Source organism: Streptococcus infantis, assembly GCF_047464715.1.
GTDB classification, from domain to species: Bacteria; Bacillota; Bacilli; order Lactobacillales; family Streptococcaceae; genus Streptococcus; species Streptococcus infantis_S.
This window is the reverse complement of record NZ_JASHBJ010000003.1, coordinates 1-115343: the sequence shown is the minus strand read 5'-3', so window position 1 is coordinate 115343 and position 115343 is coordinate 1. Positions and strand designations below refer to the sequence as shown.

At 41.2% G+C, this 115343-nt stretch carries 113 protein-coding genes, 2 pseudogenes and 1 riboswitch (1 of these 116 running past the window's edge); of the genes and pseudogenes, 77 read left to right on the top strand and 38 right to left on the bottom strand.

Features of this window, described 5'->3' with window-relative positions; translation table 11 throughout:
* Positions 1-1183, top strand: partial view of a 4-alpha-glucanotransferase gene (gene malQ / locus QM419_RS06875; protein ID WP_414275233.1) — the 3' portion only. The gene continues 335 nt to the left of window position 1, outside the view; the window shows 1183 of its 1518 coding nt (coding positions 336-1518); its start codon lies off the left edge, out of view; its stop codon occupies positions 1181-1183.
* A 22-nt stretch (positions 1184-1205) separates the two neighbouring features.
* Positions 1206-3464: a glycogen/starch/alpha-glucan family phosphorylase gene (gene glgP, locus QM419_RS06870; protein ID WP_414278317.1), complete on the top strand. Its 2259-nt coding sequence runs from the start codon at positions 1206-1208 to the stop codon at positions 3462-3464.
* 65 nt (positions 3465-3529) lie between these two features.
* On the opposite strand, the gene QM419_RS06865 is transcribed toward glgP, so the two are convergent.
* Both QM419_RS06865 and tyrS read right to left on the bottom strand, forming a co-directional pair.
* Positions 3530-4378: a putative RNA methyltransferase gene (locus QM419_RS06865; RefSeq protein ID WP_414278316.1), complete on the bottom strand. Its 849-nt coding sequence runs from the start codon at positions 4376-4378 to the stop codon at positions 3530-3532.
* A gap of 53 nt (positions 4379-4431) precedes the next feature.
* Positions 4432-5688, bottom strand: a complete 1257-nt coding sequence (gene tyrS / locus QM419_RS06860) for a tyrosine--tRNA ligase (RefSeq protein ID WP_414254140.1) — start codon at positions 5686-5688, stop codon at positions 4432-4434.
* Between the two features lie 183 nt (positions 5689-5871).
* On the opposite strand from tyrS, the gene mutL reads away from it, so the two are divergent.
* The 4 genes from mutL to QM419_RS06840 all read left to right on the top strand — a co-directional run bounded on the left by mutL (position 5872) and on the right by QM419_RS06840 (position 9781).
* Positions 5872-7821 (top strand): DNA mismatch repair endonuclease MutL, encoded by a 1950-nt coding sequence (gene mutL / locus QM419_RS06855; protein WP_414278315.1) that lies wholly within the window; start codon positions 5872-5874, stop codon positions 7819-7821.
* A gap of 120 nt (positions 7822-7941) precedes the next feature.
* The gene (gene ruvA, locus QM419_RS06850) at positions 7942-8535 is read left to right on the top strand and encodes a Holliday junction branch migration protein RuvA (protein ID WP_045762563.1); all 594 of its coding nucleotides are present in this window, start codon (positions 7942-7944) and stop codon (positions 8533-8535) included.
* A 9-nt stretch (positions 8536-8544) separates the two neighbouring features.
* Positions 8545-9105 (top strand): DNA-3-methyladenine glycosylase I, encoded by a 561-nt coding sequence (locus tag QM419_RS06845; RefSeq protein ID WP_414278314.1) that lies wholly within the window; start codon positions 8545-8547, stop codon positions 9103-9105.
* Between the two features lies 1 nt (position 9106).
* A complete protein-coding gene (locus tag QM419_RS06840) occupies positions 9107-9781 on the top strand; it encodes a lysostaphin resistance A-like protein (RefSeq protein WP_414278313.1) in 675 nt (224 codons plus the stop codon).
* A gap of 50 nt (positions 9782-9831) precedes the next feature.
* Here the strand turns inward: QM419_RS06840 and QM419_RS06835 are convergent, their stop codons facing one another.
* The 4 genes from QM419_RS06835 to QM419_RS06820 form a co-directional block, all read right to left on the bottom strand.
* Positions 9832-10863, bottom strand: a complete 1032-nt coding sequence (locus QM419_RS06835; RefSeq protein WP_414278312.1) for a S66 family peptidase — start codon at positions 10861-10863, stop codon at positions 9832-9834.
* Positions 10864-11012: 149 nt separating this feature from the next.
* On the bottom strand, positions 11013-11276 hold the full coding sequence (locus tag QM419_RS06830; protein ID WP_016466361.1) for a SemiSWEET family transporter: 264 nt from the start codon (positions 11274-11276) through the stop codon (positions 11013-11015).
* 200 nt (positions 11277-11476) lie between these two features.
* Positions 11477-12151: a DUF1129 domain-containing protein gene (locus QM419_RS06825; RefSeq protein WP_414278311.1), complete on the bottom strand. Its 675-nt coding sequence runs from the start codon at positions 12149-12151 to the stop codon at positions 11477-11479.
* Between the two features lie 12 nt (positions 12152-12163).
* Positions 12164-13108 carry a magnesium transporter CorA family protein gene (locus QM419_RS06820; protein ID WP_000815631.1) on the bottom strand — a complete coding sequence of 315 codons (945 nt, stop codon included), beginning with the start codon at positions 13106-13108 and terminating at the stop codon, positions 12164-12166.
* 142 nt (positions 13109-13250) lie between these two features.
* Between QM419_RS06820 and uvrA the strand changes: the two genes are divergently transcribed.
* The 10 genes from uvrA (at position 13251) to QM419_RS06770 (ending at position 24603) form a co-directional block, all read left to right on the top strand.
* A complete protein-coding gene (gene uvrA / locus QM419_RS06815; protein WP_235083531.1) occupies positions 13251-16082 on the top strand; it encodes an excinuclease ABC subunit UvrA in 2832 nt (943 codons plus the stop codon).
* Positions 16075-17136, top strand: coding sequence for a M24 family metallopeptidase (locus tag QM419_RS06810; protein WP_414278310.1), 1062 nt, complete (start codon positions 16075-16077; stop codon positions 17134-17136). Before uvrA ends, QM419_RS06810 begins: the two co-directional genes overlap by 8 nt.
* 50 nt (positions 17137-17186) lie before the next feature.
* A riboswitch (M-box (ykoK) riboswitch) is annotated at positions 17187-17343 on the top strand.
* 192 nt (positions 17344-17535) lie between these two features.
* The gene (mgtA, locus tag QM419_RS06805) at positions 17536-20196 is read left to right on the top strand and encodes a magnesium-translocating P-type ATPase (protein WP_414278309.1); all 2661 of its coding nucleotides are present in this window, start codon (positions 17536-17538) and stop codon (positions 20194-20196) included.
* A gap of 135 nt (positions 20197-20331) precedes the next feature.
* Positions 20332-20730, top strand: coding sequence for a transcriptional regulator Spx (spx, locus tag QM419_RS06800; RefSeq protein ID WP_000591164.1), 399 nt, complete (start codon positions 20332-20334; stop codon positions 20728-20730).
* Between the two features lie 65 nt (positions 20731-20795).
* A complete protein-coding gene (locus QM419_RS06795) occupies positions 20796-21368 on the top strand; it encodes an SP0191 family lipoprotein (RefSeq protein WP_414278308.1) in 573 nt (190 codons plus the stop codon).
* A 98-nt stretch (positions 21369-21466) separates the two neighbouring features.
* Positions 21467-21733: an IreB family regulatory phosphoprotein gene (locus QM419_RS06790; RefSeq protein ID WP_004250500.1), complete on the top strand. Its 267-nt coding sequence runs from the start codon at positions 21467-21469 to the stop codon at positions 21731-21733.
* Positions 21734-21736: 3 nt separating this feature from the next.
* Positions 21737-22156, top strand: coding sequence for a Holliday junction resolvase RuvX (ruvX, locus tag QM419_RS06785; RefSeq protein WP_045613863.1), 420 nt, complete (start codon positions 21737-21739; stop codon positions 22154-22156).
* Positions 22157-22171: 15 nt separating this feature from the next.
* Entirely contained in the window at positions 22172-22477 is a 306-nt protein-coding gene (locus tag QM419_RS06780) for a DUF1292 domain-containing protein (protein ID WP_000017624.1), read from the top strand.
* A gap of 366 nt (positions 22478-22843) precedes the next feature.
* The gene (locus QM419_RS06775; RefSeq protein WP_414278307.1) at positions 22844-24094 is read left to right on the top strand and encodes a bifunctional folylpolyglutamate synthase/dihydrofolate synthase; all 1251 of its coding nucleotides are present in this window, start codon (positions 22844-22846) and stop codon (positions 24092-24094) included.
* A gap of 83 nt (positions 24095-24177) precedes the next feature.
* The gene (locus tag QM419_RS06770; RefSeq protein WP_414278306.1) at positions 24178-24603 is read left to right on the top strand and encodes an SP_0198 family lipoprotein; all 426 of its coding nucleotides are present in this window, start codon (positions 24178-24180) and stop codon (positions 24601-24603) included.
* A gap of 134 nt (positions 24604-24737) precedes the next feature.
* Here the strand turns inward: QM419_RS06770 and QM419_RS06765 are convergent, their stop codons facing one another.
* Positions 24738-25550, bottom strand: a complete 813-nt coding sequence (locus tag QM419_RS06765; protein WP_263394283.1) for a Cof-type HAD-IIB family hydrolase — start codon at positions 25548-25550, stop codon at positions 24738-24740.
* Between the two features lie 196 nt (positions 25551-25746).
* Here QM419_RS06765 and QM419_RS06760 point away from each other — a divergent pair, with 196 nt between their 5' ends.
* The 6 genes from QM419_RS06760 to recA all read left to right on the top strand — a co-directional run bounded on the left by QM419_RS06760 (position 25747) and on the right by recA (position 31818).
* Positions 25747-27168 (top strand): NCS2 family permease, encoded by a 1422-nt coding sequence (locus QM419_RS06760; protein ID WP_414278305.1) that lies wholly within the window; start codon positions 25747-25749, stop codon positions 27166-27168.
* A 96-nt stretch (positions 27169-27264) separates the two neighbouring features.
* A complete protein-coding gene (gene tsaE / locus QM419_RS06755) occupies positions 27265-27708 on the top strand; it encodes a tRNA (adenosine(37)-N6)-threonylcarbamoyltransferase complex ATPase subunit type 1 TsaE (RefSeq protein ID WP_414278304.1) in 444 nt (147 codons plus the stop codon).
* Positions 27698-28219, top strand: coding sequence for an N-acetyltransferase family protein (locus QM419_RS06750; RefSeq protein ID WP_414278303.1), 522 nt, complete (start codon positions 27698-27700; stop codon positions 28217-28219). Before tsaE ends, QM419_RS06750 begins: the two co-directional genes overlap by 11 nt.
* A 4-nt stretch (positions 28220-28223) precedes the next feature.
* Complete coding sequence (gene brpA / locus QM419_RS06745) at positions 28224-29282, top strand: biofilm formation/cell division transcriptional regulator BrpA (protein ID WP_414278302.1); 1059 nt, start codon at positions 28224-28226, stop codon at positions 29280-29282.
* A gap of 76 nt (positions 29283-29358) precedes the next feature.
* The gene (locus QM419_RS06740; protein WP_414278301.1) at positions 29359-30615 is read left to right on the top strand and encodes a competence/damage-inducible protein A; all 1257 of its coding nucleotides are present in this window, start codon (positions 29359-29361) and stop codon (positions 30613-30615) included.
* 54 nt (positions 30616-30669) lie between these two features.
* The gene (gene recA / locus QM419_RS06735) at positions 30670-31818 is read left to right on the top strand and encodes a recombinase RecA (protein WP_006149228.1); all 1149 of its coding nucleotides are present in this window, start codon (positions 30670-30672) and stop codon (positions 31816-31818) included.
* Positions 31819-31862: 44 nt separating this feature from the next.
* Here the strand turns inward: recA and QM419_RS06730 are convergent, their stop codons facing one another.
* On the bottom strand, positions 31863-32417 hold the full coding sequence (locus QM419_RS06730; protein ID WP_414278300.1) for a GNAT family N-acetyltransferase: 555 nt from the start codon (positions 32415-32417) through the stop codon (positions 31863-31865).
* Positions 32418-32525: 108 nt separating this feature from the next.
* Between QM419_RS06730 and QM419_RS06725 the strand changes: the two genes are divergently transcribed.
* Complete coding sequence (locus QM419_RS06725; protein WP_414278299.1) at positions 32526-33896, top strand: MATE family efflux transporter; 1371 nt, start codon at positions 32526-32528, stop codon at positions 33894-33896.
* 97 nt (positions 33897-33993) lie between these two features.
* On the top strand, positions 33994-34710 hold the full coding sequence (locus QM419_RS06720; RefSeq protein WP_414278298.1) for a YebC/PmpR family DNA-binding transcriptional regulator: 717 nt from the start codon (positions 33994-33996) through the stop codon (positions 34708-34710).
* Between the two features lie 44 nt (positions 34711-34754).
* Here the strand turns inward: QM419_RS06720 and QM419_RS06715 are convergent, their stop codons facing one another.
* Positions 34755-35438, bottom strand: coding sequence for a hypothetical protein (locus QM419_RS06715; RefSeq protein ID WP_414259795.1), 684 nt, complete (start codon positions 35436-35438; stop codon positions 34755-34757).
* Between the two features lie 208 nt (positions 35439-35646).
* Between QM419_RS06715 and QM419_RS06710 the strand changes: the two genes are divergently transcribed.
* The 16 genes from QM419_RS06710 to QM419_RS06635 all read left to right on the top strand — a co-directional run bounded on the left by QM419_RS06710 (position 35647) and on the right by QM419_RS06635 (position 47959).
* Complete coding sequence (locus tag QM419_RS06710) at positions 35647-36108, top strand: MarR family winged helix-turn-helix transcriptional regulator (RefSeq protein WP_414259794.1); 462 nt, start codon at positions 35647-35649, stop codon at positions 36106-36108.
* A complete protein-coding gene (locus QM419_RS06705) occupies positions 36092-37861 on the top strand; it encodes an ABC transporter ATP-binding protein (RefSeq protein ID WP_414278297.1) in 1770 nt (589 codons plus the stop codon). Before QM419_RS06710 ends, QM419_RS06705 begins: the two co-directional genes overlap by 17 nt.
* Positions 37851-39611 (top strand): ABC transporter ATP-binding protein, encoded by a 1761-nt coding sequence (locus tag QM419_RS06700; protein ID WP_414278296.1) that lies wholly within the window; start codon positions 37851-37853, stop codon positions 39609-39611. The genes QM419_RS06705 and QM419_RS06700 overlap by 11 nt, the downstream gene beginning before the upstream one ends.
* A 98-nt stretch (positions 39612-39709) precedes the next feature.
* On the top strand, positions 39710-40213 hold the full coding sequence (locus QM419_RS06695) for a phosphatase PAP2 family protein (RefSeq protein ID WP_414278295.1): 504 nt from the start codon (positions 39710-39712) through the stop codon (positions 40211-40213).
* 119 nt (positions 40214-40332) lie between these two features.
* The gene (locus tag QM419_RS06690; RefSeq protein WP_414273117.1) at positions 40333-40779 is read left to right on the top strand and encodes a LytTR family DNA-binding domain-containing protein; all 447 of its coding nucleotides are present in this window, start codon (positions 40333-40335) and stop codon (positions 40777-40779) included.
* 4 nt (positions 40780-40783) lie between these two features.
* Entirely contained in the window at positions 40784-41458 is a 675-nt protein-coding gene (locus QM419_RS06685; RefSeq protein WP_414278294.1) for a LiaF transmembrane domain-containing protein, read from the top strand.
* A gap of 106 nt (positions 41459-41564) precedes the next feature.
* Positions 41565-41753, top strand: a complete 189-nt coding sequence (gene rpmB, locus QM419_RS06680; protein WP_001140948.1) for a 50S ribosomal protein L28 — start codon at positions 41565-41567, stop codon at positions 41751-41753.
* 152 nt (positions 41754-41905) lie between these two features.
* Positions 41906-42271, top strand: coding sequence for an Asp23/Gls24 family envelope stress response protein (locus tag QM419_RS06675; RefSeq protein ID WP_000216443.1), 366 nt, complete (start codon positions 41906-41908; stop codon positions 42269-42271).
* Positions 42272-42273: 2 nt separating this feature from the next.
* Entirely contained in the window at positions 42274-43941 is a 1668-nt protein-coding gene (locus QM419_RS06670; protein WP_414278293.1) for a DAK2 domain-containing protein, read from the top strand.
* A gap of 125 nt (positions 43942-44066) precedes the next feature.
* Complete coding sequence (locus tag QM419_RS06665) at positions 44067-44273, top strand: hypothetical protein (protein WP_025170070.1); 207 nt, start codon at positions 44067-44069, stop codon at positions 44271-44273.
* Complete coding sequence (locus tag QM419_RS06660) at positions 44270-44461, top strand: hypothetical protein (protein ID WP_414278292.1); 192 nt, start codon at positions 44270-44272, stop codon at positions 44459-44461. Before QM419_RS06665 ends, QM419_RS06660 begins: the two co-directional genes overlap by 4 nt.
* Positions 44458-44652 (top strand): hypothetical protein, encoded by a 195-nt coding sequence (locus tag QM419_RS06655; protein ID WP_414278291.1) that lies wholly within the window; start codon positions 44458-44460, stop codon positions 44650-44652. The genes QM419_RS06660 and QM419_RS06655 overlap by 4 nt, the downstream gene beginning before the upstream one ends.
* Positions 44639-45523, top strand: a complete 885-nt coding sequence (locus QM419_RS06650) for an ABC transporter ATP-binding protein (protein WP_414278290.1) — start codon at positions 44639-44641, stop codon at positions 45521-45523. The genes QM419_RS06655 and QM419_RS06650 overlap by 14 nt, the downstream gene beginning before the upstream one ends.
* A gap of 1 nt (position 45524) precedes the next feature.
* On the top strand, positions 45525-46262 hold the full coding sequence (locus QM419_RS06645) for an ABC transporter permease (RefSeq protein ID WP_025168753.1): 738 nt from the start codon (positions 45525-45527) through the stop codon (positions 46260-46262).
* On the top strand, positions 46262-47359 hold the full coding sequence (locus tag QM419_RS06640; protein WP_414278289.1) for a sensor histidine kinase: 1098 nt from the start codon (positions 46262-46264) through the stop codon (positions 47357-47359). The genes QM419_RS06645 and QM419_RS06640 overlap by 1 nt, the downstream gene beginning before the upstream one ends.
* Positions 47360-47959 (top strand): response regulator transcription factor, encoded by a 600-nt coding sequence (locus QM419_RS06635; protein WP_414272831.1) that lies wholly within the window; start codon positions 47360-47362, stop codon positions 47957-47959.
* 145 nt (positions 47960-48104) lie between these two features.
* On the opposite strand, the gene QM419_RS06630 is transcribed toward QM419_RS06635, so the two are convergent.
* The 9 genes and pseudogenes from QM419_RS06630 to QM419_RS06590 form a co-directional block, all read right to left on the bottom strand.
* The gene (locus QM419_RS06630; protein WP_414278288.1) at positions 48105-49250 is read right to left on the bottom strand and encodes an FtsX-like permease family protein; all 1146 of its coding nucleotides are present in this window, start codon (positions 49248-49250) and stop codon (positions 48105-48107) included.
* A 3-nt stretch (positions 49251-49253) separates the two neighbouring features.
* On the bottom strand, positions 49254-49934 hold the full coding sequence (locus QM419_RS06625; protein WP_414278287.1) for an ABC transporter ATP-binding protein: 681 nt from the start codon (positions 49932-49934) through the stop codon (positions 49254-49256).
* Positions 49931-50506 (bottom strand): TetR/AcrR family transcriptional regulator, encoded by a 576-nt coding sequence (locus tag QM419_RS06620; protein ID WP_414278286.1) that lies wholly within the window; start codon positions 50504-50506, stop codon positions 49931-49933. The genes QM419_RS06625 and QM419_RS06620 overlap by 4 nt, the downstream gene beginning before the upstream one ends.
* A gap of 118 nt (positions 50507-50624) precedes the next feature.
* Positions 50625-50786 (bottom strand): hypothetical protein, encoded by a 162-nt coding sequence (locus QM419_RS06615; protein WP_414278285.1) that lies wholly within the window; start codon positions 50784-50786, stop codon positions 50625-50627.
* Positions 50787-50805: 19 nt separating this feature from the next.
* A pseudogene (locus QM419_RS06610) lies at positions 50806-51098 on the bottom strand (hypothetical protein); the annotation flags it as partial.
* 35 nt (positions 51099-51133) lie between these two features.
* Entirely contained in the window at positions 51134-53785 is a 2652-nt protein-coding gene (locus QM419_RS06605) for a valine--tRNA ligase (RefSeq protein ID WP_414278284.1), read from the bottom strand.
* A 29-nt stretch (positions 53786-53814) separates the two neighbouring features.
* Entirely contained in the window at positions 53815-54384 is a 570-nt protein-coding gene (locus QM419_RS06600) for a GNAT family N-acetyltransferase (RefSeq protein ID WP_414278283.1), read from the bottom strand.
* Positions 54362-54949 carry a flavin reductase family protein gene (locus QM419_RS06595; protein WP_414278282.1) on the bottom strand — a complete coding sequence of 196 codons (588 nt, stop codon included), beginning with the start codon at positions 54947-54949 and terminating at the stop codon, positions 54362-54364. The genes QM419_RS06600 and QM419_RS06595 overlap by 23 nt, the downstream gene beginning before the upstream one ends.
* Before the next feature lie 369 nt (positions 54950-55318).
* Positions 55319-55714: a helix-hairpin-helix domain-containing protein gene (locus QM419_RS06590; RefSeq protein ID WP_178894480.1), complete on the bottom strand. Its 396-nt coding sequence runs from the start codon at positions 55712-55714 to the stop codon at positions 55319-55321.
* A 213-nt stretch (positions 55715-55927) separates the two neighbouring features.
* Here QM419_RS06590 and QM419_RS06585 point away from each other — a divergent pair, with 213 nt between their 5' ends.
* From QM419_RS06585 to QM419_RS06565, 5 genes are all read left to right on the top strand, one after another.
* On the top strand, positions 55928-56680 hold the full coding sequence (locus QM419_RS06585; RefSeq protein WP_414278281.1) for an isoprenyl transferase: 753 nt from the start codon (positions 55928-55930) through the stop codon (positions 56678-56680).
* Positions 56681-56688: 8 nt separating this feature from the next.
* Positions 56689-57492: a phosphatidate cytidylyltransferase gene (locus QM419_RS06580; protein WP_414278280.1), complete on the top strand. Its 804-nt coding sequence runs from the start codon at positions 56689-56691 to the stop codon at positions 57490-57492.
* Between the two features lie 21 nt (positions 57493-57513).
* Positions 57514-58770, top strand: a complete 1257-nt coding sequence (gene rseP / locus QM419_RS06575; protein ID WP_414278279.1) for an RIP metalloprotease RseP — start codon at positions 57514-57516, stop codon at positions 58768-58770.
* A gap of 16 nt (positions 58771-58786) precedes the next feature.
* Entirely contained in the window at positions 58787-60640 is a 1854-nt protein-coding gene (locus QM419_RS06570) for a proline--tRNA ligase (RefSeq protein WP_414278278.1), read from the top strand.
* 108 nt (positions 60641-60748) lie between these two features.
* Positions 60749-62128 (top strand): glycoside hydrolase family 1 protein, encoded by a 1380-nt coding sequence (locus tag QM419_RS06565; protein WP_414278277.1) that lies wholly within the window; start codon positions 60749-60751, stop codon positions 62126-62128.
* Positions 62129-62204: 76 nt separating this feature from the next.
* Here QM419_RS06565 and QM419_RS06560 read toward each other — a convergent pair whose 3' ends face one another.
* The 11 genes from QM419_RS06560 to QM419_RS06510 form a co-directional block, all read right to left on the bottom strand.
* The gene (locus QM419_RS06560; protein WP_414278276.1) at positions 62205-62879 is read right to left on the bottom strand and encodes a rhomboid family intramembrane serine protease; all 675 of its coding nucleotides are present in this window, start codon (positions 62877-62879) and stop codon (positions 62205-62207) included.
* Positions 62863-63402: a 5-formyltetrahydrofolate cyclo-ligase gene (locus QM419_RS06555; protein ID WP_414278275.1), complete on the bottom strand. Its 540-nt coding sequence runs from the start codon at positions 63400-63402 to the stop codon at positions 62863-62865. The genes QM419_RS06560 and QM419_RS06555 overlap by 17 nt, the downstream gene beginning before the upstream one ends.
* A 3-nt stretch (positions 63403-63405) precedes the next feature.
* Entirely contained in the window at positions 63406-64536 is a 1131-nt protein-coding gene (locus QM419_RS06550) for an N-acetyldiaminopimelate deacetylase (RefSeq protein WP_414278274.1), read from the bottom strand.
* 56 nt (positions 64537-64592) lie between these two features.
* On the bottom strand, positions 64593-65291 hold the full coding sequence (dapD, locus tag QM419_RS06545; RefSeq protein ID WP_414278273.1) for a 2,3,4,5-tetrahydropyridine-2,6-dicarboxylate N-acetyltransferase: 699 nt from the start codon (positions 65289-65291) through the stop codon (positions 64593-64595).
* A gap of 63 nt (positions 65292-65354) precedes the next feature.
* Complete coding sequence (locus QM419_RS06540) at positions 65355-66287, bottom strand: DMT family transporter (RefSeq protein WP_414278272.1); 933 nt, start codon at positions 66285-66287, stop codon at positions 65355-65357.
* A 42-nt stretch (positions 66288-66329) separates the two neighbouring features.
* Positions 66330-68801 carry a penicillin-binding protein PBP1B gene (pbp1b, locus tag QM419_RS06535; protein WP_414278271.1) on the bottom strand — a complete coding sequence of 824 codons (2472 nt, stop codon included), beginning with the start codon at positions 68799-68801 and terminating at the stop codon, positions 66330-66332.
* A 123-nt stretch (positions 68802-68924) separates the two neighbouring features.
* Positions 68925-69824 carry a UTP--glucose-1-phosphate uridylyltransferase GalU gene (gene galU / locus QM419_RS06530; RefSeq protein ID WP_414278270.1) on the bottom strand — a complete coding sequence of 300 codons (900 nt, stop codon included), beginning with the start codon at positions 69822-69824 and terminating at the stop codon, positions 68925-68927.
* Between the two features lie 21 nt (positions 69825-69845).
* Entirely contained in the window at positions 69846-70862 is a 1017-nt protein-coding gene (locus QM419_RS06525; protein ID WP_414278269.1) for an NAD(P)H-dependent glycerol-3-phosphate dehydrogenase, read from the bottom strand.
* A gap of 148 nt (positions 70863-71010) precedes the next feature.
* Positions 71011-72669, bottom strand: coding sequence for an ABC transporter permease (locus QM419_RS06520; protein WP_178894493.1), 1659 nt, complete (start codon positions 72667-72669; stop codon positions 71011-71013).
* Entirely contained in the window at positions 72659-73750 is a 1092-nt protein-coding gene (locus QM419_RS06515) for an ABC transporter ATP-binding protein (protein WP_414278268.1), read from the bottom strand. Before QM419_RS06515 ends, QM419_RS06520 begins: the two co-directional genes overlap by 11 nt.
* 12 nt (positions 73751-73762) lie before the next feature.
* The gene (locus tag QM419_RS06510) at positions 73763-74803 is read right to left on the bottom strand and encodes an ABC transporter substrate-binding protein (protein WP_254730035.1); all 1041 of its coding nucleotides are present in this window, start codon (positions 74801-74803) and stop codon (positions 73763-73765) included.
* A 319-nt stretch (positions 74804-75122) separates the two neighbouring features.
* On the opposite strand from QM419_RS06510, the gene leuS reads away from it, so the two are divergent.
* The 5 genes from leuS (at position 75123) to QM419_RS06485 (ending at position 80854) form a co-directional block, all read left to right on the top strand.
* Positions 75123-77624, top strand: coding sequence for a leucine--tRNA ligase (gene leuS, locus QM419_RS06505; protein ID WP_414278267.1), 2502 nt, complete (start codon positions 75123-75125; stop codon positions 77622-77624).
* A gap of 109 nt (positions 77625-77733) precedes the next feature.
* Positions 77734-78426, top strand: a complete 693-nt coding sequence (locus QM419_RS06500; RefSeq protein WP_414278266.1) for a GNAT family N-acetyltransferase — start codon at positions 77734-77736, stop codon at positions 78424-78426.
* An 11-nt stretch (positions 78427-78437) separates the two neighbouring features.
* Positions 78438-78860: a GNAT family N-acetyltransferase gene (locus tag QM419_RS06495; RefSeq protein WP_414278265.1), complete on the top strand. Its 423-nt coding sequence runs from the start codon at positions 78438-78440 to the stop codon at positions 78858-78860.
* A 276-nt stretch (positions 78861-79136) separates the two neighbouring features.
* Positions 79137-80000, top strand: a complete 864-nt coding sequence (locus QM419_RS06490; protein ID WP_414278264.1) for an ABC transporter ATP-binding protein — start codon at positions 79137-79139, stop codon at positions 79998-80000.
* Positions 80000-80854, top strand: coding sequence for an ABC transporter permease (locus tag QM419_RS06485; protein ID WP_414254089.1), 855 nt, complete (start codon positions 80000-80002; stop codon positions 80852-80854). The genes QM419_RS06490 and QM419_RS06485 overlap by 1 nt, the downstream gene beginning before the upstream one ends.
* 178 nt (positions 80855-81032) lie before the next feature.
* Here QM419_RS06485 and QM419_RS06480 read toward each other — a convergent pair whose 3' ends face one another.
* Together QM419_RS06480 and QM419_RS06475 are read right to left on the bottom strand one after the other, a co-directional pair.
* Positions 81033-81911, bottom strand: a complete 879-nt coding sequence (locus QM419_RS06480) for a helix-turn-helix domain-containing protein (protein WP_414278263.1) — start codon at positions 81909-81911, stop codon at positions 81033-81035.
* Between the two features lie 114 nt (positions 81912-82025).
* Positions 82026-83225 carry an OFA family MFS transporter gene (locus QM419_RS06475; protein WP_414278262.1) on the bottom strand — a complete coding sequence of 400 codons (1200 nt, stop codon included), beginning with the start codon at positions 83223-83225 and terminating at the stop codon, positions 82026-82028.
* Between the two features lie 220 nt (positions 83226-83445).
* On the opposite strand from QM419_RS06475, the gene QM419_RS06470 reads away from it, so the two are divergent.
* The 11 genes from QM419_RS06470 (at position 83446) to QM419_RS06420 (ending at position 95401) form a co-directional block, all read left to right on the top strand.
* A complete protein-coding gene (locus QM419_RS06470; protein ID WP_414278261.1) occupies positions 83446-84054 on the top strand; it encodes an NADPH-dependent FMN reductase in 609 nt (202 codons plus the stop codon).
* Positions 84055-84079: 25 nt separating this feature from the next.
* A complete protein-coding gene (locus QM419_RS06465; RefSeq protein ID WP_414278260.1) occupies positions 84080-86491 on the top strand; it encodes a flavocytochrome c in 2412 nt (803 codons plus the stop codon).
* A gap of 186 nt (positions 86492-86677) precedes the next feature.
* Entirely contained in the window at positions 86678-87676 is a 999-nt protein-coding gene (gene ruvB, locus QM419_RS06460) for a Holliday junction branch migration DNA helicase RuvB (RefSeq protein ID WP_006153029.1), read from the top strand.
* Complete coding sequence (locus tag QM419_RS06455; RefSeq protein WP_414259759.1) at positions 87657-88229, top strand: nucleotidyltransferase family protein; 573 nt, start codon at positions 87657-87659, stop codon at positions 88227-88229. The genes ruvB and QM419_RS06455 overlap by 20 nt, the downstream gene beginning before the upstream one ends.
* 953 nt (positions 88230-89182) lie before the next feature.
* Entirely contained in the window at positions 89183-89383 is a 201-nt protein-coding gene (locus QM419_RS06450; RefSeq protein ID WP_414259758.1) for a hypothetical protein, read from the top strand.
* A 66-nt stretch (positions 89384-89449) separates the two neighbouring features.
* Positions 89450-90172, top strand: a complete 723-nt coding sequence (locus tag QM419_RS06445; RefSeq protein ID WP_414278259.1) for a pseudouridine synthase — start codon at positions 89450-89452, stop codon at positions 90170-90172.
* 120 nt (positions 90173-90292) lie between these two features.
* A complete protein-coding gene (gene pepC / locus QM419_RS06440; protein ID WP_414278258.1) occupies positions 90293-91627 on the top strand; it encodes an aminopeptidase C in 1335 nt (444 codons plus the stop codon).
* Between the two features lie 138 nt (positions 91628-91765).
* On the top strand, positions 91766-93088 hold the full coding sequence (locus QM419_RS06435) for an ISL3 family transposase (RefSeq protein WP_414278257.1): 1323 nt from the start codon (positions 91766-91768) through the stop codon (positions 93086-93088).
* A gap of 234 nt (positions 93089-93322) precedes the next feature.
* The gene (locus QM419_RS06430) at positions 93323-93928 is read left to right on the top strand and encodes a DUF4230 domain-containing protein (RefSeq protein ID WP_004250641.1); all 606 of its coding nucleotides are present in this window, start codon (positions 93323-93325) and stop codon (positions 93926-93928) included.
* A gap of 166 nt (positions 93929-94094) precedes the next feature.
* On the top strand, positions 94095-94340 hold the full coding sequence (locus tag QM419_RS06425; protein ID WP_004250643.1) for a hypothetical protein: 246 nt from the start codon (positions 94095-94097) through the stop codon (positions 94338-94340).
* 368 nt (positions 94341-94708) lie between these two features.
* The gene (locus tag QM419_RS06420; RefSeq protein WP_263394322.1) at positions 94709-95401 is read left to right on the top strand and encodes a leucine-rich repeat domain-containing protein; all 693 of its coding nucleotides are present in this window, start codon (positions 94709-94711) and stop codon (positions 95399-95401) included.
* A gap of 83 nt (positions 95402-95484) precedes the next feature.
* Here the strand turns inward: QM419_RS06420 and QM419_RS06415 are convergent, their stop codons facing one another.
* The 4 genes from QM419_RS06415 to QM419_RS06400 are packed head-to-tail and all read right to left on the bottom strand — an operon-like array spanning position 95485 to position 98392.
* Complete coding sequence (locus tag QM419_RS06415) at positions 95485-95574, bottom strand: IS3 family transposase (RefSeq protein ID WP_367400507.1); 90 nt, start codon at positions 95572-95574, stop codon at positions 95485-95487.
* Positions 95575-95634: 60 nt separating this feature from the next.
* Positions 95635-96546, bottom strand: a complete 912-nt coding sequence (locus QM419_RS06410; protein ID WP_178894511.1) for a PTS system mannose/fructose/sorbose family transporter subunit IID — start codon at positions 96544-96546, stop codon at positions 95635-95637.
* A gap of 14 nt (positions 96547-96560) precedes the next feature.
* Positions 96561-97373: a PTS mannose/fructose/sorbose transporter subunit IIC gene (locus QM419_RS06405; protein ID WP_414278256.1), complete on the bottom strand. Its 813-nt coding sequence runs from the start codon at positions 97371-97373 to the stop codon at positions 96561-96563.
* 29 nt (positions 97374-97402) lie between these two features.
* Positions 97403-98392, bottom strand: a complete 990-nt coding sequence (locus QM419_RS06400; RefSeq protein ID WP_414278255.1) for a PTS sugar transporter subunit IIB — start codon at positions 98390-98392, stop codon at positions 97403-97405.
* A gap of 324 nt (positions 98393-98716) precedes the next feature.
* Between QM419_RS06400 and QM419_RS06395 the strand changes: the two genes are divergently transcribed.
* The 8 genes from QM419_RS06395 (at position 98717) to QM419_RS06360 (ending at position 106755) form a co-directional block, all read left to right on the top strand.
* The gene (locus QM419_RS06395) at positions 98717-99994 is read left to right on the top strand and encodes a gamma-glutamylcysteine synthetase (protein ID WP_414278254.1); all 1278 of its coding nucleotides are present in this window, start codon (positions 98717-98719) and stop codon (positions 99992-99994) included.
* 74 nt (positions 99995-100068) lie between these two features.
* Positions 100069-101553 (top strand): threonine synthase, encoded by a 1485-nt coding sequence (gene thrC, locus QM419_RS06390; RefSeq protein ID WP_414278253.1) that lies wholly within the window; start codon positions 100069-100071, stop codon positions 101551-101553.
* Between the two features lie 60 nt (positions 101554-101613).
* Positions 101614-102894, top strand: coding sequence for an MATE family efflux transporter (locus tag QM419_RS06385; RefSeq protein WP_414278252.1), 1281 nt, complete (start codon positions 101614-101616; stop codon positions 102892-102894).
* Positions 102895-102897: 3 nt separating this feature from the next.
* Positions 102898-103512 (top strand): HAD family hydrolase, encoded by a 615-nt coding sequence (locus QM419_RS06380; protein WP_414278251.1) that lies wholly within the window; start codon positions 102898-102900, stop codon positions 103510-103512.
* Positions 103513-103687: 175 nt separating this feature from the next.
* Positions 103688-104788, top strand: a complete 1101-nt coding sequence (locus tag QM419_RS06375) for a LysM peptidoglycan-binding domain-containing protein (protein ID WP_414278250.1) — start codon at positions 103688-103690, stop codon at positions 104786-104788.
* Positions 104789-104937: 149 nt separating this feature from the next.
* Entirely contained in the window at positions 104938-105801 is an 864-nt protein-coding gene (locus QM419_RS06370; protein ID WP_006151334.1) for a DUF2262 domain-containing protein, read from the top strand.
* Between the two features lie 155 nt (positions 105802-105956).
* Complete coding sequence (locus tag QM419_RS06365) at positions 105957-106382, top strand: MarR family winged helix-turn-helix transcriptional regulator (protein WP_414278249.1); 426 nt, start codon at positions 105957-105959, stop codon at positions 106380-106382.
* Positions 106383-106392: 10 nt separating this feature from the next.
* Positions 106393-106755, top strand: a complete 363-nt coding sequence (locus QM419_RS06360; RefSeq protein ID WP_414278248.1) for a DUF1304 domain-containing protein — start codon at positions 106393-106395, stop codon at positions 106753-106755.
* Positions 106756-106803: 48 nt separating this feature from the next.
* Here QM419_RS06360 and QM419_RS06355 read toward each other — a convergent pair whose 3' ends face one another.
* Positions 106804-107661: a DUF975 family protein gene (locus tag QM419_RS06355; RefSeq protein ID WP_414278247.1), complete on the bottom strand. Its 858-nt coding sequence runs from the start codon at positions 107659-107661 to the stop codon at positions 106804-106806.
* A 116-nt stretch (positions 107662-107777) separates the two neighbouring features.
* On the opposite strand from QM419_RS06355, the gene tgt reads away from it, so the two are divergent.
* The 3 genes from tgt (at position 107778) to QM419_RS06340 (ending at position 111331) form a co-directional block, all read left to right on the top strand.
* Complete coding sequence (tgt, locus tag QM419_RS06350) at positions 107778-108920, top strand: tRNA guanosine(34) transglycosylase Tgt (RefSeq protein ID WP_016466286.1); 1143 nt, start codon at positions 107778-107780, stop codon at positions 108918-108920.
* Positions 108921-109054: 134 nt separating this feature from the next.
* Positions 109055-110872, top strand: a complete 1818-nt coding sequence (locus QM419_RS06345) for an acyltransferase family protein (protein ID WP_414259746.1) — start codon at positions 109055-109057, stop codon at positions 110870-110872.
* Positions 110873-110989: 117 nt separating this feature from the next.
* Positions 110990-111331 (top strand): metal-sulfur cluster assembly factor, encoded by a 342-nt coding sequence (locus tag QM419_RS06340; protein ID WP_254730067.1) that lies wholly within the window; start codon positions 110990-110992, stop codon positions 111329-111331.
* A 60-nt stretch (positions 111332-111391) separates the two neighbouring features.
* Here the strand turns inward: QM419_RS06340 and ilvD are convergent, their stop codons facing one another.
* Positions 111392-113095 (bottom strand): dihydroxy-acid dehydratase, encoded by a 1704-nt coding sequence (gene ilvD, locus QM419_RS06335; protein WP_414278246.1) that lies wholly within the window; start codon positions 113093-113095, stop codon positions 111392-111394.
* A 185-nt stretch (positions 113096-113280) separates the two neighbouring features.
* Between ilvD and QM419_RS06330 the strand changes: the two genes are divergently transcribed.
* From QM419_RS06330 to rpmG, 4 genes are all read left to right on the top strand, one after another.
* Positions 113281-114288 (top strand): SPFH domain-containing protein, encoded by a 1008-nt coding sequence (locus QM419_RS06330; protein ID WP_049530775.1) that lies wholly within the window; start codon positions 113281-113283, stop codon positions 114286-114288.
* 2 nt (positions 114289-114290) lie between these two features.
* Entirely contained in the window at positions 114291-114491 is a 201-nt protein-coding gene (locus tag QM419_RS06325; RefSeq protein ID WP_000796543.1) for a PTS ascorbate transporter subunit IIC, read from the top strand.
* 149 nt (positions 114492-114640) lie between these two features.
* Positions 114641-114823, top strand: a complete 183-nt coding sequence (gene rpmF / locus QM419_RS06320) for a 50S ribosomal protein L32 (RefSeq protein ID WP_000290417.1) — start codon at positions 114641-114643, stop codon at positions 114821-114823.
* A 15-nt stretch (positions 114824-114838) separates the two neighbouring features.
* Positions 114839-114988 carry a 50S ribosomal protein L33 gene (gene rpmG / locus QM419_RS06315; RefSeq protein ID WP_001265622.1) on the top strand — a complete coding sequence of 50 codons (150 nt, stop codon included), beginning with the start codon at positions 114839-114841 and terminating at the stop codon, positions 114986-114988.
* Positions 114989-115078: 90 nt separating this feature from the next.
* Here the strand turns inward: rpmG and QM419_RS06310 are convergent, their stop codons facing one another.
* A complete protein-coding gene (locus tag QM419_RS06310; RefSeq protein ID WP_414278245.1) occupies positions 115079-115252 on the bottom strand; it encodes a FanG protein in 174 nt (57 codons plus the stop codon).
* 28 nt (positions 115253-115280) lie between these two features.
* On the opposite strand from QM419_RS06310, the pseudogene QM419_RS06305 reads away from it, so the two are divergent.
* Positions 115281-115343, top strand: a pseudogene (locus QM419_RS06305) (cadmium transporter); the annotation flags it as partial.

The following is a 115343-nucleotide window of genomic DNA, read 5'->3' as shown; positions in this document are numbered from 1 at the left end:
AGAGAAAGCTGTCAAACGTTTCCTTGAAGCCGGAGATGTCAAAGACTTCGAAAAATTTGCTCAAGAAAATCAATCATGGCTTGAACTATTTGCAGAGTATATGGCAATCAAGGAGCATTTTGATAATCTTGCTTGGACAGAATGGCCAGATGCAGATGCTCGTGCTCGTAAAGCTTCAACTCTTGAAAGCTACCGTGAGAAATTAGCTGACAAGCTTGTTTACCACCGCGTAACCCAATACCTTTTCTTCCAACAATGGTTGAAATTGAAAGCATATGCTAATGACAACCATATCGAAATTGTCGGAGATATGCCTATCTATGTAGCGGAAGATTCAAGCGATATGTGGGCAAATCCACATCTCTTCAAGACAGATGTCAACGGTAAGGCGACTTGCATCGCAGGATGCCCACCAGATGAATTTTCTGCAACTGGTCAGCTCTGGGGTAACCCAATCTATGACTGGGAAGCTATGGACAAAGATGGCTACAAATGGTGGATTGAACGCTTGCGTGAAAGCTTCAAAATCTACGATATCGTTCGTATCGACCACTTCCGTGGATTTGAGTCTTACTGGGAAATTCCTGCTGGTTCTGAAACAGCAGCACCTGGTAAATGGGTGAAAGGTCCTGACTACAAACTCTTTGCAGCGGTGAAAGAGGAACTTGGTGACTTGAACATCATCGCAGAAGACCTTGGATTCATGACTGACGAAGTTATTGAACTACGTGAACGCACTGGCTTCCCAGGAATGAAAGTCCTTCAATTTGCCTTCAACCCAGAGCACGAAAGTATCGACAGCCCACACTTGGCACCAGCTAACTCTGTTATGTACACAGGAACACACGATAACAACACTGTTCTTGGTTGGTACCGTAATGAAATTGACGATCCAACTCGTGAGTACATGGCACGCTATACAAACCGCAAGGAATACGAAACAGTAGTACATGCTATGCTTCGTACAGCCTTTTCATCAGTAAGCTTTATGACTATCGCTACTATGCAAGATTTGCTAGAGTTGGATGGTTCAGCTCGTATGAACTTCCCATCTACTCTTGGTGGAAACTGGTCATGGCGTATGACAGAGGATCAATTGACTCCTGCTGTCGAAGAAACTTTGCTTGACTTGACTACAATTTATCGCCGAATTAATGAAAATTTGGTAGAATTAAAGAAATAAGACAATATCAGGAGACACAAAAATGTTACCATTAAAAGAATTTGTACAAAATCGTTACAATAAATCTATCGCAGAATGTAGTAACGAAGAGCTTTACCTTGCTCTTCTTAACTACAGCAAACTTGCTAGCAGCCAAAAACCAGTCAACACTGGTAAGAAAAAAGTTTACTACATCTCAGCTGAGTTCTTGATTGGTAAACTCTTGTCAAACAACTTGATTAACCTTGGTCTTTATGACGAAGTTAAAAAAGAACTTGCTGATGCAGGTAAAGAGTTAATCGAAATCGAAGAAGTAGAATTGGAACCATCACTTGGTAATGGTGGTTTGGGACGTTTGGCAGCTTGCTTTATCGACTCAATCGCTACACTTGGTTTGAACGGTGACGGTGTTGGTTTGAACTACCACTTCGGTTTGTTCCAACAAGTTCTTAAAAACAACCAACAAGAAACGATTCCTAACGCTTGGTTGACTGACCAAAACTGGTTGGTTCGTTCAAGCCGTAGCTACCAAGTGCCATTTGCACACTTTACATTGACATCTACTCTTTACGATATCGATGTTCCTGGTTACAAAACAGCTACGAAAAACCGTTTGCGTTTGTTTGACTTGGATTCAGTTGATTCTTCAATCATCAAAGATGGTATCAACTTTGACAAGACAGACATCGCTCGTAACTTGACTCTTTTTCTTTACCCAGACGATAGTGATAAACAAGGTGAATTGCTCCGTATCTTCCAACAATACTTCATGGTTTCAAACGGTGCACAATTGATCATTGATGAAGCAATCGAAAAAGGAAGCAACTTGCACGACCTTGCTGACTACGCAGTTGTACAAATCAACGATACTCACCCATCAATGGTAATCCCTGAATTGATTCGTCTTTTGACTGAACGTGGTATCGAACTTGATGAAGCCATCTCTATCGTTCGTAGCATGACTGCCTACACAAACCACACAATCCTTGCTGAAGCCCTTGAAAAATGGCCTCTTGAATTCTTGGAAGAAGTGGTTCCTCACTTGGTACCAATCATCAAAGAATTGGATCGTCGTGTGAAAGCAGAATACAAAGACCCAGCTGTTCAAATCATTGATGAAAACGACCGTGTACACATGGCTCACATGGATATCCACTACGGATACAGTGTTAACGGGGTAGCAGCACTCCACACTGAAATCTTGAAGAACTCTGAGTTGAAAGCTTTCTACGACATCTACCCAGAAAAATTCAACAACAAAACAAACGGTATCACATTCCGCCGTTGGCTCATGCATGCCAACCCAAGCTTGTCTCACTACTTGGATGAGATTCTTGGACGCGATTGGCACCACGATGCTTCTAAGTTGGAAGACCTTCTCTCATATGAAGACAAGGCTGCTGTCAAAGAAAAATTGGAAAGCATCAAAGCCCACAACAAACGTAAATTGGCTCGTCACTTGAAAGAGCACCAAGGTGTGGAAATCAATACAAACTCTATCTTTGATATCCAAATCAAACGTCTTCACGAGTACAAACGTCAACAAATGAACGCTTTGTATGTGATCCACAAATACCTTGACATCAAGGCTGGTAACATCCCTGCTCGTCCAATCACAGTATTCTTTGGTGGTAAAGCAGCTCCTGCCTACACAATCGCTCAAGACATCATCCACTTGATCCTTTGCTTGTCAGAAGTGATTGCCAACGATCCAGCAGTAGCTCCACACTTGCAAGTGGTAATGGTTGAAAACTACAACGTTACTGCAGCAAGCTTCTTGATCCCAGCATGTGACATCTCAGAACAAATTTCATTGGCTTCTAAAGAAGCTTCAGGTACTGGTAACATGAAATTCATGTTGAACGGGGCTTTGACTCTTGGTACTATGGACGGGGCTAACGTGGAAATCGCTGAGTTGGTTGGCGACGAAAACATCTACATCTTCGGTGAAGATTCAGAAACTGTTATCGACCTTTACGCGAAATCAGGTTACAAATCAAGTGAATTCTACGCACGTGAAGCTATCAAACCATTGGTTGACTTCATCGTGAGTGACGCTGTTCTTGCAGTTGGTAAGAAAGAACGCTTGGAACGTCTTTACAACGAATTGATCAACAAAGACTGGTTCATGACTCTTCTTGACTTGGAAGACTACATCAAGGTTAAAGAGCAAATGCTTGCTGACTACGAAGACCGTGACGCATGGTTGGATAAAGTCATCGTCAACATTGCTAAAGCAGGATTCTTCTCATCTGACCGTACAATCGCTCAGTACAACGAAGATATCTGGCACTTGAACTAAGATTCTTTACATTAGATTATAAAAAAACGCATCTAAAAAGATGCGTTTTTTGTTTTTAGATTCGTTCACAGTGCTTTCCCAACCAGAATCTCTGCTTCGATGGTAATCTCAGTTAACTGGCTCCAGTCAATCTTGCTTTGATCGACGTGAAAGAGTAGGGGGGTCATGCTAAGCAGGGCTTGGCGTTGCTCTGCGGTGATAGGTTTGGTCAGGGAAGCTATCTGACTAGATTGGATGCTGAAATGTTCCTGGAAATGTTCCTTGATATCTTGGTTAGAATAGTCCTTCTTTGTTAGTTGCTCCTGTACTATTTGGCGGATTTCTTTAAGGTGATTTTCGGTAGGGATGACCTTGATCAAGATGCCGTCTTTGGATAAGACACGGCGAAATTCTCCGTAGTTGGCAGGTGAAAAGATATCAAGCAGGATATCCATGCTGGCATCTTTTATAGGAAGGCGAGCCAGATCACCGACAAACCAGTTGACTACCCAGTTGGGTTCGCTTTTAGCAGCGATTTGGACCGAGTCTTTCGAGATATCAAAGGCGTAGAAGGTCTTGTCAGGATGACTTTCTTGTAGTCTACGAGAGTAAAATCCTTCGCCACAACCGATATCTAAGACTGTTTTTGCAGATGATTTAGTCGCTAGTAGGTCAGAAATACCTTCTAAGATAGCCTGATAAAATCCAGCTTCTAGGATTTGCTGGCGATTTTGGAAGTTTTCCTTGTCGTAGTTGGCGGATTGCTTGATTTGGGGAGCCAGATTGACATAACCGAATTTTGCTAGGTCAAAAGAATGGCGATTGCTACACTTGAGACTGCTCTCGACCAAGGTCAGATTTTCTTGGCAGATGGGGCAGGAAAAGGCACTAGCAGAAGCAAAACGCTGGAGTTTAGGTTTGAGGTTTGTATTCATAGTTTTAGTCTAGCAAAAAAAGAACTGGATGGCAAATGCCTCCAGTTTGTTTTTTAGTATGTTAGAACGAAGTATTTTTTCTTACCACGGCGGATAACAGTGAGTTCGTTCTCTAACTTATCAGCATCACTCAAGACATAGTCAAGGTCTTGGATACGTTCGCCGTTGACGTAGATAGCTCCATTTTGAACATCTTCGCGGGCTTGGCGTTTTGAGTTGACTACGCCAGAAGATACGAGCAATTCTACGATGTTGTGATTTTCGTCTGCTTGTACTTGGTAGTTTGGCACACCACGAAGTCCTTGTTTAAGTTCTTTGACAGAAAGGTTTTTGATATTTCCGGCAAAGAGTTGCTCAGTGATATTGAGTGCTTCTTTGTAGGCTTCTTCTCCGTGAACAAGTGTTACGACTTCACGAGCTAAGACTTTTTGAGCCAAGCGTTCGTGTGGCGCCGCTTCAAATTGTTTACGGATCTCTTCAATCTCATCAAGTGACAAGAAAGTAAAGATTTTCAAGAAGCGAACAGCGTCAGCATCCATGACGTTCATCCAGAATTGGTACATTTCGTATGGAGAAGTCTTTTCAGGGTTGAGCCAAACGGCGTTCCCTTCAGATTTACCAAATTTCTTACCAGTTGCGTCTGTAATGAGTGGAACAGTGATAACGTGGCCAGTCTTGTCAGCCTTACGGCGAAGCAATTCGGTACCAGCAGTCATATTTCCCCACTGGTCAGAACCACCGATTTGAAGGGTTACATTGTGCTCTTGGTTAAGGACAAAGAAGTCGTACCCTTGCATGATTTGGTAGGCAAACTCAGTGTAAGAAATCCCTGTTTCAATACGTTTCTTCACAGACTCCTTGCTCATCATGTAGTTGACAGTGAAGTATTTTCCGATATCACGGAGGAAGTCAATGAAGCTGATGCTGCCAAACCAGTCGTAGTTGTTGACCATGACAGCTTTATTTTCACCATTTTCAAAGTCAAGAAAGCGAGAAAGTTGTCCTTGGATAGACTTGACCCAGCCATCTACTGTGTCTTTTGTTTGGAGACTACGTTCAGCATCTTTGAAGGACGGATCTCCGATGAGACCTGTAGCACCGCCAACGAGCGCATATGGTTTGTGACCTGCTAACTGCAAGCGACGACTTGTCAAGATTGCGACAAGGTGGCCTAGGTGAAGGCTGTCAGCAGTTGGATCGTAGCCAGTATAATAAGAAACTTGACCTTCTTCTAGGGCTTTACGCAAAGCTTCTTCATCAGTCGTTTGAAAAATCAAACCACGCTCTTTTAGCTCATCAAAAATGTGCATGTGTCTTTTCTCCTTTTTAAAATATTATTTCTACCTATTTTACCACAAACTTGGCAAATAACCTAGTAAAATCGGGAAGAAAGTTGCTACTCGGACTTTTTTGGAAACGAGTGAAATATGGTATAATAGCACTAGCTTATTTTCAGAGAAATAGATAAAAATCGTTAAGAAAGGGGCTGAAAGATGTCTCATATTATTGAATTGCCAGAAGTCTTGGCCAACCAGATCGCAGCAGGAGAAGTTATCGAACGCCCTGCTAGTGTAGTTAAGGAACTAGTTGAAAACGCCATTGATGCTGGCTCTAGCCAGATTATCGTTGAAATCGAGGAAGCTGGGCTTAAGAAGATCCAAATCACAGATAATGGTCACGGGATTGCCCACGATGAGGTCGAGTTAGCCCTCCGTCGTCATGCGACCAGTAAGATTAAGAATCAAGCGGATCTTTTTCGGATTCGGACCCTCGGTTTTCGTGGTGAAGCTCTGCCTTCTATCGCTTCTGTCAGTATTTTGACTTTGTTGACAGCGGTGGATGGTGCCAGTCACGGGACCAAGCTAGTGGCTCGTGGGGGAGAAGTTGAGGAAATCATTCCAGCGACCAGTCCTGTGGGAACTAAGGTTTGTGTGGAAGACCTCTTTTTCAATACACCGGCTCGTCTCAAGTATATGAAGAGCCAGCAGGCAGAGTTGTCTCATATCATTGACATTGTCAATCGTCTGGGGCTAGCCCATCCGGAGATTTCCTTTAGTCTGATTAGTGATGGCAAGGAAATGACACGAACAGCTGGTACAGGACAACTGCGTCAAGCCATTGCTGGAATTTATGGTTTAGCCAGTGCTAAAAAAATGGTTGAGATTGAGAATTCTGACCTAGACTTTGAAATTTCAGGCTTTGTCTCATTGCCTGAATTGACACGGGCTAATCGTAACTATATCAGCCTTTTTATCAATGGGCGTTATATCAAGAATTTCCTGCTCAATCGTGCCATTTTAGATGGATACGGTAGCAAGCTCATGGTGGGGCGTTTTCCGCTGGCTGTCATTCACATCCATATCGACCCTTATTTAGCAGATGTCAATGTGCATCCAACCAAGCAAGAGGTGCGGATTTCCAAGGAAAGAGAACTAATGGCGCTGGTTTCAGAGGCTATCGCAAAGAGTCTCAAGGAACAGACCTTGATTCCAGATGCCTTGGAAAATCTAGCCAAATCTGCGGTTAGAAATCGTGAAAAGGTGGAGCAAACGACTTTGCCACTGAGAGAAAATACGCTCTACTATGAAAAAAATGAACCGACAAGACCGACACAAGCTGAGGTGGCAGACCATCAGGTGAATCTGACGGAAGAAAGACAGGATTTGAATCTGTTTGCTAAGGAAACTTTAGACCAGATAACCAAACCAGCCAAACTGCATTTTGCAGAGAGAAAACTTATCAGCTACGACCAACTGGATCATCCAGAGTTAGATATGGCTAGTTTGGATAAGGCTTATGATAAGCTGGAGCGAGAAGAATCTTCAAGCTTCCCAGAGTTGGAGTTTTTCGGACAAATGCACGGGACCTATCTCTTTGCCCAAGGTCGAGATGGGCTTTACATCATAGACCAACACGCAGCCCAGGAGCGGGTTAAGTATGAGGAGTATCGCGAAAGTATTGGCAATGTTGACCAGAGCCAACAGCAACTCCTAGTACCTTATATCTTCGAATTTCCAGCGGATGATGCCCTTCGTCTCAAGGAAAGAATGCCTCTCTTAGAGGAAGTCGGCGTCTTTCTAGCAGAGTACGGGGAGAACCAATTTATCCTAAGGGAACATCCTATTTGGATGGCAGAAGAGGAAATCGAGTCAGGTATCTATGAGATGTGTGATATGCTCCTCTTGACCAAGGAAGTTTCTATCAAGAAATACCGAGCAGAGCTGGCCATTATGATGTCCTGCAAGCGGTCTATCAAGGCCAACCATCGTATCGATGACCACTCAGCCAGACAGCTCCTTTACCAACTCTCTCAATGCGACAATCCTTATAACTGTCCTCATGGACGTCCTGTTTTGGTGCATTTTACCAAGTCAGATATGGAAAAGATGTTCCGTCGCATTCAAGAAAATCACACGAGCTTACGAGAACTAGGCAAATACTAATACTCTTCGAAAATCTCTTTAAACTGCGTCAGCCTTACCTTGTCTAACTTAAGTTATGCCTACGGTTAGCTTCCTAGTTTACTCTTTGATTTTCATTGAGTATAAATTGAAGGGAAAATTATGTACGAATATCTAAAGGGTATCATTACCAAAATTACTGCTAAATACATCGTCCTAGAAGCAAACGGAATCGGCTATATCCTACACGTAGCAAATCCCTATGCTTACTCGGGACAAGTCAATCAAGAAGCGCAAATCTATGTGCATCAAGTCGTTCGCGAAGATGCTCACCTGCTTTACGGTTTCCGTTCAGAAGACGAGAAAAAACTCTTTCTCAGCTTGATTTCGGTGTCGGGCATTGGCCCTGTTTCTGCTCTTGCTATTATTGCGGCGGATGACAATGCTGGCCTTGTCCAAGCTATCGAAAGCAAGAACATCACTTACTTGACCAAGTTTCCGAAGATCGGCAAGAAAACAGCCCAACAGATGGTTTTGGACCTAGAAGGTAAGGTGGTTGTGGCAGGTGATGACCTCCCTGCTAAGACTGCTACTCCATCTAGCAACGACAACCAAGAATTGGAAGAAGCCATGGAAGCCATGTTGGCCTTGGGTTACAAGGCGACCGAGCTCAAGAAAATCAAGAAATTCTTTGAAGGAACTTCTGATACAGCTGAAAACTACATCAAATCTGCCCTTAAGATGTTGGTGAAATAGGAGATTTCTATGCCAAAACGCTGTGGCTGGGTTAAAATGAACAACCCTCTGTATGTAGCCTACCACGATGAGGAATGGGGGCGACCTCTCCATGACGACCAGGCCCTTTTTGAGTTGCTCTGTATGGAGACCTATCAGGCTGGTCTTTCTTGGGAAACGGTGCTCAATAAACGCCAAGCCTTCCGAAAAGCTTTTCATGGTTACCAAATTCAAGCGGTCGCAGAGATGTCGGATGAAGAATTGGAAGCTTTGATGGATAATACAGCCATCATCCGCAATCGTGCCAAGATATTTGCGACGCGGGCCAACGCTCAGGCCTTTCTACAAGTTCAGGTAGAATTTGGTACCTTTGATACTTATCTTTGGTCTTTTGTAAATGGACAAACCATCGTCAATGATGTCCCGGACTACAGACAGGCGCCTGCCAAAACAGCTCTATCTGAGAAATTATCCAAAGATCTCAAAAAACGAGGCTTTAAGTTTACGGGTCCTGTTGCAGCTTTGTCATTTCTACAGGCTGCCGGTTTGGTTGATGACCATGAGAATGATTGTGAATGGAAGGGAAAGTGAAATGAAGTCTAATAAAAATAAGGGAGTTCTGATTTTTGGGCTCCTCTATACAATTCTTTTTGTGTTTGATGGTATACGAGTATTTGATGCTCCATTGCCTTCTTCTGCAGGGACTTATTTAGTCTATACCATCATGTTTGTGTATGGTTGCTTCTTATTTAAGTCACTATTGCTCCAAAAGTGGGAAGAGGTTAGAACTTCTAAAAGGAAATTTATCTTTGGGGTTTTAAAAGGCTGGGCCTTGCTTTTCATTTTAACCATTCTCTTTGGGCTTCTATCGGAAATGTTGAGACAGATGTTGGGATTAAGCGGACAGGGACTAAACGAGGCTAATATACAAACTGCCTTTAAAGAACAACCACTACTGATAGCGGTTTTTGCCTGTGTCATAGGCCCTTTAGTGGAAGAGCTCTTTTTCCGTCAGCTCTTATTGCATCACTTGCAGAAAAAACTGCCAAGTTGGTTAAGCATTCTTCTGGTAGGATTTATCTTTGCACTTACTCATATGCACAGTTTGTCTTTATCAGAGTGGGTCGGTGCAGTCGGATACCTAGGTGGTGGCCTGGCCTTTTCTATCATTTATGTGAAAGAAAAGGAGAATATCTACTATCCCTTACTTGTTCACATGTTAGGCAATAGCCTCTCCTTTATTATCTTAGCCATCGGTAGTATATGATGAAAATGCTAGTAACGATACTGAAAAAAGCTGAGAAATTCTTCCCAGCTTTATTTGTTATAGTCGAAGCGAATGACTTGCTCCGTTGCATCTACATGGGCGTGGACTCCAAAGGGAACAATTGCTCTTGGTGTGGCATGACCAACGTTTAGATTATAGACAATCGGGGTATTGCTGTCAATGATATCCAATAGTGCCTCTTTATAGTCGTCATAGAAAGTTTCATCCATAGGTTTTCCGACCAAGAGTCCACTGATGACTTCAAATATCCCAGTTTCTTTTAAAGCCTGCAACATTTTTTTGAAAACATCAGGTTCAGGCTTTTCTTCACTTGTTTCTAGCAATAGAATCTTTCCTTTCCAGTCGGATAAGTCAGGGAAGAGTCTGTACTTTTGGCAGAGTTCTGTACTGTCTACATATCGAGAGTTGTCAAAGATATCGTAGAGGGATTCGAGGCAACCACCGAGGATTTTTCCCTCGAACTGGGCAGTTCCTTGTAACAAGTCAAAACCTGTATTTGTATGGCTGACACGAGGTGTTCCCAGAGCCTTGGGACTGAAGTCAGTTCTTTCCTCATACCAAAGGTCGCTAGGGCGGATTTCTGAGATTTTTCCAGTCTCAATCAATTCTTTAAAGTAGTGGAGGCTGTATGGCAACATTTCTTTGTCTAACTCACAAATGTCTGCTAAAAAGGATTGACCATAAAAAGTCTTGATTCCTAGTTTATGCAACATGAGGTGGTTCATAGTTGTATCCGAGAAGCCAAGAAAAATTTTTTGTTTGATAACCTTTTGTAGTTGGTCATTTTCAAAAAGATAAGGCAATAAACGATAGGTATCGTCTCCACCGATGGCGCATAAGATCATGTCGATGCTTTCATCAGAAAATGCCTGCATCAAATCCTCCGCACGAGCTTCAGGATGTTCTTTGATAAAGTCTAAGCCTTTTAGCGAATGGGGCAAAAAGATAGGACTGAGTCCTAGGTCCTTGAGACGTTGGATACCCAAGTCCACTTCGTGTTTTACAAAGTCCTCTCCGATAATGCCACTAGACAAGCTCACAATACCAATAGTAGAAACCATATCTTATCCTCCGAGAAATAGATTGATGCTATTGTATCACAAAAGATGAGGGGAAACAACAAGAATTAGAGTCAGAAGAAGGCTTTTAGATCAAGAAAGTAGTAAAAAAGCAACCAATTGTGTGGTTGCTTTTTATAGTAGTTGCATTCTTATAGAGCAGTAAGGAAGGTCAGTCCGCCAAGGATAACCCCAGCCGAGTTTGGAATGATTAGAATCCAGTCTTTCTTAGGCTCTTTTGTCCATCCATAAATGACCCAGATTAAGCAAGAGACAGCTGCTGATAAAGGTTGGAATGGTTGAGCTTTGTTCCCTTGTAAATTGGCAAAAATTTGAGGGATGTAGGCTATAAATACAATAATCCCGATAAAGGCACCAATTGAACCAACAACTTGATTAATTCTCTGTTTAGTCATATATATTTCTCCTTATTACTTTATTAGTATAACAGAAAAACAACTTGGATTCAAGGACAAAACCTCGGGATTCTAAGGAAAGACTTTACATTAGAACGTTTTTAGAAAATGTAGCTACTTTTCTTTGGAGAATAAAAAAAAGCTTTGGAGCCATAATAAAAGTAGTCTGTCTGTAAAACACACTACTTTTATTGTTTATCTTAATATCTAGCTGGTCCTGCACTTGCGCTCTTGATGTTGAACCGTTTTTTGAGGTAGAAACGTAGGGCAAGGAGAGCTCCTCCAATGACCAACAAAACAAGTGGTGGTAGGCTGATGTTGATGGCTTGTGGAAGGAAGTTGCTCAAGAAGAGGATGAGAACCCAAGCAAACATGGTTGCTAGCATAACCAAAAGTGATTTCCAGAATGGAGGGCGTTGGCTACGATCAGTATCTGGTCCGTAGTAGCGGTAGATGAAGTGATAGAGAAGGTAAAAGGCAACTCCACCAAAGGCCCCTACACTGATAAGTGTTACCAATCCGTAGGCTACAGGTTGGTTTGAGAAGAAGCTCATCAAGGCGCTCACTACTGCAAATAATCCTGTGATGAAAAGGGCTGAATCCAACATCATCAATTTTGGATCGTCGTTTTCTTTTGGATGTTCTTTTTCATATTGCTCTTTTTCGCTGAAGCTATGAGCCCAGTGAGTTGGTGCTCCGTAGATAGAACGAGCTGTCACTCCCTTTGGTTGTTCTTCAAGGATATGAGGAATGACTTCTTCAAGGATAGCCTTGATTTCAGCATCTGTTTTTCCGTCCTTGAGAAATTGCTGGGTTGCAATATGGATAAATTCCTGGTTTTTCTTTGTTAATTCTTGTAAATCAATCTGTGACATAATAACTCCTGTTTAGAACCATTTTTTATGGATGAGGTAAAGAGTGAGAGAAACACTCATAGCAAAGGCAATAAAGACGATGAGCCAGAAAGCATGCGGTTCTCCGTTTAAAGGAATTTCATTGTCCTTAAAGTTCATTCCGTAAGCTGAGAAAATCATAGTCGGGATAGACATAACGATGGTCACGAGGGCCAAGGTTTTCATGATATTGTTCTGGTTGTTTGAAATGATAGAGGCAAAGGTCTCTGTCATAGAGTGCAGGACGTTTCCATAGATATCCGCCATCTCGATGGCCTGTTGCGTTTCAATCAATGTGTCTTCAAGTAAGTCTTCGTCTTCAAGGTATTTCTTGATATTGCTGGTTGCGCTGGTCAATTTCTTAATCACGCGCTCGTTAGTCTTCAGAGAAGCCTTGAAGTAGACGATGGTCTTTTCTAACTCCATGAGTTCAATCAATTCTTCGTTTCGAGTAGATTTGTGAAGTTGGCTCTCAATCTGCTCACTCTTACGTTCGATTGAACGGAGGGCGGTTAGGTAAATCTCCGCGTTGCGGTAGAGAATCTGGAAGATGAAGCGTGAACGCATGAAGGTATAGAAATTCCGAAGTCTACGATTGATAAAGACATCAAGAAGTGGGAGAGGCTCCAAACAGGTAGTGATGATAGCCTCTTCTGTGATGATAATCCCCAAGGGAATAGTCACGTAGTAGGTCTGGTTATTTCTTTCCTCTGTGATTGGGACGTCTACGATGATCAAGGTGTACTCATCTTCGATGGTGATACGAGACATCTCTTCCGCATCGAGCGGCGCACGGAGATCGGCAATATCAATATCAAAGGCCGAGGCGATTTCCATCGATTCGCTTTGAGTAGGATTGACGAGATTGATCCAAGTGCCCGGCTGGAGCGTATCAATCTCTTTAAATTCAGTTGTAGTTGAGAGAAAGACTTGCTTCATATCTCTTATCCTTTCCTAATCTAATCCGTGTTCCAGTGATTTTTGACACCGTACTATTATACTACAAATTCGGCGTTTTTGGTAATAGAATTTCACTTTTTTTGGTATAATGGAAAGCAACAATGAACTAGAAAGAAGTAATATGCAAGATAAGATTGTCATCCATGGGGCACGCGCCCATAATTTAAAAAATATAGATGTGGAAATTCCGCGTGACAAGCTAGTTGTGGTGACGGGACTATCTGGATCAGGAAAGTCTAGTTTAGCCTTTGATACCCTTTATGCAGAAGGGCAACGTCGCTACGTTGAAAGCCTGTCAGCCTATGCTCGTCAGTTCTTGGGCAATATGGAAAAACCAGATGTGGATTCTATCGATGGTCTCAGCCCTGCCATTTCCATTGACCAGAAAACGACCAGTAAAAATCCTCGTTCGACGGTTGGGACAACGACGGAAATCAACGATTATCTACGTCTTCTCTATGCACGTGTAGGGACACCCTACTGTATCAATGGACATGGGGCTATCAAGGCTTCGTCAGTAGAGCAGATTGTAGACAAGGTCTTGGAATTGCCAGAACGCCAACGCTTGCAGATTCTAGCTCCCGTGATTCGTAAGAAAAAAGGGCAGCACAAGACGCTGATCGAAAAGATTCAAAAGGATGGTTACGTCCGTGTTCGTGTCGATGGAGTTGTTTACGATGTGACCGAAGTTCCTGAACTTGAAAAGAATAAACAACACAACATTGACGTGGTGGTAGACCGTATCATCATCAAGGATGGTATCCGTAGTCGTCTCTTCGATTCGATTGAAGCAGCTCTCCGTATCGCTGAAGGTTATGTCGTTATTGATACTATGGATGATTCAGAGTTGCTCTTTTCAGAACACTATGCTTGTCCAGTATGTGGATTTACGGTTCCAGAGTTAGAACCTCGTCTCTTCTCCTTCAACGCACCATTTGGCTCCTGTAGTGAGTGTGATGGTTTGGGAATCAAGCTAGAGGTTGATACGGACTTAGTAGTGCCAGATGCTAGCAAAACTCTTCGCGAAGGAGCCTTAGCACCTTGGAACCCTATCTCTTCTAACTATTATCCAAATATGCTGGAACAAGCCATGACAGCCTTTGGAGTGGATATGGATACGCCTTTTGAGGACTTGTCTGAGGAGGATAAGCATCTCATCTTCTACGGTTCAGATGGGAAAGAATTCCATTTCCATTATGAAAATGAATTCGGTGGAGTTCGTGATATCGATATTCCATTTGAAGGAGTGATTGGGAATATCAAGCGTCGCTATCATGAAACCAATAGCGACTACACTCGTACTCAGATGCGCCTTTATATGAACGAGCTAACTTGTGAGACCTGTCACGGTTATCGTCTCAATGACCAGGCCTTATCTGTTCGAGTAGGAGGAGAAAAAGGGCTCCATATCGGAGAAATTTCAGACCTCTCTATTGCAGACCATTTGGAGGTCATTGATCAACTAAGTCTATCTGAAAATGAAGCTATCATCGCTCGTCCTATCCTGAAGGAAATCAAGGACCGCTTGACCTTCCTCAATAATGTCGGGCTTAACTATCTAACGCTTTCTCGTTCAGCGGGAACTTTATCAGGTGGGGAGAGCCAACGTATTCGCTTGGCGACTCAGATTGGTTCCAACCTCTCAGGAGTTCTTTATATCCTTGATGAGCCGTCCATCGGTCTTCACCAGAGGGACAATGACCGCCTGATTGCCAGTCTGAAAAAGATGCGTGACTTGGGGAACACCTTGATTGTGGTAGAACACGATGAAGATACTATGCGAGAAGCTGATTATCTGATTGACGTTGGTCCTGGAGCGGGTGTCTTTGGTGGAGAAATTGTTGCTGCAGGAACGCCTAAGCAGGTAGCTCGCAACAGCAAATCCATTACAGGACAGTATCTATCAGGAAAACGCGCGATTCCTGTACCATCAGAACGTCGCGTTGGCAATGGTCGCTTTATCGAAGTGACAGGTGCGCGTGAGAACAACTTGCAAAATATCACCGCTCGCTTCCCACTCGGGAAATTCATTGCAGTGACAGGGGTATCTGGTTCAGGGAAGTCTACCCTCATTAACAGCATCCTCAAAAAGGCTATTGCACAAAAGCTCAATCGCAATTCAGACAAACCTGGTAAGTTTAAGACGATTACAGGAATCGAGCATATCGATCGTCTGATAGATATTGACCAGAGTCCAATCGGACGAACACCGAGGTCTAATCCTGCGACCTATACAGGTGTTTTTGATGACATTCGAGACCTCTTTGCTCAGACAAATGAAGCCAAGATTCGTGGCTATAAGAAGGGGCGTTTCAGTTTCAATGTCAAGGGCGGGCGCTGTGAGGCCTGCTCGGGTGACGGGATTATCAAGATTGAGATGCACTTCTTGCCAGATGTTTACGTAGCTTGCGAAGTCTGTCATGGGACTCGCTACAACAGTGAAACGCTAGAAGTTCACTACAAGGAAAAGAATATCTCGCAAGTCTTGGATATGACCGTCAATGACGCAGTAGAATTTTTTCAACACATTCCGAAAATTCAACGCAAACTCCAGACCATCAAAGATGTTGGTCTAGGTTATGTGACCTTGGGACAACCAGCTACGACACTTTCTGGAGGTGAGGCACAGCGTATGAAGCTGGCTAGTGAACTCCACAAGCGCTCGACAGGTAAGTCCTTCTACATTTTAGATGAACCAACGACTGGGTTGCATACTGAGGACATCGCTCGTCTACTCACCGTTTTGTCCCGCTTTGTCGATGATGGCAATACAGTTCTCGTCATTGAGCACAATCTGGATGTCATCAAAACAGCAGACCATATTATCGACCTAGGACCAGAAGGTGGTGTTGGCGGTGGTACTATTATCGCAACAGGAACTCCAGAAGAAGTAGCTGCCAATGAAGCTAGCTATACAGGACAGTATTTGAAAGGAAAGTTACATCATGAATAAACGTGTGCAAGCATTTTTAGATAAAATGCAAGAAAAAGAACTAGATGGAATCATTATCAATAACCTTAAAAATGTCTACTATTTGACAGGATTTTGGGGCTCAAATGGGACAGTCTTTATCAGTCGTGACCGTCAGGTCTTGGTGACAGATGCTCGCTATATCATCGCTGCTAAGCAAGAAGTAACCGGTTTTGAGATTTTTGCAGAACGTGATGAGTTGGCAACTATCGCAAAGATTGCAAAAGATATGGGTCTTTCTCGTATCGGATTTGAAGATGAGGTTTCAGTTTCTTATTATCATCGCATGCAAACCGCCTTTGAAGGTTTAGAACTAGTTCCACAGACACAGTTTGTTGAAGCCCTTCGTATGATTAAGGATGAGACAGAGATTGCGACTATTCGTAAGGCTTGTTCCATCTCAGACCAAGCTTTCCAAGATGCTCTTGACTTTATCAAGCCAGGTAAGACAGAAATTGAAATTGCCAACTTCCTGGACTTCCGTATGCGTGAATTAGGCGCTGCTGGTTTGTCTTTTGACACGATTCTAGCTAGTGGAATCAACTCTTCTAAACCTCACGCCCACCCAATGCACAAACCAGTAGAACTAGGTGAAGCTATTACCATGGACTTCGGTTGCCTTTACGACCACTATGTCAGTGATATGACACGTACCATCTACCTAGGTCATGCCAGCGACGAACAAGCAGAAATCTACAACACCGTTTTGAAGGCTAACCAAGCTCTGATTGACCAAGCTAAGGATGGCTTAGGTTTCCGTGATTTTGATAAAATCCCTCGTGATATTATTGTGGAAGCAGGCTATGGAGAATACTTTACACACGGTATCGGGCACGGTATTGGACTTGATATCCACGAAGAACCTTACTTTAGCCAAACTTCCAAAGAAGTTATTAAATCTGGAATGGTCTTGACTGATGAACCTGGTATTTATATTGAAGGGAAATACGGAGTTCGTATCGAAGATGATATCTTGATTACAGATACAGGTTGTGAGTTATTAACCCTTGCTCCAAAAGAATTAATCGTAATCTAAGAAAAATGAGATAAATCGTTGACTTTTACTAGTTAAAGGTTTATACTGAAAGGCGAAAACGGTAGGTGAGGCTACCATAGGGATACGGATGACTACCGCAAAACAGTGGAGACACTACTCGTTGGTCAACAGTCCTGGTCGCGAAGGTCAAGACTAAGCTCATTACATCGCCCTATGGAGTTAAAGCTTGAACGAAAACAGACAATAAGTTTTTTAGTCCTGCCATTTTATGGCAGGACTTTCTGCTGTTTTAAAACAAAGAAAGGAGACAAACGATGCAAATTGACGATCATCCAGAACCGCACATACACAGCCAATCGCTGATTTGTGTCGTTCTGTCCTTATAAAGTGATTGGTCCCTGTGTATGAAATCACTATTCATATAGATAGGAGAAACCAATGAAAACTACAAAAGAAAGACTAGCAACAGCTATTCAAACTCCATTCAAAGAGAGTCTAGCTTTTTACCATACAAGTCTAAAAGGCTTAGATTCAGAACAAGTCGAAGAAAACCGTGACCTATATGGTGAAAACACGATCACAAAAGGTCAAGAGGATTCCATCTTTAAAAAGATTTATGAGTCCATTATCAATCCTTTCACAATCATTTTGCTTGTGATTGCCTTTATTTCTCTCGTTACAAACGTCTGGCTGGCCAAACCTGGTCAAGAGGATCCAACGACTTCTATCATTATCGTTGTCTTAGTTTTGATTTCAGGAGGTATCCGTTTTGTCCAAGAATTGCGGAGTGACAAGGCAACAACCAATCTTTCAAAAATGATTGTCAATACAGCAACTGTTATTCGCGATGGTCTTGAACAAGAGTTACCCATCGATGACTTGGTTGTGGGAGACCTCGTGAAATTGAGCGCTGGAGATATGATTCCAGCAGATGTCATCTTATTTGAATCACGAGACTTTTTTGTTCAACAGTCAGGTTTGACTGGAGAAAGTGATGCAGTCGAAAAACTTGCTTTAAATAAAGCTACAAATCAAAATGTAGAGAGTCTTTTAGAAGCAGAATCTTTGGCATTCATGGGGACAAACGTTATCTCAGGAAGTGCTACAGCTATGGTTTTAGCTGTTGGTGATGACACCATGATGGGAGCTATTGAACAGACTCTCAACACCTACGATGAACCAACTTCTTTTGAACGTGAAATGAACAGCATTTCTTGGCTCTTGATCCGTTTGATGCTTGTCATGGTTCCGATTGTGTTTTTCGCAAATGGTTTGACCGATGGAGACTGGCTAGAGGCTGGAGTCTTTGCCTTGAGTGTTGGTGTCGGACTTACACCAGAAATGCTTCCAATGATTATTACAGCCAGCTTGGCCAAAGGTTCTATTATCATGGCCAAGGAAAAGGTGGTTATCAAAAAACTTAATGCTATCCAGGACTTAGGAGCAATCGATATCCTATGTACGGACAAGACTGGAACTTTAACGCAGGATGAGATTGTTTTAGAATATCCTTTGGATATTCACGGTGATTTGGATATGGCGGTCTTAAGAAGAGCTTATCTAAATTCACATTTCCAAACCGGTTTGAAAAACTTGATGGACCGTGCCATTATCAGTAGAACTGAAAAAGAAGCTAAAGAACATGCTATTCTACAAAATTTGGATACTAGCTTCCAAAAAATCGACGAACTTCCATTTGATTTTGAACGTAGACGCATGAGTGTCATCGTCAAAGATGATAGCAATGTCGTTAGTATGGTTACCAAAGGTGCTTTAGAAGAAATGTTGAACATTTCAACATATGTAGAATACCGAGGAGAAATGATTCCTCTTACTGAAGACATTCGCCAAGAAGTACTGGCAGAAGTTGGTCAATTAAACCGTCAAGGTTTGCGTGTCTTAGGTGTTGCTTACAAGTCAGGTTTACGTGAAGACTATGCCTATGCTGTGACTGATGAAAGTGACATGATCCTTACTGGTTATCTTGCTTTCTTGGATCCACCAAAACCATCTGCAGCACCCGCTATTCAGGCTCTGCTTGAGCATGGTGTCCGAACAAAAATTTTAACTGGGGATAACGAAAAAGTAACCCAAGCTATTTGTGAAAAGGTTGGTTTGGATGTTGAACACATCCTTTTGGGAGCTGATATCGACCAAATGACAGACCAAGAATTGGCAGAAGTTGTTGAAAGAGTAACAGTCTTTGCTAAATTGTCACCTGACCAAAAAGCGCGTATCATTCTACAGTTGAAGAGAAATGGTCATGGAGTTGGTTATATGGGTGACGGTATTAATGATGCCCCATCTATGAAGGTAGCAGATGTCGGTATTTCTGTAGATACAGCAGTCGATATCGCCAAAGAAACTGCGGATGTTATTTTGTTAGACAAGGATCTCATGGTTCTTGAAACGGGTATCGTTGAAGGTCGTAAGGTCTACGCCAACATGACCAAGTACATCAAGATGACCGTCAGTTCAAACTTTGGGAATATCTTCTCACTCCTTGTTGCGAGTATCTTCTTGCCATTTTTACCAATGGCTCCTGTTCATCTCATTGTCCTAAATCTAGTCTATGATTTGTCTTGTGTGGCATTGCCATTTGATAATGTGGATCAAGACTTTCTCAAACAACCTCATACATGGGAAGCAAAATCCATTACGCGATTTATGGTTTGGATGGGGCCAATCTCATCTGTCTTTGATATTTTGACCTTTATCTTCCTCTACTTTATCATTGTTCCTTTGGTGACAGGTCATCATTATGTTCATGGTTCTGAATCTGCCCTTCAGTTTATTATCTTGTTCCAAACAGGATGGTTCATCGAATCTATGTGGTCTCAAACCATGGTCATCCATATGCTTCGTACAGCAAAAGTTCCTTTTGTACAAAGCAGACCAGCTTGGCTTGTGATTTTGACAACTTTGGTTGCAGCCCTTTTCGTAACTAGTCTACCTTATGGACCACTAGTAAATATCCTTCGTTTAGCTCCATTGGGACTGCCATACTTCTTGTTTTTGGTCGGTATCATCTTCTTGTACATGTTTAGCGTCACGGTTATTAAGAAATGTTACATTAAGAAGTACAAAGAATGGTTATAGTTCGGTTTTTGTCAAGAAAAAAGATAGAAAACTGAGGAAAAAGTTAAATTTTTTTAAAAATAGGTCGCAAGTCGGATGTTTTTTATGGTATAATAGAATAAACTGATAGTAACATGTAGCGAAAGGGGTAGGTACATGATCAAAATTTATACAGTCTCAAGTTGTACTAGCTGTAAAAAAGCTAAGACCTGGCTCAATGCCCACCAGTTAAGTTATAAAGAACAAAACCTCGGTAAAGAGGGGATTTCTAGAGAAGAACTATTAGATATTCTAACGAAAACAGACAATGGAATTGCGAGCATTGTATCATCAAAGAATCGCTACGCTAAAGCTCTTGGAGTTGATATCGAAGATTTGAGTGTCAATGAAGTGCTTAATTTAATCATGGAAACACCACGCATCCTAAAAAGTCCAATTCTTGTCGACGAGAAACGTTTACAAGTTGGCTATAAAGAAGATGACATTCGTGCCTTCTTGCCACGCTCTGTCCGCAATGTAGAAAATGCAGAAGCACGTTTACGTGCAGCACTATAAAACATAAAGGCTGGGAGTGACTCCTAGCCTTATTTGATAGATTAAATAAGGAAAAATAAAATAATATGAAGAAGATAGTTATCGGTACAGTTGCCCTTCTATTTTTACTAGCTGGTTGTGGACAGAAAAAAGAGTCTACGGAACCTTCTAAAGACACAACGACAGAAGCTCTTCAATCAACTCTACCTGTTTTAGAAAATGCGAATAACAATACAGTTGTAACCAAGACTCTTGTTCTACCTGTTGACGAAAATGGTGTACAGCAAACCCAAATTATTACCTATAAGGGTAAACAGTTCTTGACTCTAACGATTCAGCAAAAACGGCAAGTTTCAGATGAACTTAAGAGCTACATTGCCGAGCATGGATTAGAGCAGGCAAAGAGTGCTTTGAAAGAAGAGGAAGACAAAGATGAGTCAGTTCAAGCAACTCGAAAAATTCCTGGTTTTAGTCTTGAAACCAATCTTTTAAGTGAGACAGAGATTGAAACGAAGACAAGTTATGATTTTCAAGTCCTAGATGTTAAAAAGGCAAGTGAAAGCGAATATTTAAAAAATGTTGGCTTGGAAAATCTAATAAAAAACGAACCAGAAGAGTATATCGCAAATCGAGTTGCAAGTGGTGCGACTGTTCAGTAAAGAAGTCGCAGAAAATCAAGCAAAATCAGACTGTGTCATTTGTAGAACGATAGTGAATGTGCTATAATAGTACTATTCTAAGGAAAGAGGGTGTTAGAATGGGATTTACTGAAGAAACCGTACGTTTTAAATTGGACGATTCCAATAAAAAAGAGATCAGTGAAACATTGACAGAAGTCTATGCTTCATTGAATGAGAAGGGGTATAACCCTATTAATCAAATTGTGGGCTATGTTCTCAGTGGAGACCCAGCTTACGTTCCTCGTTACAATAACGCAAGAAATCAAATCCGTAAATATGAACGCGATGAGATTGTTGAAGAATTGGTCCGCTACTACCTTAAGGGACAAGGAGTCGATCTATAACCAATGAGAATTATGGGGTTGGACGTTGGTTCCAAAACAGTAGGAGTAGCGATTAGCGATCCGTTAGGGTTTACAGCACAAGGACTCGAAATCATCCAAATCAATGAAGACCAGGGAGAGTTCGGTTTTGAACGACTCAAGGAATTGGTTGATAGCTATAAGGTGGAGCGCTTTGTTGTTGGTTTGCCTAAAAATATGAACAATACCAGCGGACCGCGTGTGGAAGCGAGTCAAGCATATGGAGCAAAACTGGAAGAACTCTTTGGTTTGCCAGTGGAGTACCAAGATGAGCGCCTAACCACGGTTGCTGCAGAGCGCATGTTAATTGAGCAAGCAGATGTTAGTCGTAATAAGCGTAAGAAAGTTATCGATAAATTAGCGGCTCAGTTGATTTTGCAAAATTATTTAGATAGAAAATTTTAAGACAGAGGAGAAACTATGTCACACGATCACAACCACGATCACGAAGAACGTGAACTTATTACACTTGTAGATGAGCAAGGAAATGAAACTTTATTTGAAATCCTTTTGACTATTGATGGAAAAGAAGAATTTGGTAAAAACTATGTCCTTCTTGTACCAGTTAATGCAGAAGAAGATGAAAACGGCGAAGTTGAAATTCAAGCATACTCATTCATCGAAAATGAAGACGGAACAGAAGGCGAATTGCAACCAATCCCTGAAGATTCAGAAGATGAATGGAACATGATTGAAGAAGTCTTCAACAGCTTTATGGAGGAGTAAAAACGTTCGGGGAACGTTTTTAGCCCAACTCCTAGAAACTAGAAAGAGTTGGAATATCCAGTGGATGTTTTTAGCCCTGCGCTAGAAAATAGAAACGCAGGTAGTCTGGGAGACTGTATCAGCCCAGTTCCTTAAAATAAGAGAGAACTGGTAATTTCGGGGATGTTTTTACCCCTGCTTCTAGAAATTAGAAAAAGCAGGAACATCCGGGGGATGTTTTTAGCCCAACTCCTAGAAACTAGAAAGAGTTGGAACATCCGGGGGTGATTGTACCCCATATTGAAATTAAAACAAGCTAGGTTCTAGCAAATGAAGTAAAAAGCGAAGAGAATCTTCGCTTTTTTATTAAGGATTAAGGAGATAAACGTGTTTGAAGTAGAAAAATGGCTCCATAGTCGGATTGGATTGAATTTTAGATCAGGTTTGGGACGGATGCAAAAAGCAGTGGATTTACTGGGGAATCCTGAGCAAACCTATCCAATTATCCATGTGACGGGGACAAATGGAAAGGGGTCGACTATTGCTTTTATGAGGGAACTTTTTGTTTCCCATGGTAAAAAGGTTGGGACCTTTACTTCGCCCCATATTGTCAGCATTCATGATCGCATTTGCATCAATGGGAACCCCATATCGGATGCAGATTTCATTCGTTTAGCTGATCAAGTAAAAGCAATGGAGAAAAGACTTCTAGAAACTCATGATCAATTATCTTTTTTTGAGTTGTTGACCTTGATTGCTTTGCTTTATTTTAAAGAGCAAGAAGTAGATTTGGTGTTACTGGAAGTTGGGATTGGTGGACTACTTGATACCACTAATGTGGTAACTGGAGATATAGCAGTCATCACGTCCATCGGCTTAGATCACCAAGAGACCTTGGGTGATAGTCTAGAGTTAATTGCTGAGCAGAAAGCAGGGATTTTTAAGTCAGGTAAATCAGCCGTTGTTGCCAATCTAGCGCCGGAAGCTCAGCTCGTTTGTCAAATGGCTGCTCATAATTTGGGAGTAACTCTCTACCAAGCTGATCGAGATTTTTCTTTCAAGAATGGTCATTTTTCTTCTTCTCTTGCGAATCTGAATCAACTAAAACTAGGTTTGGAAGGGGCTTATCAAGAGGAAAACGTAGCTCTTGCCATACAAGCCTTTCTATTGTTTATGAATCAGAGAGGTGAGAAGGTTGATCAAGAAGCAGTACGAGCTGCCTTGCGAGCTACCAGATGGGCAGGAAGGCTAGAAGCTATCACTGAGCACATTTATCTGGATGGGGCTCACAACCTACCAGCCTTGGAGCGTTTGGTTGAATTTATCCAGAAAAAAAATCAACAAGGTTATCAAGCTCAAATTCTTTTTGGAGCTTTAAAGCGTAAAGATTACAGTGGTATGCTTGGCTATCTGACAGAGCATTTACCAGACCTCCCTCTCTATGTTACTAGCTTTGATTATCAAGGTTCCTTGGAAGAGCAGGACTTGGGAGATTATCAGAAGGTTGCTTCTTATCGAGATTTTATAGATGACTTTGAAAATTCTGCAGGGGAGAAAGAGTTACTGTTTGTAACGGGTTCACTCTACTTTATATCAGAGGTTCGTGCCCACCTCTTGGGTTATGAATCTATTAATTGACCTCCCTTCCCTTATTTGATATAGTTGAGGTGGAAGTTTCAGCAGTTTTTTCTACTTTTAGCCGCCAAAAGAAAGGAGCTATCATGACATTAAAAAGATTCACACTTTCTCTTGCAACACTGGCAAGTCTTAGTCTCTTAGTCGCTTGTTCAACAAAAGGACAAACAACTTCGGCACCTCAAACAAGCACTAGTTCAGAAGTGATAACAAGTCAGATATCTGAGTCAACAATAGCTAGTGTTACGAATGCTCCAGCCATCAATATGGATGGTACCTATAAGGGGCAGGACGAGGGTGATAGCATTACGCTTGTCGTTACTGGTAATACCGGAACGTGGACAGAAGTGGAAGCAGATGGAGTACAGGAAGTTAAGAAGGTAACCTTCGAACCAGAAAGTCAGAAAGTCATCATCGGAGATGACGTCAAGATTTATGTGGCAGAAGAGAACCAGATTATTATCGACGACATGGACCGTAAGGTTTCTGATCGTATTGTTTTAAAAAAATAGATATTTTTAAGGATTTGGATCTGGATAAAACAGGTACAAATCTTTTTTAATTATTTTTTGTATGAAAAAAGTTCCATACTTTAAGGGTCATTATTTTACCCAAAGTATAGAACTGATGAATTATAAGTTATGCGTTAGAGGAATCGCTCTTGTAAAAAGTGGGCGACACCATCTTCTTCATTAGTCAATGGTAATTGCTCGTCTGCGAAAGAAAGTAGAGCGGGATTAGCATTTTTCATGGCATATCCTCTACCTGCAAAGGAGAGCATTTCTTGGTCATTGTGTTCGTCACCAAAGGCAATCAGATTCTGTCTGTCGATATTCATGACATTGAGAAGGTATTCGAGGGCAAATGCCTTGTGAACTCCCTTTGGAGTACATTCGAGGATGTTCAAAGGGCCACCCCAAGTATTGATATTAAGCTGATGCTTGTAAAAGCTGGTCATCTCTTCAGCCAGTGCATATTTATCGTCTGCCCTAGTTTGTAATAAAATACAGTTTGGCCCCTTGGTCACTAAGTCAGACTTGAATTGATTTTCAGGGCGAAAGTTTTCAACACCAAATAATTTAGGATCAGCAATTTCTTTATCCGGGGCTGTAATGTAAAACTTTTTACGGTATTCACCTGCGATAAAGTCTGCCTCGATGTCCTCTTTTCGTTTTACGATATCCAAGAGGTATTTTTTGTCCACAGTAAGGCATTTTTCATGTTTCCAAGCCTTACCAGGTAGGTGAGTGAGTGAACCGTTGAAGTTGATCATAGGAGTCTCAAGTTCAAGTTGGTCATAAAAATCTTTGGCCATTCGATATGGGCGACCGGTTGCGATAACCACATGGTGGCCTTCCTTAGAAATTTTTTTAATGGTTTCTTTTGTAAAGTCAGAGAGTTTGCTTTCTCCATTAAGTAAGGTACCGTCTAAGTCCACGGCAATCATTTTTTTAGTCATAAAATCCTCCCGAATCTAGTTTCAGATAAGATGTTTCCTATTATATCAAAAAGCTGAAAGAAAAGCTGATTATAAGCAAAAATAAGAAGAATTATATCCTCTAAGAATTTTTAAAAATAGGAAAAACAGCTTGAAAATGTGAATGATTGATGATATAATAGACATATTGTTCGTAAAATGACAAAGGAGATTAAAAATGGACAAATTATTTAAACTAAAAGAGCACGGGACAGACGTCCGTACAGAGGTTCTTGCTGGTTTAACAACTTTCTTTGCAATGAGTTATATTCTCTTTGTAAACCCTCAAATGCTTTCACAAACAGGAATGCCTGTTCAAGGTGTATTCTTGGCAACAATCATCGGTTCTGTTGTGGGAACTTTGATGATGGCTTTCTATGCTAACTTGCCATATGCACAAGCCCCAGGTATGGGACTAAACGCCTTCTTTACATTTACCGTCGTATTTGGGATGGGCTATACTTGGAAAGAAGCTCTTGGGATGGTCTTCATCTGTGGAGTTATTTCACTCATTATCACATTAACCAATGTTCGTAAAATGATCATTGAGTCTATTCCTACAACACTTCGCTCAGCAATTTCAGCTGGTATTGGTGTTTTCCTCGCTTACGTTGGTATTAAGAATGCTGGTCTTTTGAAATTCTCAATTGACCCAGGTACATATACTGTAGCAGGTGAAGGAGCAGATAAGGCTCAAGCGGCGATTACTGCGAATTCAGCAGCTGTTCCAGGATTAGTAGATTTCAATACTCCGGCAGTATTAGTAGCTATTGCAGGTCTTGCCATTACAATCTTCTTTGTTGTTAAAGGTATCAAAGGTGGTATCATCCTTTCTATCTTAACAACGACAGTCCTTGCTATTGCGGTTGGTCTTGTTAATGTGTCAGGGATTGACTTCGCTAGCAACAATCTTTCATCAGCAGTTAACGATTTAGGTACCTTGTTTGGTGCTGCTCTTGGTTCGGAAGGTTTAGGATCTTTGATTTCAAACACATCTCGTTTGCCAGAAACTTTGATGGCTATTCTTGCCTTCTCATTGACAGATATTTTTGATACTATCGGTACTCTTATTGGTACTGGTGAAAAGGTTGGAATCGTTGCGACAAGTGGTGAAAACCATGAGTCAGCTAAATTGGATAAAGCTCTTTACTCTGACTTGGTGGCAACTTCAGTTGGTGCCATTGCAGGTACTTCAAACGTTACGACTTATGTTGAGTCAGCAGCCGGTATCGGTGCTGGTGGACGTACTGGTTTGACAGCCTTAGTTGTTGCTATCTGTTTTGCTTTATCTAGCTTCTTTAGCCCACTATTAGCGATTGTTCCAACAGCTGCGACTGCACCAATTTTGATTATTGTCGGAATTATGATGCTCTCTAACTTGAAAAATATCCCTTGGGATGATATGTCAGAAGCTGTTCCGGCCTTCTTCACATCTATCTTTATGGGATTCAGTTACTCAATCACTCAAGGGATTGCAGTTGGTTTCTTGACTTATACTTTGACAAAGGTTGTCAAAGGCCAAGTTAAAGATGTGCATGTCATGATTTGGATTTTGGATGCCTTGTTCATCTTGAACTACATTAGTATGGCTCTTAACTAATGATTAAATGATTAAACCTGAAAAAAGATGGAGGGAACTCCTCTTTTTTTATTAGTGGAGATATCACAAAAGAAAACTTTTTGGTATAATAGTAGCATGCACACAAAAAATGAAGATGAACTTATTGCTCTTGGACAAGAGTTAGGCTCTCTGCTAGAGAAAAATGATGTATTGATTTTGACTGGTGAATTAGGCGCTGGGAAAACAACACTAACAAAAGGGCTAGCTAAGGGCCTAGGGATTCATCAAATGATTAAGAGTCCTACTTATACCATTGTTCGAGAATATGAAGGACGTCTACCCCTGTATCACTTGGATGTTTATCGTATCGAAGGGGATGCAGATTCTATCGATTTGGACGAATTTCTTTTTGGATCAGGTGTGACAGTTATTGAGTGGGGGCATCTATTAGGTGAGGCTCTTCCAGCTGACTATCTAGAATTAGAAATCCTTAAAGATGATGAGGGGCGTAAAGTTGTCTTTCATGCCCACGGTCAACGAGCAGCAGAACTTTTGCAGAGGTTGACAGATGGAGTATGATCTTTTAATCCGTGAAGCAGAAGTTCAAGATGCTTCGGCTCTTATTGCACTTCTGGATCAGATTGGTCATGAATCTAGCTTTACCAGTCTGGATGAAAATGGAATTGCAATGACTGAATCCGAAATGAAGAGTTTTATTGACAAGCAGGCCCAATCGGATAATCAGATTACTTTATTAGCTTTTTTGGATGAAGAACTAACAGGCTTAATCAATATAACGGCTGATCAGCGTCCGCGAGTTCAACACATTGGTGATGTTTTCTTGGGCATCAAGAAAGCCTATTGGGGAAATGGTCTCGGTAGTATCTTGATGGAAGAAGCTATTGAGTGGGCCCAGTTGAGTGGAAGTATTCGACGGTTACAACTGACAGTTCAAAAACGCAATCTTGCGGCTGTTCATCTATATAAAAAGATGGGCTTTATCATAGAAGGATTACAGGAACGTGGTGCTTGTATAGAGGGAGGAGAGTTTCTTGACGTTTACCAAATGGGTCGACTGATAGACGAATAAAGGTATGGTAAAAAAAATAATTGGAATGTTTTTAGGCTTTGTTCTTGTGACAGTGCTTGGTGTGGGAGCTTATGCCTATACTATCTACCAACAAAGTACACAGACTTTAGCTAAAACCTATAAACAAATCGGGGAAGAAACGAAGGTTATCGAGGCAACTGAACCCCTGACAATCCTACTGATGGGTGTGGATACGGGTAACGTTGAACGTACAGACCCATGGGCAGGTAACAGTGATTCGATGATCTTGGTAACAGTAAATCCTAAAACCAAGAAAGTTGTTATGATGAGTTTGGAACGTGATATTCTGACACAAATCCAACAACCAGACGGTAGTGTTAGAGAAGCGAAGCTCAATGCCGCCTATGCTGATGGTGGAGCAGAACTTGCTATTTCAACCATTCAAAAAATGATGAATATCCATATAGACCGCTATATTATGGTTAATATGCACGGTCTTCAAAGAATGGTTGATGCTGTCGGAGGTATCACAGTAAACAACACTCTAGGTTTCCCAATCTCTATCCAAGACCAGGAACCATTTAACACGATTTCAATCGGCGTTGGAGAGCAAACTCTAAATGGTGAAGAGGCATTGGTGTACTCACGCATGCGCTATCAGGATCCAGAAGGAGACTATGGTCGTCAGAAACGTCAGCGCGAAGTCATTCAAAAGATTGTTGAGAAGATTCTAAGTTTGAATAGTGTTAGCCACTACCAAGAAATTTTGAAGGCTCTTAGCGACAATATGCAGACAAATATCGAGATTACAACTACAACAATCCCTCAATTGATGGGTTATCAAGACTCCTTTAAGAATATTGAGTCTCAGCAATTGCGCGGAGAAGATGCAATGATTGACGGGATATCATACCAAATCGTGACATCTGAGCATATGTTAGAGATGCAAAATCTTTTACGCCGTTCATTGGACAAACCAGAAACTACCGAATTGGAGACAAATGTAGTCTTGTATGAAAATATTTATGGTCGTTTGCCGCAAACGGATGGTTCTGTTGCAGTTCAGGAACAACAAGGACTACAAGGACAACAAGAACAATAAGAAATGAATACTCAAATCGTAGGAATTTTCCTGCGATTTTTTCAAAGAAATCCGAATAGATAAGTAGGAGGAAAAAATGAAAGCAGAAATAATAGCAGTTGGGACAGAAATTCTAACAGGTCAAATTGTCAATACCAATGCTCAGTTTTTGTCTGAAAAGTTGGCTGAAATCGGAGTAGATATCTACTTCCAGACGGCTGTGGGAGATAATGAATCTCGTCTCTTATCCTTGTTGGAGATTGCTCAGAAACGTAGTAATCTGGTTATCTTAACCGGAGGCTTGGGTCCGACAGAGGATGATTTGACCAAACAAACCTTGGCAAAATTTTTAGAAAAAAATCTAGTGTTTGACCCGCAAGCACAGGCTAAATTAGATGATTTCTTTGCTCATCGCCCAGATTATGCTCGAACTCCAAATAATGAACGCCAAGCTCAAATCGTTGAGGGATCAACTCCGCTACTCAATGAAACAGGTCTAGCAGTTGGTGGGATGATTGAGATAGCTGGCGTGACTTATGTTGTTCTACCAGGTCCGCCGAGTGAACTAAAACCCATGGTTTTAAATGAACTGCTTCCGAGATTGACCACTGGAGCTAAGTTATACTCACGCGTGCTACGTTTCTTTGGCATTGGTGAGAGCCAGCTAGTAACGATTCTGTCGGATTTGATTGAAGAGCAAACAGATCCAACCTTGGCACCTTATGCAAAAATAGGAGAAGTGACTCTGCGCTTGTCTACAAAGGCTCGCAGTGAGGGCGAGGCTAGAACAGCTTTGGATAATCTGGAGGAAAAAATTCTTGCCCGCCAGACTTTTGAAGGTGTTGCTTTAAAGGATATTTGCTATGGTTATGGCGAGGAAGCGAGTCTAGCTAGTGTAGTTGTCGAGGAGTTGAAAAAACAGCATAAAACCATAACGGCTGCGGAAAGTTTGACAGCTGGGCTTTTCCAAGCAACTTTGGCAGACTTTTCGGGAGTGTCAGCTATCTTTAAAGGTGGTTTTGTCACTTATAGTCTAGAAGAAAAGGCTAAGATGTTAGATATTCCACAAGTAGAGTTGGAAAAACACGGAGTTGTTTCAGCCTTTACGGCGGAAAAAATGGCAGAGCAGGCACGACTTAAAACTCAATCAGACTTTGGGGTTAGCTTGACAGGAGTGGCTGGTCCGGATAGTTTAGAAGGCCATCCAGCAGGTACAGTCTTTATCGCTTTGGCGCAAGCTTCGGGGACAGAAGTTATCCAAGCTAATATCGCAGGACGGAGTCGAGCAGATGTTCGTAAAATTGCGGTTATGCATGCTTTCAACTTAGTTCGCAAAGCTTTATTAAGTGACTGACTTTTGATATAATAGAAGAAGGTTCTTAGAATCATTAAAATATAGGAGAACAAAATGGCGAAAAAACCAACAAAAAAATTAGATGAAATTGGGAAAAAATTTGGAGCTGACCGTGAAAAAGCTTTGAATGATGCGCTTAAATTGATTGAAAAAGACTTTGGTAAGGGTTCAATCATGCGCTTGGGTGAACGCGCAGAGCAAAAAGTACAAGTGATGAGTTCAGGCTCTTTGGCCCTTGATATTGCACTTGGTTCAGGTGGTTATCCTAAGGGACGTATCATTGAAATCTACGGTCCAGAATCATCAGGTAAGACAACAGTAGCCCTTCACGCTGTAGCACAAGCGCAAAAAGAAGGTGGAATCGCAGCCTTTATCGATGCAGAGCACGCTCTTGATCCAGCTTATGCAGCGGCACTTGGAGTGAACATTGACGAATTGCTCTTGTCACAACCAGACTCAGGGGAGCAAGGTCTTGAAATTGCAGGAAAATTGATTGACTCAGGTGCAGTTGACCTTGTGGTAATCGACTCTGTTGCAGCTCTTGTACCTCGTGCGGAAATCGATGGAGATATTGGAGATAGCCACGTTGGTCTTCAAGCTCGTATGATGAGTCAAGCTATGCGTAAACTTGGTGCTTCTATCAACAAGACTAAGACAATTGCCATCTTCATCAACCAGTTGCGTGAAAAAGTAGGGGTTATGTTTGGTAATCCAGAGACAACTCCTGGTGGACGTGCCCTTAAATTCTACGCTTCTGTCCGTTTGGATGTTCGTGGAAGCACACAGATCAAGGGAACTGGTGACCAAAAAGACACTAACGTCGGTAAAGAAACGAAGATTAAAGTTGTGAAAAACAAGGTTGCTCCACCGTTCAAGGAAGCTCTTGTTGAAATCATGTACGGAGAAGGTATTTCTAGAACTGGTGAACTCTTGAAGATTGCTAGTGATTTGGATATCATCCAAAAAGCAGGTGCTTGGTACTCATACAAGGGTGAAAAAATCGGACAAGGTTCTGAGAATGCTAAGAAATACTTGGCAGATCACCCAGAAATCTTTGATGAAATTGACCACCAAGTTCGTGTTCAATATGGTTTAATTGAAGAGGAAGAAGGTTCTAAAGCAAGTGCAGCAGCTGATGCAGATTCTAACCAAGAAGTAACACTTGATTTGGGCGACGCTCTTGAAATCGAAATTGAAGAATAAAAAGAAAAGTAGCAGTAAAACTGCTACTTTTTGTTTCATGATGACTAGTGGTCACTAAAGCGTCGGTATTCGATACGAAAGTCGAAGTAGTTCTCTTCTTGCAATTTTTGAAAGATGTTCCGATAGGCCTTTTCATCAAAATGGTCGCCACGATAGAGAATTTCAAAACTCATTCCCTCGTATTCCAAGAAGGCGTTGGCAGTTTTAAAGCCATTTTGTAAGTAAAAGTCCATGCGGGCCTTTCGTTGTTCGAGATTGTCACAGTCTTCGTCTAATCGCTCCACTTCAAGAATCATGGTACGCTGGTAAAAATCAATGAGTTTTTCAATGATTTCTCTCCCGTAGCCATGGCTGCGGAGATGGGGCATAATAGCAAAAAAGCTGATGTAGAATGCTTTTTGGTTAGCGATAGCAAAAGCAAATCCAACAAATTCTTCTTCGTTATAAAAGGCGAAAAAGTGGGCATCATCTCTATCCTGGTAACTTAAAAATTCTTCCAAAGAGACGCGTTCCTCTTCAGGAAAGGCTTCTTTGTTTAATTGTTCCACTTTTTCAAGATCTGGAAATGCATCTGTAATTAACTGGCTGGTTAAGGTCATACCTAACCTCCTTTTCTGTCACGATTATACCAAATTGTTTGTATCTAGGCAACGCTTTCTTAAGGAAACTCCCTTGTTCCCCTACTAGAAAGCTGATATAATAGCCTTATGAAAAAAAAGTCAACGGTGGACTTGATTCATGGTCCAATCCTTCCTTCACTGATTAGTTTTGCTTTGCCGATTCTATTGTCCAACATCTTTCAGCAACTCTACAATACAGCTGATATTTTGATTGTTGGGCGTTTTTTAGGACAAAATTCCTTGGCGGCAGTCGGAGCTACGACAGCCATTTTTGATTTGATTATTGGATTTGCCCTCGGAGTCGGAAATGGGATGGGAGTCGTTATTGCCCGTCTTTACGGTGCTCGTAATTTTGCTAAAATTAAAGAAGCTGTAGCGGCAACTTGGATTTTGGGTGCTATCCTGAGTGGTCTTGTCATGTTGATGGGATTCTTCGGTCTTTATCCACTCCTACAATATCTCGAAACACCTGCAGAAATCCTCCCCCAATCCTATGAATACATCTCCATGATTGTTAGTTGCGTGGGAGTTAGCTTTGCCTATAATCTCTTTGCAGGATTGTTACGATCGATTGGTGACAGTCTTGCGGCGCTTGCTTTTCTTATCTTTTCAGCCATTATTAATGTCATCCTGGATTTGTATTTTATTACACAATTGCAGTTGGGAGTTCAGTCTGCGGGTCTTGCAACCATTATCTCGCAAGGCTTGTCAGCAATCCTCTGTTATTTCTATATTCGCAAGAGTGTTCCAGAGCTTCTTCCAGGTCTCAAACATTTCAAATGGAATAAGGCGCTCTATGTGGATCTCTTGGAACAGGGGTTAGCCATGGGCTTGATGGGATCAATTGTCTCTATCGGAAGCGTCATCTTGCAATCCTCTGTTAATGGCTTTGGAGCAGTGATTATCAGCGCCCAAACGGCAGCGCGTAGAATCATGGCCTTTGCCCTATTGCCAATGACGGCTATTTCGGCTTCGATGACGACTTTTATCTCTCAAAACTTTGGAGCGAAACGTCCCGAACGTATCGTTCAAGGTCTTCGTATAGGGAGTTATTTGAGTATGTCTTGGGCGACCTTTGCTTGTGTGTTCCTATTTTTTGCAAGTCCTAGCCTAGTTTCTTTCCTGGCAAGTTCGACAGACGCTTACTTGATTGAAAATGGGGCTTTGTATCTACGTATCAGTTCAGTATTCTATCCGTTTTTGAGTCTTTTATTGATTTATAGAAATAGCTTGCAGGGTCTAGGGCAAAAATTCTTGCCCCTCGTATCTAGTTTTATCGAGTTTATCGGGAAAATTGTTTTCGTCGCTTGGATTATTCCTTGGGCAGGTTATACGGGTGTGATCCTATGCGAACCCCTCCTTTGGCTTGTTATGACCGCCCAGCTTTATATTTCACTTTCCCAGCACCCTTGGATAAAAGAAGGCAAGAAAATCTTGGCAGTCGGCGGGAAATCCTAGCTTCATTTATAAAAGAAAAATCCATTTCCTCTAGTGAAAATCAGCTAGACTTGTGTTATAATAAGAAAGATTAAAATGAGAATAAAGGAGATTCCTAATGGGACGTAAATGGGCCAATATCGTAGCCAAGAAAACGGCTAAAGATGGAGCTAACTCTAAAGTATATGCAAAATTTGGTGTAGAAATCTATGTAGCAGCTAAAAAAGGTGAACCAGATCCAGAATTAAACACTGCTTTGAAATTCGTTATCGATCGTGCTAAACAAGCGCAAGTGCCAAAACACGTGATTGATAAGGCTATCGATAAAGCAAAAGGAAACACAGACGAAACCTTTACAGAAGGACGTTACGAAGGGTTCGGACCAAATGGTTCTATGTTGATTGTTGATACCTTGACTTCAAACGTTAACCGTACAGCTGCCAATGTCCGTGCTGCTTTTGGTAAAAACGGTGGAAACATGGGAGCTTCAGGTTCTGTATCTTACCTCTTTGACAACAAAGGTGTTATCGTCTTTGCTGGTGATGATGCTGATGCTATCTTTGAGCTTTTGCTTGAAGCAGATGTTGATGTAGACGATGTAGAAGCAGAAGAAGGAACAATCACTGTATACACAGCTCCAACTGACCTACACAAGGCTATCGTTGCTTTGCGTGAATCTGGTATTGAAGAATTCCAAGTAACTGAATTGGAAATGATTCCTCAATCAGAAGTTGAGTTGTTAGGTGAAGATTTAGAAACATTTGAAAAACTATACAGCGTACTTGAAGACGACGAAGACGTACAAAAGATCTATACCAATGTAGATGGATTCTAATAGAAAAGCGAACAGCTATCAAGCCTGTTCGCTTTTTAGTTATCTTAGACTCTTACTCCATCATCAGTTTGCGCTGTTCTGTCTAATCCTAGGGCAAATTTACGGATGAGAAGAAATTGTCCGTTTTCCTGTTTTACGAAAGTCAGTACAACTGTCTTAGTATTAGAACCGAGTGAGACATAGGAGATTTTTTTAATCTCATAGTCGCCTGAAGTTGACTCAATTTCAGAATCTGGCTGTCCATGCTTGCTGATGATATCTTTGTAGTTGGAGCCGCCTTTTCCTCTATTCGAGGTGTCACCTTCAATCAAAGCATCGAATTGCTCCTGGGTCCAAGCGAAGGAATCGGTATCTTCCATATCCTCTTGATCATTATCCTCATCTGATCTATAATCTGGCAATTTTCCAAATTCCTCATCTTCTGTTAAAGAGGTTAGACTTCTGTAGGGGTGACGAAAGTTTTTAGCCAAGTCAGTAAAAACACCAGAAGGTAATACTTGCGTCATTAAGACAAGGAAAATAGATAGAATACCTAGGCTCGTTCCGATAATAGCCAATATTTTATGATTTTTGAGATTACGGCCGATACCAAAAACTCCTAGGGCTATAGCGATAATGCCAAAGAAAAAGGCTAGTACGCTAATGATTGGCAACCAGGATCCAAGAAGCGCGAGCGTCCCTAAAATGATGGCTATGATTCCTAAGATTTTCTCTTCTTTTTGTTTCATTTGTAAGTTTCTCATTTCTAGTTAGGCTAAAATTATCTACGTGTAAGATAGTGTTTATTATAGATAAAATGAGCCCTAATGTCAATTTTAAATAAAATAGTTCTCCTGGAAACTTTTTTCTTGACATCTTATTTGAAAATGATAAAATAGTTCTCCTGGAAACCAATTGGTTCTCGTGAGAACTATTTATGTGTAAAAAGGAGCAATCATGGATAAGCCGATGTTAGCTTTTAAACGTTTTGGTCATCAGGTTCACCTTATGGTGCAACAGGAAGCTAAACGTTGTGGTATTGAATTTATGGGCGGACCGCAGGGCCAAGTCATACGATTTTTAGACTATCGTGAGGAGTCTGGACAGGCGGTGTTAATCAAGGATATTGAGCAGGAACTCAATATCACCAAGTCAGTCGCCAGTAATTTAGTGAAGCGTATGGTGCAAAATGGTTTGGTGGAATTGGAAGTGAGTCCAAATGACAAGAGAGCTAAGTACGTTCGATTGACGGACAAATCACGCTCTCAGATGAAGCCAATCAAGTCTTTCTTTGATCGAATTGACCGTAGTCTACTTGATGGAATTTCTGAGGAAAAATTAGCTGTTTTTGAAGAAGTTCTAGATCGACTACAGGCTAATGTAGATAAAATGGGAGGTAAGAATGAAGAAACTCGCTAAACGTATCACAGGAAAAGAGTGGGGAATGATTCTCTTGACTGTCCTCTTTACCTGTTTCTCGGTCTATCTAGAGTTAGAAGTACCGACTTACATTTCAGAAATTACAGAATTGATTGGAACTCCAGGTACGGATATGGGTGCACTTTGGTCACCAGCCATTAAGATGATAGGCTTGTCTCTACTTGCTTTTCTGTCATCCGTTACTGTTGGATTTTTTGCCGCTCGCGTTGCAGCGTCTTACACAACTCATTTACGAAGCGATATTTTTCATCGTGTTCTAGATTTCTCGCAGACAGAGATTAAACGTTTTTCAATCCCAAGTCTCTTGACTCGGACGACTAATGATATCACGCAGATTCAAATGCTCTTTACCATGGGGCTCCAAGTGGTCACTCGTGGACCAATCATGGCTATCTGGGCTATTGGAAAAATCCTTGGGAAGTCTGAGTACTGGCTCTGGGCAGTAGTAATCGCTGTTATCGTCAATGTTCTGATGACAACAGTTCTCATGACTCTGGCCTTTCCAAAACAATCTGTCATCCAAAAATTGACAGATAAACTCAATAGTATTACTCGTGAAAGTTTGACAGGGATTCGAGTGGTTCGTGCTTATAATGCTGAGGACTACCAAGATCAGAAATTTGAGGAAGCTAATGCTGAAGTCACCCGTCTTAATCTCTTTGTCAACCGTTTGATGGCGATTATGAATCCTATTATGATGGCGATTTCGAGTGGCTTGAGTCTAGCTATCTACTGGATTGGAGCCTATATCATCAACGATGCTAGCCTGACAGACCGTCTACCACTCTTTAGTGATATGGTGGTCTTCATGTCTTATGCTATGCAGGTCGTGATTGGCTTCTTGCTTATGGGTGCTCTCTTTATCGTCCTTCCTCGTACCTTGGTTTCTGCAGGACGTATCAATCAAGTGCTAGACTTGCATTCTTCTATTGAAAATCCTAGTCAACCACAGACGGCAGATTCTTCTATTCAAGGTCAAGTAGAATTCCGTGATGTAACCTTCCGCTATTCTAAAAATTCAGAAGCAGTTGTGGAACATGTTAGCTTCAAGGCAGAAGCTGGTCAAACGGTCGCCTTTATCGGTTCAACTGGTTCTGGTAAATCTACGCTTGTGAACCTCTTGCCTCGTTTTTATGATGTATCTGATGGGGAAATCCTAGTAGACGGTGTCAATGTGCAGGATTATGATTTGGAAGATTTGCGGAATAAAGTCGGCTATATCCCACAAAAAGCAGTCCTTTTCTCTGGAGATGTCAAGGGCAATCTCGACTTTGGTAAGAGTCCAGAAACTCCGCTAAGCGAGACTGCTATGTGGCAAGCTCTGGAGTTGGCCCAGTCTAAAAGCTTCATCGAGGATAAGGAAGCAGGTCTAAATTCAGAAGTGCCTCAAGGTGGGACTAACTTCTCAGGAGGTCAAAGACAACGTTTGGCCATTGCGCGTGCCTTGGCTCGTAAGCCAGAAATTCTCATTTTTGACGATTCATTCTCTGCCTTAGACTACAAGACAGATCGTATCTTACGCCAAGTATTAGCTGAAAAAACCCAGTCTATGACCAAGTTGATCGTTGCCCAACGCATCTCAACCATCATGGATGCAGACTTAATCTTAGTCTTAGATCAGGGTAAAGTCGTGGGACAAGGCACCCACAAAGAACTTCTTGCTACTAATGAAGTTTACCAAGAAATTGCCTATTCACAACTATCGAAGGAGGAATTGGAACATGGAAAATAAGAAGATGTCCGTTTTGAAACAGTACAAACCTTTTCTAGCAGGTCTCCAACTTCCCCTACTAATCGCAGTTGTGGCTGCTATATGTTCAAGCATCATTACGGTGTATGGGCCAACCAAGATAAAAGAAATCACCAACTTGATCTCAGATGGCTTAATGACAGAGATTGACCTAGAGGCTGTTTCAAGTATCGCTAGCTTTTTGGTCATCCTATATGTGATTGGTATTATCTTAAACTATATGCAAGCCTATATTTTTTCAACGAGTATCCAACATTTTTCAAAACGTTTGCGGACGGCTATTGCTGAAAAAATCAATCGCTTGCCTCTAGGATATTTTGACCGCCATTCTCAAGGAGATACTCTCTCTCGTGTAACCAATGACGTCGATACGGCAGCTCAGTCCCTCAACCAAAGTCTGGGAACGGTTCTCTCAGCTAGCTTCTTGCTGATTGCTGTTTTGATTACCATGTTTGGCATGAACTGGATTTTGGCATTGGCAACAGTTGTTTCAACCCTTGTAGGTTTTGCGGCTGTCTCAGTGATTATGGCTAAGTCACAAGGCTACTTTAAAGCCCAACAAAACAACCTAGCAGCTGTAAACGGCTATGTGGAAGAAATGTACTCTGGCCACAATGTGGTGACCAGCTATAATGCTGTGGATACTACTAAAGAAACATTCGCAGGCTTGAACCAGAATCTACATGATAGTATCTGGAAATCTCAGTTTATTTCTGGAATTATGATGCCAGCCATGATCTTTGTTGGAAACTTTAGCTATGTTCTAGTCATTATTGTCGGTGCTGCCTTGGCTCTTGAAGGGCATATCAGTATCGGGATTATTGTAGCCTTCATGGTTTATGTTCGTACCTTCTCACAACCCTTGTCACAGATTGCTCAAGGGGTTACGAGCTTACAACAGGCTAGTGCAGCCATGACTCGTGTCTTTGAGTTTCTAGGCGAAGCTGAGATGGAAGACGAATCTCATAAGGAAAGACAATTGACCAGCATGAAGGGCCAAGTGGTCTTTGATCGAGTTTCATTTGGCTACACACCCGAGCGGACCATCATCCACGACTTTTCTGCGACGGCTCGTGCAGGGCAGAAGGTTGCCATTGTCGGTCCGACTGGAGCTGGGAAGACGACCATTGTTAACCTCTTGATGAAATTCTATGAGATTGATAAGGGAAGTATTCGCATTGACGGTGTAGATACCAAGGATATGACGCGTTCAGAAGTTCATGATGCCTTTTCAATGGTCTTGCAGGATACATGGCTCTTTGAAGGAACCATTCGAGAAAATCTCATCTATAATCAAACTGGTATTAGTGATGAACGTGTGATTGAGGCTGCCAAAGCAGTAGGAATCCACCACTTTATCACAACCTTACCAGATGGATACGATACCGTCTTGGATGATACAGTGACCTTGTCAGTCGGACAAAAACAACTCTTGACCATTGCTCGTGCCCTGCTCAAGGATTCTCCACTCTTGATTCTGGACGAAGCGACATCCTCAGTAGACACACGTACAGAGGAGTTGATTCAAAAGGCTATGGACCGTTTGATGGAAGGACGCACATCCTTTGTCATCGCCCATCGCTTGTCAACCATCCGTAATGCTGACTTGATTCTAGTTATGAAAGATGGTAATATCATCGAACAAGGAAACCATGAGGAACTCATGGCTCAAGGTGGTTTCTATGCAGACCTCTACAATAGTCAATTTACAGAAGACCAAGTAGAAGAATAAAACCAAAGAAGGCTTGACGGCCTTCTTTTTCTACACTATACTAGAGTAGGAGAAGCTAACAGGCTTCTTGTGAAAAGAATAGGAATAACGAGAAATACATGAAAAACTATCAAGAGTGGTATGATAAAAGGAAATCAAACCTCCTTCGCTATCCACAAGGATTACAACTGATGCGTGTTTTTAATCGCATGATGACAGTCCTGATGCCCTTGGCATACTTGACCTTGTTGGGGACAAGCTTTATGAGCAAGGGATTGGTGAACGACCTTTATGCTTATATCTTAGTGCCGGCTTCTGGCTTTGTCCTATTAACGCTAGTTCGTAAGTGGATCAATCAACCGCGTCCTTATGAGGCTTGGGAAATTATCCCGCTACTAGACAAGGATAGTGCAGGCAATTCAATGCCCAGCCGCCATGTCTTTTCAGCAACCATCATTTCCATGGCTTGTCTGCACGCAAATCTGCCTGTGGGCTTGATTTTGTTGGTCTTGTCAGCTCTTCTCGGTCTGGTGCGAGTCTTGGGTGGCGTTCATTATCCCAAGGATGTTCTAGTTGGCTATGCCTGTGGGCTCATCTGGGGAATTCTATTCTTTATTTTGTAAAAAAGCAAAGCAAGTGAGCTTGGCCTCGTAACCACTTACGGGTCAAAAGTGACCACTTGCTTTTTTGCCCTTGTAAAGTCTTCTGGCCTTTGGTATAGTAGATGCAGAAAGGAGATAGGATGAAGTTACGAATCGAGATTGATAGTGAATTAACTGAGACAGAAATTGTCATCAAGGCTGCAGCCCTAACAGATGAAATAGCTGATTTGCAACGACTCTTGCAAGAAACCAAGGCTCCTAGGTTGATTTTTTATAAGGGGACGGGGGAGTATTACTTAGACTTGTCAGAAATTCTCTTTTTTGAGACGGAAGGCAACAAGATCTACGCCCATACCCAGAAAGAAGCCTACGAGGTTCGACTCAAACTTTATGAGTTAGAGTCCATCCTGCCTCGCTATTTCAGTCGGGTATCCAAGTCGACCATTGCCAATCTTCGGCAGGTCTACTCGGTGGACAAGTCCTTCTCAGGTACAGGAACTATTTCCTTTTATCAGACCCACAAGGAGGTGCACGTGTCACGGCATTACCAATCCCTCCTAAAAGAAAATCTAAGAAACATGAGGTAAGAAGATGAAAAAGAAAGCATTTGGTATTGTGTTGCTAGTATTGGCAGCTTTAGTATTGTTACAGGGAAATTTTGGGATTCCTTCACTTGAAGGGAAGATTTGGCCCTTGATTGGTATTGGATTTTTTGCCTATCAATCAGTTGGAGCTTTGCTTCGTCGCCACTTCACTTCAGCCTCTTTTACAGCCCTAGTGGCCCTATTGATTGCCAATCATTTTTATGACATTTTACCGTTCCCCAATCAATCACTGTTCTGGGCAGGAGTTCTAATCGTGCTCGGAGTTAGTATGCTGACTCATACTAATAGAACTTGGAATGGGAAAAAATGGTGGTATGACGGTGAAAAGACTATCCTTACAGAAAAGGAAGTAGCCTTTGGTAGCGGAACTTTTTACAAGCAGAACCAAGATTTGGTAGAAGACGAGTTTGAAGTCGGATTTGGGAATGCCAAGATTTATTATGACAATGCAGAGATGTTAGGTGATAGCGCAACCTTGAAAATAGAAGTCGGATTTGGGAATGCAGTTGTCTATGTTCCCCAACACTGGAGAGTGGATCTGAAGGTGGAGACTTTCTGTGGAGCAGCCAAGGCAGACGCCCCTGTAGCTCCAACTAGCAAAACCTTGATTATCCGTGGAGACGTAGCTTTCGGGAAACTTGGTGTCGTCTACGTCAAATAAAAAAAGTCTTCCAATTCCCTTGCCAAAATGGAGAAAGTGTGATAACATAGTACGGTATGTGGTGCTAGCACATCCGCTATATTAGATCTAATAGGAGGAAAACACAATGGCTAAAGTATGTTACTTTACAGGTCGTAAGACTGTATCAGGAAACAACCGTTCACACGCGATGAACCAAACTAAACGTGCCGTAAAACCAAACCTTCAAAAAGTTACTGTTCTTATCGATGGTAAACCTAAAAAAGTTTGGGCTTCAGCTCGTGCTTTGAAATCAGGAAAAGTAGAACGCGTTTAATAAACATGAAAAGACCGATGAGGTCTTTTTCTTTTGCTCGAAAGCTGAAATCATTTGAAAAATCAAGCAAATATCCGCCGATACATCATTCTGCTTTTACAGTTGGGCTGAAATATGATAAAATAGAGTATCAACTATTTGAGGTAAAAAAAATGACTGTAAAAATTAATACAAAAGATGGTCAAGTCGAACTGACAGATGATGTGATCGCTACTGTTGTAGGTGGTGCAGCAACTGAAATTTTTGGTGTAGTCGGTATGGCTAGTAAAAATGCCCTCAAAGATAATTTCCAAGCCCTTCTTGGTAAGGAAAATTATTCAAAAGGTGTAGTCGTTAAAGCAGCTGAAGACGGTAGTATTGCAGTTGATGTATATACTGTATTGAGCTACGGTACAAAAATCAGTGAAGTTTCAAAAAACATCCAAGAGCGCGTTCGCTTTAGTTTAGAGAACCAACTTGGAATCACTGCGCAAACTGTGAATGTCTACATTCAAAATATCAAAGTTGTAGGAGAATAATCGTGTCAAATATTACTACAAGCTTATTTCAAGAAATGGTACAGGCTGCTTCAACTCGTTTGAACAAGCAAGCCGAATATGTCAATTCATTGAACGTCTTCCCAGTTCCAGATGGAGATACAGGAACAAACATGGGGATGACTATCGAAAATGGTGCTAAGGAAGTCGCAGACAAACCAGCTTCAACAGTTGGTGAGGCTGCAAGTATCTTGGCTAAAGGTCTTTTGATGGGTGCGCGTGGAAACTCAGGAGTTATCACTTCTCAGCTTTTCCGTGGATTCTCACAAGCCATCAAGACAAAAGAAGAGTTAACAGGGAAAGACCTAGCCCTTGCCTTCCAATCAGGTGTTGAGGTTGCCTACAAGGCTGTTATGAAGCCAGTTGAAGGAACTATCTTGACTGTATCACGTGGAGCTGCCATCGGTGCTAAGAAAAAAGCAGAACAGACAGATGACGCAGTTGAAGTGATGCGTGCAGCCTTGGAAGGAGCTAAAGCAGCCCTTGCTAAAACTCCAGAAATGCTTCCAGTATTGAAGGAAGTTGGAGTTGTGGACTCAGGTGGTCAAGGTTTGGTCTTCATCTACGAAGGATTCCTTTCAGCTCTTACTGGTGAATACAGTGCGTCTGAAGACTTTGTCGCTACTCCAGCCAATATGGGTGAGATGATCAATGCAGAACACCACAAATCTGTAGCTGGACATGTAGCAACTGAAGACATTACTTTTGGTTACTGTACTGAAATCATGGTTGCCCTCAAACAAGGTCCGACTTATGCTAAAGACTTTGACTACGAAGAATTCCGTAACTACTTGAACGATCTTGGAGATTCTCTACTTGTTGTCAATGACGATGAAATCGTTAAAGTTCACGTCCATACAGAAGATCCAGGACTTGTCTTGCAAGAAGGTCTAAAATACGGTAGCTTGGTTAAGGTTAAAGTCGATAACATGCGTAACCAACACGAAGCGCAAGTAGAAAAAGAAGCAGCTCAAGTTAGCAAGCCAGCTGAAGAAAAAGAATATGCCCTTATCGCAGTAGTGGCTGGACAAGGCTTGGCAGATATCTTCCGTGCCCAAGGTGTAGACTATGTCATCGAAGGTGGACAAACCATGAACCCTTCTACAGAAGACTTTATCAAGGCTGTTGAGAAAGTCAATGCTCGCAATATCATCTTCTTGCCAAACAACAAAAATATCTTCATGGCAGCTCAATCTGCAGCTGAAGTATTGGAACAACCAGCTGTTGTGGTAGAAGCTCGTACAATTCCTCAAGGATTGACTAGTCTTCTTGCCTTTGATCCAAGCAAATCAATCGAAGAAAACCAAGAACGCATGACTGCAGCCCTTGGCGATGTTATCAGTGGTAGTGTAACAACAGCCGTTCGTGATACAACTATCGATGGCTTAGAAATCCATGAAAATGACAATCTTGGTATGGTAGATGGGAAGATCCTCGTGTCAAATCCTGATATGCACCAAACCTTGACTGAAACTTTGAAACACATGTTGGATGAAGACAGTGAAATCGTAACTTTCTATGTCGGAGAAGATGGAAGTGAAGAATTGGCTAACCAAATCGCCCAAGAAATCGCAGAAGAATTCGAAGATGTCGAAGTAGAAATTCACCAAGGTCAACAACCAGTTTACCCATATCTTTTCAGTGTGGAATAAAGATTAAATAATAAGAAAAAGAAAGTTGAGAAATCAACTTTCTTTTTTTGTGACATTTGTCATATTTCCTCATGACAGAAGCTTCTAGTGACACAACCTTCAAAGAATTATAATAGATGTATCAAATGGAGGAAGAAAAAATGAAACATAAAGTAATTGTCGCAATGAGTTTAGTAGCAGCAGGAGTCATGACTTATCTCATGTTTTCAGGATTGGACGAAGGCTTCTATCATTTTCCTTGGGAGTTATTTGCAGGATTTGGTATGATGTCTTGGTTGATCCGAGAAGGTTTGAAATTGGTCTCAGATGTGAAAAAGGAGTTTGAAAAATGAAACATAAAGTAATTATCGCAATGAGTTTAGTAGCAGCAGGAGTCATGACTTATCTCATGTTTTCAGGATTGGACCAAGGCTTCTATCATTTTCCTTGGGAGTTATTTGCAGGATTTGGTATGATGTCTTGGTTGATCCGAGAAGGTTTGAAATTGATTTCAGATGTGAAAAAGGAGTTTGAAAAATGAAAAAAGCGATTCTCTATCTCTTTATTGGATTGTCACTAGTGGTATGGTTGGTCGAAATGATTACAGGGTGGTTTGACCAAGCCTTCCTTCACCAAGTCATTCGCGGTGCTTGGGGTCTAGGATTTATGATTTTTATCGCCTTTCCGATGGGGAAGGAGTGGTTGAAAGGAGAATATCATGAACATGATTAAGGTAGAAAGCCTAAATAAAAACATCAAGGGCAAGGCTATTTTGAAGGATATTTCCTTTGAGGTAGCAGAGGGCGAATGCGTCGCCTTGATTGGTCCAAATGGTGCCGGTAAGACAACACTCTTGGATTGTTTGCTTGGAGACAAACTAGTCACCAGCGGTCAAGTATCCATTCAAGGCTTGCCAGTAACGAGTTCTCAGTTAGACTATATTAGAGGCTACCTCCCTCAAGAAAATGTCATCGTTCAGAAATTAAAGGTTAAAGAGTTGATTGCTTTCTTTCAAAGTATTTATCCAAATCCCTTGAACAACCAGGAGATCGATCAACTATTGCAGTTTGACAAGCAGCAAAAAGAACAATTGGCAGAAAAATTGTCAGGTGGGCAAAAGCGTCTCTTCTCATTTGTCTTGACCTTGATCGGGCGACCAAATCTTGTCTTTTTAGATGAGCCAACTGCGGCCATGGATACCTCTACCCGCCAACGTTTTTGGGAAATTGTCCAAGACTTAAAAGCGCAGGGAGTCACCATTCTCTATTCGTCTCATTATATTGAGGAAGTAGAGCATACAGCGGATCGGATTTTGGTCTTAAATAAGGGAGAGTTGATTCGTGATACAACACCTCTAGCCATGCGTAGTGAGGAGATTGAAAAGCACTTTATCCTACCTCTGACTTACAAGGAAGTCGTCGAACAGTCTAACTTGGTTGAAAACTGGTCACAAAAACAAGATGCCCTGCAAGTAGTCACACGTGAAGCGGATGCTTTCTGGGAACTGTTAGTCCAGGCAGGCTGTAGGATACAAGAAATTGAAGTCAATAACCGTAGCTTGCTAGATACAATCTTTGAAGAAACACAAAAGGGAGATGACTAAGATGAAACGATGGATCGCACTAAACAAGATTGAATTTCTATTGACCAAACGACAACTAGTCTATTATCTATTATCCGTAGGGATGCCGACGGCCTTCTATTTATTCTTTTCAGGCATGTACCAGGATACACCAGGTGGGCCGGCTAATTTTATGCGCGACTACCTTATCTCCATGACGGCCTTTTCCATGATGTCGACAGCTATCTTTTCATTCCCAGTTGTTTTACATACCGATAAAATAAACAACTGGCAGAAAACATTACGCCATACTCCAGTAAATATGGTAGAATATTATCTATCAAAGATAACAAGTATGATAGTTGATTATTTGGTTTCAATCCTGGTTGTTTTCTCAGTTGGGCACTTGGTCAGAGGTGTGGATATGCCTTTAGGAAGCTGGATTGGGGCTGCGCTCTTGCTGATTGCGGGAAGTATAGCCTTTGTAGCGCTTGGCTTGATCCTGACACTCTTACCGTCTAGTCAGCTGATGTCTGTCGTGGGCAATCTCCTCTATCTAGGATTGGCTGTTTTAGGCGGACTCTGGATGCCCATCTCTTTATTTCCAGACTGGATGCAAGCAATCGGTAAGTGCCTGCCAACTTATCAGTTGATGGAGTTGCTCAAAACCTTCTTAAACGAGGGTGGCATCAATTTATCAGCCACAGTTTATCTACTTGTTTTTTCAGCAGTTTTATTTGGTTTGACTATTTACCTTCAAGGTCATAAGGAGAATGCTTAATGCTTGAAAGACTGAAAAGCATAGACTATATGTACTGGGCCAGTTTGATTTTTATGGTTTTTCCCATCGTTCCTGTAATGACTGGGGAAATTCCTAGCTGGCATTTATTGATTGATATTCTATTTGTAGTGGCTTACTTAGGCGTTTTAACCACCAAGAGCCAGCGCTTATCCTGGCTCTGTTGGATTATCATGCTAGCCTATGTAGCTGGGTATACCGCCTTTGTTGGTGTAAATTATATCTGGTTCTTCTTTTTCCTTGCCAATCTCTTAATTTATCATTTCGGCGTACGTAGTTTTAATTCTTTACATGTCCGAACTTTTCTCCTTGCTCAAGTCCTTGTTGTGGGGCAACTGTTGATTTTTCAGGAAGTTGAAGTTGAGTTTCTAGTCTATCTACTTGGAATTCTCACTTTTATCGATTTAATGACTTTTGGCTTGGTTCGGATTCGTATTGTGGAGGATTTGAAAGAAGCTCAGGCCAAGCAAAATGCCCAGATAAATCTATTGCTTGCTGAAAATGAACGTAGTCGTATCGGTCAGGATTTGCATGATAGTCTGGGACATACCTTTGCGATGCTGAGTGTCAAGACAGATTTAGCCTTGCAGTTGTTTCAGATGGAGGCTTATCCACAGGTGGAAAAGGAATTAAAAGAAATTCACCAGATCAGCAAGGATTCCATGAATGAAGTGCGAACCATTGTGGAAAATCTGAAATCACGGACCCTAGCTTCAGAGCTTGAGACTGTCAAAAAGATGCTAGAGATTGCTGGGATTGAAGTTGAGGTTGACAATCAGTTGGACAAGGCTAGTTTGACCCAAGATGTGGAGTCGACAGCTGCTATGATTTTGTTAGAACTTGCAACCAATATCATCAAGCATGCCAGAGCTAAAAAAGCCTATCTAAAACTGGAACGTACAGATCAGGAATTGGTCCTGACAGTTAGAGATGACGGGAAAGGATTTGCAAATGTAAAAGGGAATGAACTTCATACAGTCCGTGACCGTGCAGCAGCCTTCTCAGGTCAAGTAGAGCTGGTCAGTTTGAAAGATCCCACAGAGGTGCGCGTGCATCTGCCTTATAAGGAGAGAAAGTAGATGAAAGTATTAATCGCAGAAGACCAAAGTATGCTTAGAGATGCCATGTGCCAGCTCTTAAGCTTTCAACCAGATGTGGAGACCGTCTTGCAGGCGAAAAATGGAGCCGAGGCTATTGAGGTTTTGGGGAAAGAAACAGTAGACATTGCCATCCTTGACGTCGAAATGCCAGTAAAGACGGGACTAGAAGCGCTCGAGTGGATCAAACAAGAAGTGCCTGAAACCAAGGTGGTTATCGTTACGACCTTTAAACGTCCAGGCTATTTTGAACGAGCGGTCAAAGCAGGAGTCGACGCCTATGTCTTGAAAGAGCGAAGCATCTCCGAGCTTATGCAAACCCTGCATACGGTGTTAGAGGGACGCAAGGAATATTCTCCAGAGCTGATGGAAGTCATGATGACACATCCCAATCCCTTGACCGAGCAGGAAGTCGCTGTTCTACATGGAGTGGCTCAAGGGCTCTCCAACCAAGAAATTGCGGACAAGCTCTACCTCTCAAACGGTACCGTCCGTAATTACATGACCAATATCCTCTCCAAACTCAACGCCAGCAACCGAACCGAAGCAGCCAAAACTGCCGAAGAAGAAGGCTGGTTGTGAGGGGAGAAGAAAGAAAAAAATCTCTTAGAAATGAATCTAAGAGATTTTTTGTGCTATGTGACTAGTAGTCCGTCTCGCACTTAACGGAGCAAGACGGAGTGAAAGCCACACAAAGAAAAAGGCTGGGAAAGCCAACCTTTTCTATTTATTCAGCTAAGAGCACTTCTTTGATGGTTTGTTTTTGGAGTTTTCTGTTGGATAGATAAAAGAGGCTTTCATAAACCACAGCAAAACCGATCAAAGTCCAGAAGCAAGCATTCCCATCAAAGTGATGCTCAATCTTTTCAGGAACCGTATCTTTGATTATACCAATCAAGATTTCCATGATACCGTATTGATAAGCCGTCCCTAAAACAAATCCTAGATAAGCCCAAAAACGATAGGGAGCGAGAATATGCCCTTGGCATTCACGATCTGTGTATCCAAATGCCTTCATAAGAGCCAAGGTTTCGCGACTTTCTGAGACCACAATCCCCAATGACAAAAAGAGAATCGAGAAAGAAAGGATCAAGCCAATCATGATCATCATGGTTTGGATGATGTCATCTGTGTAGTCCCTTAGGCCAAAGGACAATTGAACCATGGCCGCAAAACACATAGAACCAAAGACTACAAAAAACAGGATCGATTTTCTTCCCCAAATCAGTGACGAAGACAGCTCTTTTAGAAAGTCTTTTTCTATCTTAGGAGCCCTCTTTCTCCTTTCGACCTTGATTGGTGTTGGAGATTTTTTCAATAAGCGAAGAGCCGGCGTTTGTAGTTGTCTTCTAGCATAACTAATCGCGAGAATCATAAAAAATGCCGTTGGAAGGATCACCAAAGCAAGCAAGAGCTGCCAATGAAAATGAATGGTGATTTCTGGCAGAATCCCCTTCTCATTACGAAAGTCATAAAAATGCTCCATCATAAGAAAAGAAGCGAAATAGCCAAGAAGCGCTCCGGCACCAAAACTCAGTCCAAAGGCCCAAAATCGTTTAGCTAACTGGCCATTGCTGTAGCCCAAGGCCTTTAAAATTCCTAATTGTTCTTTGTGGTCATCGACAAATTGTTTGATATAAAAACACATGAGAAGGACCGACGTCAAGGACAAGACGACCCCACTGACCATGGCCACCATCCAAGAAAGCGAAACCTGGGCATCATAGTAGGTCTGAATCATGGGATTGGTTTTCGAAATCTCTAATTGCTCGATGTCCAAGTAAAAATTTAAGAAGAGATTGGCCACAAAGACCGCACAAGCCCCAATGATGCTGACGACAACTAATTTTCGAATATCTTTTACTGAAAACATGGCTTACCATCCAATCTCATAAGCAGTCTGAGGCTGATCATTGGTCACAACTTCGGTAATCTTGCCACTATTGACTCGAATGATGGTTCTGGCCATATCCGCAATATTTTGGTTGTGCGTCACCATGATGAGGGTAAAGCCGAGCTTTTCCTTCAGTTTCCAGATATAGTCCAGAATCTTGCGCCCTGTTTCTTCATCGAGGGCTCCCGTCGGCTCATCTAAGAAAAGAATCTCTGGCTTTTTGGCCAAGGCCCGGGCAATAGAGACTCTCTGCTGTTCCCCACCCGACAATTCACTCGGATACTTGTCTAGCTTATCGCCAAGTCCCAAATCTTCTATGATCTGCAAAAAGTCATGATTGTTTGCCAGGTCTGCCCCCATCTTTACATTCTGTTTGACTGTCAGATTAGGCAATAAATAATACTGCTGGAAAATAAAGGCAATCTTCTCACGTCTAAAGGCTGTCAATTGAGCATCCGCGAGTTGTGATAAATCTTGCCCTTGAATGAGGATATGCCCCTCATCTACCTTTTCTAAGCCTGATAACACGTTTAAGAGAGTTGACTTTCCCGATCCAGAAGGGCCGAGGATAACCACATTATCCTGTTCTTGAATCTGCAAGTCAATCCCTTTTAAAACCTTGGTTTGGCCGTAACTTTTGTGAATATTTTCTAGTTGAATCATTTTTTTCCTACCATTTCTTTGATGAGCGATTGACAAACCTCTGTCAGTAATCCAATTACTTCTTCCATGCTGAATTGATAAATACCAGAAGCAACCATAGAGGCCATCCCGTGTGAGTAGATAAATAGATGCTGGTACAATCGACTAGCCTCCTCTACAGTCAAAGGATAGTCTGCGACAATCGAATCCAGAACCAATTGGTAACTATGATCCTTCATGGGAAGAAAATCTTGAAAGCGACGAATGGGATCTTTACTAGGATTTTGGAAAAGCAATTGAAAGAGTTGAGGCTCTTTTGAGGCGAAAAGGATATAAGCAACCCCGACAGATCGAAAAGGCTTCTCATCTTCTAAGGCCTTGCGAATATACTCCACCACGACCATTTCCGCAGCACCAATAACCTCTGCTTGTAACTCAGACATATTAGCAAATTGCCCAAAAATGACTCTCGGTGTGGCTCCCAGTTTCTCCGCTAATGCTCTAGCTGTCAAACTAGCCATTCCCTCTTCTCTCACCAATTGTAAAGCTGTCCCAATCATAGCCTCTTTACTAAATTTAACTTTGGGTGGCATAAGACTCCTTTCGTGCAACATCTGTTGCGCAACGCTTGTTGCATAAAAGGATACCATAAAAAAGAAAGACTTGTCAAGAAAAAACTGTAAAACACAAAACAAAAAAACAGCGGACTTTTTATTTCTTTGCTACCCAGACGATGGCATCGCTAGGTGGGTTTTCGGTATCGATCCAGATGAATTCGATCTCGATTTCACCATTTTTAAACTTGGTCAATCGATTACCATTGATTTCTAGTTCGTTGAGTCGTTGACCTGTCAATACTTCTCGTTCCTTCAATTGGAAAAGTTAAAGGGAACTAATACAAATCTTCAGGACTTCTGTATTCTATAACTTCATTCTTTATGATACTCTTTTTAAATTCAAAATGATTCAATGGATTATCGATTAATACTAACTTTGGAATGTCATCTAGATTGGTAGCCAAGGATAAAATAAAATCCGATTGAAACTCCTTGGTTTTTTCAAATTCTTTGGCAGTCAAACGCACACGCCCCTTAGATTTTTGCCACCAACCTTTTCGATTATGTCAAAATAAGGATCAAATAAATCCATTCTATTCTTTACAACCCCAGTTGTTTCAGCAATTCCCCAAAAAAACACGGCATTCCGCCGTGTTTCTTTATTTATTTCACCAACTTCTTCATCTCATCAATACGCGCAACGGTCGCGTCGTATTTAGCTTGGTAGTCAGCTTGTTTGTCGCGTTCTTTTTGGACGACTTCTGGTTTAGCATTGGCTACGAAGCGTTCGTTAGAGAGCTTCTTGCCGACCATATCCAGTTCTTTTTGCCATTTAGCCAGTTCCTTGTCGAGACGAGCGAGTTCTTCTTCGACATTGAGGAGGTCAGCGAGTGGCAAGTAGATTTCTGCTCCTGTGATGACGCTTGACATTGCAAGTTCAGGTGCAGGGATGTTTGATGCGATTTCCAAGTGTTCTGGATTTGTGAAGCGTTTGATGTAGTTAACATTGCTGTTAAAGAAGGCTTCCAAGTCGCTATCACTTGTCTTCACAAGGATGGTGATAGGCTTGCTTGGTGCTACGTTTACTTCCGCACGCGCATTACGAACGGCACGGATCAAGTCTTTAAGGCTTTCCACACCAGTGTGAGCCGCAAGGTCTTCAAAGGCTGGGTTAACAGTAGGGTATTCTGCTGTAACGATAGAACCTTCTGAGATTTGTCCAAAGATTTCCTCTGTCACGAATGGCATGATTGGGTGAAGGAGACGAAGGATCTTGTCCAAAGTATAAAGGAGAACAGAGCGTGTGATGACTTTCTCTTCTTCATTATCGCTATAAAGAACTTCCTTGGTCAACTCAACGTACCAGTCCGCAAACTCGTCCCAGATGAAGTTGTAGAGGATGTGGCCAGCAACACCAAACTCAAACTTGTCAAAGTTTTCAGTAACTTTTCCGATGGTTTCATTGAGGTTGTGGAGAATCCAGCGATCTGTGACGTTTCCAGCTTCCTTATTAACCACTTTTTCGACATTGGCCGTTGCTTGCTCAAGGGTCAAGCCTTCATTGTTCATGAGGATGTAGCGAGAGATGTTCCAGATCTTGTTAATAAAGTTCCATGACGCATCCATTTTCTCATAAGAGAAGCGCACGTCTTGCCCTGGTGCGGAACCGTTTGAAAGGAACCAACGAAGGGCATCGGCACCATATTTCTCGATGACATCCATCGGATCAATCCCGTTACCGAGAGATTTCGACATCTTGCGTCCTTGCTCGTCACGAATGAGACCGTGGATAAGCACGTTTTGGAATGGCTGACGTCCTGTGAATTCCAATGATTGGAAGATCATACGAGACACCCAGAAGAAGATGATATCGTAACCTGTTACCAAGGTTGAAGTTGGGAAGTAACGTTTGAAGTCTTCTGAGTCGACATCAGGCCAGCCCATAGTTGAGAATGGCCAAAGTGCAGAACTGAACCAAGTATCCAAGACGTCTTCGTCTTGCGTCCATCCGTCACCTTCTGGTGCTTCTTCGCCGACGTACATTTCACCTTCAGCATTGTACCAAGCAGGGATTTGGTGACCCCACCAGAGCTGACGAGAGATTACCCAGTCATGGACATTTTCCATCCATTGAAGGAAGGTATCGTTGAAACGAGGTGGGTAGAATTCTACCTTATCGTCTGTGTCTTGGTTAGCAATAGCATTTTTAGCCAATTGGTCCATCTTGACGAACCATTGTGTAGACAAGCGTGGCTCAACCACAACACCTGTACGCTCTGAGTGACCAACGCTGTGGACACGTTTTTCGATTTTAACGAGGGCGCCGATTTCTTCCAACTTAGCAACGACTGCCTTACGAGCTTCAAAACGATCCATACCTGCAAATTCGAAGGCCAAGTCGTTCATAGTTCCGTCGTCGTTCATGACGTTAACTTGTGGCAAGTTATGGCGTTGACCAACCAAGAAGTCATTTGGGTCGTGGGCAGGCGTAATTTTCACGACACCAGTACCAAACTCAGGATCAGCATGTTCGTCCCCTACGATTGGAATCAATTTGTTAGCGATTGGAAGAATAACGTTTTTACCAATCAAATCCTTGTAGCGTGGGTCTTCTGGATTGACCGCAACCGCAACGTCCCCAAACATGGTCTCCGGACGAGTTGTCGCAACCTCAAGGGCGCGTGAGCCATCTTCAAGCATGTAGTTCATGTGGTAGAAGGCACCTTCGACGTCCTTGTGGATCACCTCGATATCAGAAAGAGCTGTGCGAGCTGCGGGGTCCCAGTTGATGATAAACTCACCACGGTAGATCCAGCCTTTCTTGTATAGATCCACAAAGACCTTGCGCACGGCTTTTGACAAACCTTCGTCAAGCGTGAAACGCTCACGAGAGTAGTCTACAGAGAGCCCCATCTTGCCCCATTGTTCTTTGATAGTCGTCGCATATTCATCTTTCCATTCCCAGACTTTGTCAAGGAATTTCTCACGACCGAGGTCATAACGGCTGATGCCCTCACCACGCAAGCGCTCCTCAACCTTAGCCTGAGTCGCAATCCCCGCATGGTCCATACCAGGAAGCCAAAGTGTGTCGAAACCTTGCATGCGTTTTTGACGGATGATGATATCCTGTAAAGTTGTATCCCAAGCGTGACCAAGGTGAAGTTTACCAGTTACGTTTGGTGGTGGAATCACGATAGAGTAGGGCTTAGCCTTTTTATCGCCTGAAGGCTTGAAAACATCTTCGTCAAGCCATTTTTGGTAACGACCAGCCTCAACCTCGGCTGGATTGTATTTAGGTGAAAGTTCTTTAGACATGTGTTTGTCCTTTCTAATTAATTCTATTTTTAATGTTGACCTTGAGTCTCCCACTCACTCTTCAGCAAGCCGTATCTCAAATCATCACAGCGGTTGCCTTGAGCATCTTTGCGGTCTCGGATGCGAGCTTCAAGGGTGAAACCAAGCTTCTCAGCGACTCGTTGACTTTGGACATTGTAGCCAAAGCAAGACAATTCTACCTTGTGAAGCCCCAATTCTTTAAAAGCTAAGTCAATCAAGGTACGCGCCGCTTCTGGTACATAACCTCGGCCCCAATAGTCGGGGTGCAAAGTATAGCCAATCTCCAGCACATCATCTTCGTGGCGATGGTTGAAATCAACAGAGCCGATGATTTTATCAGTCCCTTTGACCACAATTCCATAGCCTGCTGGGAGATTTTCCTTTTCATTACGATCGGGAAGGATATGCTCTAGGTAATAAATCTCATCTTTCAAGGTCTTGACAGGTGGAAAGCCTGCTGGGTAAGAAACTTCTGGGAGACTAGCGTAGGCATAAATATCCTCAGCATCCGCTACTGTACGGACTCGTAAGACCAGACGCTCCGTTTCGATTCGTTCAGGTAATGTTGCTCTTGTCATTCTTCTGCCTCGCTTTCTTGATAAAGCTCCCCATGGGATCGACTCGGTCGTCCAGATAACGATAAACGCGCTGGTGGCCGTCCCCCATAAAGTAAGTCGGCGCAAAGCGGTCATTTTTAAAATGTCCCTTGTCATCTAAGAGCTCTGGATCAGCTAGTCGCTCGAGAATTTTAGCAAAGATATGGCAGATGCCATCTTCCTCGATAATCCGTTCTACCTGGCAATCCAATACGACTGGACAAGCCTCCAAAATTGGAGCCTGAGTCCGTTCAGAAATCTCATAGTCAAGGCCCAGGTGATTCAACTTCTCCCGATGGCTGATAAAACCAGCTTGCTCCATCTCCAGCATAAAGCTTTCATCAGGAATGTTCACGGTGAACTGTTGATAATGCTTAATCTGGTCAGCCGCATTTTCCTCAGCACCAACACCGATGACTAGCCAATCGCCTAGACTATAGGAGGAACTGCAAGTCGTAATATTGTGCCCAAAGTTCTGGTCCTGATATCCTAAGATGAAGATAGGAAAACCAAAGTAGAGCTTGCTGGTTTTAAAAGATTGTTTCATGACAAATTCCTTTTGCTAGGGTCCAATAAAAAAATCGCCCCTGTCATCAATTTGACAGGGACGAATATGTTTATCCGCGGTACCACCCAATTTCGGGCAGAGCCCGCAACTCTAATCTTCTTGTTTCTCTTTTATGACGTCGTTAGCTCGTCTTGCCGTACTTGAGTACAGCCTGCAACTCGCTGTCTAGTCCTAAAAGGAAACAAAAAGATTTATATTTCAATTTTTAATTTTAACTCATTAGCAACCAGTTTTGACACATTTGTGGACTTCTCAGCTCCGCCACTTTCTGTAAAATGTGGGACTCAAAACACCTCTAATGGCTATATTTTAACAAGTTTTTAACGGAAAAGCAAGGAACAAGAAAGATTACTTGAACTTGATGCCGTTTTCTTTTAATTTCTTGATTGTAGCTGGACCGATTCCTTTCAAAGCAAGGAGTTCTTTTTCTGTCCAGTTTTTGAAATCAGCAGCAGACTTGATTCCTTCATCGTAGAAAGTTTTAGCGCGATCTACTGAAAGTCCACCTAGGTTGGCTGCGAATTCTTCTACTGAGCTTGTAACCTTTTGAGCTTGTTCTTTAGTTGCTTCTACAGTTTTTTCTACTTGCTTAGAGACAGCTTTTCCTGCTTCACTTGCAGCTTTTTCAGCATGCTTCACAACTTTTTTTGTTTCTTCGACAACCTTGTTCACAGCGTTTGAAAGCGCACCTGAACGACGAAGGTTGTTTCTTAATTGTTTTTTACGTTGTAGTTTCTTTGACATGGTAAAATCCTTTCAATAAAAAATCCCTGTGATTGAACAAGGACTAATCTTTATGTTTTATTGTACCAACTTTCTCTGTGAAATGCAAGGCTTGTTAGTTTAGAAAGATAGGAGTTCTATAGGAAATTCCGACTTAGAATAAGAGAATATGATAGAAGAAAAGCGAAAAATATGGTATAATGAAACGATAGATTTTTGAATAGGAATACAATCATGTTTGGATTTTTAAAAAAAGATAAAGTTACAGAATCACCAGCGGTAGTGCCAGCTCACATCGGAGTTATCATGGATGGGAATGGTCGTTGGGCTAAAAAACGCATGCAGCCACGTGTCTTTGGGCATAAGGCTGGAATGGATGCTCTGAGAACAGTAGCCATTGCTGCTAGTGATATGGGTGTCAAGGCTATGACAGTTTATGCCTTCTCGACTGAAAATTGGACACGTCCAGATCAGGAAGTCAAGTTTATCATGAATCTGCCGGTTGAATTTTATGATAAGTATGTTCCCGAATTGCACCAAAAGAACATGAAAATCCAAATGATTGGGGAAACTAATCGTTTGCCGAAACAGACTTTTGAAGCTTTGAAAAAGGCGGAAGAGTTGACCAAGTTGAATACCGGCTTGATTCTCAATTTTGCCCTTAATTACGGTGGACGAGCTGAAATTACACAAGCAGTCAAGTTGATTGCGCAGGATGTTTTGGATGCTAAGGTGAATCCAGGCGATATTACAGAAGAGTTGATTGGGGAGTACCTCTTCACTGGACATTTGCCGAAAACGTTGCGCGACCCGGACTTAATTATCCGAACTAGTGGGGAGCTTCGTTTGAGCAATTTCTTGCCTTGGCAAGCAGCTTATAGTGAACTTTATTTCACAGATGTTTTGTGGCCTGACTTTGATGAGGAAGCTTTGAAAGAGGCTATTGCAGAGTATAATCGCCGCAATCGTCGATTTGGAGGAGTTTAGGAAAAGTTATGAAAAAGGATTTATTAAAGAGAACCATATTTGCCGCTCTGGCATTAGCAATCTTTATCCCACTCTTGGTGATTGGTGGACTCTGGTTACAGATTGCTATGGGACTTCTAGCCATGCTAGGGGTTCATGAGTTGCTTCAGATGAAAGGGTTAAATACCATGACCCCTGAGGGCTTGCTGACCTTGTTAGCAACTTTCGCACTGACAATCCCCCTAGAAAACTACTTGACATTTTTACCTGTAGATGGGAATGTTGTCGCATATGGTGTTGTGATTTTTATCATGTTAGGTTGCACTGTTTTTAGCAAGAATTATACCATTGAAGATGCTGTATACCCAATCGCCATGAGTTTCTATGTTGGTTTTGGATTCAACGCTTTAGTCGATGCTCGAATCGCTGGCTTGGATAAAGCGCTCCTGGCTCTCTGTATCGTGTGGGCAACAGATAGTGGTGCTTATCTCGTTGGAATGAATTTCGGTAAGAGAAGATTGGCTCCGAGAGTCTCACCTAACAAATCCATTGAGGGAGCCTTCGGTGGTATTGTAGCTGCTATGCTTGTCACACTCATCTTTATGTTAGTGGATAGCACAGTTGCCCTTCCTTATGGCATTTATAAAATGATACTCTTTGCCATTTTCTTTAGTATTGCAGGTCAATTGGGTGATTTGATTGAAAGTGCCATGAAACGCCATTTTGGAGTCAAGGATTCAGGCTTCTTTATCCCAGGCCATGGTGGAGTACTGGATCGTTTTGATTCTATGCTAGCAGTTTTCCCTATTATGCACCTCTTTGGCTTATTTTAAGGAAAGGTGAACAGAAATTAAATGATAGGATTACTAACCTTTATCCTTGTTTTTGGAATTATAGTGGTGGTTCACGAGTTCGGACATTTTTACTTTGCCAAGAAGTCTGGCATTCTGGTTCGTGAATTTGCCATTGGAATGGGACCGAAAATCTTTGCCCATATCGGGAAAGACGGTACAGCTTACACGATTCGTCTCCTACCGCTGGGTGGTTATGTCCGCATGGCAGGTTGGGGCGAGGATACCACAGAGATTAAAACAGGAACTCCTGTTAGTTTGACTTTAGCCGAAGATGGCAAGGTTAAGCGTATCAATCTTTCTGGTAAGAAAGTCGACCAAACAGCCCTTCCGATGCAGGTAACCCAATATGACTTTGAGGATAAACTCTTTATCACAGGTTTGGTCTTGGAAGAGGAAAAAACGTTCTCTGTAGACCATGATGCAACTATTGTGGAATCTGATGGAACGGAAGTTCGTATCGCTCCGCTAGACGTTCAATATCAAAATGCAACTGTCTGGGGCAAGTTGATTACCAACTTTGCAGGCCCCATGAATAACTTTATCCTAGGAGTCATCGTCTTCTGGATCTTGATTTTCATGCAGGGCGGCGTTCGTGATACACAAAGTAATAACTTTAGTATCATCCCTGATAGCGCGATTGCAAAGGTCGGCCTTGAAAATACGGCTCAAATCACTAAAGTCGGTTCACACGAAATCAGTAACTGGCAAGATTTGATTCAGGCAGTGGAAGCAGAGACCAAGGATAAAACAGCACCTGTTTTAGATGTGACAGTCTCTGAAAATGGAACTGAAAAACAAGTCAGTGTGACACCTGAGGAAAGCCAAGGGCGTTATATTTTGGGTGTTCAACCGAGACTTAAATCGGATATCTGGTCTATGTTTGTAGGTGGATTCACATCTGCAGCTGACTCAGCTTTGCGCATTCTCAATGCCTTGAAAAACTTGATTTTCCAACCTGACTTGAATAAGTTAGGTGGACCTGTTGCAATCTTTAAGGCAAGTAGCGATGCTGCTAAAAATGGTCTTGAGAATGTTTTGTTCTTCTTGGCTATGATTTCTATCAATATCGGGATTTTCAACTTGATTCCTATCCCGGCACTTGATGGTGGGAAAATCGTGCTCAATATTATTGAAGCTATTCGCCGCAAACCACTGAAACAAGAAATTGAAACCTATGTTACTCTAGTTGGAGTTGTGATTATGGTTGTCTTGATGATCGCCGTTACATGGAACGACATCATGCGAACCTTCTTTTAAGAATTAGAGGAAAAATATGAAACAAAGTAAAATGCTAATCCCAACGCTTCGCGAAATGCCAAGCGATGCTCAAGTTATCAGCCACGCTCTTATGTTGCGTGCTGGTTATGTTCGTCAAGTATCAGCAGGAGTCTATTCTTACCTGCCACTTGCTAACCGTGTTATCGAAAAAGCTAAGAAGATCATGCGTCAGGAATTTGACAAGATTGGTGCGGTTGAGATGTTGGCTCCAGCCCTTCTCAGTGCAGATCTTTGGCGTGAGTCTGGCCGTTATGATACCTACGGTGAAGACTTGTACAAATTGAAAAACCGTGAAGGATCTGACTTCATCCTAGGTCCAACTCACGAAGAAACCTTCACAGCGATTGTCCGTGATTCTGTCAAGTCTTACAAGCAATTGCCACTAAACTTGTACCAAATCCAGCCTAAATACCGTGATGAAAAACGTCCACGTAATGGACTTCTTCGTACGCGTGAATTCATCATGAAAGACGGTTATAGCTTCCACGCTAACTACGATAGCTTGGATGTAACTTATGATGAGTACAAGGCAGCCTATGAGCGTATCTTCACTCGTAGTGGCTTGGACTTCAAAGCCATCATCGGTGACGGTGGAGCTATGGGTGGTAAGGATAGCCAAGAATTTATGGCCATCACACCTGCTCGTACAGACCTTGACCGTTGGGTTGTTTTAGACAAGTCTGTCTCATCATTTGATGAAATCCCTGCAGAAGTGCAAGAAGAAATCAAGGCAGAATTGCTCAAATGGATGGTTTCTGGTGAAGATACCATTGCTTACTCAAGTGAATCAAGCTATGCAGCTAACTTGGAAATGGCAACGAACGAGTACAAACCAAGCAATCGTGTTGTGACTGAAGATCAAGTGGCTCGCGTGGAAACACCAGGTGTCAAATCGATTGATGAAGTGGCTGCTTTCTTGAATGTCTCTGAAGAGCAAACAATCAAGACCTTGGTTTATATTGCAGATGAGGAGCCAGTTGTGGCTCTACTCGTTGGCAATGACCAACTCAACGAAGTTAAATTGAAAAACTATCTTGGAGCAGACTTCTTAGAACCTGCAACTGAGGCAGAAGTAAAAGAATTGTTGGGAGCTGACTTTGGTTCTCTTGGGCCAGTAGACCTTCCAGAAAATGTTAAGATTATCGCTGACCGCAAGGTACAAGATAGCCGCAATGCTGTTGTCGGTGCTAACGAAGATGGCTACCACTTGACTGGTGTGAATCCAGGTCGTGACTTCACTGCCGAGTATGTGGACATCCGTGAAGTTCGTGAAGGTGAAATTTCTCCTGACGGACAAGGTGTTCTCAACTTTGCGCGTGGTATTGAAATTGGTCACATCTTTAAACTGGGTACTCGTTACTCAGCAAGTATGGGAGCAGATGTCTTGGACGAAAATGGCCGCGCTGTGCCAATCATCATGGGATGCTACGGTATCGGTGTCAGCCGTCTCCTTTCAGCAGTTATGGAGCAACATGCTCGCCTCTTTGTGAACAAAACTCCAAAGGGTGAATACCGTTACGCTTGGGGAATCAACTTCCCTAAAGAATTGGCGCCATTTGATGTGCACTTGATTCCAGTTAATGTCAAGGACGAAGCAAGTCTTGAATTAACCAACCGTATCGAAGAGGCCTTGGTAAACAAAGGTTACGAAGTTTTGACGGATGACCGTAACGAACGTGTCGGTGTTAAATTTAGCGATAGCGACTTGATCGGTCTTCCAATCCGTATCACTATTGGTAAGAAAGCAGCTGACGGTATCGTAGAAGTGAAGATCAAGGCGACAGGAGATACAATCGAAGTTCATGCAGATAACTTGCTTGAAACCCTTGAAATCTTAACCAACAAATAAAATCTATAATCAGAAGAAAAACAAGACAAAAATGTAACTAGTTTTTGCCTTGTTTTTTCTTTATAATGAGAGAAAGTAAACATTAAAAGCGTAAAAAGAGGTAGTGCTATGCTAAAATTTCCAAAGGATTTTGTCTGGGGTTCCTCAACTTCTGGACCACAGACAGAAGGACGAGTGCCTGGTGACGGCAAGGGAGATAATCTCTGGGATTATTGGTACCAAGTAGAGCCAAATCGCTACTATAATGGGATTGGCCCCGACAAAACGTCGACCTTCTATGAGAACTGGGAAAAGGATATTGAACTTTTGCTAGAAACAGGGCATACAGCCTTTAGGACTTCAATCCAGTGGTCTCGTATTTTCCCACAGGGTCGTGGAGAAGTCAATCCTCAAGGTGTGGCTTTCTACCGTCAGGTCTTTGAAGCTATTAAGGCTAAGGGAATTCGTCTTTTAGTCAATCTCTATCACTTTGACCTGCCTTTTGCCCTTCAAGAAGATGGGGATGGTTGGGAAAATAAGGAGACCATCAAGGCTTATGAAGACTATGCTCGTTTCTGTTTTGAAACTTATGGAGACTTGGTGGACCAATGGATTAGCTTCAATGAGCCTATAGTTCCTGTAGAGTTTGGTTATTTTTATGATGCCCATTATCCACATAAGGTAGATGCCAAAGCAGCGGTTAAGGTTGCCTATCATACACAACTGGCGAGCACTCTTGCAGTTAAGGCTTGTCATGAAGTTTTACCTGGTTCTAAAATTGGGATTGTTCTTAATTTAACTCCAGCCTATCCACGTAGCCAACATCCTGCCGACGTGAAAGCTGCTCGTATTGCGGACCTCTTCCAGGCACAATCTTTCCTAGATCCGTCTGTTTTGGGAGCTTATCCAGAAGAGTTGGTGGAGATTTTGTCTGAGCATGACTTGTTACCAGAATACACAGCCGAAGAGTTGGAACTCATTCGTGAGAACACCGTTGACTTCCTAGGAGTCAACTATTATCAGCCTTTGCGTGTTATGGCGCCACGTTTTGCTAAGCACCCTGATAGTCCACTCTTACCAGAACATTTCTATGAACCTTACGTGATGCCAGGTCGTAAGATTAATCCGCACCGCGGTTGGGAAATCTATGAGCAAGGAATTTATGACATTGCCCAAAACATCAAGGAAAACTATGGGAATATTGAGTGGATGTTAACTGAAAACGGTATGGGTGTTGAAGGTGAAGATAAATTCCGTGAAAATGGCATGATTCAGGATGATTACCGTATTGACTTTGTCAAAGGTCACCTTCGTGAGCTTCATCGTGCTATCGAAGACGGTGCTAACTGTAAAGGATATTTGATTTGGACCTTTATCGATTGCTGGTCATGGCTCAACAGCTACAAAAATCGCTATGGTTTGGTCGAGCTAGACTTAGAAACACAAGAACGCCGCCTGAAAAAATCCGGCCACTGGTTCAAAGAACTCAGCGACAATAATGGGTTTTAAGCAACTTTTCAAATAAATTTAAAAAACCATTGGAAATAAAGCTCTCTGAGAGAGTTTCCAATGGTTTTTATTTGTCTTAAAGTAATCCGATAAAAAGCAACAAGGCTGACAGAGCAATAAAGGCTAGGGTTGCTAGACCACGTTGGCCTGGGCTGTATATCTTTCGTTCTCCTCGAACTGGGAAGACAATCGCAAGAAGGGCACCACCCACGGCACCACCCACATGCCCAGCAAGGCTGATACCAGGCATTAGAACGCTACCTACTAGGTTGATGACTAAGAGGGAGAGGTAGGATTGACCAAGTTGTTGGAGATAGGGATTGCGTGAGGCATAACGGAGAACGACAATAGAGGCAAACATACCGTAGAGGGCAGTTGAAGCACCTGCAGTGATAGCATCAGGGCTAAAAACGAGGACAAAGAGATTTCCCATCATACCCGAAAGAAGGTAGATAAAGAAAAACTGTTTGGAGCCAAAGATCTGCTCCATTTGCCGTCCCAAGAAGTAAAGGGAAAGCATATTAACGAAAAAGTGCTGCAAGCCAATATGAACAAAGGTTGCGGAGAATAAGCGCCAGACTTGTTCAGGCATGGCCTTGATAGCAGGAGGATAAACAGCTCCGAATTTATACAAGGTGGCTGCGCTTGTGTAATTGAAACCACTGGTTAGAAACATGAGTACAAAAACCAGGGTTGTCACGAGGAGAAAGAAGCTCGTGACAGGATAGCGACGATCAAAAATCTCTTTCATAGATGAGTACCTCCTCAACAGGGATATCATGTGAATCAGGATGGAAATCCTGAATCTGACAAGGATAAAGTGTACTGATAGTGTTGCCTGGGAAATGCTCCAAGTAGCGGTCGTAATAGCCACCACCATAGCCAACCCGATAGCCAGAAGTATTGAAAGCTAAACCAGGAACATGAATCAAGTCAATCTGAGAGGGTTCAAGGATTGTGAAGTCTCCTTGAGGTTCAAGAAGTCCAAAAGGATTTCTCTCAAGTTGTTCTGGTTTATAGACGACAAAGTCCATTTTCCCATGTGGATAGGTTTTGGGAATGAGGATAGTCTTTCCATCTTTTTGAGCTTGTTCGATTAGTCTAGCTGTTTGAAATTCATGGGGAAAAGACAGGTAAGTAGCGATAGTTTTTGCTTCCTTGTAGAATGGATGTTGAAGGAGTTGCTCTGTGAGCCAATCGTTTATGCTCTGCTTTTCTTCTTTGGAAAGAGATTTAAGTTCTTGTAAGACCTGCTTGCGTAGGGCTTTTTTCATCGTTTACTCCTCAACTTTTTTTGCTAAAAAGCTTGATACAGCCTCGACTCCGATTGCCAGTGCTTCTTCCTTAGGACTCATCTGTGGATGGTGAAGAGCATAAGGGCTGTCAATGCCAAGCCAGAACATCACTCCAGGAACCTTAGAGAGAAGATAACCAAAATCTTCTCCTGTCATGGCAGGTTCGATGTCGATTAGTTCAATGCCCTCTTTTTCATCAAAGAAGGTCATCAATTCCTGGGCTAATTTAGGGTTGTTTTCGACAGGTAGGTAACCTCCCTGCTTGAGTTCAACTTCCACATCCATATCAAAAGCAGCTGCGACACCTTCAGCGATGGCTTTGACACGTTTTTGTACCAATAGACTCATGCTATGTGTGAGAGCTCGAATGGTTCCGTGCAAGAAAGCTGTATCAGCGATGACATTATTGGTTGTTCCAGCTTGAAAGACACCAAAAGTGACGACAGCTCCCTCGATAGGATCGACATTACGGCTGACAACCGACTGGACTTGAGTCACAAAATAGCTAGCTGCAACCAGAGCATCGTTTGCTTGATGTGGAAAGGCAGCGTGACCACCTTTACCCTTGAAACGAATCTTGACTTCGCAAGTTCCTGCAAAGAGTGTATGGGTATTGGTCGCAATTTGTCCAACTTTTAAGTCTGGACGGACATGGAGTCCATAGAATTGGTCAGGCAACCAGTCGCCAAAGGCATCGTCTTCATACATGAGCATGCCGCCGGCTTCGTTTTCCTCGGCAGGTTGGAAGAGAAAGAGGAGGTTGTTTTTTGGTTGTTTTTCTAAAGCACGTTCGAGACTTCCAAGGGCAATGGTCATGTGAAAATCGTGTCCACAAGCATGCATGCGGTCTGGGTGTTGAGAGGCAAAAGGAAGGCCTGTTTGTTCAACGATTGGGAGTCCATCAATATCTGTTCGCCAACCAATGGTACGTTCTTGCTGACTTCCCTGTAAGTATACTAAAATACCTGTTCGCCAGGTACGAATCTGAACAAAATCCTTACCAGCTGTTAATGTTTCAATGACATTGAGTAAATAAGCGTGAGTCTTGAATTCTTCTAAACCAATCTCGGGAATTTGGTGAAGATCACGTCGAGTTTGAATTAAATCTAACATATTTAGATCCTTTCTACTAGACAATAAAGAGGCAGAAATTCCGGATCTGTCAATAATTACAGGGTACGAAGCGCATCTTCTAGCGCTGTTTTTTGTTGGGTTTGGCTATCGATTTCTTTGATAACACGAGCTGGAACACCAGCTACCACAACATTTTCTGGAACATCTTGAGTAACGATGGCACCTGCAGCGACAACAGAACCACTACCAATCTGAACACCTTCGATAACTACAGCGTTAGCACCGATGAGAACATTGTCACCGACACGGACAGGCTCAGCACTAGCTGGCTCGATGACACCTGCAAGAACAGCACCTGCACCTACGTGACTATTTTTACCGACAATAGCACGTCCACCTAAAATAGCTCCCATATCAATCATAGTGCCAGCACCGATTTCTGCACCGATATTGATAACAGCTCCCATCATGATAACAGCGTTGTCACCAATCTCAACTTGGTCACGGATGATAGCGCCTGGCTCGATACGAGCATTGATATCACGTTTATCAAGGAGAGGTACAGCTGAATTGCGGGCGTCTTGTTCAACAACATAGTCCTTGTTTTCTGTAAGTCCTTCAAGAAGTGGAGCGATGTCTTTCCAGTCTCCAAAAAGAACATTCCCAAGCTTGGTAACAGAAGCAGGGATGGCTCCATCAAGTTGCCCTTCAAAGGTCACTTTTACACTTGTCTTTTTTTCAGCATTAGCGATAAATTGGATAATTTCTTGTGCATTCATTTTTGTAGCAGTCATAGGTGTCTCCTCACTCTTTGTAATGCTTACTATTCTACCAAAAAAGGCTTCAATTTTGAAGCCTTAAGTGTTAAAAGAGGATTCTTTCAGTTTATCCTTTGATTCTTCGATGGATAAGAAGATCATGGGAATAATAATCAAAATCATAGCTAATAGCAAGTAGCCATCCAAGACCAGACCTAGAAATAGAACGCTTAGAATAGCAGAGGATAGAGGTTCGCTAGCACTGACGACCGATACTACCAATGGGGATACCAGGGAGACAGCCTTCATGGATAGGAAAAAGGCAAAAGCTGTTCCCAAAAAGGCAATAGTCAAACAAATCAAGATGCTCACCCAATCCAGTTGAAAGCTAATTTTATATACGGGGTAGAGAAAATTACTAAAGAGTCCAGCTAGCATCATTCCCCAGCCAACAGTTGGGACAAAACCGTATTTTCGAGCAAATGGTTGGGGCAAGATAACATTAAACATAACTCCCAGAGCACTGAGAAGTCCTGTCAGCAATGCGAGGGGAGTGATGGATAGTTTAGACAGATCGCCTTTAGTAGCCATCAGAAAGACTCCAAGCATTGCTGTCAGAACATAGAAAATTGCTTTTTTAGAAGCTTTTTTCTTGTAGATAATACGGTTGTATATGAGAATGAAAACAGGACTGATAAATTGGAGGATAGTTGCCGTTGTTGCATTAGAGTATTCTACACAGAGATAGAAGAAATACTGAACGGAGAAGATTCCTAAGATGGCATAAGCCAGAAAAGGTAGGTGGTTGTTACGATTTCTCCAAAGGTCGAATAAGTGTGAGCGAAACTTAAAGCCGGACAAGATGAGTACGAAACCACCTGCAAGGCTTAGTCGCATAGAAGTGATCCACCCAGAGGAGACTGGATAATGCGTAAAGAAGAATTCTCCTAAAATGCCACAAATACCCCATATTAATCCGGAAAGGAGGGAATATATGGTTCCCTTGAAAATATTTTTTTGATAGTGATTCATATAAAAGTCGAGTTAGGTGACATACTCTTGATAATAGGTATGTTAGCGTTGGGACCTATTCGAAGAAGAGCTGTTATTATTATTTTTATCCTTATCTTTATCCTTATCCTTGTCTTTATCTTTGTTGTCTTGTTTTATTAAATTTCCAACAATCGTATTCCAAGCTTTTTGGTAATCAGAGTCACTTCCACCAATAGCAAATCGGTAGGTAGTAGTCGGAGCACCAGCTTGGTTAGCCCAGTAACTTGTTACCATTTCTCCAGTAACGTCAATCTCTTTGCCGTTGATAGTGACCTTGCCAGGCTTCTGTCCAGTCGACTTAAGGACTTGAGAAGAGGTGACACTCGAATCAAGGCTAAAGCGTTCAGAACCCCAAGCAGAAGGAGAAGCTTGTTGAATCGCGTTTACGAGGTGGGCCATATATTTAGCATTACGATAATATGCGCCTTTGGCTAACGGACTGTTATCATCGTGACCAACCCAACCACCAAGAGTCAATCGAGGCGTTGAAAGCATGAGCCACATATCACCTTCCTCGTTAGTTGTACCAGTTTTCCCAATCCAATCAGCACCTGCTAGACTGGAATTTATGCTATAAAGATCGCTTTGGAAACTTGTAGTTATCCGGGATGAAAGTACATCTCTTAGTAGACTTTGCATAATGGTTGCAGTAGCTTTTGAGTAGACCTGAACAGGTTCGTCTTTATGCTCATAGATCACTTCGCCACTACTTTTTTCAATTTTTGAAATCATATATTTCTTATTGTAAATACCATTATTAGCTAGTGTTTGGTATCCGTTTGTATGTTGAGCTACAGTAACCTCAATTCCACCTCCCATAGGAAGACTTTCAATGCCATATTCTGGGATTTCATAACCCATTTTTTCCATGTAGGAGCGGACATCGACTCCTTTTTCCCGAAGCATACGATAAGTCCAGTAGGCTGGGATATTCCAGGAATAATTGAGAGCTTCCTTAAGAGTTATCATTGTTGTCCCCGGACTGTTGACGTGCATAATCGGAGTTCCGTTGGCAAAGTTCGTTGGATAGTTTGATAGGATGCTAGCACTTCCCATCAAGCCTTGGTCAATAGCAATACCATAGGCTAAGATAGGTTTGGTAGTCGAAGCCGGAGATCGTTTTGTGTCAAAGGCGTGATTATTTTGATTGCTTTGGTAATCTCGTCCTCCTACAAATCCTATGATGGCTCCTGTTTTATTATCCATTAAGACATTTCCGACTTCAGGTTGACCACTACTATCATTTAGAAGGTAGCTATAGTTTGCCACTGCATTTTGCATTGCATTATGGATCGTTTTATCGATTGTAGTAGTGATACGGTAACCACCATTTTGAATTTCTTTTTCAGCTAATTCACGATAAGATTTTTGAATAGATTCGTTCTTGAGTTCTTGGGCAGAAACATTATCTTTTTGCACCAAATAATCATACATGACATTAGTCGCTTCATCAAGTGCAGTGAAGTAAAGATAACCCTTAGCTGTTAGGTTTACACTTTCTGCTGGCAAGAAGTCTTGCTTAATGTCATATGCCTTATAGGTTTCGTAGTCTTCTTGGCTGAGCACTCCAGTTCTGTACATATTGTAAAGGACATCTTTTGAACGTTTGATACCTAGCTCCATATCCTCTTCGCTCTTCATTTCCCCAGTAGATTCATAAGGTGAGTAGGAGATAGGACTTTGTGGCAATCCTGCTATGAAGGCTGCTTGAGGAATCGTTAGCTGATTGGCGTCAACCCCGAAAATACCCTTGGCTGCTTGTTGAGCTCCTGCGATATTTTGCCCTTTATTGTTACGTCCAAAAGGAGCAACGTTAAGATAGGTTGTCAAGATTTCGTCCTTGCTCATTGCTCTCTCTAAGGCTAAGGCATCAACGATTTCAGTAGCTTTACGAGTTAGTGTAGGAGCATCCCCAACCACTTGTTGCTTGATGAGCTGTTGGGTTAGTGTAGATCCTCCACTAGAAGAACCAAGACCGATAAAGTTTCCTAGGCTGGCACGAATAACTGCTTTAGGAACGACCCCATTGTGTTCGGCAAAATGTTCATCCTCGGTAGCAACGATAGCTTGCTTGAGATTTTCTGAAATAGCATCTGATGCGACAGATGTCCGAAGGAGGTCACTTTCAATAGCACCAATCATGGATCCGTCAGCATAGCGAATCTCAGAGATGGATGAAATATCATTCACTTGCTTGAGCAAATCTTCTGTTTGAGGAACGGTCACCTTGTCAAATAGAGATACAGCATAACCGAAAACAACCCCGGTACCTAAAAGTCCACCAAGTAAGGCGATAATGAATAGGGTATTAAAGGTCGCCTTGATTCCCAGTAAGATATTGGCAAAGATAGTCCAAATACTAGTTTTGGTTTTCTTTTTCTTTTTAGAATGTTTAGGACCTTTTTTTCCTAGATGTATATTTTTTAGCTTTGTTTTTAGGGACTGAAGGAAAGCCAGTCCTTTTTCTTTAAGTTCTAACAATTTATTCTTCATTTCTTTCCTCACTCCTTATTATTATACCATAAAAGCATTCATTACAAGAAATTAGGCTTGGACTAGGTTTAGAGGTGTTTAGGAAATAAAAAAACCAGGTAAATTCAACCTGGTTTTAAGGATTTATTTTTCTTCTGAAAGTTCTTTTCCAAGATCAATCAAGTAGTCTTTCAAGTGGTCTTTAACTTGTGGGTGTTTGAGAGCATATTCGATGGAAGTTTTCATAAATCCAAACTTATCTCCAACGTCATAACGTGAACCTTTAAATTCACGGGCGAATACACGTTGAGTTTTGTTGAGTGTATCGATAGCATCTGTTAGCTGGATTTCATTTCCGGCACCAGGTTTTTGATTTTCAAGAATACCGAAAATCTCAGGTGTGAGAAGGTAACGGCCGATGATGGCTAAATCACTTGGTGCGTCTTCAGGTGCTGGCTTTTCAACGAAGGTTTCAACACTGTAAAGTCCATCTTTTCCTTCGCCTTGAGGCGCGATAACACCGTAGGCAGAAACTTCTTCATGTGGGACAGGCATCACAGCGATAGTAGAAGCATGAGTTTGCTCATAGTCATTCATAAGTTGTTTGGTCAATGGAATAGCACTATCATCTGTGATATCCATGAGGTCATCTCCAAGCATGACCACAAAGGGTTCATTTCCAACGAAAGCTTTGGCTTGTAAAACGGCATCTCCGAGTCCACGTGGGTGTGTTTGACGGATGAAGTGAAGGCGCATACCAGTTGTTTCGTCAACTAGTTTCAAAAGGTCGGTTTTTCCTTTTTCCTTGAGGTTGTACTCTAGTTCAAAGTTTGAGTCAAAATGGTCTTCGATCGAACGTTTTGATTTCCCTGTTACTACAAGAATATCCTCAATTCCAGACTTAAGGGCTTCTTCAACGATGAATTGAATAGTTGGCTTATCCACAATTGGCAACATTTCTTTGGCCAAGGCTTTGGTTGCTGGAAGGAAACGAGTTCCAAGCCCCGCGGCAGGGATAACAGCTTTTCTAACTTTTTGCTTCATGAGCATCCTTTCTAACGGTGATTATGACCACTCGTTCTCTGCCTTGAACTCGTTACTCATGAGTTCAGAAACAGCATCCTTAATATTAACATTTTCATAAATAACCTGGTAGATAGCCTGAGTAATAGGCATATAGACTCCAAGTTCTTGCGCCAATTCATAAGCAGCTTTGGTTGTTGAAATTCCTTCAATCACCATCCCCATGTTGGCTTCGATATCTGCCAAGGCTTCGCCACGTCCAAGAGCATCACCTGCTCGCCAGTTACGTGAGTGGACAGAAGTTCCAGTAACGATTAAATCCCCAACTCCAGAAAGTCCGCTATAAGTCAGTGGATTTGCTCCAAGTTTGACTCCTAGACGAGTGATTTCTGCAAGACCGCGCGTGATAATGGCAGCTTTAGCGTTGTCTCCAAATCCAAGTCCATGGAGGGCACCTGCACCAACAGCGATGATATTTTTAAGAGCACCAGCTGTTTCCACTCCGATCACATCTGTATTGGTATAAAGACGGAAGTAGTGGTTACTAAAGAGTGTCTGAACATACTGAGCTGTCTCTAAATCCTTAGATGCAGCCGTGATCAAGGTAATGTCACGTACAATCGTTTCTTCTGCATGGCTAGGACCAGATACAACTACAATCTCACTACGTAACTCTTCAGGGATTTCTTCTTCAAGAATGGTCGAAAGACGTTTGTGACTATTGGGCTCGAGCCCTTTTGAAGCATGCATGACCACCACTTTATGATCCAAAACAGCAGCCACTTGTTGAGCTACCAATCTGGTCACCTTAGTAGGTACCACAAACAAGATAGCATCAACACCCTTCAAGGCTTCTGCCAAATCATGATAGGCCACAATTTTATCGTCTAATACAATATCCTTAAAATAGCGTTTGTTAGTGTGTTGTGTATTAATTTCATCAATTTGGTCAGGAATATTACCCCAGATACGCACTTCGTGTCCGTTGTCATTAAGAACTTGTGACAGAGCAGTACCCCAAGAACCAGGCCCTAAAACAGCGATGGTTTGTTTGTTCATTTTTCCCTCCTTCTGAGAAAGCACTTTCCTATATTCTACCATAAAAAGCACTATCTTGCATCTATATTATTTATGAAGCATTAATTGAATGATAGAGTATAAATAAAAAAACAGCCAATGAGTAATTTGGCTGTCTTTAGGAGAAAAACTAGAGGGTAATGCTATTGTTTTTAGAAATTTTCATAAATAGTAATAATGAAGTAACTGTCAAGACAGTGAGGATAGTTGACAAAGCAGCTGCCACACCATAATTTCCTCTGAGAACCTCTGTATAGATTGCTACGGTCATAGTTTTTGTTTTGGCATTATATAGCAGGATAGAAGTAGATAGTTCTGAAATCATTGTTACCCATGATAGAATAGCTCCAGAAATAATACCGGGTAACATCATTGGAACAGTGATGTTACTGAAAGTATTGAGACGGCTACTTCCTAAACTCTCAGCTGCTTCTTCAATACTAGGTGCTATTTGTTGTAAGCTAGCAACAGATGAGCGGATTGTATAAGGGAGTCTTCTTACAGATAAGGAGATAATCAAGATGAAGGCTGTTCCTGTAATCATAAGGAAGCCACTTCCGAAGATACCTGTATTGAATGAAGAGATAAAGGCAATACCGAGAACTGTTCCTGGTACGATATAAGGTACCATACTAAGGCTATCAATTAAGTTTGTAAACAAATTTCGTTTTCTAACAGCTAAGTAGGAGATAAATGATGCAAATAAAACAACTAGAATCAAAGCAATCAAAGGAATGCGAATCGTATTAAAAATAGTAGCTCCCATGCGATTGAAAGCAATCTTGTAACTGTTTAGAGAATAGCCTTTGACAAATACCATACCTGATGTTTTTAGGAAAGAGGTATAAATCAAAAATAATTGAGGTAGAACAGAAAATAAGACAATTCCGTAAACTGTTGCATAAATTGCTGCCATTTTCCCTTTTGTGGTTTTTTTCGGCTCAATTGGATGGAGAGAATTCATGCTGAAACTATAGCGATTGGAAATATATTTTTGAATAAGAAAGATTGTTAAAGCAATGATAATCGCCATGATTGCTAAAGCAGATGCAAAAGCAGAATTTCCGCCAACCTCACTAATGAATTGATTATAAATTAAAACAGGGAAAGTTCGATATCCTTCACCAATTAACATAGGAGTTCCGAAGTCGGAAAATGCTCTCATAAATACGAGTAGGGCAGCGGCAAGTAAAGTTGGAACTAAAAGGGGCAAAATAACTGTTATCATACGTTTGAACCCAAATACTCCCATGCTTTCAGCGGCTTCAAGAAGAGAATGGTCAATTCTTTTCATGGCTCCAGCCACGTATAGAAAAACTAATGGGAATAGCTGGAGTGTAAACACAAGTACAATTCCTTTGAAGCCATAAATATCAATAGCTGGAAGATGAAGGGCATTTGTCAAAAATTTAGTGATGACACCATTTCGTCCCAACAAGAGAATCCAAGAGTATGCCCCTACGAAAGGAGCTGACATGGAAGCGATGATAATCAATATCTGTAAAAATTTCTTTCCTTTGAAGTCATATATAGAAAAGAGGTAAGCCAATAAGGTCCCTAAAACTAGGGAAGTTACAGTAGAAGTAATGGAGACGTTAAAACTGTTTACTAGTGTCTCAGAGTAATAGGATTTACTAAAGAAATCCTCAAAATTAGCTAGTGAGAATTGACCTTCATGTATGAGTGCTTGCTTGAGTACAATAATAATTGGATAAACAAGAAAAATAAGATAGGTAAGAAAGATGAAGAATGAGGAGGCTGTCCAAATATTTAGTTTTTTACCTTTCATAGCCAACTCCTGTAATAAGATTTTGGGAACCATCTGCAGAAAAGACATTTAACTTTTGAGTATTGATTCGTAGACGAATTCGATCCCCTTTTTGAAGATCTTCTTCAAAAGTTGATTCTTCGCTGACCTGTATTTTTGAAGAAAATGCAGTCTCTACAAAATATTCAGTGGTGAGTCCAAGATAAACACTATCGGAAATGATTCCTTCAATATCTCCAGATTCATCTTTGATAAACTCTTCGGGACGGATACTTACAAGAACAGCTTGTTCCTTAGCTTGATCAAGAGCTGGCATACGAAGAGAGTAGCCGTCTTCAAAGACGATGTACGCTCCATCAGCTTGCTTTTCTAAACGGGCAGGGATGATGTTTGTTCTACCAATAAAGGTTGCGACAAATTCGTTCTCTGGTTTGTGGTATAGCTCTTTTGGACGACCAATTTGTTGAATAACACCATCTTTCATAACAGCAATTTGGTCAGAAATGGCCATCGCTTCTTCTTGGTCGTGGGTCACATATACAGTTGTAATTCCCACTTCGTGTTGAATTTCTCGAATAACTTGGCGCATATCTAAGCGAAGTTTCGCATCCAGGTTACTAAGAGGCTCGTCCATGAGGAGAACACTTGGATTAACAGCTAAGGCACGTGCCAAGGCGACACGTTGTTGTTGTCCACCACTGAGTTTATCGGGCTTTCGATCTGCGTATTGATTAATTTGCATTAGTTCCAGATATTTATTAGTTTGTTGAACTAATTCATCTTTTGGAACCTTTTTTTGTTTAAGACCAAAAGCAACATTATCTCGAACAGTCAAATGTGGAAAAATAGCGTAGTTTTGGAAAACCATACCGATGTTGCGTTTGCTGGGTTCTATGTTATTGATTTTAGTATCATCGAAGTAAAATTCTCCGCCTTCAATACTGTTGAAGCCTGCAATCATTCGAAGTAGAGTCGTTTTTCCACAACCTGAAGGTCCAAGAATAGTGAAAAGACTTCCTTTTGGGATCGTAACATTTAAATTCTCAATGACAGGAATGTCATGGTAGATTTTTTTTGCGTTAATAATTTTGATCTCACTCATAGCGAACCTCTTTTACTGTTTCGATTGAATATTAGTGAAAATATCATTGTACTTTTTAAGAATAGCTGATTTATTTTGGATGACGTACTCAGAATCTTCAGTGGCGATATTGATTTCGGTCATTGATTTCATATTTTTATTGGTTTTAGCATTTTTTCGAATGGGTCTAATGGTTGTTTCAGTTCCTAGTTTATCCTGAATGTCTTGAGAAAGAAGGAAATCGATAAATTTTTTAGCGTTTTCCATGTGTTTGGCATTTTTGATAATAGCTGCGTTACCAGGCAAAAAGACGGTTCCTTCTTTTGGATAAATGACTTTTACATCAACGCCATCGTTTAAGAGTTTCAAGGCAGGATCTTCATAGGTGAGTCCGACAGCCATTTCTCCGTCAGCGACTGATTTGTAGACATTTGAAGAACTAGAAGCAATTTTCCCATCTACTAAGCTAAATAGATTTTTCACATATGTCCAAGCTTGCTCATTTTCATAGCCCCCCTGATCTACGAGCATGTTTGTTAATTGAGCAAAGGCGCTAGAAGAATTACTTGGATCAGCAGTTGCGATTTTTCCTTTTAATTTAGGATTGAGTAGATCATTGTAGCCTTCAATTTTAATATCTTTTGTAAGAGCTGAATTGGCAATGATGACACTGACATCAAGTGTATAAGGCGTGTAGAATCCAGTTTTATTTTGATATTCAGGGATTATCTGGTCGTTCTCTTGAGAAATATAAGGTTCAAAAAGATTTTCGTTAGAAGAGAAGAGGGCGTAGGAGCCTCCGAAAATGACATCGGCTACAGGGGATTCTTTTTCAGCCTCAGCTTTTTTGAACAATTCACCAGTGCTGGCTTGTACTAAGTCAACCTTAATACCATATTTTTCTTCGAAGGCTGGGATTGTTTCTTCGATAAGGTCTTCAGGGTTAGGCGAGTAGATAACCAAAGTGTTATCTGAATCTTTTTCAGAGCTAGTTTCCGCTTCTGTTGTTGAAGAACATCCTGATAAAGTAAGAAATATCCATCCACAAGAGAGAAAGAATAGTAGTTTTTTCATAAGAGTCTCCTTTTTTACGAACGTTTTTACTCTACGACTTGCTTAATGTTTATAATTTGCAGAGTTCTATAGGATATAATAAAAACCTTAAAGAAATCTAAAACGAGAAATATGAGTCAAAGGCGTTAGGGGAAAAAGATGGAAGAGATAAATAATCGATATAAGCTAATTTCAAGTGTTAGCTAATTTTTTATACTGCTAAATAAGCTGGATTTGCGATTCAGTCTTTCTTTCCATCCAAGCCCAAAAGAACATTTCTCGACTTTCAAATTCCCCCAAAAATGGTATAATAGTAACATCATAAAATTGGAGAAATAGCATGAGTTTTTACAATCATAAGGAAATTGAGCCTAAGTGGCAAAAATACTGGGCTGACAATCACACTTTTAAAACAGGAACAGATGCCTCAAAACCTAAGTTTTACGCATTGGACATGTTCCCTTACCCATCTGGAGCGGGTCTTCACGTAGGACACCCAGAAGGCTACACAGCAACTGATATCCTCAGCCGTTTCAAACGTGCCAAAGGTTACAATGTCCTTCACCCAATGGGATGGGATGCCTTTGGTTTGCCTGCAGAGCAATATGCTATGGATACTGGTAATGATCCAGCAGACTTCACCGCGGAAAATATTGCCAACTTCAAACGCCAAATCAATGCGCTTGGATTCTCTTACGACTGGGATCGTGAAGTCAACACAACAGATCCAAACTACTACAAGTGGACTCAGTGGATCTTCACCAAGCTTTACGAAAAAGGTTTGGCTTATGAAGCGGAAGTACCAGTAAACTGGGTTGAGGAACTAGGAACAGCTATCGCCAATGAAGAAGTCCTTCCAGATGGAACATCTGAGCGTGGCGGTTATCCAGTTGTCCGCAAACCAATGCGCCAATGGATGCTTAAAATCACGGCTTATGCTGAGCGCTTGCTCAACGACTTGGATGACTTGGATTGGCCAGAGTCTATCAAGGACATGCAACGCAACTGGATTGGGAAATCAACAGGTGCCAATGTCACCTTCAAAGTGAAAGGTACTGACAGGGAATTCACCGTCTTTACGACTCGTCCAGATACTCTTTTTGGTGCGACCTTCACTGTTTTGGCGCCTGAACATGACTTGGTAGATGCCATCACAACACCTGAACAAGCTGAGGCTGTAGCTGATTACAAACATCAAGCCAGCCTTAAATCAGACTTGGCCCGTACAGACCTTGCTAAGGAAAAAACAGGGGTTTGGACTGGTGCTTATGCCGTCAACCCTGTCAATGGGAAAGAAATCCCAATCTGGATTGCGGACTATGTTCTTGCTAGCTACGGAACAGGTGCTGTTATGGCCGTACCTGCCCACGATGAGCGTGACTGGGAATTTGCTAAACAGTTTGACCTTCCAATCGTAGAAGTCTTGGAAGGTGGAAACGTTGAAGAGGCTGCTTACACAGAAGATGGCCTTCACGTCAACTCTGACTTCTTGAACGGTCTCAACAAAGAAGAAGCGATTGCTAAAATCGTGGCTTGGTTGGAAGAAAAAGGCTTTGGTCAAGAAAAGATCACTTACCGTCTCCGTGACTGGCTCTTTAGCCGTCAACGTTACTGGGGTGAACCAATCCCAATTATTCATTGGGAAGATGGTACTTCGACAGCTGTTCCAGAAAGTGAACTCCCACTTGTCTTGCCAGTAACCAAGGACATCCGCCCTTCAGGTACTGGTGAAAGCCCATTGGCTAACTTGACAGACTGGCTTGAAGTGACTCGTGAGGATGGTGTCAAAGGTCGTCGTGAGACGAATACGATGCCACAATGGGCAGGTTCAAGCTGGTACTACCTCCGCTATATCGATCCACACAACACTGAGAAATTGGCTGATGAGGATCTCCTCAAACAATGGTTGCCAGTCGATATTTATGTAGGTGGTGCAGAACACGCCGTGCTTCACTTGCTTTACGCTCGTTTCTGGCACAAATTCCTCTATGACCTTGGTGTTGTACCTACTAAGGAGCCATTCCAAAAACTCTTTAACCAAGGAATGATCTTGGGAACAAGCTACCGTGACCACCGTGGTGCTCTTGTGGCGACTGACAAGGTTGAAAAACGTGACGGTTCCTTCTTCCATGTGGAAACAGGAGAAGAATTGGAGCAAGCACCAGCCAAGATGTCTAAATCCCTCAAGAACGTGGTTAACCCAGACGATGTGGTGGAACAATACGGTGCTGATACCCTTCGTGTCTATGAAATGTTCATGGGACCACTTGATGCTTCTATCGCTTGGTCTGAAGAAGGTCTGGAAGGAAGCCGTAAATTCCTTGACCGTGTTTACCGTTTGATCACAAGTAAAGAAATCGTTGCGGAAAATAATGGCGCTCTAGACAAGGTTTACAACGAAACTGTTAAGTCTGTCACTGAGCAAATCGAGTCGATGAAATTCAACACAGCCATTGCCCAGCTCATGGTCTTTGTCAATGCTGCTAACAAGGAAGACAAACTCTATGTGGACTACGCCAAAGGCTTTATTCAATTGATCGCTCCATTTGCGCCTCACTTGGCAGAAGAACTCTGGCAAACAGTCGCAGCAACAGGTGAGTCTATCTCTTATGTGGCTTGGCCAACATGGGACGAAAGTAAATTGGTTGAAGACGAAATCGAAATCGTCGTTCAAATCAAAGGTAAAGTCCGTTCTAAACTCATGGTTGCTAAAGACCTTTCACGCGAAGAATTGCAAGAAATTGCTCTGGCTGACGAAAAAGTCAAGGCAGAGATCGACGGCAAGGAAATTGTGAAAGTGATTAGTGTCCCTAATAAGCTAGTAAATATTGTTGTGAAATAAAAAATGAATCCTTCAGAGTAGAATCTGGAGGATTTTTTGTAGATTCCCTGTGAGATGTGATATACTATTCACATCTTTAAACTTATAAGAGTGAGACAAGGAGAAAGCTATGCCAGTAAATGAATATGGTCAGATGATTGGTGAACCTGTAGACGATACACCTGGAGTTTTGCCTTCACTTGTACGGATAGAGGGGCAGTATACGATTATTGAAGCTCTGTCAGTAGAAAAGCATGCGGAGGATTTGCTGGCTGTTTATGGTCCAGAATCACCTCGAGAGATGTGGACCTATCTCTTTCAACCACCAGTAGAGAATCTCGAAGAATTAATCGTAGCTTTGAAGCAGATGCTTGAGCGTAAGGATCGTTTCTATTATGCGATTATCGATAAAGCGACTGGAAAGGCGCTGGGGACTTTTTCTCTCATGCGTATTGACCAAGCCAATCGTGCGATTGAGGTTGGCGCGGTGACCTTTTCTCCGGCTCTCAAACAGACAAGGATGGGAACAGAGGCCCACTATTTGCTAGCTCGTTATGTCTTTGAAGAGCTTAACTATCGCCACTATGAGTGGAAGTGTGATGCCCTCAATCTTCCATCTAGAAAAGCAGCAGAACGTTTGGGATTTGTCTATGAAGGAACCTTCCGCCAAGCTGTTATCTATAAAGGTCGCACCAGAGATACGGATTGGTTGTCTATGATCGATAAGGACTGGCCAAAGGTTAAAGCACGTTTTGAAGCGTGGTTAAAATCTGAGAATTTTGATGAAGAAGGCCATCAGTTGAAATCTCTTAGAGAATGTTAGAAAGGTTTGCTATGATTAAGATTACAAAAGAATCCTCTGTTTCAATTGATGACGTTTTACATCTCTATCAGGCAGTTGGTTGGACAAACTATATCAATCAGCCACAGATGTTGGCCCAGGCCTTGTCTCATTCGCTAGCGACTTATCTTGCCCGTGATGGTGAGAAAATCGTTGGTTTAGTGCGTCTGGTTGGAGACGGTTTTTCATCCGTTTTTGTCCAGGATTTGATTGTTTTGCCTAGCTATCAGCGCCAAGGAATTGGTAGTAACTTGATGAAAGAAGCCTTGGCTGACTATAAGGATGCCTACCAAATACAACTAGCGACTGAACAGACAGAAAAAACTTTGGCTTTTTACCGTTCTCTGGGGTTTGAAACCTTATCTACTTATGATTGTACAGGAATGATTTGGGTGGATCGAAAAAAATTAAAATAATTCTTTTATCTTAAGTTAACTTTAAGTTTACTCATGTATCATGTAATCATTAAGTAAAGACCTCCTAACTTTATTTAATAGAAATCCTAAACTTTTCTTTTTCATAATAATCTCCCTAAAGAAGCCACCAAATTCGGTGGCTTTTTTTATGTTCAAATGCAGAAGTTTTAAGGTAGAATTGACCACATAATCATCCATTTCGACCACATAGCTCCAAAGTATATTTTTTCTTTTTCCTTTTTGTTAAACTGAGAGTGTGAAAAGGAGGAAAGAAATATGATTTTACAAGCAAAAGGTCTCACTAAGAACTATGGAGACCATATAGCAGTTAGAAATATAAATTTAGAGTTTAAAAAAGGAAGTTTTAACGCAATCTTAGGACCTAATGGGGCTGGCAAATCGACCACGATTTCAATGTTAATCGGTCTTAAACGAGCAACTAATGGTCAAATCATCTATGCGCCCAATACTAGGATTGGAGTTGTTTTTCAAGCAAGTGTATTGGATGAAAAGTTGACAGTCAAAGAAAACCTAGCCATTCGTGCCCAGCAGTATAAGGGGATTAAAGGTGGTCGTGTGGAAGATTTAATCAATCAACTAGGGTTGACTGCTTTTCAGAAACAACTTTATGGAACTTTATCAGGAGGACAGAAACGTCGAGTTGACATTGCTCGGGCTCTCCTATCCAATCCCGATATTTTATTTCTAGATGAGCCTACGACTGGACTAGATATTCAGACTCGCAAATCCATTTGGGATTTATTGTATCGTCTACAAAGAGATGAAGGGATGACTATTATCTTAACGACTCATTATCTGGATGAAGCAGATGAGGCAGATCAACTTTATATTATAGATCATGGAAAGGTTATTGCCCAAGGTTCTGCTACTGAGATTAAAAGTGAGTACGCTTCCAATCTTTTAAAAATTTGTTTTAAAGACAAGCAAGTGGAGAAATTCTTACCTAAAAATATGCCTGTGGAAAAAGAAAATGAGTTTGAGTATAGTCTTTATCCCGAGAACCAATTGGAAGCTATTGATTATTTGACCCAAGTTCGTGAGAAGATTGCTGGCTTTGAATTTCGTCCAGGAACTATGGATGATGCCTTCATAGCTCTTACAGGAAGAGAGGTGCGCTAATGTTAGCCTTATTAAAACGTGATTTTTTGTTATATTTTCGTAATCGTTCAGGAGTCTTTTTCTCATTACTGGGAGCTTTGATTTCCTTTCTACTCTATATCATTTTTTTGCAGAAAAATTTGATGGATGCCTGGTCCCAACTTCCTGATAATAAGAGCCTTTTAAATAACTGGTTGATGGGTGGAACCTTGGCTGTGACTGGGATTACAACCAGTTTTACAGCCTTGACCCAGATGGTACAAGACCGTGAAAATCAAGTGGATCAGGATCTCTTTTTGACAGACTTAGGGAGCTGGGGCTTGCAACTGTCTTATCTTATTAGTAGCCTTATCATTTCCTTTGTTATGCAAGCCTTTATGCTTATTGTTATGAGCCTTTATTTTCAAGAAATTCCAGCTATGAGTAAGCTATTTGAAATAAGTTTAATCATGCTGCTAAGTAGTCTCCTTTCAACATTGGTAAATGCACTCTTGGTTTACCATTTCCAGTCAGTAGATAGTCTAGGTAAATTGGCTACCATTGTAGGTACAGCTTCAGGATTTTTAGTAGGAACTTATGTACCAATGGGAATTCTTCCTAACTTCGCTCAAGTTCTCATGAAGTGCACACCGGCTACCTATCTTGCTTCTCTCTATAGACAGGTCTTAATGAAGGAGCAATTAGAAACTACATTTATGGGGAATAGTAGCCTATTAGAAGAGTTTCAAGAAAAATTAGGAATCCGGCTTAATTGGCAGAACCTTTTAACAAAGGAAGAAACATACTTAATAGTGTTGAGTATCTGCCTCCTAACTTTTCTGCTTTGGCTGGTAGTAGTTAAAATCTCTAGCAAAAAAATAAAATTTATAGGTTAAGCTAAATTTAAGTCTTCTCTTGTATCATATAGTTATTAAGTAAAGACCTCCTAACTTTATTTAATAGAAATCCTAAACTTTTCTTTTTCATAATAATCTCCCTAATGAAGCCACCAAATTCGGTGGCTTTTTTGTTTGAAAAAAATTCTCCCTAGTGAGTCACTAAGGAGACATGTAGTTAGGATTCTTTTTTAAGTTGTTGGTTTCGATACTGTCTAGGAGTTAGCTGGAAGTGTTGTTTGAATTGTCGATTAAAATTTGAGAGGTTGGTAAAACCGACCTGGCTTGCTATTTCTTGAACACTTTGATTGGTCTGAACGAGCTTTTCGCAAGCTTTTTCCAGGCGCAATCGTATGAGATACTCCATACAGCTTGTCCCGGTGTGTTGTTTGAAAATATTCATAAAGTGATTTTTGCTGTATCCAAATGTAGCAGCAAGCTGGTCAATTTGAATGGGTTCTGCATAGTGTTGCTCAAGATAACCTATCATTTCTTTTAATTTCTGGTATTTTTGATAGGTATCATCCGTATAGTGGCGATTGACATACCTGTACTTAAAGAGAAGATAGAGAAATTCATAGAGTTTTGCCTTTAAAAGGAGATCATAATAAATACTCTGCTCTTCAAGGATAGAAAAAAGAGATAAAAGACAATCGCGAATCGGTTCATAAGCATGATCATCTGACGAAATCCGAGGAGTGAGATAAAAATGCCCAGAGTATATAGGTTGAATGTAACGCTGGCTAAAGCTATCTATTTGACTTCTACCTAGGAAATCGAGATGGATACGAAAAACTGTAGAAATTTGTTCTTGATTTTCAATAGGGTAGATAGCGTGAGGAGAAGTTGGCTGAATTAGAAAAATATCGCCTTCATGACTTTCAAAGCGCTCAGAGTTGATATAGAAGGTAGCAGTTCCTTTTTTGACATAGACAATCTCGAGTTCAGGATGCCAATGATAGATGGTATTAGAAGATTGCTTAGATAAGATTTGTTTTTCAAAATCATAGGGAAAATCAGATGGGTTATCTCGTAAAAGTCTTGACTGCTGAACCATGATAAAACCTCCCAATAAGCTATTTCTAGTTTTATTATACCAAAAAAAGGGCGGGGCAAAAAATCCCGACCCTGCCTTAAATTAGTAATGAGTATTTGATGAGAAGTTTTTTCTCTAACCTTTCTTCTTCATATAAAGGAAGTTAAGGAGAAGCCCGACAACTGCGAGAGCGATAGCGACGTAGAATGCGGCACTGTAATTTCCATTGTTAGCTGCTGCCATTTGAACCGCAACTTTAGGTGCAAAAAATGCAGCTAAAGAATAACCTGTGAAGACGATACCGTAGTTGACTCCCTGATTAGCAGGTCCGTAGTTCTCCATGACAATAGATGGGAAGACACCCATAACACCGCCGAAGCAGATGCCAAGACCGATGATTCCTAGAGTAAAGCCAAATTGACCAGGGACGATTGTTAAGGAGAAAAGTGCCAATACGATGACTGAATAGATAATCAATAAAGTCTGTGAACGACCAATTTTATCAGAAAGTGATCCCCAGATAAAGCGTCCGCTAGAGTTTGCGATTGAATAAAGAGAGACATAGAGAGCTGCTGTACCAGCAGAGAGTCCAAACATTGATTGACCAATTGGGGATGCTTGAGAGGCAATCATCAAACCAGAGAAGGCACCGACAAAGAACATGCTGATAATGATGTAAAATAGTGGACTCTGTAGCATTTCTTTCCAGTTTTTATTAGCAGGTCCTTGCTTAGTTTGTGCTGGGGCTTTCCAACCTGCTGGTTGGTAGCCACTTGGTGCAGCCTTGATGAAGAAAATGGCAGCGATAATCACAACAATATAGACAAGTCCAATGGTTCGAAAAGCAAAGAAGGCATCTTGTTTTTGAATGAGACTACTTGCAACTGGTGACGCAATAACTGCGGCAAACCCCATACCTCCTGTTAGAATCCCAGAAGCTAAACCACGTTTATCTGGGAAGAGGCGAAGAGAATTTGAGAGGGCTCCTGAATAGGCAAATCCTTGACCAAGACCTGCCATCAAACCGTAGGTCAGATAGAGCATGGCTGGTGAACTTGCATAACCAGTTAGGAAAAAGCCACTAGCAAATAGAAGGGCACCAAGTGCAATTGTCCATTTCACATATCCCTTGTCTACCAGGTAACCTCCAAGAATCATCGGAATCGGTCCGATAGCTGAGTTAATAGCAAATGCGAGCATGATTTCGGACATAGACCAACCTGTTGAGGAGCTTAAAGGTCCAGCAAAAACTGAAAAGGAATAGACAGCACCTGTACAGAGAAGAATAGCAGTTGACGCAGCTAGAACTTGCCAACGATTGAATGTCTCTTTCATAAGAAGACCCTCCTTTAACTTAATACATTTTTCACAAAGACTATAACATAGTTAAAAATGAGGGTCAATACTTTCTAAGAAAATATTGTTAATTTTTTCACTAAGTTATACTAAGATAAGATAAACTGATAGAATAACACAATGTTTTAGTGTCATGAATGTCGAAGATAATTTAAAGTAGTATAATGAAAGTGAATAAAACAAAAAAGGGGGTAGCAAGATGAAATTAGTTGCTATCGTTGGAACAAACTCTGACCGCTCAACCAATCGGAAACTTTTGAAATTTATGCAAAAGCATTTTTCAGATAAGGCCGATATTGAGGTGTTGGAAATCAAACACTTGCCAGCATTTAACGAACCTGAGGACAAGCTAGCGCCTGCCGAAGTTCAAGCTTTTTCAGAAAAAATCCTTGCTGCAGATGGTGTGATTATCTCAACACCTGAATATGACCATACGATACCAGCACCTTTGGCTTCAGCCTTGGAATGGATTGCCTATACTAGTCGCGCTTTGATCAACAAACCAACGATGATTGTCGGAGCTTCTCTTGGATTGCTTGGAACATCTAGAGCCCAAGCGCACTTGCGTCAGATTCTTGATGCGCCTGAACTAAAAGCAAGAGTCATGCCAGGGACAGAATTTTTCCTAGGTCATTCTGAACAGGTGTTGGACGATGACTATAATTTGAACAATCCTGAAAAAGTCGCAGAGTTGGAAGAACATTTTGCAGAATTCCAAAATTTTGTTAAACTAACAAAAGCCTTAGTCAAACCAGAAGATACAAATCGTAAGAAATCTTTCATCTGGGAAGAATGGTTAAAAGCATAAGTATCTCAAGAAAGGAGAATAATCCATGAAATTAGTAGCTATTGTTGGTACCAATGCCAAACAATCCTATAACCGCAGTTTGTTGCAATTTATGCAAAGACATTTTGCAACAAAAGCGGATATTGAGATTTTAGAAATTACCGATGTACCGATGTTCAATGAAACCGATGATCAAACAGATACACCTGTTATTCAGAAGTTTAACAAAGCGATTTCGGAAGCTGATGGTGTCATTATCGCGACACCTGAGCATAATCATACAATCCCATCAAGTTTAAATAGTTTGTTAGAATGGTTGTCTTTTAACATTCATCCACTAGATGGGAAACCAACCATGATTGTAGGGGCTTCCTATGATGTTCAAGGATCTTCGCGTGCCCAACTTCATCTTCGTCAGATTCTTGATGCACCTGGAGTAAATGCCACAGTTATGCCAGGAAGTGAATTTTTACTTGGTCGTGCTCATCGAGCATTTGATACAAATGGAGATTTGATTGATGAGCGAACTGTTGATTTCTTAGATAGCTGTTTCTATCGTTTCCTTCGCTTTGTATCTGTTGCAAACCAACTAAACCTTCCTGAAGAAATCCGATTTGAACCAGGAACTTATCATGTTACAACTGAAGGTCACAATGGTAAATTACCGATGGACGTCACCGTTTCTGAAGACCGTATTGAAAAAATTGAAATCGATTCTTCTGGAGAATCTTCAGGTATTGCAGATGTTGTATTTACCCGTATTCCAGCAGAAATCATTGAGGGGCAAACCTTAAATGTTGATGCGGTGTCAGGAGCTTCTGTGACTTCAAATGGTGTCTTGGACGGAGTTGCGCGTGCGGTTAAACAAGCGGGTGCAAATCCAGATGTTTTACGTAAACGTTCAAAAGCTCCATCTGCTTTGGATAAAGAGGATAAAACTTATCAGGCAGATGTTGTCATCGTCGGAGGCGGAGGAGCTGGTTTAGCTGCAGCAGCTGCAGTCTTGCAAGCTGGTAAGAAGCCGATTGTTGTTGAGAAATTCCCAGCAATTGGAGGAAATACTGTTCGTGCGGGTGGCCCAATGAATGCGCCAGATCCAGCATGGCAAGGGACCTTCGCAGCTCATCCAGGTGAGGCACATACGCTTCAAGAATTGATTGCGACAGATGAATCAACGATTGACTCAGAATATTTAGAGGACTTTAGAGCCTTGAAGGTTGAGATTGAGCAGTATTTGCAAGATCCAAGCTATTTGTTTGATTCTACCTTACTTTACCGTATCCAAACCTATATCGGTGGAAAACGAAAAGATTTACAAGGACATGAAATTCATGGCCAATATGATTTGGTTTCTGTATTGACCGAACGAGCCTTAGAGTCTGTTCGCTGGTTGGAAGATATCGGTGTTGAATTTGTTCGTAGTGAAGTCACAATGCCAGTTGGAGCCCTTTGGCGTCGTGGTCATAAGCCGGTTCAACCAATGGGTTATGCTTTTATCTCGGTTCTACAAAAATATGTTCTAGAAAATGGAGGCACGATTTTGACGGACTCTCCAGTCAAAGAATTGCTTGTAGAAGAAGGGGCTGTCAAGGGTGTCAGAGCAGAAGGCCGAAACGGTCAAACCATCATCGTTCATGCAGATGCCGTCGTTCTAGCTTCTGGAGGATTTGGTGCCAATACCAAGATGTTACAAAAATACAATACCTACTGGACTGAAATTGCGGATGATATTGCCACATCTAATACACCAGCCGTAACAGGGGATGGAATCGTCTTGGGTCAAAGTGTAGGTGCTGACCTAGTGGGTATGGGCTTTAGCCAAATGATGCCAGTATCCGATCCAGTGACAGGTGCTCTCTTCTCAGGACTTCAAGTTCCTCCAGCTAACTTTATCATGGTAAATACTGAAGGGAAGCGATTTGTGGATGAGTACGGTAGCCGAGATAAGTTATCTCAAGCAGCGATTGATAATGGAGGTTTGTTCTACTTGATCGCGGATGACCGCATCAAGGCAACAGCCTACAATACTAGCCAAGAAAAAATCGATGCCCAAGTCAAAGCAGGAACTCTCTACCGTGCAGATACGATAGAAGAATTGGCAGTTCAGATTGGTATTGATCCACAAGTTTTAGCAGATACAATCAAGAAGTACAACTCTTATGTTGATGCAGGATTTGACCCCGAATTTAATAAAGGTAGTTTCGATCTCAAGTGTGAGGTCGCACCGTTCTACGCAACACCAAGAAAACCTGCTGTTCACCATACAATGGGTGGACTCAAGATTGATACTTCAACACACGTTTTGAATGAACAAGGTCAGATTATCCCTGGTTTGTATGCTGCCGGAGAGGTCGCAGGAGGACTCCATGCAGGTAACCGTCTAGGAGGAAATTCGCTTACGGACATCTTTACTTTTGGACGTATTGCAGGTCAAACAGCCGTTCAAGAAAATTGTTAGTAATTAATTTAAAGCCTTAAGCTAACTTTAAGTTTACTCATGTATCATGTAATCATTAAGTAAAGACCTCCTAACTTTATTTAATAGAAATCCTAAACTTTTCTTTTTCATAATAATCTCCCTAAAGAAGCCACCAAATCAGGTGGCTTTTTTGTTTGTAGGCTGGTTTTTTGCTATAATAGGAACATGAGTAGAATTTTAGATAATGAAATCATGGGTGATGAGGAGTTGGTAGAACGTACCCTCCGTCCCCAATATTTACGTGAATATATCGGACAAGACAAGGTCAAGGATCAGCTTCAAATCTTTATCGAGGCAGCAAAAATGCGTGATGAGGCGCTGGATCATGTTCTTTTATTTGGCCCTCCAGGTCTCGGGAAAACGACCATGGCTTTTGTCATTGCCAATGAATTGGGAGTCAATCTTAAGCAAACGTCTGGTCCCGTTATCGAAAAAGCCGGTGATTTGGTAGCGATTTTGAATGACTTGGAGCCAGGAGATGTTCTTTTTATTGATGAGATTCATCGCTTGCCTATGTCGGTAGAAGAGGTGCTATACAGTGCCATGGAAGACTTCTACATTGACATCATGATTGGTGCAGGAGAAGCTAGCCGTAGTGTTCATCTAGATTTGCCACCATTTACCTTGATTGGGGCAACGACACGAGCTGGGATGCTTTCAAATCCTCTTCGTGCCCGTTTTGGGATTACAGGCCACATGGAATATTATACCCATGCTGACTTGACAGAGATTGTCGAGCGGACGGCAGATATCTTTGAGATGGAAATTACCCATGAAGCTGCTTCCGAGTTAGCTTTACGCAGTCGTGGAACTCCTCGTATTGCTAATCGTCTTCTCAAGCGCGTGCGTGACTTTGCTCAGATTATGGGCGATGGCTTGATTGATGATGTGATTACGGATAAGGCCTTGACTATGCTGGATGTAGACCATGAAGGTTTGGACTATGTAGACCAAAAAATCCTTCGCACTATGATTGAGATGTATGGCGGCGGACCTGTCGGTCTAGGAACTCTTTCGGTTAATATCGCCGAAGAGCGTGAGACAGTAGAGGATATGTATGAACCTTACCTGATCCAGAAAGGATTTATCATGCGAACTCGTTCAGGACGGGTCGCGACAGCCAAGGCTTATGAGCATTTGGGGTATGAATATATTGAAAAATGAGACTGAAATTTTAGACTCTTTCAGAGAAAATCCTGACATGATGGCTATTTTGACCATCATCCGTGACTTGGAGTTGAAAGATTCCTGGTTGGCAGCAGGTTCGATCCGAAATTTTATCTGGAATCTCTTGTCAGATAAACCAGCCTTTGACCGTGAAACGGATGTGGACGTCATTTTCTTTGACCCAGAGGTGAGTTATGAAGAAACGCTGGCTATAGAAAACAAGTTGAGAGAGGATTTTCCTCAGTATCAATGGGAGTTGAAGAATCAAGTCTATATGCATCAGCATAGTCCCCATACGGAACCGTATGCGAATTCCTGTGACGCTATGAGTAAATATCCCGAACGTTGTACGGCGATAGGACTTCGCTTGCATGCTGACACAACTTTAGAGCTCTTTGCCCCTTATGGTTTGGAGGATATTTTGAACTTTCAGGTTGCACCAACTCCCCATTTTTTAGAGAATGAAGACCGGATGAAGCTTTATCAACAGCGATTATCTAAGAAAAATTGGCGAGAAAAATGGAAAAATCTCACATTTAAAAATACTTAAGGAAACTTTAAGATAGAAGCTGTATACTTATCTCATAAGTTAAGAAGAACTTAACTTATACTCCTAAAACTTTTTCATAATAATCTCCCTATAAAAAAATTAAGTCGCCCAATCAGGCGGCTTTTTTTGTTGTGAACATGAGATAAGGATAGTTCTAAACAAGGGCAAACACCAGAGAAATGTTGACAAAGGTCAAAGATTTCTCTAGTATAAGAAGTAAGGCTAGAGATTTTCTGAGAATAGAGTAAATGGAAGTCCATTGGTTTGAGAAAGAGATGTTGAAAAATGACTAAAAGAATGAAAAACAATAGGAAACTAGTTAATCTAGGCTTGTATCAAAACAAAATAGTCTATTATGACTTAAAAGAAAAGAAACTTTACTTTTCAATTCTCGAGAGAACATCTAAGAATCACCATTACTATACTCTTGGACTCACTTTGCTATCTCTCCCCATTATTCGATTGCTGAATGGTTTAACCATTTTTGATATCCCTACTATCAAATATTCTAGCTTCATTCTATGTTCCTGTCTTTCCTTGCTCATAGGGAAATTTGTAGTTGACTATTATGACAAAGACTTGGACTTATATCCTGCATTGTTTACAGATATTGAGTACGCAGAATTTTTAGAAATAGCAAAGAAAAATGGAACTCTTGCTTTCGTATTTAATATTATTAGTAGTGTCAGTTTGATAGGTTGCTTGATAGTTTACCTAGTCTATGCAAAGTTTTTAGGATTGCTGATTTATTCGGTTCTCTTATTCATTCTCTACATCTGTGTGGTCAATAATGTACATAGACGGAATAAAGTTATTAAAAAACTACTTTAGTTAACGATTCACTAATAAAGGACTTCCGTATTTCCCTTATGATTTGGTTGCGGAAGGTGAGAAGGAATAGTAAGTCTCGTGGAGTACTATGAATAAAATTTTTAAAAAAGATTGGAGTAAATATGAGTAACAAAGTATCAATTATGCAAGAGATGTTTAAAAAAGAAGGTTCAGATGAACTCGTTCCTGCAGTAACCATTATCTTGGATGGGCAAATTAGAAATATCATTGATGCCCTAACAGAACAGAATGGCTATGAAAGCTATCCAGAAGCTATTTCAGATATTCTTTTCAAAGGAATAGAAAGTATGATAAAAAAATAAATCCGGGAAAGCAAATACAAGAAAAAGAGAGCGAAAGGCGCTCTCTTTTTATGATATAATAGCCCTATGAGATTAGATAAATATTTAGTTGCCTGCGCTGTTGGGAGTCGGACTGAGGTCAAAAACTTTCTAAAAACTGGGCGCGTGACGGTCAATGGCAAGAAAGCAAAGTCTGCCAAGTTGCAAATCAATGAAGACACGGACGAGATTTGTTTTGACGGGCAAAAGTTAGAGTACGAGGAGTTTGTTTACTATATGATGAACAAGCCCCAGGGGGTTATTTCAGCAACTGAAGATCCTAAACACAAGACAGTCTTGGATTTGATGGATGACTATGCACGTGCCAAGGAAGTTTTCCCAGTAGGGCGCTTGGATATCGATACGCATGGACTCTTGCTCTTGACCAATGATGGCAAGCTAGCTCATGCTCTTCTTTCACCAAAACGTCATGTGGATAAGACTTATCTGGCGCTGGTCAATGGAATCATGACGGATGAAGACATTGAGACATTTGCCAAGGGCATTCCGCTCAAGGACTTTACCTGCCAACCTGCCAAGCTGGAGCTTGTGTCTATGGATGTAGAAAAGAATCAAAGTCTGGTTCGTGTGACCATTGCAGAAGGCAAATTCCACCAGGTCAAACGCATGGTAGCCTATTGTGGCAAGGAAGTGGTAGACTTGCAACGTCTGACCATGGGAACTTTGACCTTGGATGAAAATTTGAAACGTGGAGAATGGCGTCGTTTGACCAAGGAAGAACTAGAAGCTTTGCTTGAAAGTGTCAGCTAGTGATAGCAGCATAATGAAATATTAGGAAAATGCGAGGAAAATATCTTTGCCTTTTTCAGTTTTTGGTTGCTTCCTTTGTGAAAAGAGTTATAATAGACAGTAAGAAAAAAGGAGGATTTTATGAACGCGATTCAAGAATCATTTACAGATAAATTATTTGCTAATTATGAAGCAAATGTAAAATACCAAGCTATCGAAAATGCTGCCAGTCACAATGGAATTTTTGCAGCCCTAGAGCGTCGCCAAAGCCATGTAGACAATACACCTGTTTTCTCGCTTGACTTGACTAAGGACAAGGTCACGAACCAGAAGGCTTCTGGTCGTTGCTGGATGTTTGCGGCTCTCAATACTTTCCGCCACAAACTCATCTCTCAATACAAACTTGAAAACTTTGAATTGTCACAAGCTCACACCTTCTTCTGGGACAAGTATGAAAAATCTAACTGGTTCTTGGAGCAAGTCATTGCGACTGCTGACCAAGAATTGACCAGCCGCAAGGTTAGCTTCCTACTCCAAACTCCACAACAAGATGGCGGACAATGGGATATGGTAGTTTCTCTCTTTGAGAAATACGGTGTTGTACCTAAGTCTGTTTATCCAGAGTCTGTCTCATCTAGCAGCAGCCGTGAGCTCAATGCCATCCTTAATAAATTGCTTCGTCAAGATGCTCAAATCTTGCGTGATCTCTTGGCTTCTGGCGCAGATCAAGCGACTGTTCAAGCTAAGAAAGAAGACCTCTTGCAAGAAATCTTTAATTTCCTTGCCATGTCACTAGGACTTCCACCACGTAAATTTGACTTTGCTTATCGCGATAAGGACAACAACTACCAAAGTGAAAAAGGCATCACACCACAAGAATTTTACAAGAAATATGTCGACCTTCCACTAGAAGACTACGTTTCTGTGATCAATGCACCAACCGCTGACAAACCTTATGGTAAATCTTACACAGTTGAGATGTTGGGAAATGTCGTTGGTAGCCGTGCAGTTCGCTACATCAACGTACCGATGGAACGTCTGAAAGAATTGGCGATTGCCCAAATGCAGACAGGAGAAACTGTATGGTTTGGTTCAGATGTCGGCCAACTCAGCAACCGTAAAGCCGGAATCCTTGCGACTGATGTTTATGATTTTGAATCAAGCATGGATATTCAACTCACTCAGGACAAAGCAGGACGTTTGGACTACAGCGAAAGCTTGATGACTCACGCAATGGTCTTGACAGGTGTTGATTTGGATGAAAATGGGAAATCAATCAAGTGGAAAGTTGAAAACTCATGGGGAGACAAGGTCGGTGCAGATGGTTACTTTGTTGCCTCAGATGCTTGGATGGACGAATACACTTACCAAATTGTTGTTCGTAAGGAATTACTAACAGCAGAAGAACGAGCTGCTTACGAAGCAGAACCAATCGTCCTTGCACCATGGGATCCAATGGGTGCCTTGGCAGAATAAATGAGATATAAAAAGAATGTTTCTATAATTTTTAGGGTTGGTGGAAATTTTCCACCAACCCTATTTTAGTGTATACAAAAAGGCCAACATCCATTATATTAAAAGCGCCTAAACCTAAAACAAAAGAATGATGACCATATGAACAATATACTAGAAGCTACACTACAAATCAAAGATAAAAACATTATTTGGGATGATAAAGTTCAAGAGAAGATATTTAAAAAGGGAAAATCTTTATTTTATTCAGCTACATATACGCATAAACCAGAATTTTGTACTGTTTGTGGGTGTGTTAGCCAAAATAACAATATCGTTAAAAACGGAACGAAAACTTCTCGTATCACTCTCTGTTCTGTTTCAGGCCTTCCGGCCTACTTAAATCTACGCAAGCAAAGATTTCTCTGTAGAGAATGTAGTTCTTCATTTACCGCAGATGCTAGTCGCATTGTAGAAAAACATTGTCATATTTCGAAACGATTAAAAAATGAAATTAAGGCAAAAATAAGTGAAACAGTATCTGAAATATATATCTCAAAAGAATCAAATGTTTCAGTTCATACTGTAAGACGTATCATAGATGATACAGCACGATTATTAACGATTAAACCATTACATGATTTCCCTGAACATTTGTGTTTTAATGAATTTAAATCCGTCAAAGCTTCCGATAGTAATATGAGCTTCATTATTTGTGATAGCACTACACACAAGCTGGTCGATGTTGTACGTGATAGAAAATCTTACAGTTTAAAACAATATTTTCATCGTTTTGAGACTAAGACAAGATTAAAGGTAAAAACTATCTCAATCGACATGTACTTACCGTACATTCAATTAATAAAAGAAATGTTTCCTAACGCTAAAATTATCATTGATCCTTTTCACATCGTACAAGCCTTAAATAGAGAATTAAATCGAACTCGGGTACGTGTCATGAATCAGCATCGTTATAAAAATCCTAAATTATATCGAAAGTTAAAACATTATTGGAAGTTAATTTTAAAGAACCCTAATGAACTTCAGAACTATAAATATAATCGTTATAAGCTTTTTGAAAGCTTCATAACAAGTAAAGGAATCGTAGATTATATCTTAGAAAACAATCCATCTCTAAAAAATGATTATGAGGTTGTGGTTGTACATTCACCTCGTGAATGTATACAGGATAGAGATTATATAGAATTCAAGGAAACGATTGAAGCAGCTACGCAATTAGACCTATCTCCTGGTTTAAAAATAGTATTAAAGACTCTTATGACTTACTTGCCATATATTCAAAATACTTGTGAGTATCCAACTAGAACAAATGGCCCTATTGAAGGAATAAACAATAAAATAAAAGTGCTTAAAAGAAATGCCTACGGCTTTAGAAACTATTACTATTTTAGAAATAGGATTATTTTAATAACAAAAATGTTTGGCCCAAAACAAAAAGGAATTAAGCAACAATTAGTTGCTTAATCCCTTCCTAAATTTCTTCATCAACACTATTTGACAAAGAGCCCTTTTTTAGTGCTCAAAATAGCACTCAATTTTAAATGGATTTGGTGTTCAAAAAATATAATCAAATGCAACAAACTAATTTCATTTTTAATAGGCACAATTAATTTTAGAAGATAGTACGAAAAAATATTGACTGTTTTCTTTAGAATGTGTAAAATTTAGATAGATTATTTAAAGTGAGGTTTTTTTATCTTGTCTATATTAAAGAAGAAATTTAATAAGTTTAGTGTTCTATTGAATCTGGTATTAATAGCTATTATAGCTATTGGAGTGCTATTTTTCTTACCTAAGGAACATAAATCAGAAGTCAAATCGTCAATTAATATCGAAAGTATTGAAAAAGTGAATGAAGTTGTATTTTTGAATGCGGGAATTAATGAAATTATTTCTGAAACAAAAACAACTCAAGTTTTTGGGTTTGATGTGCCGTTCTCTAAAAAAGCAGCATTAGTAATTTTAAATTATAACGCTAAATTTGGAATTAAAAGTAGTGTAAAGGTTGAACAAATAAGCGAAAAAGAATATAAGGTTATTGTTCCAAAATTGGAAGTAATTGGTGTTGAACTTTCAAAAGATGATCCTTATGATTTATATGATAGTCATGGAGAGTTATTAAGTGGGACTACAGAAGATGTTGATACTGGGAAATTGGTCACAAACCAACTTTCTAGTGATAAACAAGCAGAGTATTTAGATAAATTTAAGAGTGAAATTAAAGAATCTGCAATCAATTATTATAAAACAATATTTTCTTCAATGGATTCTGAAGTAAAAGTAACTATAGAATTTACAGAATAATTTTTGAAATACAAAACCCTGACCATCTCTGGTCAGGGTTTTGTGTGGTTCTATAATTTTTAGGGTTGATGGAAATTTTCCACCAACCCTATTTTAGTGTATACAAAAAGGCCAACATCCATTATATTAAAAGCGCCTAAACCTAAAACAAAAGGATGATGACCATATGAACAATATACTAGAAGCTATACTACAAATCAAAGATGCACACAATGAAGGTGTTACATTCCATTTCTTAGAGAATATTAAAGAAGTATTGCGTGATGAGAGTGGGAAAGTAACTGGTGTAAAGGTTATTACAATGGAACTTGGTGAATCAGATGAAAGTGGAAGAAGATTAACGCATGAAGTGGCAGGTAGTGAACATATTATTCCATGTGATCTTGTCGTTGCAGCAATTGAACAAAAGTAGACTTTAGTGTTCTAGATGAAAGGTAAAAATTTGACTTTCGGTCAACATCAGAATACAATAGAAATAAATAATAACAGGTGATGCATATTTAGGTCCTCAATCTATCGCAACCGCAATTAAAGACGGGCGAGAAGTTGCGACAGAAGTACATGAATCGTTTAAAGAAAACATATAAATAACTTGTGGTGCCTTTCGTTTTTTACTGGGAAAATTAAGGAACTATAGTTATAAATACTTAAAGATATTAATATATTAACATGCGTATATTTATAGGAAGATTAAATAGAAATATTTGATATTAGCAAGAATATCTACATCTTATAACATATAGGTATTAATATATTCATAAAATATTAGGAGGAGAAATAATGAACAAGAAACTATTATCAGGCTTATGTGCAGCAGTACTCTTATCAGGTTTAGTAGGATGCGGACCTAAGGAGTCAAAACAAAATACCACAACAAGTACTTCTACAATAGAAACAAAAAATACCACAACAAATAACTCTGAAGTAACAGAGAAGAACTTCAAAGACTTCCCAGAGACAGATGAAAAGTACTTCACATATGATGAATGGCAAGAAGGTTATGTTATCTATAGTTGTACTTCCGATGACAAGGTTGTTCGTGTACCAAAGGAAATCAAAGGTAAACCTGTTATCGCAATTGGAGAACGTGGTCTAGCAAACCTAAAGAACTGTGAGGCAATCGTTCTACCAGATACAGTACGTTATCTATCGAAAGCTGCATTTGCGATTGATGGTGCTCTAAAGTATGTATACTTAGGTAAGTCAATAGAAACAGTAGAAGATGATATCTTCAATGGATGTAGTTCTCTTGAAGAAGTAACTTTCCCAGAAGGCACAAAGAGTATTGGAACATTAGTATTCTGGGGCACAAAGTCAATTAAATCCATTACAATTCCAGCAAGTGTAACAGAAATTACAGACATATTCTATTTTGTAGATAACTGTAACCCAGATGTAGAAATTCATACACCTAAGGGATCAAAAGCAGAAGAAGTAGCTAAAACAATGGGACTTAAAGTAGTAAATGACTAAAGGGGAATAGTATGAACAAGAAACTACTATCAGGCTTAGGGACTGACCCCAAAAAGTGAGAATTTAATAAAAACACCCTAGGGCTACCGTCTTCGGTATTCAACCGGAGACAGGTAGTCCAATTTTTGTTGGATTCTTTTTTCATTAGGTTCTTCATCAACACTATTTGACAAAGAGCCAAAAGAATCAGGTGATAAACCTGATTCTTTTTTGTTTGTATATTCTCACCGAGATTACATGATACCGAAGTAACGAGCTGCGATACCAACTGCAAAGAGTGCAAGGATGATTGTGATTGGAGATACTTTTTTCTTAAGCAACCACATGCAAAGGAAAGTAAGGAGAAGTCCCATCAATCCTGGGATCAATGAGTTCAACTGACCTTGAAGCGTTTGTGGTTGAACGCTATCCAAACTCAAACCACTAAGTGCTTGACCAAGAATACCCTTCAATTCTCCACCTGTAACAGCGCCTTCTGGGAAGTTGATGTAAGCACCTTCTGCCAATTGTTTACCTGGAAGATTGACAGTGAAGTTGATAGAAACCCAACGTTGTACAAGAACGGCAAGGATGAACATACCAAGGATAGAAGCCCCTTTAGTGATGTCTTTCAAGATACCACCAGACATGTCTTTAGTGATTTCAGATCCAGCCTTGTAACCAAACTCTTGTGTGTACCATAGGAAAGACATACGGATTGCATTCCATCCAAAGAAGAAGAGAAGTGGTCCAACGATATTACCAGTTGCAGCAAGTGATGCACCAAGGGCACCAAGGATTGGACGAACTGTAAACCAGAAGACTGGGTCACCGATACCGGCAAGAGGTCCCATCATACCGATCTTAACACCTTGGATAGCAGCGTCATCGATTTCAGTACCGTTAGCGCGTTCTTCTTCAAGTGCAAGAGTAACCCCCATGATTGGAGCAGCTACGTATGGGTGAGTGTTGAAGAATTCAAGGTGACGCTCAAGAGCAGCTGCTTGGTCTTCTTTTTTAGTGTAAAGTTTCTTGATAGCTGGGATCAAAGAGTAAGCCCAACCCAAGTTTTGCATACGTTCGTAGTTCCAAGAACCTTGAAGGAATTGTGAACGCCACCAAACTTTTTGGCGATCTGATTTTGATAATTGAATTTTTTCAGCCATGATTGTTCCCCTTTCTAGTAGTCTTCTAGGATATCACCGATTGGATCGTTAGAAGTTGCAGCTCCTCCGCCACCGTTTCCACCTTGTTTAGAAAGGTTGAGGTAGATGAAGGCAAGGGCAACACCGATGACACCAAGGGCAATCAAAGTCAATTGAGAGATTGCTGCAAGAGCAAAACCGATAGCAAAGAATGGCCATACTTCACGAGTAGCCATCATGTTGATAACCAAAGCGTAACCAACGGCAACGACCATGGCACCACCGACAGCCATACCACCGTTCAACCAGTCTGGCATCAATTTAAGAGCATCTTGAACAGCAGAAGCAGGGATAGCGATAAGGAAGGCAGCAGGGATTGCAATACGTAGACCTTGAAGAATAAGGGCAAAGTAGTGAGCGCGTTCAACAGCTGCAATGTTTCCTTCTTTAGCAGCAGCATCTGCAGTGTGAACCAAACCAACTGAGATTGTACGAACGATCATAGTCAAGAAAAGTCCAGCTACGGCAAGAGGGATTGCAGTTGCAGTTGCGACTGCGATACCTTCAGTAGTAAAGTTACCACCCTTAATCATGATGATTGCTGCTGCAACAGAGGCAAGAGCAGCGTCAGGAGCTACGGCAGCTCCGATGTTAGCCCAACCAAGGGCAATCATTTGAAGTGATCCACCAAGCATAACCCCTGCTTCGAGGTTACCAGTTACAAGACCGATGAGGGTACAAGCAACGATTGGTTGATGGAATTGGAATTGGTCGAGGATACCTTCAAGACCTGCGAAGAAGGCAACAACTACAACCAAGATAGCAGAAATGATTGAAATATCTGACATGGTTTTATTCCTTTTCTATTTAATGTAAATTATTGAACGTTAGCTTTGCTAATCAAGTCAAACAAATCTTTTTTAGTGTCGTTTGGTACTTTACGTACGTCAAATTCAACACCAAGGTCACGCATTTTTTCAAATGTAGCAACGTCGTCTTTGTCCATTGACAATACGTTGTTGACCATTGTTTTACCAGTTGAATGAGCCATAGATCCTACGTTAAGAGTCTTGATTGGCACACCACCTTCGATAGCACGAAGGGCATCTTGAGGTGTTTCAAACAAGATAAGGGCATGTGTGTTACCAAAACGAGGATCTTTTGCAACCTCAATCAATTTTTTGATTGGAACAACGTTAGCTTTCACTCCGTTAGGAGCAGCTTGTTTGATCAACTCTTTACGCAATTCGTCGTTTGCAACGTTATCTGAAGCAACGATGATACGGTCTGCTTTTGAATCTGGTGTCCAAGCAGTTGCGACTTGTCCGTGAAGAAGACGTGTGTCAAGACGAGCAAGATTGATTTTCAATTTACCGTCTCCGATAACTGTTCCTTCTGGGATAGCAGCTTGGGCTACAGGAGCGGCTGCAGCAGTTGCAACTTCCTCAGCGGGGTTTAGCTCTTCTGGAAGAGCCTTGATGCCATCTTTGGCTTCTTTAATGATGTTCGCAGCAACTTTAGCCACTCCGGCATTAGCATCCATAAGGCGCTCTGTGTAGGCTTGAATCAACATCGGCAAGTTAAGTCCTGTGATGATGGCAAATTTACGCTCAGGATTTTCTCCCATTACGCGGCTAGCTTGGTTAAATGGAGAACCACTCCAAAGGTCAGCCAAGACTAGAACCTCATCTTCTGCGTCAAATGCAGCCACAGCATTGTTGAATTTTGCGTATAAATCATCTGGACCTTCGTTTGGCATAAAGGTTACAACTTGAACCTTTTCTTGTTCACCAAAGATCATAGATCCTGACTGATGAATACCCGCGGCAAATTCACCGTGGCTCGCAATAATGATTCCGATACTCATTATTGTCATTCCTCCTTATAAAATGTTTGACTTGTAGTTTAAGAAAACTTTAAGACTCTTTAAGTACAAACCGTTTTCAGCAAAAAATCAACTACTTATAATAAATCCTAAGAATGTAAGGGGAAAGTTTGTTTTTGAAGATATTGATATATCAATACTTTTCGAGACTTCATAAAATCTTGCATGGGAAAATTAGTATAAACCTTCAAAGTAATCACTAATTTGTAGAAAGTCGTTTTTCGGTCAAGTTCTCATAGAGTTTTTTGGTATAATATAGAAAGCAATTGATGTTTCTAGTAAGAGAATTTAGAGTGAGAGGTATGTATGTCCCCTTCTATTCAGATATTGAAAAGCCGTTATTTAAAAAATATCAAAGAAAATCCAGAACTATACATTGGGATTGAGTTGGAGTTTCCTATCGTACATACGAAAGGGAAACCCTCAGATGTTGAAGTCACCAAGGACTTGATGCGATTTTTGGTGGATGCTCTCAGTCTGGAAGTTGAAAAGGAGGACCAGGAGGGCAATCCGATTCAACTTGTAGAACCGACGAGTCAAGATCGAATTTTGTTTGAGGTTTCCTACACGACCTTGGAGTTTGCCTTTGGTAGAGCTCAGAATATCCAAGAGGTCCAAGAACGCTTTGATGCCTATATGAAGGTCATTCAGGAAAAACTAGGCGAAAAGGATCATGCTATCCAGGGGTGGGGGATTCATCCAAACTGGAGTCAGAATGACAATCGACCGGTGGCTTATCCACGCTACCAGATGCTGATGGATTACCTACATATGGGAAGTCGCCAAGAGAGAGTTAATTTGCATGACTTCCCACAATATGGAGCCTTTATCTGTGGGAGTCAAGTTCAGTTGGATGTATCGACTGCTAACTACCTACGTGTCATCAATGCTTTCACTCAGATTGAAGCAGCAAAAGCTTACTTATTTGCCAATTCTGAGTTTTCAGGAGCAGACTGGGATACTCAGATTTCACGAGATATCTTTTGGGAAGACTCTATGCATGGGATTTATCCAGAGAATGTCGGTGTCAATGCAAAACTCTTCAAAGATGAGGATGATTTCTTTGATTATCTAGACCGCTCTGCGATTTTTACAGCAGAACGAGATGGGGAAACCTACTATTTTTCTCCGATTCAAGCTAGAGATTACCTAGCTACTGATGAGATTCCTGCTTATACTCTAAATGGGAAAGAAACTCTTCTTGTTCCTCTAGAAAAGGATTTCCAAACGCACCGTAGCTACCAGTTTCAAGACTTGACAACAAGAGGCACAGTTGAATTTCGGAGTGTTTGTACACAGCCGCTAGACCGCACCTTTGCTTCAGCAGCCTTTCATCTAGGTTTGTTGGTGAATCTTGACAAGCTTGAAGCCTACCTAGAAACAGCTCCTTTCTTTGAAAGTTTTGATCGTGACTACAAGTCTTTGAGACGACAGTTTTCTAAGAAACACCTCACAGATGAAGAAACAGCTGGGATTGTCCAGTTCTCCAAAGACTTGCTAGCGATAGCAGAGCAAGGACTTGAGATGAGAGGTCAGAGTGAAACGACTTATTTAGAACCTTTGAAAGAAGAATTGGACGTATAATTTTCTTATAACGGAAGAATTTTCTGAAAAATCATGTTATAATGAATGAGACTATAGATAAAGGATAGAGATTTATGACATTAGTTTATCAATCAACGCGTGATGCGAACAATACAGTAACAGCCAGCCAAGCGATTTTGCAAGGCTTGGCAACAGATGGAGGCTTGTTTACTCCAGTGGGCTATCCAAAGGTGGACTTGGATTTTGACACATTAAAAGATGCTTCTTACCAAGAAGTGGCCAAGCTTGTCTTGTCAGCCTTCTTGGATGATTTTACATCAGAAGAGTTGGACTACTGTATCACCAATGCTTATGACAGCAAGTTTGATACACCGGCAATTGCCCCTCTTGTCAAACTCGAGGGCCAATACAACTTGGAACTTTTCCACGGATCAACCATTGCCTTTAAAGACATGGCCTTGTCTATCTTGCCATACTTTATGACAACAGCTGCCAAGAAACATGGCTTGGAAAACAAGATTGTTATCTTGACAGCGACGTCTGGAGACACCGGGAAAGCTGCCATGGCAGGATTTGCGGATGTTCCTGGAACTGAAATTATCGTCTTTTATCCAAAAGACGGTGTCAGCAAGGTGCAAGAGTTGCAAATGACCACTCAAACTGGGGACAATACCCATGTTATCGCCATTGATGGAAACTTTGATGATGCTCAAACTAACGTGAAGCATATGTTCAACGATGTGGCTCTTCGTGAAAAATTGGCAGCTAACAAGTTGCAATTTTCATCAGCTAACTCTATGAATATCGGTCGTTTAGTCCCTCAGATTGTCTATTATGTTTATGCCTATGCTCAGCTTGTTAAAACTGGCGAGATTGTGGCGGGTGAAAAAGTCAATTTCACCGTACCGACAGGAAACTTTGGAAACATCTTGGCTGCCTTTTACGCCAAACAAATCGGCCTACCAGTCGGCAAGCTAATCTGTGCTTCAAATGACAACAATGTCTTGACAGACTTCTTTAAAACTCGTGTTTATGACAAGAAGCGTGAGTTTAAGGTAACTACTAGCCCGTCTATGGATATCTTGGTATCTTCAAACTTGGAGCGTCTCATTTTCCACCTTTTGGGAAATGATGCGGTTAAGACCGCTGAACTTATGAATGCCTTGAACACTCAAGGTCAGTATGAATTGACAGACTTTGATGCAGAGATCCTTGACCTCTTTGCAGCAGAATATGCGACAGAAGCAGAAACAGCTGCAGAAATCAAGCGTGTTTACGAATCAGATTCTTATATTGAGGATCCTCATACAGCGGTTGCCTCAGCTGTTTATAAAAAATACCAAGCAGCGGCTGGTGATGCGATCAAGACAGTGATTGCATCAACAGCTAGTCCTTACAAATTCCCAGTGGTTGCGGTGGAAGCTGTAACTGGACAATTAGGTCTTAGCGACTTTGAAGCCTTGGCTCAATTAAATGAAATTTCAGGAGTAGCAGTGCCACCAGCAGTTGATGGCCTTGAAACAGCTCCAGTTCGTCACAAGACAACTGTTGCAGCAGCAGAGATGCAGACTGCAGTAGAATCTTATCTAGGACTTTAAAACAGAGGAAGTAAACTCGGTTGGGAAACTAACTGAGTTTCTTTTCATCAGGAGGAAGGATTGTTTAAGAAATATAAAGATATTCTCAACATAGCCCTGCCAGCCATGGGTGAAAATTTCTTGCAGATGCTCATGGGAATGGTGGATAGTTATCTGGTGGCCCATCTAGGTTTGATAGCCATTTCGGGTGTATCTGTAGCGGGCAATATTATCACCATTTACCAGGCAATTTTTATTGCTCTAGGAGCTGCGATTTCAAGCGTCATTTCAAAAAGTTTGGGGCAGAAGGACCAGTCTAGACTGGCCTACCATGTGACAGAAGCACTCAAAATCACCCTACTCTTGAGTTTATTTTTAGGAGCCTTGTCCATCTTTGCAGGACAAGAGATGATAGGTCTTTTGGGAACAGAAGAAGCGGTCGCTGAAAGTGGCGGACTTTACCTAGCTTTGGTCGGTGGGACAATCGTCCTCCTGGGCTTGATGACTAGTCTAGGAGCCTTGATTCGCGCCACCCATAATCCGCGCCTTCCCCTTTATGTGAGTCTTTTATCCAATGCCTTGAATATTCTCTTTTCAAGTCTAGCTATTTTTATTCTTGATATGGGGATAGCTGGTGTTGCTTGGGGGACCATTCTATCTCGTTTGGTCGGGGTTGTGATTTTATGGTCACAATTAAAACTTCCATATACGAGACCAAGGTTTGGACTGGACAAAGACTTACTGACTCTGGCTTTGCCTGCAGCGGGTGAGCGTCTCATGATGCGGGCTGGCGATGTGGTCATTATTGCCTTGGTTGTTTCCTTTGGGACGGAGGCAGTCGCGGGAAATGCTATCGGTGAAGTTTTGACTCAGTTTAACTATATGCCTGCCTTCGGTGTTGCGACAGCAACAGTCATGCAGGTAGCTCGAGCAGTCGGGGAAGATGATTGGGCAAGGGTAGACAACTTAAGTAAGCAAACTTTTTGGCTTTCTCTCTTTCTCATGTTGCCCTTAACACTTAGTATCTATGCTCTGGGAACGCCACTGAGTTATCTCTATACTAGTGATCCTGTGGCTATTGAAGCCAGTGTTATGGTGACGCTGTTCTCTCTACTGGGGACACCTATGACGACGGGAACAGTCATTTATACTGCTGTCTGGCAGGGATTGGGAAATGCTCGGCTCCCCTTTTATGCAACAAGTATCGGGATGTGGTGTGTCCGTATCGGGACAGGTTACCTGATGGGAATTGTTCTTGGTTGGGGCTTGCCTGGTATCTGGGCTGGAACGCTTTTGGATAATGGTTTTCGCTGGTTCTTCCTGCGCTATCGTTACCAAATTTATATGACATCGAAAGGATAAGAAATGCAAGAAACAGCTTTTATTTGGGATTTGGATGGAACCTTACTGGATTCTTATGAAGCAATTTTAGCAGGAATCGAGGAAACCTATCGTCAGTTTTCTCTTCCTTATGATAAGAAAGAAGTTCGAGAGTTTATCTTGGAATATTCTGTCCAGGATTTATTGGAGCAAGTGGCAAAAGAGCGAGGACTAGATGTAGGACTTCTCAATCAAGTTCGTGCTCAGAGCTTGGCTGAAAAAAATGCTCAAGTGGTTCTGATGCCAGGGGCACTTGAGGTTCTAGCTTGGGCAGATCAGCAAGGAATTCAGCAATTTGTCTATACTCATAAAGGCGAAAATGCCTTTACCATTTTACGTGCTCTAGGATTGGATTCTTATTTTACAGAAATCTTGACTAGCCAGAGCGGATTTGCCCGCAAACCAAGTCCAGAAGCAGCCACCTACCTTATCAATAAATACCATTTAAACCCAGATTGCACCTATTATATAGGCGACAGAACCTTGGATATCGAATTTGCTCAAAACAGTGGCATCCAGAGTATCAATTTCCTTGCCTCTCCCGCAGCTTGTAATCAACAGATAGAGCAATTAGAAGATATTAGCTCGCTTTCTTTCTAGAGTTTTTTAGGAAGAATGTGTCAGCTTGATGACAAGAAACTAACAAACTATTTCAAGTAATGTGATTTGTTACAACGAATGTACAGTTCTATTAAATAGCCCCAAAAGGGCTTTTTTAATTTTTTCTTTGTGTTATGATAGACAGGTACTACATTTGAAAAGGAGTTTGAATAGTATGAAGAAAAGAATTATTTTAGCATCAACAGTAGCATTATCTTTTGCCCCTGCCTTGGCAGCTCAAGCAGAGGAAATTGCGTGGTCGCCACGTACAGTAGAGCAAATTCAAAACGATCTTGCTAAAAGCGAAAATAAAACAAGTTATACAATTAAGTACGGAGATACCCTAAGTACAATTGCAGAAGCTTTGGGAGTAGACTTAAATGTCCTTGCTAACTTGAACAAGATCAGCAATATTGATTTGATTTTCCCTGAGACAGTTCTTACTACAACTGTTAACGAAGATGAAGAAGTAACAGAAGTTGAAGTATACATACCTCAAGAAAACGGTGGTGAAGGAACAACTGCAACAGCAGATTTGACAAATAACCAAGTCGCTGTTGATGACCAAACTGTACAAGTGGAAGATTTGACGCAACCAGTTGAAGAAACAGAAGTTGTAGCAGAAACAACAGATTCACAAGCTAATGAGGACGCAACAACAGAAACTGCAACGCCAGTTGAGGGAACAGTTGTAGAAGCTACTACAGAAGTTGTAACACCGGCAGAAGAACCAACAACAGAAGCTACCACTGAAGAAGTAACAGAGGCTACAACGCCTGTAGTGGAAGAAACAACAACACAAGCCACTACTGAAGCAACAACAGAAGCACAGTCAGCACCAGAAACTTACCAAGCTGAACCAAGCCAAGGCGCAGCAACTTATGCTGCACCAGCGGCTCCTGATTATGCAACGATTGCAGCTACAAAATCTGAAAATGCAGGTCTCCAACCACAAACAGCTGCATTTAAAGAAGAAGTAGCTAACTTGTTCGGTATCACATCATTTAGTGGTTACCGTCCAGGAGATCCAGGTGACCACGGGAAAGGTCTGGCCATTGACTTTATGGTTCCAGTAAGTTCAGCCCTAGGTGACCAAATTGCAGATTATGCTATCCAAAATATGGCTAGCCGTGGCATCAGTTACATCATCTGGAAACAACGTTTCTACGCACCATTTGATAGCAAATACGGACCAGCTTACACTTGGAATCCAATGCCAGACCGTGGTAGCGTAACAGAAAACCACTATGACCACGTTCACGTATCGATGAACTAAGAATAATGAGAAGTTGGGAACTTGAGTTTCCGCTTCTTTTTTTGTTATGACACACTTTATAAGTGAAATAAAATCTAAAACACGATATAATGTAAGCGGATACAAAGCTATACTAACGATTTTAAGCATAGAGCGAAAGGATGATAAGAATGACAAACCGATTAAAACCCCCATTTGAGAAAACAAGAGATGATTTTGAACAGGAATTTTGTGGTGAAATTGTCGAACTCTTGATTTTTACCCTCCAAAATGTAAATGGGGCTGCTTCTTTAAAAGATGGGTGTCTAATGCCGTCCGTTCATTTTAAAGCTAGTGTCAATGTCGAAACTCAAGACTTTTCTGAACTTGAAGGACGTTTGGAATGGCTCCTGACTCCGGAAGAATTTAAAGAAAAGCATTGGGGCTTTAGTTTTGAACCCTACAAAATTCACCGCATTAAGTGTCAAAAACGTCCCTTCATGGAGTTAGAGCCTTATATGTCAGAAGTGGCGAACAATTGCTACCGCTTGCTGGAATACCTAGATGACCAATCTACGGATGCTAGGTTAGAGACCTTGATCGAAACCTACCAGAAACCTGTTATCATTCGAGACGCTATTGGGGAGTTCACCCTAAATAGAGCCTATTCTTGGTTTGAAGGCTTCATCACCTATGAAGGCGGTAAGATTCATGCTATGTTTGATGCGGGTGCAGATGAAAGTCTTCCTCCAAGTTCTTTCGATAATTTAAAGAAATTTATGGGATCTTTCCAAGTTCAAGATGCTAAGATTAAAGACTATATCGTCAAAGAACTGTGGGAAACAGCCCAAGACTGGATTGATTCAGATGAAAATGATGTGGAGTTAACAGAAGAGTATTTTACCAACTCACTTTCCTTGAGTGAACTATCGATCAACGAAGATGGGGAGTTGACTCTCTACTATGATGATAGCGAGGAAATTTTTGCAGGCCATGCTATCGAAGTTGTCATCGATAAAGAGGGAGAAATCCTTCGAGCAGATTTGGTAGGTTAGTGCTGGATTTTATCTAGAATATAGAAATAATAGCCTTTTGGGATTGAAACCAAGAGGCTTTTTCGGAGTAAGCAAAATACTTGCAAAGTCAATTTATTTGTATTACACTTGATAAGTCAACTATTGATGAATCAATCATCAACAAGGAGGGAACAATGTCAGAAATGCATGAATTACTGTACCAGCTCCATTTAACAGATCAAACGATCACTCAACTTTTTGAGAAACAATTGGGAATTAGTTTGACCCGCTACCAAATCCTGCAGTTTTTACTGCAACAGTCACCCTGTAACCAAATTGCCGTTCAGGAGAAATTGCAAATTGATCAAGCAGCCTTGACTCGTCATTTTAAGATACTGGAGTCAGAGGGCTATGTCAGTCGCAATCGGAATCCAATCAATCAGCGAGAAGTCTTAGTTGAATTAACCCAAGAAGCCAAGAATCAACTCTTGGTCAATCCGCCTAAACATCACTTGCGAGTGAAGGAACAGATGGAGAGCATTTTGTCGACAACTGAGCAGAGAGAGCTGATAACTTTACTAACAAAACTAGTCTCAGGTTTAGAAAAAATAGAATTTTAAGGAGAAAACGATGTCAATCATTACTACTATCTTAGCAACTATCGTTGCCCTCGAGCATTTTTATATTTTTTATTTGGAAAGTATCGAAACCCAATCAGACGCAACCAGCCGTGTCTTTAATATGAACAAGGAAGAATTAGCACGACCATCTGTCACCTCACTGTTTAAAAACCAAGGAATTTACAATGCCTTGATTGGGGTGTTTCTTATTTACGGAATTTATTTCTCACATAGCTTAGAAATCGTAACAATCTTTGTTTTATTTGTCATAGGAGCAGCGACCTATGGTGCCTTAACTGCAGATAAAAAAATCATTCTCAAGCAAGGTGGACCGGCAATCTTAACGATCTTAAGTATCCTTTTCTTTAAATAAAAACAATCAGCACTCTCCATAGAAGGTGCTGGTTTTTAATAACTGGTATTAAACTTTTCTGCGTTTGATTTCAAGTAACCTTTGATAGAAGAAAATCTGGCTACTATAGATATAAGGGAAGATAGAGATACTTGCAATTCCAAAGCTTATCCAGATAAGGAGATACCATGGAAGTAGCTGTAAATCAAGGACGAAGCGTTGAAACTTATAGCCTTTCATGAGAAAGCGGCTGGTATGTAGCACACGACTTGGTTTAGCAATTCCAATTGCAAGGGTGTCACATAGGAGTAGCTCAACTTGGGAATAAGCATAGTATTGCGGAAGATAGAGAATGGTTCCCAAAATCATTACAAGGACACTACCAAAGAAGTAGAGCGCAAAAGTCAGCAGGAAGTGTTCGATATCTGGATTTGTCACGTCGACAGATGGAAATTCGGGATGAAGTTCCACAAATTTACGAGCCATGGCACTGCTATAAAAGAGCAAGTAGACTCCAAAAAGATTAGGGATGCTCCATAAAAAGAGATAGAAACGCTTGAGCAATAGAGTTAGAAATGTCTGGGTAAAGAAGCGGTTGTCAAGTAAGGACAGGCTATCTTTAAAGGAAAGCTCCATCTCAGAAATTCTGTAAAGATTAATGGTAGTAAAGAGAGCACCAGCTAGGATAATGGAGCTTGTAAATCCAACGGCAATCGGAAAGAGAGCAGACTGGATTGTGATCCCTAGAAAACTCAAGAAGGACTGCTCAAGAATGCCCCCGTCGAGCAGGGATAAAGGCCTGATGAAGCTCGATAGAATCAAGAGAATACTTGGCAATAAAAAGACAAGCAACAGACGTGGGTGTTCAGCTTGAAATTGTCTAGCCTGCTGGCGAACTTCTTTTAAATTAATTTTTGGGTACTTCATTCTTTCATTATACCATAGTTCGTGACAGTTCCTGTTTTTTTTGATAGAATCATACAGTATGCCCTTGGGCACAAAGTAAGAACTGGGACTGTCTTTCCCAGCTTCGGAGGTAAAAAATGTCAGATTCACCAATCAAATATCGATTGATTAAAAAAGAAAAACACACAGGAGCTCGTCTTGGGGAGATTATTACACCCCATGGAACTTTTCCAACGCCTATGTTTATGCCAGTAGGGACTCAAGCAACAGTTAAGACTCAGTCTCCTGAAGAATTGAAAGAGATGGGGTCGGGAATAATCCTGTCCAACACTTATCACTTGTGGCTTCGACCAGGTGACGAACTCATTGCCCGTGCTGGGGGGCTGCATAAGTTCATGAACTGGGATCAACCAATCTTAACAGATAGTGGTGGTTTCCAAGTGTATTCTCTAGCAGATAGCCGTAATATTACAGAAGAAGGTGTTACCTTCAAGAATCACCTCAATGGTTCTAAGATGTTCTTGTCACCAGAAAAGGCCATCTCTATCCAAAATAATTTAGGTTCAGACATCATGATGTCCTTTGATGAGTGCCCTCAATTTTATCAACCCTATGATTATGTAAAAAAATCAATCGAACGTACCAGTCGTTGGGCTGAACGTGGCTTGAAAGCTCACCGTCGTCCACATGACCAAGGTTTATTTGGGATTGTACAAGGGGCAGGATTTGAAGACCTTCGTCGTCAGTCAGCTCAAGACCTTGTCAGCATGGACTTCCCAGGCTACTCTATTGGTGGACTAGCCGTTGGAGAAACCCATGAGGAGATGAATGCAGTTTTGGACTTTACGACCCAACTGCTTCCTGAAAATAAACCTCGTTACTTGATGGGAGTAGGAGCGCCAGATAGCTTGATTGATGGTGTTATTCGTGGTGTTGATATGTTTGACTGTGTCTTACCGACTCGTATCGCTCGTAATGGTACTTGTATGACTAGCCAAGGACGTTTGGTTGTCAAGAATGCCCAGTTTGCTGAGGACTTCACACCACTTGATCCAGAGTGTGATTGCTACACATGTAAGAACTACACCCGTGCCTACCTTCGTCACTTGCTCAAGGCTGATGAAACCTTTGGTATCCGCTTGACAAGTTACCATAACCTTTACTTCTTGCTCAACCTCATGAAGCAGGTTCGTCAGGCTATCATGGATGATAATCTTTTGGAATTCCGTGAGCATTTTGTTGAAAAATATGGCTATAACAAGTCTGGACGTAATTTCTAAATTTAACTTAATGTCAGCTAAAAATCCTAAGTTTTATCTTAGGATTTTTCTGTTTTTTTTGATAGAATAAAGGTATTATGGATTGAAAATTAGATGGCTTTTTTGCCAATCTAATGAATGGAGAATAAACTCGTATGCGTATTAAATGGTTTTCCTTAATTAGGATTACAGGTTTGCTTTTGGTACTCTTGTACCATTTCTTTCAGACGCTTTTCCCAGGAGGTTTCTTTGGGGTTGACGTCTTCTTCACATTTTCAGGTTTTTTAATTACTTCACTATTATTAGAAGAATTTGGACAAAAAGGTAAGATTGATGTCCTAGGATTTTTTAGACGACGCTTCTATCGAATTTTTCCGCCGGTTGTTTTGATGGTCCTCGTCGTTATGCCTTTCACGTTCTTGGTTCGTCAGGATTATGTGGCAGGAATCGGTGGTCAAATTGCCGGCGTTCTTGGATTTATGACTAACTTCTATGAAATGTTGACAGGAGGAAGTTATGAATCTCAGTTTATCCCTCACCTCTTTGTTCACAACTGGAGCTTAGCTGTTGAAGTTCATTACTATATCTTGTGGGGCTTAGCAGTCTGGTTCTTGTCCAAACGAGCAAAAACAAGTGGACAACTACGAGGAATGATTTTCCTACTTTCCTCAGCGACCTTTATGATTAGCTTCCTTTCTATGTTTATTGGTAGCTTTATCGTTAGTTCCTACTCAACACTCTACTTCTCAACTTTGACTCATGTATTTCCGTTCTTCTTGGGTAGTGTGCTTGCTACCGTAATTGGGGTTCGTCATGCAACGCCACTTCTTAAACGTTTGAATAGAAGCTTGGATTTGAAGCAGACTTTGCTAGTCTTTGGAGCTGGGCTCGGAGTCTTGCTCTTATTGACTTTCTTTGTGAAATTCACTTATCTTTTTGCCTATTTACTTGGCTTCTTATTAGCAAGTTTAGCTGCACTTCTGATGATTGTTGCAGCACGACTTTTGCATGAGAAAACTCCGACAATCGAAGAACCAAAGATTATCGGTTTTTTAGCAGACACTAGCTATGCCGTCTATCTTTTCCACTGGCCGTTTTATATTATTTTCTCTCAATTGGTGGGAAATATACTAGCAGTGATTCTAACGATTATCTTCTCTTATCTTTTCGCAACCCTTTCTTTCTATGTGATTGAACCTTTGATTGCAGGGAAGTCCAGCAAACTTTTGCGGATGGCAAAAGAAATTCCTCACATCAAGCCAATCTTTGCTGGTAGTGTTGGAGTTCTTAGTTTGATTACCTTGGTCGTGATACTGATAGCTCCACAAGTAGGTGCTTTTGAAACGGATTTGATGGTTACTGGTCTCAATCAAGCCCAAACTAATATTACTCGAACAAAAACTATGGCCGATCAAGCAGAAGCAAGTCGCTACAATATAGCTGACGGTGTATCCATCATCGGAGATTCTGTCACCTTGCGTGCTTCAGATGGACTGAAAGAAATCTTACCGGATGCTCAGATTGATGGTCAAGTCAGTCGAAATACCAAACAAGCAAATGCATTGATGCTGAATTACAGTCAGAATAAAGCCTTGCCTAAAATTGTAGTCATCGCGACTGGTGTTAATAATCCTGAAGATTATAAGGCTGATTTGGATCTACTGATAACAAATCTACCTAAGGGACATCAGCTTGTCCTTGTAACTCCATACGAGGGTGATACAACGCAGGAAACGCAACCTTACGTAGAACAGTATGCAAGCTATGCGCGTGAATTGGCACAAAAGTATCCATATATTGCACTTGCAGATTGGAATCAAGTCGCCAAAGATCATCCAGATATTTGGAAAGGGACAGACCGAGTTCACTTCGGTAGTGATACCACTAAGCAGGATGAAGGCGCTAAACTTTATGCAGAAACTATTAATAATGCCGTTAAAGCTCTGGCAGACAAACCTGTCAAATCAAAATAATTAATAAAAAGTAGAGATAGAATCTCTACTTTTTTGCTTTAAACAGGATTGAGAAAAACTTGCCAAATTGTCAGAATTATGAGAAAATAGGAGCAGTCAAAAAATGGAGGGAATGCAATGAGAGAAGACATCAAGATTAATGACCGCGCTCTAACCTTGGAAGACCAAATCATTGAAGTACTCGAAAAAGTATATGATACAGATGTAGAACTAGATGTATACAATCTTGGATTGATTTATGAGATTCATTTAGATGAGGCTGGACTTTGTACGATTGTCATGACCTTCACCGATACTGCTTGTGACTGTGCAGAAAGTCTGCCGATTGAGATTGTGGCAGGTTTAAAACAAATTGATGGGATTGAGGATGTCAAGGTTGAGGTGACCTGGTCTCCTGCCTGGAAGATCACACGTATTAGTCGTTATGGGCGTATAGCTCTAGGACTTCCTCCACGATAGTTGTTCCTATTTTGAAAAACACAAAAAAAGCAAGTCTACAGTGACTTGCTTTTAATTTGCTTATTTTTTACCAGATTGTTCCATATTCCAGAAGTCTGTAACAGCACCACGTGATGCAGAAGATACGGTATGGGCATACTTACCAAGGACACCACGGCTATAGAGTGGTGGCAAGGTTGTTTCTGCCTTACGTTTTTCAAGTTCTTCTTCGGATACAGCCATAGAAATTTCTTTTGTATCTTGGTCAACTGTGACGATATCACCTGTGCGGAGGTAGGCAATTGGTCCACCGTCCTGAGCTTCAGGTGCGATATGTCCGACAACTAGACCATAAGTTCCACCAGAGAAGCGTCCGTCTGTCAAGAGGGCAACCTTGTCTCCTTGACCTTTACCAACGATCATAGAAGAAAGTGATAGCATCTCAGGCATACCAGGACCACCCTTAGGTCCAACGAAACGTACAACGACTACATCGCCATCAACGATTTCATCAGACAAGACAGCTTGGATGGCCTCTTCTTCAGAGTCAAATACCTTAGCTGGACCAACGTGACGACGAACTTTCACACCAGATACCTTGGCAACTGCACCATCAGGAGCAAGATTACCGTTCAGGATGATAAGCGGACCGTCTGCACGTTTAGGATTTTCAAGTGGCATGATGACTTTTTGACCTGGTGTCAAGTCTGCAAAATCAGCCAAGTTTTCAGCAACAGTCTTACCAGTACATGTGATACGGTCTCCGTGAAGGAATCCATTTGCCAACAAGTACTTCATAACCGCAGGCACACCACCGACTTCGTAGAGGTCTTGGAAGACATACTGACCAGAAGGTTTCAGGTCGGCCAAGTGAGGCACACGCTCTTGGATGGTATTGAAGTCCTCAAGTGACAAGTCAACATTAGCCGCATGGGCAATGGCGAGCAAGTGAAGAGTGGCGTTAGTAGAACCACCGAGAGCCATAGTAACAGTAATAGCATCTTCAAAGGCTTCACGAGTCAAGATATCAGACGGTTTGATACCGAGTTCAAGCATTTTGACGACAGCACGTCCAGCTGCTTCGATGTCTTCTTTCTTATCAGCAGATTCTGCAGGGTGAGAAGAAGAGCCTGGCAAACTCATACCCAAAACTTCGATAGCAGTAGCCATGGTGTTGGCAGTATACATACCACCACAACCACCAGGGCCAGGGCAGGCATTACATTCGAGGCGTTTGACGTCTTCAGCCGTCATATCACCGTGGTTCCATTTTCCGATTCCTTCAAATACAGAAACCAAGTCGATGTCTTTGCCATCTAGTTTTCCAGGGGCGATAGTACCACCGTAGGCGAAAATAGCTGGGATATCCATATTGGCAATGGCAATCATAGAACCAGGCATGTTCTTGTCGCAACCACCGATAGCTACAAAGGCATCTACGTTGTGGCCACCCATAGCAGCTTCGATAGAGTCCGCAATAATATCACGAGATGTCAAAGAGAAACGCATACCAGGCGTTCCCATAGCAATCCCATCAGCTACCGTAATGGTTCCAAATTGAACCGGCCAAGCACCAGCTGATTTGACACCTTCTTTTGCAAGCTTACCAAAGTCATGCAAGTGAATATTACATGGAGTGTTTTCTGCCCAGGTTGAAATGACCCCTACAATAGGTGTTTCAAAGTCTTTATCTGTCATCCCAGTTGCTCGCATCATGGCACGGTTTGGTGATTTAACCATGCTATCATAAATGCTGCTGCGGTGACGTTTATCTAATTCTGTCATTCAAGTCCCTCCCGTTTCAGTTTGTTCCATTATAGCACAATTTTCGCATGAATAACAGAAGAAAATTCTTGAATTTTCAGAAAATTCAATACATTGAAATCTTCTTAAAAAAGATTGCATTTTTTTATTGACATTTAAAATTAAAGTGATATCATTTAGATATCAAAAAACAGGAGGTCATTCTGATGACTGAAAAGCTAATCAATTCAAAACCAAATGGTGTAGTAGCGTTGATACTTATCGAGTTGGCACTCGTACTTGGTGTCTTTATATTTATCATTGGTGCTGGTTCAGAAAACATTTTTGGAATTATTATCGGTCTTTTATTAATCTTAATTTCAGTTCTAGCTCATGCTGGTTTAAAAGTTGTCAAACCTCAGGAAGCTCTGGTTTTGACCCTCTTTGGTAATTATACAGGTACCATCAAAGAACCTGGCTTTTACTTTGTCAATCCCTTCAGTATAGCAGTCAATCCTGCAAACCACACTCGACTTGGTCAAAGTGGTGATGTTAGCACAAAATCACCTTTTTCAGGGATGAAATCATCAAATGGCAATGATGTAAACATTGAAATTGGCAAGAAACAGATTTCCCTCAAAGTTATGACTTTGAGCAATTCCCGTCAAAAGATTAACGATTGTTTAGGTAACCCTGTTGAAATTGGAATCGCGGTAACTTGGAGAGTTGTCGATACAGCCAAAGCAGTCTTCAACGTTGATAACTATAAAGAATATCTCTCATTGCAGTGTGATAGCGCCCTTCGTAATATTGTCCGCATCTATCCTTATGATGTGTCCCCTAATGTAGACACTACAGGTGATGGGCAAGCAGATGAAGGAAGTCTCCGCGGTTCTAGTGAGATTGTAGCTAAGCGTATTCGTGAAGAGATTCAAAGTCGCGTAGAGGATGCTGGCTTGGAGATCCTTGAGGCACGTATTACTTACCTAGCTTATGCACCAGAAATTGCTGCCGTTATGCTTCAACGTCAACAAGCATCGGCCATTATCGATGCACGTAAAATGATTGTAGACGGCGCTGTAGGAATGGTTGAAATGGCACTGGAACGTCTTAATGAAGGAGAGTTGGTTGAACTAGATGAAGAGCGTAAAGCAGCGATGGTTTCAAATCTCCTAGTCGTTCTCTGTGGCAATCATGATGCACAACCAATTGTCAATACAGGAAGCCTTTATTAGAAATGGCAGAAGCTAAAAAAAAGCAAATCCCCCTTCGACTCTCGAATAAGTTATATGCTGCACTCGCATCATGGGCAGAAGATGACTTCCGATCAGTTAACGGGCAAATCGAATATCTTCTCACCGAATGCGTCAAACAACGAAAAAAAGACGGGAAATACGTCTCAGAAACCATTGATGAACCATTCGAGATTGACATTTAACCTATTTTCCTATCCAGAACCTTGGATAGGAAAATTTTTTTATCTTTTTTTGTCAAGTAACTTTACTTTACAAAAAAGTTTTGATATACTATTAAAGTTGATGAAAATCAAACCTAATTGAATTTATATCTTAAAAGGAGAAAAACGAAATGGCAGTACCTGCACGTCGCACTTCAAAAGCGAAGAAAAACAAACGTCGTACACACTACAAAGTAACAGCTCCATCTGTAAACTTTGACGAAACTACTGGAGATTACTCACGTTCTCACCGCGTATCACTTAAAGGATACTACAAAGGACGTAAGATCGCTAAAGCTGCATCAGCTGAATAATAGAAGGGAGATACCATGCGCGTAAATATTACACTTGAACACAAAGAATCTGGTGAACGCTTGTACCTTACTTCTAAAAACAAACGTAACACTCCAGACCGTCTTCAATTGAAGAAATACTCACCAAAACTTCGCAAACACGTTGTGTTTACAGAAGTGAAGTGAGCATTCAATACGAATCAATACATAAGAAAAACGCTTATTTTAAGCGTTTTTTCTTTTTTCCAATTTCAATACATGTCACTATATTTCAGTTCAATCTCTACCTTTTTCGCTACCTTTTTTAGATAAATATATCATCTGGATATTGAAGTTAAGCCCTGCTATCATTTCGATGGCAGGGCTTTTTAATGTTTGGTACACTACCTTCTTATCTATATTTTGATGGAGCTGAAGTTGACATCTACAAAGGTTAATGTTAGAATACATTCAAAAATATATTTGAATGAGGTGTTTTATGATTCAAAATATTGTTACTTCAATAATCCTGTATTCTGGGACAGCCGTAGACTTACTTATT

Excerpts from the sequence above, each read along its gene's own strand:
- glgP (WP_414278317.1), top strand. The coding sequence starts at position 1,206 with ATGTTACCATTAAAAGAATTTGTACAAAATCGTTACAATAAATCTATC.
- QM419_RS06865 (WP_414278316.1), bottom strand. The coding sequence starts at position 4,378 with ATGAATACAAACCTCAAACCTAAACTCCAGCGTTTTGCTTCTGCTAGT.
- tyrS (WP_414254140.1), bottom strand. The coding sequence starts at position 5,688 with ATGCACATTTTTGATGAGCTAAAAGAGCGTGGTTTGATTTTTCAAACG.
- mutL (WP_414278315.1), top strand. The coding sequence starts at position 5,872 with ATGTCTCATATTATTGAATTGCCAGAAGTCTTGGCCAACCAGATCGCA.
- ruvA (WP_045762563.1), top strand. The coding sequence starts at position 7,942 with ATGTACGAATATCTAAAGGGTATCATTACCAAAATTACTGCTAAATAC.
- QM419_RS06845 (WP_414278314.1), top strand. The coding sequence starts at position 8,545 with ATGCCAAAACGCTGTGGCTGGGTTAAAATGAACAACCCTCTGTATGTA.
- QM419_RS06840 (WP_414278313.1), top strand. The coding sequence starts at position 9,107 with ATGAAGTCTAATAAAAATAAGGGAGTTCTGATTTTTGGGCTCCTCTAT.
- QM419_RS06835 (WP_414278312.1), bottom strand. The coding sequence starts at position 10,863 with ATGGTTTCTACTATTGGTATTGTGAGCTTGTCTAGTGGCATTATCGGA.
- QM419_RS06830 (WP_016466361.1), bottom strand. The coding sequence starts at position 11,276 with ATGACTAAACAGAGAATTAATCAAGTTGTTGGTTCAATTGGTGCCTTT.
- QM419_RS06825 (WP_414278311.1), bottom strand. The coding sequence starts at position 12,151 with ATGTCACAGATTGATTTACAAGAATTAACAAAGAAAAACCAGGAATTT.
- QM419_RS06820 (WP_000815631.1), bottom strand. The coding sequence starts at position 13,108 with ATGAAGCAAGTCTTTCTCTCAACTACAACTGAATTTAAAGAGATTGAT.
- uvrA (WP_235083531.1), top strand. The coding sequence starts at position 13,251 with ATGCAAGATAAGATTGTCATCCATGGGGCACGCGCCCATAATTTAAAA.
- QM419_RS06810 (WP_414278310.1), top strand. The coding sequence starts at position 16,075 with ATGAATAAACGTGTGCAAGCATTTTTAGATAAAATGCAAGAAAAAGAA.
- mgtA (WP_414278309.1), top strand. The coding sequence starts at position 17,536 with ATGAAAACTACAAAAGAAAGACTAGCAACAGCTATTCAAACTCCATTC.
- spx (WP_000591164.1), top strand. The coding sequence starts at position 20,332 with ATGATCAAAATTTATACAGTCTCAAGTTGTACTAGCTGTAAAAAAGCT.
- QM419_RS06795 (WP_414278308.1), top strand. The coding sequence starts at position 20,796 with ATGAAGAAGATAGTTATCGGTACAGTTGCCCTTCTATTTTTACTAGCT.
- QM419_RS06790 (WP_004250500.1), top strand. The coding sequence starts at position 21,467 with ATGGGATTTACTGAAGAAACCGTACGTTTTAAATTGGACGATTCCAAT.
- ruvX (WP_045613863.1), top strand. The coding sequence starts at position 21,737 with ATGAGAATTATGGGGTTGGACGTTGGTTCCAAAACAGTAGGAGTAGCG.
- QM419_RS06780 (WP_000017624.1), top strand. The coding sequence starts at position 22,172 with ATGTCACACGATCACAACCACGATCACGAAGAACGTGAACTTATTACA.
- QM419_RS06770 (WP_414278306.1), top strand. The coding sequence starts at position 24,178 with ATGACATTAAAAAGATTCACACTTTCTCTTGCAACACTGGCAAGTCTT.
- QM419_RS06765 (WP_263394283.1), bottom strand. The coding sequence starts at position 25,550 with ATGACTAAAAAAATGATTGCCGTGGACTTAGACGGTACCTTACTTAAT.
- QM419_RS06760 (WP_414278305.1), top strand. The coding sequence starts at position 25,747 with ATGGACAAATTATTTAAACTAAAAGAGCACGGGACAGACGTCCGTACA.
- tsaE (WP_414278304.1), top strand. The coding sequence starts at position 27,265 with ATGCACACAAAAAATGAAGATGAACTTATTGCTCTTGGACAAGAGTTA.
- QM419_RS06750 (WP_414278303.1), top strand. The coding sequence starts at position 27,698 with ATGGAGTATGATCTTTTAATCCGTGAAGCAGAAGTTCAAGATGCTTCG.
- brpA (WP_414278302.1), top strand. The coding sequence starts at position 28,224 with ATGGTAAAAAAAATAATTGGAATGTTTTTAGGCTTTGTTCTTGTGACA.
- QM419_RS06740 (WP_414278301.1), top strand. The coding sequence starts at position 29,359 with ATGAAAGCAGAAATAATAGCAGTTGGGACAGAAATTCTAACAGGTCAA.
- recA (WP_006149228.1), top strand. The coding sequence starts at position 30,670 with ATGGCGAAAAAACCAACAAAAAAATTAGATGAAATTGGGAAAAAATTT.
- QM419_RS06730 (WP_414278300.1), bottom strand. The coding sequence starts at position 32,417 with ATGACCTTAACCAGCCAGTTAATTACAGATGCATTTCCAGATCTTGAA.
- QM419_RS06725 (WP_414278299.1), top strand. The coding sequence starts at position 32,526 with ATGAAAAAAAAGTCAACGGTGGACTTGATTCATGGTCCAATCCTTCCT.
- QM419_RS06720 (WP_414278298.1), top strand. The coding sequence starts at position 33,994 with ATGGGACGTAAATGGGCCAATATCGTAGCCAAGAAAACGGCTAAAGAT.
- QM419_RS06715 (WP_414259795.1), bottom strand. The coding sequence starts at position 35,438 with ATGAAACAAAAAGAAGAGAAAATCTTAGGAATCATAGCCATCATTTTA.
- QM419_RS06710 (WP_414259794.1), top strand. The coding sequence starts at position 35,647 with ATGGATAAGCCGATGTTAGCTTTTAAACGTTTTGGTCATCAGGTTCAC.
- QM419_RS06705 (WP_414278297.1), top strand. The coding sequence starts at position 36,092 with ATGAAGAAACTCGCTAAACGTATCACAGGAAAAGAGTGGGGAATGATT.
- QM419_RS06700 (WP_414278296.1), top strand. The coding sequence starts at position 37,851 with ATGGAAAATAAGAAGATGTCCGTTTTGAAACAGTACAAACCTTTTCTA.
- QM419_RS06695 (WP_414278295.1), top strand. The coding sequence starts at position 39,710 with ATGAAAAACTATCAAGAGTGGTATGATAAAAGGAAATCAAACCTCCTT.
- QM419_RS06690 (WP_414273117.1), top strand. The coding sequence starts at position 40,333 with ATGAAGTTACGAATCGAGATTGATAGTGAATTAACTGAGACAGAAATT.
- QM419_RS06685 (WP_414278294.1), top strand. The coding sequence starts at position 40,784 with ATGAAAAAGAAAGCATTTGGTATTGTGTTGCTAGTATTGGCAGCTTTA.
- rpmB (WP_001140948.1), top strand. The coding sequence starts at position 41,565 with ATGGCTAAAGTATGTTACTTTACAGGTCGTAAGACTGTATCAGGAAAC.
- QM419_RS06675 (WP_000216443.1), top strand. The coding sequence starts at position 41,906 with ATGACTGTAAAAATTAATACAAAAGATGGTCAAGTCGAACTGACAGAT.
- QM419_RS06665 (WP_025170070.1), top strand. The coding sequence starts at position 44,067 with ATGGAGGAAGAAAAAATGAAACATAAAGTAATTGTCGCAATGAGTTTA.
- QM419_RS06660 (WP_414278292.1), top strand. The coding sequence starts at position 44,270 with ATGAAACATAAAGTAATTATCGCAATGAGTTTAGTAGCAGCAGGAGTC.
- QM419_RS06655 (WP_414278291.1), top strand. The coding sequence starts at position 44,458 with ATGAAAAAAGCGATTCTCTATCTCTTTATTGGATTGTCACTAGTGGTA.
- QM419_RS06650 (WP_414278290.1), top strand. The coding sequence starts at position 44,639 with ATGAACATGATTAAGGTAGAAAGCCTAAATAAAAACATCAAGGGCAAG.
- QM419_RS06645 (WP_025168753.1), top strand. The coding sequence starts at position 45,525 with ATGAAACGATGGATCGCACTAAACAAGATTGAATTTCTATTGACCAAA.
- QM419_RS06640 (WP_414278289.1), top strand. The coding sequence starts at position 46,262 with ATGCTTGAAAGACTGAAAAGCATAGACTATATGTACTGGGCCAGTTTG.
- QM419_RS06635 (WP_414272831.1), top strand. The coding sequence starts at position 47,360 with ATGAAAGTATTAATCGCAGAAGACCAAAGTATGCTTAGAGATGCCATG.
- QM419_RS06630 (WP_414278288.1), bottom strand. The coding sequence starts at position 49,250 with ATGTTTTCAGTAAAAGATATTCGAAAATTAGTTGTCGTCAGCATCATT.
- QM419_RS06625 (WP_414278287.1), bottom strand. The coding sequence starts at position 49,934 with ATGATTCAACTAGAAAATATTCACAAAAGTTACGGCCAAACCAAGGTT.
- QM419_RS06620 (WP_414278286.1), bottom strand. The coding sequence starts at position 50,506 with ATGCCACCCAAAGTTAAATTTAGTAAAGAGGCTATGATTGGGACAGCT.
- QM419_RS06605 (WP_414278284.1), bottom strand. The coding sequence starts at position 53,785 with ATGTCTAAAGAACTTTCACCTAAATACAATCCAGCCGAGGTTGAGGCT.
- QM419_RS06600 (WP_414278283.1), bottom strand. The coding sequence starts at position 54,384 with ATGACAAGAGCAACATTACCTGAACGAATCGAAACGGAGCGTCTGGTC.
- QM419_RS06595 (WP_414278282.1), bottom strand. The coding sequence starts at position 54,949 with ATGAAACAATCTTTTAAAACCAGCAAGCTCTACTTTGGTTTTCCTATC.
- QM419_RS06590 (WP_178894480.1), bottom strand. The coding sequence starts at position 55,714 with ATGTCAAAGAAACTACAACGTAAAAAACAATTAAGAAACAACCTTCGT.
- QM419_RS06585 (WP_414278281.1), top strand. The coding sequence starts at position 55,928 with ATGTTTGGATTTTTAAAAAAAGATAAAGTTACAGAATCACCAGCGGTA.
- QM419_RS06580 (WP_414278280.1), top strand. The coding sequence starts at position 56,689 with ATGAAAAAGGATTTATTAAAGAGAACCATATTTGCCGCTCTGGCATTA.
- rseP (WP_414278279.1), top strand. The coding sequence starts at position 57,514 with ATGATAGGATTACTAACCTTTATCCTTGTTTTTGGAATTATAGTGGTG.
- QM419_RS06570 (WP_414278278.1), top strand. The coding sequence starts at position 58,787 with ATGAAACAAAGTAAAATGCTAATCCCAACGCTTCGCGAAATGCCAAGC.
- QM419_RS06565 (WP_414278277.1), top strand. The coding sequence starts at position 60,749 with ATGCTAAAATTTCCAAAGGATTTTGTCTGGGGTTCCTCAACTTCTGGA.
- QM419_RS06560 (WP_414278276.1), bottom strand. The coding sequence starts at position 62,879 with ATGAAAGAGATTTTTGATCGTCGCTATCCTGTCACGAGCTTCTTTCTC.
- QM419_RS06555 (WP_414278275.1), bottom strand. The coding sequence starts at position 63,402 with ATGAAAAAAGCCCTACGCAAGCAGGTCTTACAAGAACTTAAATCTCTT.
- QM419_RS06550 (WP_414278274.1), bottom strand. The coding sequence starts at position 64,536 with ATGTTAGATTTAATTCAAACTCGACGTGATCTTCACCAAATTCCCGAG.
- dapD (WP_414278273.1), bottom strand. The coding sequence starts at position 65,291 with ATGACTGCTACAAAAATGAATGCACAAGAAATTATCCAATTTATCGCT.
- QM419_RS06540 (WP_414278272.1), bottom strand. The coding sequence starts at position 66,287 with ATGAATCACTATCAAAAAAATATTTTCAAGGGAACCATATATTCCCTC.
- pbp1b (WP_414278271.1), bottom strand. The coding sequence starts at position 68,801 with ATGAAGAATAAATTGTTAGAACTTAAAGAAAAAGGACTGGCTTTCCTT.
- galU (WP_414278270.1), bottom strand. The coding sequence starts at position 69,824 with ATGAAGCAAAAAGTTAGAAAAGCTGTTATCCCTGCCGCGGGGCTTGGA.
- QM419_RS06525 (WP_414278269.1), bottom strand. The coding sequence starts at position 70,862 with ATGAACAAACAAACCATCGCTGTTTTAGGGCCTGGTTCTTGGGGTACT.
- QM419_RS06520 (WP_178894493.1), bottom strand. The coding sequence starts at position 72,669 with ATGAAAGGTAAAAAACTAAATATTTGGACAGCCTCCTCATTCTTCATC.
- QM419_RS06515 (WP_414278268.1), bottom strand. The coding sequence starts at position 73,750 with ATGAGTGAGATCAAAATTATTAACGCAAAAAAAATCTACCATGACATT.
- QM419_RS06510 (WP_254730035.1), bottom strand. The coding sequence starts at position 74,803 with ATGAAAAAACTACTATTCTTTCTCTCTTGTGGATGGATATTTCTTACT.
- leuS (WP_414278267.1), top strand. The coding sequence starts at position 75,123 with ATGAGTTTTTACAATCATAAGGAAATTGAGCCTAAGTGGCAAAAATAC.
- QM419_RS06500 (WP_414278266.1), top strand. The coding sequence starts at position 77,734 with ATGCCAGTAAATGAATATGGTCAGATGATTGGTGAACCTGTAGACGAT.
- QM419_RS06495 (WP_414278265.1), top strand. The coding sequence starts at position 78,438 with ATGATTAAGATTACAAAAGAATCCTCTGTTTCAATTGATGACGTTTTA.
- QM419_RS06490 (WP_414278264.1), top strand. The coding sequence starts at position 79,137 with ATGATTTTACAAGCAAAAGGTCTCACTAAGAACTATGGAGACCATATA.
- QM419_RS06485 (WP_414254089.1), top strand. The coding sequence starts at position 80,000 with ATGTTAGCCTTATTAAAACGTGATTTTTTGTTATATTTTCGTAATCGT.
- QM419_RS06480 (WP_414278263.1), bottom strand. The coding sequence starts at position 81,911 with ATGGTTCAGCAGTCAAGACTTTTACGAGATAACCCATCTGATTTTCCC.
- QM419_RS06475 (WP_414278262.1), bottom strand. The coding sequence starts at position 83,225 with ATGAAAGAGACATTCAATCGTTGGCAAGTTCTAGCTGCGTCAACTGCT.
- QM419_RS06470 (WP_414278261.1), top strand. The coding sequence starts at position 83,446 with ATGAAATTAGTTGCTATCGTTGGAACAAACTCTGACCGCTCAACCAAT.
- QM419_RS06465 (WP_414278260.1), top strand. The coding sequence starts at position 84,080 with ATGAAATTAGTAGCTATTGTTGGTACCAATGCCAAACAATCCTATAAC.
- ruvB (WP_006153029.1), top strand. The coding sequence starts at position 86,678 with ATGAGTAGAATTTTAGATAATGAAATCATGGGTGATGAGGAGTTGGTA.
- QM419_RS06455 (WP_414259759.1), top strand. The coding sequence starts at position 87,657 with ATGAATATATTGAAAAATGAGACTGAAATTTTAGACTCTTTCAGAGAA.
- QM419_RS06450 (WP_414259758.1), top strand. The coding sequence starts at position 89,183 with ATGAGTAACAAAGTATCAATTATGCAAGAGATGTTTAAAAAAGAAGGT.
- QM419_RS06445 (WP_414278259.1), top strand. The coding sequence starts at position 89,450 with ATGAGATTAGATAAATATTTAGTTGCCTGCGCTGTTGGGAGTCGGACT.
- pepC (WP_414278258.1), top strand. The coding sequence starts at position 90,293 with ATGAACGCGATTCAAGAATCATTTACAGATAAATTATTTGCTAATTAT.
- QM419_RS06435 (WP_414278257.1), top strand. The coding sequence starts at position 91,766 with ATGAACAATATACTAGAAGCTACACTACAAATCAAAGATAAAAACATT.
- QM419_RS06425 (WP_004250643.1), top strand. The coding sequence starts at position 94,095 with ATGAACAATATACTAGAAGCTATACTACAAATCAAAGATGCACACAAT.
- QM419_RS06420 (WP_263394322.1), top strand. The coding sequence starts at position 94,709 with ATGAACAAGAAACTATTATCAGGCTTATGTGCAGCAGTACTCTTATCA.
- QM419_RS06410 (WP_178894511.1), bottom strand. The coding sequence starts at position 96,546 with ATGGCTGAAAAAATTCAATTATCAAAATCAGATCGCCAAAAAGTTTGG.
- QM419_RS06405 (WP_414278256.1), bottom strand. The coding sequence starts at position 97,373 with ATGTCAGATATTTCAATCATTTCTGCTATCTTGGTTGTAGTTGTTGCC.
- QM419_RS06400 (WP_414278255.1), bottom strand. The coding sequence starts at position 98,392 with ATGAGTATCGGAATCATTATTGCGAGCCACGGTGAATTTGCCGCGGGT.
- QM419_RS06395 (WP_414278254.1), top strand. The coding sequence starts at position 98,717 with ATGTCCCCTTCTATTCAGATATTGAAAAGCCGTTATTTAAAAAATATC.
- thrC (WP_414278253.1), top strand. The coding sequence starts at position 100,069 with ATGACATTAGTTTATCAATCAACGCGTGATGCGAACAATACAGTAACA.
- QM419_RS06380 (WP_414278251.1), top strand. The coding sequence starts at position 102,898 with ATGCAAGAAACAGCTTTTATTTGGGATTTGGATGGAACCTTACTGGAT.
- QM419_RS06375 (WP_414278250.1), top strand. The coding sequence starts at position 103,688 with ATGAAGAAAAGAATTATTTTAGCATCAACAGTAGCATTATCTTTTGCC.
- QM419_RS06370 (WP_006151334.1), top strand. The coding sequence starts at position 104,938 with ATGACAAACCGATTAAAACCCCCATTTGAGAAAACAAGAGATGATTTT.
- QM419_RS06365 (WP_414278249.1), top strand. The coding sequence starts at position 105,957 with ATGTCAGAAATGCATGAATTACTGTACCAGCTCCATTTAACAGATCAA.
- QM419_RS06360 (WP_414278248.1), top strand. The coding sequence starts at position 106,393 with ATGTCAATCATTACTACTATCTTAGCAACTATCGTTGCCCTCGAGCAT.
- QM419_RS06355 (WP_414278247.1), bottom strand. The coding sequence starts at position 107,661 with ATGAAGTACCCAAAAATTAATTTAAAAGAAGTTCGCCAGCAGGCTAGA.
- tgt (WP_016466286.1), top strand. The coding sequence starts at position 107,778 with ATGTCAGATTCACCAATCAAATATCGATTGATTAAAAAAGAAAAACAC.
- QM419_RS06345 (WP_414259746.1), top strand. The coding sequence starts at position 109,055 with ATGCGTATTAAATGGTTTTCCTTAATTAGGATTACAGGTTTGCTTTTG.
- QM419_RS06340 (WP_254730067.1), top strand. The coding sequence starts at position 110,990 with ATGAGAGAAGACATCAAGATTAATGACCGCGCTCTAACCTTGGAAGAC.
- ilvD (WP_414278246.1), bottom strand. The coding sequence starts at position 113,095 with ATGACAGAATTAGATAAACGTCACCGCAGCAGCATTTATGATAGCATG.
- QM419_RS06330 (WP_049530775.1), top strand. The coding sequence starts at position 113,281 with ATGACTGAAAAGCTAATCAATTCAAAACCAAATGGTGTAGTAGCGTTG.
- QM419_RS06325 (WP_000796543.1), top strand. The coding sequence starts at position 114,291 with ATGGCAGAAGCTAAAAAAAAGCAAATCCCCCTTCGACTCTCGAATAAG.
- rpmF (WP_000290417.1), top strand. The coding sequence starts at position 114,641 with ATGGCAGTACCTGCACGTCGCACTTCAAAAGCGAAGAAAAACAAACGT.
- rpmG (WP_001265622.1), top strand. The coding sequence starts at position 114,839 with ATGCGCGTAAATATTACACTTGAACACAAAGAATCTGGTGAACGCTTG.
- QM419_RS06310 (WP_414278245.1), bottom strand. The coding sequence starts at position 115,252 with ATGTATTCTAACATTAACCTTTGTAGATGTCAACTTCAGCTCCATCAA.